The organism is Tsukamurella spumae, assembly GCF_012396015.1.
Classification (GTDB): domain Bacteria; phylum Actinomycetota; class Actinomycetes; order Mycobacteriales; family Mycobacteriaceae; genus Tsukamurella; species Tsukamurella spumae.
On record NZ_JAAXOQ010000003.1, the window covers coordinates 1 to 111,149 of the forward strand.

At 70.3% G+C, this 111,149-nt stretch carries 118 protein-coding genes, 3 tRNA genes, 1 pseudogene and 1 riboswitch (1 of these 123 running past the window's edge); of the genes and pseudogenes, 70 read left to right on the forward strand and 52 right to left on the reverse strand.

Annotated features, from left to right (window positions below):
* Positions 1-153: 153 nt before the first annotated feature.
* Both HF999_RS02825 and HF999_RS02830 read left to right on the forward strand, forming a co-directional pair.
* Entirely contained in the window at positions 154-411 is a 258-nt protein-coding gene (locus HF999_RS02825; protein WP_168544432.1) for a hypothetical protein, read from the forward strand.
* Positions 412-656: 245 nt separating this feature from the next.
* Entirely contained in the window at positions 657-1,121 is a 465-nt protein-coding gene (locus HF999_RS02830; protein WP_168544433.1) for a hypothetical protein, read from the forward strand.
* Here HF999_RS02830 and HF999_RS02835 read toward each other — a convergent pair.
* Both HF999_RS02835 and HF999_RS02840 read right to left on the reverse strand, forming a co-directional pair.
* The gene (locus HF999_RS02835; RefSeq protein ID WP_168544434.1) at positions 1,114-2,286 is read right to left on the reverse strand and encodes a cystathionine gamma-synthase; all 1,173 of its coding nucleotides are present in this window, start codon (positions 2,284-2,286) and stop codon (positions 1,114-1,116) included. The genes HF999_RS02830 and HF999_RS02835 overlap by 8 nt on opposite strands.
* A gap of 14 nt (positions 2,287-2,300) precedes the next feature.
* Complete coding sequence (locus HF999_RS02840; protein ID WP_168544435.1) at positions 2,301-3,683, reverse strand: cystathionine beta-synthase; 1,383 nt, start codon at positions 3,681-3,683, stop codon at positions 2,301-2,303.
* Positions 3,684-3,754: 71 nt separating this feature from the next.
* Between HF999_RS02840 and HF999_RS02845 the strand changes: the two genes are divergently transcribed.
* On the forward strand, positions 3,755-4,672 hold the full coding sequence (locus HF999_RS02845; protein ID WP_168544436.1) for an SGNH/GDSL hydrolase family protein: 918 nt from the start codon (positions 3,755-3,757) through the stop codon (positions 4,670-4,672).
* 61 nt (positions 4,673-4,733) lie between these two features.
* Here the strand turns inward: HF999_RS02845 and HF999_RS02850 are convergent, their stop codons facing one another.
* From HF999_RS02850 to HF999_RS02860, 3 genes are all read right to left on the reverse strand, one after another.
* Positions 4,734-5,660: a Bax inhibitor-1/YccA family protein gene (locus HF999_RS02850; protein WP_168544628.1), complete on the reverse strand. Its 927-nt coding sequence runs from the start codon at positions 5,658-5,660 to the stop codon at positions 4,734-4,736.
* A 124-nt stretch (positions 5,661-5,784) separates the two neighbouring features.
* Complete coding sequence (locus HF999_RS02855) at positions 5,785-6,324, reverse strand: Clp protease N-terminal domain-containing protein (RefSeq protein WP_168544437.1); 540 nt, start codon at positions 6,322-6,324, stop codon at positions 5,785-5,787.
* An 18-nt stretch (positions 6,325-6,342) separates the two neighbouring features.
* Positions 6,343-6,549, reverse strand: a complete 207-nt coding sequence (locus tag HF999_RS02860; RefSeq protein ID WP_168544438.1) for an RNA polymerase subunit sigma-70 — start codon at positions 6,547-6,549, stop codon at positions 6,343-6,345.
* An 84-nt stretch (positions 6,550-6,633) separates the two neighbouring features.
* Here HF999_RS02860 and HF999_RS02865 point away from each other — a divergent pair.
* From HF999_RS02865 to HF999_RS02875, 3 genes are all read left to right on the forward strand, one after another.
* Positions 6,634-6,707: transfer RNA gene (locus tag HF999_RS02865), tRNA-Leu, on the forward strand.
* Between the two features lie 178 nt (positions 6,708-6,885).
* On the forward strand, positions 6,886-7,836 hold the full coding sequence (locus tag HF999_RS02870) for a polysaccharide deacetylase family protein (protein ID WP_246207142.1): 951 nt from the start codon (positions 6,886-6,888) through the stop codon (positions 7,834-7,836).
* A complete protein-coding gene (locus tag HF999_RS02875) occupies positions 7,833-8,834 on the forward strand; it encodes an MDR family NADP-dependent oxidoreductase (RefSeq protein WP_168544439.1) in 1,002 nt (333 codons plus the stop codon). Before HF999_RS02870 ends, HF999_RS02875 begins: the two co-directional genes overlap by 4 nt.
* Here the strand turns inward: HF999_RS02875 and HF999_RS02880 are convergent.
* Together HF999_RS02880 and HF999_RS02885 are read right to left on the reverse strand one after the other, a co-directional pair.
* Positions 8,818-9,795, reverse strand: a complete 978-nt coding sequence (locus tag HF999_RS02880; RefSeq protein ID WP_168544440.1) for an AraC family transcriptional regulator — start codon at positions 9,793-9,795, stop codon at positions 8,818-8,820. The genes HF999_RS02875 and HF999_RS02880 overlap by 17 nt on opposite strands.
* Positions 9,796-9,923: 128 nt before the next feature.
* Positions 9,924-10,490, reverse strand: a complete 567-nt coding sequence (locus tag HF999_RS02885) for a dihydrofolate reductase family protein (RefSeq protein ID WP_168544441.1) — start codon at positions 10,488-10,490, stop codon at positions 9,924-9,926.
* A 141-nt stretch (positions 10,491-10,631) separates the two neighbouring features.
* Positions 10,632-10,693: riboswitch (guanidine-III (ykkC-III) riboswitch) on the forward strand.
* Between the two features lie 18 nt (positions 10,694-10,711).
* Between HF999_RS02885 and HF999_RS02890 the strand changes: the two genes are divergently transcribed.
* A complete protein-coding gene (locus tag HF999_RS02890; protein ID WP_168544442.1) occupies positions 10,712-11,026 on the forward strand; it encodes a DMT family transporter in 315 nt (104 codons plus the stop codon).
* A 33-nt stretch (positions 11,027-11,059) separates the two neighbouring features.
* Here the strand turns inward: HF999_RS02890 and HF999_RS02895 are convergent, their stop codons facing one another.
* The 5 genes from HF999_RS02895 to eno form a co-directional block, all read right to left on the reverse strand.
* Positions 11,060-11,341 (reverse strand): hypothetical protein, encoded by a 282-nt coding sequence (locus HF999_RS02895; protein ID WP_168544443.1) that lies wholly within the window; start codon positions 11,339-11,341, stop codon positions 11,060-11,062.
* Between the two features lie 90 nt (positions 11,342-11,431).
* Complete coding sequence (locus tag HF999_RS02900; protein WP_168544444.1) at positions 11,432-12,400, reverse strand: Ppx/GppA phosphatase family protein; 969 nt, start codon at positions 12,398-12,400, stop codon at positions 11,432-11,434.
* The gene (locus HF999_RS02905) at positions 12,397-12,924 is read right to left on the reverse strand and encodes a DUF501 domain-containing protein (RefSeq protein ID WP_168544445.1); all 528 of its coding nucleotides are present in this window, start codon (positions 12,922-12,924) and stop codon (positions 12,397-12,399) included. Before HF999_RS02905 ends, HF999_RS02900 begins: the two co-directional genes overlap by 4 nt.
* Positions 12,924-13,343, reverse strand: a complete 420-nt coding sequence (locus HF999_RS02910; protein WP_168544446.1) for an FtsB family cell division protein — start codon at positions 13,341-13,343, stop codon at positions 12,924-12,926. Before HF999_RS02910 ends, HF999_RS02905 begins: the two co-directional genes overlap by 1 nt.
* 31 nt (positions 13,344-13,374) lie before the next feature.
* Positions 13,375-14,658, reverse strand: coding sequence for a phosphopyruvate hydratase (gene eno, locus HF999_RS02915; RefSeq protein ID WP_168544447.1), 1,284 nt, complete (start codon positions 14,656-14,658; stop codon positions 13,375-13,377).
* Positions 14,659-14,809: 151 nt separating this feature from the next.
* On the opposite strand from eno, the gene HF999_RS02920 reads away from it, so the two are divergent.
* The 19 genes from HF999_RS02920 to HF999_RS03010 all read left to right on the forward strand — a co-directional run bounded on the left by HF999_RS02920 (position 14,810) and on the right by HF999_RS03010 (position 34,088).
* Positions 14,810-15,787 (forward strand): isopenicillin N synthase family dioxygenase, encoded by a 978-nt coding sequence (locus HF999_RS02920; RefSeq protein WP_168544448.1) that lies wholly within the window; start codon positions 14,810-14,812, stop codon positions 15,785-15,787.
* A gap of 28 nt (positions 15,788-15,815) precedes the next feature.
* Positions 15,816-16,211 carry a DNA-binding transcriptional response regulator gene (locus tag HF999_RS02925; protein ID WP_168544449.1) on the forward strand — a complete coding sequence of 132 codons (396 nt, stop codon included), beginning with the start codon at positions 15,816-15,818 and terminating at the stop codon, positions 16,209-16,211.
* A 138-nt stretch (positions 16,212-16,349) separates the two neighbouring features.
* Positions 16,350-16,712, forward strand: a complete 363-nt coding sequence (locus tag HF999_RS02930; RefSeq protein WP_168544450.1) for an NADH-quinone oxidoreductase subunit A — start codon at positions 16,350-16,352, stop codon at positions 16,710-16,712.
* Positions 16,682-17,257, forward strand: coding sequence for a NuoB/complex I 20 kDa subunit family protein (locus HF999_RS02935; RefSeq protein WP_210733415.1), 576 nt, complete (start codon positions 16,682-16,684; stop codon positions 17,255-17,257). The genes HF999_RS02930 and HF999_RS02935 overlap by 31 nt, the downstream gene beginning before the upstream one ends.
* Positions 17,254-17,976 carry an NADH-quinone oxidoreductase subunit C gene (locus HF999_RS02940; protein WP_168544452.1) on the forward strand — a complete coding sequence of 241 codons (723 nt, stop codon included), beginning with the start codon at positions 17,254-17,256 and terminating at the stop codon, positions 17,974-17,976. The genes HF999_RS02935 and HF999_RS02940 overlap by 4 nt, the downstream gene beginning before the upstream one ends.
* Positions 17,977-18,002: 26 nt before the next feature.
* A complete protein-coding gene (locus tag HF999_RS02945) occupies positions 18,003-19,262 on the forward strand; it encodes an NADH-quinone oxidoreductase subunit D (protein WP_168544630.1) in 1,260 nt (419 codons plus the stop codon).
* Entirely contained in the window at positions 19,259-19,993 is a 735-nt protein-coding gene (gene nuoE / locus HF999_RS02950; protein ID WP_168544453.1) for an NADH-quinone oxidoreductase subunit NuoE, read from the forward strand. Before HF999_RS02945 ends, nuoE begins: the two co-directional genes overlap by 4 nt.
* A complete protein-coding gene (gene nuoF, locus HF999_RS02955; protein WP_168544454.1) occupies positions 19,990-21,330 on the forward strand; it encodes an NADH-quinone oxidoreductase subunit NuoF in 1,341 nt (446 codons plus the stop codon). Before nuoE ends, nuoF begins: the two co-directional genes overlap by 4 nt.
* Entirely contained in the window at positions 21,327-23,672 is a 2,346-nt protein-coding gene (locus HF999_RS02960) for an NADH-quinone oxidoreductase subunit G (RefSeq protein WP_168544455.1), read from the forward strand. The genes nuoF and HF999_RS02960 overlap by 4 nt, the downstream gene beginning before the upstream one ends.
* Positions 23,669-24,991, forward strand: a complete 1,323-nt coding sequence (gene nuoH, locus HF999_RS02965) for an NADH-quinone oxidoreductase subunit NuoH (RefSeq protein ID WP_168544456.1) — start codon at positions 23,669-23,671, stop codon at positions 24,989-24,991. Before HF999_RS02960 ends, nuoH begins: the two co-directional genes overlap by 4 nt.
* On the forward strand, positions 24,984-25,487 hold the full coding sequence (nuoI, locus tag HF999_RS02970) for an NADH-quinone oxidoreductase subunit NuoI (RefSeq protein WP_168544457.1): 504 nt from the start codon (positions 24,984-24,986) through the stop codon (positions 25,485-25,487). The genes nuoH and nuoI overlap by 8 nt, the downstream gene beginning before the upstream one ends.
* The gene (locus tag HF999_RS02975; RefSeq protein WP_168544458.1) at positions 25,484-26,284 is read left to right on the forward strand and encodes an NADH-quinone oxidoreductase subunit J; all 801 of its coding nucleotides are present in this window, start codon (positions 25,484-25,486) and stop codon (positions 26,282-26,284) included. Before nuoI ends, HF999_RS02975 begins: the two co-directional genes overlap by 4 nt.
* Entirely contained in the window at positions 26,281-26,580 is a 300-nt protein-coding gene (gene nuoK, locus HF999_RS02980) for an NADH-quinone oxidoreductase subunit NuoK (protein ID WP_168544459.1), read from the forward strand. Before HF999_RS02975 ends, nuoK begins: the two co-directional genes overlap by 4 nt.
* A gap of 3 nt (positions 26,581-26,583) precedes the next feature.
* A complete protein-coding gene (nuoL, locus tag HF999_RS02985) occupies positions 26,584-28,461 on the forward strand; it encodes an NADH-quinone oxidoreductase subunit L (protein WP_168544460.1) in 1,878 nt (625 codons plus the stop codon).
* On the forward strand, positions 28,458-29,936 hold the full coding sequence (locus HF999_RS02990; RefSeq protein ID WP_168544461.1) for an NADH-quinone oxidoreductase subunit M: 1,479 nt from the start codon (positions 28,458-28,460) through the stop codon (positions 29,934-29,936). The genes nuoL and HF999_RS02990 overlap by 4 nt, the downstream gene beginning before the upstream one ends.
* Complete coding sequence (gene nuoN / locus HF999_RS02995; protein ID WP_168544462.1) at positions 29,933-31,378, forward strand: NADH-quinone oxidoreductase subunit NuoN; 1,446 nt, start codon at positions 29,933-29,935, stop codon at positions 31,376-31,378. The genes HF999_RS02990 and nuoN overlap by 4 nt, the downstream gene beginning before the upstream one ends.
* A gap of 15 nt (positions 31,379-31,393) precedes the next feature.
* Positions 31,394-31,723: a hypothetical protein gene (locus HF999_RS03000; protein ID WP_168544463.1), complete on the forward strand. Its 330-nt coding sequence runs from the start codon at positions 31,394-31,396 to the stop codon at positions 31,721-31,723.
* 26 nt (positions 31,724-31,749) lie between these two features.
* On the forward strand, positions 31,750-32,373 hold the full coding sequence (locus HF999_RS03005; RefSeq protein WP_168544631.1) for a TetR/AcrR family transcriptional regulator: 624 nt from the start codon (positions 31,750-31,752) through the stop codon (positions 32,371-32,373).
* Positions 32,374-32,411: 38 nt separating this feature from the next.
* Positions 32,412-34,088, forward strand: coding sequence for a DUF262 domain-containing protein (locus HF999_RS03010; RefSeq protein WP_168544464.1), 1,677 nt, complete (start codon positions 32,412-32,414; stop codon positions 34,086-34,088).
* Between the two features lie 33 nt (positions 34,089-34,121).
* Here HF999_RS03010 and HF999_RS03015 read toward each other — a convergent pair whose 3' ends face one another.
* Positions 34,122-35,552: a lipase family protein gene (locus HF999_RS03015; protein WP_246207146.1), complete on the reverse strand. Its 1,431-nt coding sequence runs from the start codon at positions 35,550-35,552 to the stop codon at positions 34,122-34,124.
* Between the two features lie 80 nt (positions 35,553-35,632).
* Between HF999_RS03015 and mfd the strand changes: the two genes are divergently transcribed.
* The 4 genes from mfd to HF999_RS03035 all read left to right on the forward strand — a co-directional run bounded on the left by mfd (position 35,633) and on the right by HF999_RS03035 (position 41,353).
* Positions 35,633-39,289 (forward strand): transcription-repair coupling factor, encoded by a 3,657-nt coding sequence (gene mfd, locus HF999_RS03020; RefSeq protein ID WP_168544465.1) that lies wholly within the window; start codon positions 35,633-35,635, stop codon positions 39,287-39,289.
* A complete protein-coding gene (locus HF999_RS03025) occupies positions 39,286-40,260 on the forward strand; it encodes a nucleoside triphosphate pyrophosphohydrolase (protein ID WP_168544466.1) in 975 nt (324 codons plus the stop codon). The genes mfd and HF999_RS03025 overlap by 4 nt, the downstream gene beginning before the upstream one ends.
* Positions 40,261-40,306: 46 nt before the next feature.
* On the forward strand, positions 40,307-41,035 hold the full coding sequence (locus HF999_RS03030) for a lytic transglycosylase domain-containing protein (protein WP_168544467.1): 729 nt from the start codon (positions 40,307-40,309) through the stop codon (positions 41,033-41,035).
* A gap of 99 nt (positions 41,036-41,134) precedes the next feature.
* Positions 41,135-41,353 carry a hypothetical protein gene (locus tag HF999_RS03035; RefSeq protein ID WP_168544468.1) on the forward strand — a complete coding sequence of 73 codons (219 nt, stop codon included), beginning with the start codon at positions 41,135-41,137 and terminating at the stop codon, positions 41,351-41,353.
* 58 nt (positions 41,354-41,411) lie between these two features.
* Here the strand turns inward: HF999_RS03035 and HF999_RS22160 are convergent, their stop codons facing one another.
* Positions 41,412-41,849: a hypothetical protein gene (locus HF999_RS22160; RefSeq protein WP_210733416.1), complete on the reverse strand. Its 438-nt coding sequence runs from the start codon at positions 41,847-41,849 to the stop codon at positions 41,412-41,414.
* 115 nt (positions 41,850-41,964) lie between these two features.
* Here HF999_RS22160 and HF999_RS03045 point away from each other — a divergent pair, with 115 nt between their 5' ends.
* Complete coding sequence (locus HF999_RS03045; RefSeq protein WP_168544469.1) at positions 41,965-42,411, forward strand: pyrimidine dimer DNA glycosylase/endonuclease V; 447 nt, start codon at positions 41,965-41,967, stop codon at positions 42,409-42,411.
* 8 nt (positions 42,412-42,419) lie between these two features.
* On the opposite strand, the gene HF999_RS03050 is transcribed toward HF999_RS03045, so the two are convergent.
* A tRNA-Gln gene (locus HF999_RS03050) sits at positions 42,420-42,491 on the reverse strand.
* A gap of 144 nt (positions 42,492-42,635) precedes the next feature.
* On the opposite strand from HF999_RS03050, the gene glmU reads away from it, so the two are divergent.
* From glmU to HF999_RS03075, 5 genes are read left to right on the forward strand one after another with little or no spacing between them, the layout of a single operon-like run.
* Positions 42,636-44,087, forward strand: coding sequence for a bifunctional UDP-N-acetylglucosamine diphosphorylase/glucosamine-1-phosphate N-acetyltransferase GlmU (gene glmU, locus HF999_RS03055; protein ID WP_168544470.1), 1,452 nt, complete (start codon positions 42,636-42,638; stop codon positions 44,085-44,087).
* On the forward strand, positions 44,084-45,061 hold the full coding sequence (locus tag HF999_RS03060; protein ID WP_168544471.1) for a ribose-phosphate diphosphokinase: 978 nt from the start codon (positions 44,084-44,086) through the stop codon (positions 45,059-45,061). The genes glmU and HF999_RS03060 overlap by 4 nt, the downstream gene beginning before the upstream one ends.
* Positions 45,062-45,085: 24 nt before the next feature.
* On the forward strand, positions 45,086-45,427 hold the full coding sequence (gene arsC, locus HF999_RS03065; RefSeq protein ID WP_168544472.1) for an arsenate reductase (glutaredoxin): 342 nt from the start codon (positions 45,086-45,088) through the stop codon (positions 45,425-45,427).
* 39 nt (positions 45,428-45,466) lie between these two features.
* A complete protein-coding gene (locus tag HF999_RS03070) occupies positions 45,467-46,489 on the forward strand; it encodes a Dyp-type peroxidase (RefSeq protein WP_168544634.1) in 1,023 nt (340 codons plus the stop codon).
* Complete coding sequence (locus tag HF999_RS03075; protein WP_168544473.1) at positions 46,486-47,283, forward strand: family 1 encapsulin nanocompartment shell protein; 798 nt, start codon at positions 46,486-46,488, stop codon at positions 47,281-47,283. Before HF999_RS03070 ends, HF999_RS03075 begins: the two co-directional genes overlap by 4 nt.
* Before the next feature lie 227 nt (positions 47,284-47,510).
* On the opposite strand, the gene HF999_RS03080 is transcribed toward HF999_RS03075, so the two are convergent.
* On the reverse strand, positions 47,511-48,344 hold the full coding sequence (locus tag HF999_RS03080; protein ID WP_312853996.1) for a dienelactone hydrolase family protein: 834 nt from the start codon (positions 48,342-48,344) through the stop codon (positions 47,511-47,513).
* Between the two features lie 145 nt (positions 48,345-48,489).
* Positions 48,490-48,933, reverse strand: coding sequence for a limonene-1,2-epoxide hydrolase family protein (locus HF999_RS03085; RefSeq protein WP_168544475.1), 444 nt, complete (start codon positions 48,931-48,933; stop codon positions 48,490-48,492).
* Positions 48,934-49,171: 238 nt separating this feature from the next.
* Here HF999_RS03085 and HF999_RS03090 point away from each other — a divergent pair, with 238 nt between their 5' ends.
* From HF999_RS03090 to HF999_RS03105, 4 genes are read left to right on the forward strand one after another with little or no spacing between them, the layout of a single operon-like run.
* Positions 49,172-49,771, forward strand: a complete 600-nt coding sequence (locus tag HF999_RS03090; RefSeq protein ID WP_168544476.1) for a 50S ribosomal protein L25/general stress protein Ctc — start codon at positions 49,172-49,174, stop codon at positions 49,769-49,771.
* Between the two features lie 4 nt (positions 49,772-49,775).
* Positions 49,776-50,354, forward strand: coding sequence for an aminoacyl-tRNA hydrolase (gene pth, locus HF999_RS03095; RefSeq protein ID WP_168544477.1), 579 nt, complete (start codon positions 49,776-49,778; stop codon positions 50,352-50,354).
* A complete protein-coding gene (locus HF999_RS03100) occupies positions 50,351-50,899 on the forward strand; it encodes a GNAT family N-acetyltransferase (RefSeq protein WP_168544478.1) in 549 nt (182 codons plus the stop codon). Before pth ends, HF999_RS03100 begins: the two co-directional genes overlap by 4 nt.
* A 37-nt stretch (positions 50,900-50,936) precedes the next feature.
* Positions 50,937-52,541 carry a peptide chain release factor 3 gene (locus HF999_RS03105; RefSeq protein WP_168544479.1) on the forward strand — a complete coding sequence of 535 codons (1,605 nt, stop codon included), beginning with the start codon at positions 50,937-50,939 and terminating at the stop codon, positions 52,539-52,541.
* Positions 52,542-52,548: 7 nt separating this feature from the next.
* On the opposite strand, the gene HF999_RS03110 is transcribed toward HF999_RS03105, so the two are convergent.
* Positions 52,549-53,181 (reverse strand): TetR/AcrR family transcriptional regulator, encoded by a 633-nt coding sequence (locus HF999_RS03110; RefSeq protein WP_168544480.1) that lies wholly within the window; start codon positions 53,179-53,181, stop codon positions 52,549-52,551.
* A gap of 50 nt (positions 53,182-53,231) precedes the next feature.
* Between HF999_RS03110 and HF999_RS03115 the strand changes: the two genes are divergently transcribed.
* The gene (locus tag HF999_RS03115) at positions 53,232-53,675 is read left to right on the forward strand and encodes a PaaI family thioesterase (RefSeq protein WP_168544481.1); all 444 of its coding nucleotides are present in this window, start codon (positions 53,232-53,234) and stop codon (positions 53,673-53,675) included.
* On the opposite strand, the gene HF999_RS03120 is transcribed toward HF999_RS03115, so the two are convergent.
* The 3 genes from HF999_RS03120 to HF999_RS03125 form a co-directional block, all read right to left on the reverse strand.
* Positions 53,676-54,320, reverse strand: coding sequence for a LysE family translocator (locus HF999_RS03120; protein WP_312854007.1), 645 nt, complete (start codon positions 54,318-54,320; stop codon positions 53,676-53,678).
* Positions 54,321-54,389: 69 nt separating this feature from the next.
* A complete protein-coding gene (locus HF999_RS22925; RefSeq protein WP_376766470.1) occupies positions 54,390-54,500 on the reverse strand; it encodes a hypothetical protein in 111 nt (36 codons plus the stop codon).
* Between the two features lie 158 nt (positions 54,501-54,658).
* Entirely contained in the window at positions 54,659-55,666 is a 1,008-nt protein-coding gene (locus tag HF999_RS03125) for an enoyl-CoA hydratase/isomerase family protein (RefSeq protein ID WP_168544482.1), read from the reverse strand.
* Between the two features lie 70 nt (positions 55,667-55,736).
* Here HF999_RS03125 and HF999_RS03130 point away from each other — a divergent pair, with 70 nt between their 5' ends.
* The gene (locus HF999_RS03130) at positions 55,737-57,548 is read left to right on the forward strand and encodes an ABC-F family ATP-binding cassette domain-containing protein (protein ID WP_168544483.1); all 1,812 of its coding nucleotides are present in this window, start codon (positions 55,737-55,739) and stop codon (positions 57,546-57,548) included.
* A gap of 25 nt (positions 57,549-57,573) precedes the next feature.
* Here the strand turns inward: HF999_RS03130 and HF999_RS03135 are convergent, their stop codons facing one another.
* The 5 genes from HF999_RS03135 to HF999_RS03155 all read right to left on the reverse strand — a co-directional run bounded on the left by HF999_RS03135 (position 57,574) and on the right by HF999_RS03155 (position 64,409).
* Positions 57,574-59,961, reverse strand: a complete 2,388-nt coding sequence (locus HF999_RS03135) for a heavy metal translocating P-type ATPase (RefSeq protein ID WP_168544636.1) — start codon at positions 59,959-59,961, stop codon at positions 57,574-57,576.
* 173 nt (positions 59,962-60,134) lie between these two features.
* Positions 60,135-61,049, reverse strand: coding sequence for a 4-(cytidine 5'-diphospho)-2-C-methyl-D-erythritol kinase (locus HF999_RS03140; RefSeq protein ID WP_168544484.1), 915 nt, complete (start codon positions 61,047-61,049; stop codon positions 60,135-60,137).
* Positions 61,050-61,059: 10 nt separating this feature from the next.
* Positions 61,060-61,965: a 16S rRNA (adenine(1518)-N(6)/adenine(1519)-N(6))-dimethyltransferase RsmA gene (gene rsmA / locus HF999_RS03145; RefSeq protein WP_168544485.1), complete on the reverse strand. Its 906-nt coding sequence runs from the start codon at positions 61,963-61,965 to the stop codon at positions 61,060-61,062.
* Positions 61,966-61,983: 18 nt separating this feature from the next.
* Positions 61,984-63,444 carry a resuscitation-promoting factor gene (locus tag HF999_RS22780; RefSeq protein WP_168544486.1) on the reverse strand — a complete coding sequence of 487 codons (1,461 nt, stop codon included), beginning with the start codon at positions 63,442-63,444 and terminating at the stop codon, positions 61,984-61,986.
* 116 nt (positions 63,445-63,560) lie between these two features.
* Positions 63,561-64,409, reverse strand: a complete 849-nt coding sequence (locus HF999_RS03155) for a TatD family hydrolase (RefSeq protein ID WP_168544487.1) — start codon at positions 64,407-64,409, stop codon at positions 63,561-63,563.
* 121 nt (positions 64,410-64,530) lie between these two features.
* Here HF999_RS03155 and HF999_RS03160 point away from each other — a divergent pair, with 121 nt between their 5' ends.
* Positions 64,531-65,706, forward strand: coding sequence for a DUF7373 family lipoprotein (locus HF999_RS03160; protein ID WP_168544488.1), 1,176 nt, complete (start codon positions 64,531-64,533; stop codon positions 65,704-65,706).
* A gap of 10 nt (positions 65,707-65,716) precedes the next feature.
* A complete protein-coding gene (locus HF999_RS03165) occupies positions 65,717-66,871 on the forward strand; it encodes a DUF7373 family lipoprotein (protein WP_168544489.1) in 1,155 nt (384 codons plus the stop codon).
* Between the two features lie 10 nt (positions 66,872-66,881).
* Here the strand turns inward: HF999_RS03165 and metG are convergent, their stop codons facing one another.
* A complete protein-coding gene (gene metG / locus HF999_RS03170) occupies positions 66,882-68,426 on the reverse strand; it encodes a methionine--tRNA ligase (protein WP_168544490.1) in 1,545 nt (514 codons plus the stop codon).
* A gap of 155 nt (positions 68,427-68,581) precedes the next feature.
* Between metG and HF999_RS03175 the strand changes: the two genes are divergently transcribed.
* Positions 68,582-69,403 carry an endonuclease domain-containing protein gene (locus HF999_RS03175; protein WP_168544491.1) on the forward strand — a complete coding sequence of 274 codons (822 nt, stop codon included), beginning with the start codon at positions 68,582-68,584 and terminating at the stop codon, positions 69,401-69,403.
* 55 nt (positions 69,404-69,458) lie between these two features.
* Here the strand turns inward: HF999_RS03175 and HF999_RS03180 are convergent, their stop codons facing one another.
* Positions 69,459-69,770 (reverse strand): hypothetical protein, encoded by a 312-nt coding sequence (locus tag HF999_RS03180; protein ID WP_168544492.1) that lies wholly within the window; start codon positions 69,768-69,770, stop codon positions 69,459-69,461.
* A gap of 165 nt (positions 69,771-69,935) precedes the next feature.
* Here HF999_RS03180 and HF999_RS03185 point away from each other — a divergent pair, with 165 nt between their 5' ends.
* Entirely contained in the window at positions 69,936-71,039 is a 1,104-nt protein-coding gene (locus HF999_RS03185) for an aminodeoxychorismate synthase component I (protein ID WP_312853997.1), read from the forward strand.
* A 30-nt stretch (positions 71,040-71,069) separates the two neighbouring features.
* Here HF999_RS03185 and rsmI read toward each other — a convergent pair whose 3' ends face one another.
* Complete coding sequence (gene rsmI / locus HF999_RS03190) at positions 71,070-71,930, reverse strand: 16S rRNA (cytidine(1402)-2'-O)-methyltransferase (protein WP_168544493.1); 861 nt, start codon at positions 71,928-71,930, stop codon at positions 71,070-71,072.
* A gap of 15 nt (positions 71,931-71,945) precedes the next feature.
* On the opposite strand from rsmI, the gene HF999_RS03195 reads away from it, so the two are divergent.
* Entirely contained in the window at positions 71,946-73,544 is a 1,599-nt protein-coding gene (locus HF999_RS03195; RefSeq protein WP_168544494.1) for a dolichyl-phosphate-mannose--protein mannosyltransferase, read from the forward strand.
* A 30-nt stretch (positions 73,545-73,574) separates the two neighbouring features.
* Here the strand turns inward: HF999_RS03195 and HF999_RS22930 are convergent, their stop codons facing one another.
* Together HF999_RS22930 and HF999_RS03205 are read right to left on the reverse strand one after the other, a co-directional pair.
* Positions 73,575-74,093 (reverse strand): lipoprotein LpqH, encoded by a 519-nt coding sequence (locus HF999_RS22930; RefSeq protein WP_168544495.1) that lies wholly within the window; start codon positions 74,091-74,093, stop codon positions 73,575-73,577.
* Complete coding sequence (locus HF999_RS03205) at positions 74,090-75,292, reverse strand: MFS transporter (RefSeq protein ID WP_168544496.1); 1,203 nt, start codon at positions 75,290-75,292, stop codon at positions 74,090-74,092. The genes HF999_RS22930 and HF999_RS03205 overlap by 4 nt, the downstream gene beginning before the upstream one ends.
* Before the next feature lie 92 nt (positions 75,293-75,384).
* Here HF999_RS03205 and HF999_RS03210 point away from each other — a divergent pair, with 92 nt between their 5' ends.
* Genes HF999_RS03210 through HF999_RS03235 form a run of 6 tightly spaced genes read left to right on the forward strand, consistent with a single transcriptional unit; the run spans position 75,385 to position 83,051 of the window.
* Positions 75,385-75,474 (forward strand): potassium-transporting ATPase subunit F, encoded by a 90-nt coding sequence (locus HF999_RS03210; protein WP_074850389.1) that lies wholly within the window; start codon positions 75,385-75,387, stop codon positions 75,472-75,474.
* Positions 75,474-77,132, forward strand: coding sequence for a potassium-transporting ATPase subunit KdpA (kdpA, locus tag HF999_RS03215; protein WP_168544497.1), 1,659 nt, complete (start codon positions 75,474-75,476; stop codon positions 77,130-77,132). The genes HF999_RS03210 and kdpA overlap by 1 nt, the downstream gene beginning before the upstream one ends.
* Positions 77,129-79,159, forward strand: coding sequence for a potassium-transporting ATPase subunit KdpB (kdpB, locus tag HF999_RS03220; protein ID WP_168544498.1), 2,031 nt, complete (start codon positions 77,129-77,131; stop codon positions 79,157-79,159). The genes kdpA and kdpB overlap by 4 nt, the downstream gene beginning before the upstream one ends.
* A gap of 11 nt (positions 79,160-79,170) precedes the next feature.
* Entirely contained in the window at positions 79,171-79,785 is a 615-nt protein-coding gene (kdpC, locus tag HF999_RS03225) for a potassium-transporting ATPase subunit KdpC (protein WP_168544499.1), read from the forward strand.
* 24 nt (positions 79,786-79,809) lie between these two features.
* Positions 79,810-82,380 (forward strand): ATP-binding protein, encoded by a 2,571-nt coding sequence (locus HF999_RS03230; protein ID WP_168544500.1) that lies wholly within the window; start codon positions 79,810-79,812, stop codon positions 82,378-82,380.
* A complete protein-coding gene (locus HF999_RS03235; protein ID WP_168544501.1) occupies positions 82,377-83,051 on the forward strand; it encodes a response regulator in 675 nt (224 codons plus the stop codon). Before HF999_RS03230 ends, HF999_RS03235 begins: the two co-directional genes overlap by 4 nt.
* On the opposite strand, the gene HF999_RS03240 is transcribed toward HF999_RS03235, so the two are convergent.
* From HF999_RS03240 to HF999_RS03255, 4 genes are all read right to left on the reverse strand, one after another.
* Complete coding sequence (locus HF999_RS03240) at positions 83,014-84,039, reverse strand: hypothetical protein (protein ID WP_168544502.1); 1,026 nt, start codon at positions 84,037-84,039, stop codon at positions 83,014-83,016. The genes HF999_RS03235 and HF999_RS03240 overlap by 38 nt on opposite strands.
* A gap of 272 nt (positions 84,040-84,311) precedes the next feature.
* Positions 84,312-85,607 carry an aspartate aminotransferase family protein gene (locus tag HF999_RS03245; RefSeq protein WP_376766469.1) on the reverse strand — a complete coding sequence of 432 codons (1,296 nt, stop codon included), beginning with the start codon at positions 85,605-85,607 and terminating at the stop codon, positions 84,312-84,314.
* Entirely contained in the window at positions 85,604-86,536 is a 933-nt protein-coding gene (locus tag HF999_RS03250; RefSeq protein ID WP_168544504.1) for a phosphotransferase enzyme family protein, read from the reverse strand. Before HF999_RS03250 ends, HF999_RS03245 begins: the two co-directional genes overlap by 4 nt.
* Entirely contained in the window at positions 86,533-86,964 is a 432-nt protein-coding gene (locus HF999_RS03255) for an Lrp/AsnC family transcriptional regulator (RefSeq protein ID WP_168544505.1), read from the reverse strand. The genes HF999_RS03250 and HF999_RS03255 overlap by 4 nt, the downstream gene beginning before the upstream one ends.
* 82 nt (positions 86,965-87,046) lie before the next feature.
* Between HF999_RS03255 and HF999_RS03260 the strand changes: the two genes are divergently transcribed.
* From HF999_RS03260 to HF999_RS03270, 3 genes are read left to right on the forward strand one after another with little or no spacing between them, the layout of a single operon-like run.
* On the forward strand, positions 87,047-87,706 hold the full coding sequence (locus tag HF999_RS03260) for an AzlC family ABC transporter permease (RefSeq protein ID WP_168544506.1): 660 nt from the start codon (positions 87,047-87,049) through the stop codon (positions 87,704-87,706).
* Complete coding sequence (locus tag HF999_RS03265) at positions 87,699-88,025, forward strand: branched-chain amino acid transport AzlD family protein (RefSeq protein WP_168544507.1); 327 nt, start codon at positions 87,699-87,701, stop codon at positions 88,023-88,025. The genes HF999_RS03260 and HF999_RS03265 overlap by 8 nt, the downstream gene beginning before the upstream one ends.
* 15 nt (positions 88,026-88,040) lie before the next feature.
* Positions 88,041-88,784, forward strand: a complete 744-nt coding sequence (locus tag HF999_RS03270) for an alpha/beta fold hydrolase (protein WP_168544508.1) — start codon at positions 88,041-88,043, stop codon at positions 88,782-88,784.
* A gap of 67 nt (positions 88,785-88,851) precedes the next feature.
* On the opposite strand, the gene HF999_RS03275 is transcribed toward HF999_RS03270, so the two are convergent.
* The 4 genes from HF999_RS03275 to HF999_RS03290 all read right to left on the reverse strand — a co-directional run bounded on the left by HF999_RS03275 (position 88,852) and on the right by HF999_RS03290 (position 91,731).
* Positions 88,852-89,760, reverse strand: coding sequence for a DUF2189 domain-containing protein (locus tag HF999_RS03275; protein WP_168544509.1), 909 nt, complete (start codon positions 89,758-89,760; stop codon positions 88,852-88,854).
* A 76-nt stretch (positions 89,761-89,836) separates the two neighbouring features.
* Entirely contained in the window at positions 89,837-90,598 is a 762-nt protein-coding gene (locus tag HF999_RS03280; RefSeq protein ID WP_168544510.1) for a lysophospholipid acyltransferase family protein, read from the reverse strand.
* A gap of 63 nt (positions 90,599-90,661) precedes the next feature.
* Positions 90,662-91,303, reverse strand: coding sequence for an NAD(P)-dependent oxidoreductase (locus HF999_RS03285; RefSeq protein WP_168544511.1), 642 nt, complete (start codon positions 91,301-91,303; stop codon positions 90,662-90,664).
* Positions 91,300-91,731, reverse strand: coding sequence for a DoxX family protein (locus HF999_RS03290; RefSeq protein WP_168544512.1), 432 nt, complete (start codon positions 91,729-91,731; stop codon positions 91,300-91,302). Before HF999_RS03290 ends, HF999_RS03285 begins: the two co-directional genes overlap by 4 nt.
* A 102-nt stretch (positions 91,732-91,833) precedes the next feature.
* Here HF999_RS03290 and HF999_RS03295 point away from each other — a divergent pair, with 102 nt between their 5' ends.
* Positions 91,834-92,169, forward strand: a complete 336-nt coding sequence (locus HF999_RS03295) for a winged helix-turn-helix transcriptional regulator (RefSeq protein ID WP_168544513.1) — start codon at positions 91,834-91,836, stop codon at positions 92,167-92,169.
* A gap of 28 nt (positions 92,170-92,197) precedes the next feature.
* Positions 92,198-92,974 (forward strand): dioxygenase family protein, encoded by a 777-nt coding sequence (locus HF999_RS03300; RefSeq protein ID WP_168544514.1) that lies wholly within the window; start codon positions 92,198-92,200, stop codon positions 92,972-92,974.
* A 53-nt stretch (positions 92,975-93,027) separates the two neighbouring features.
* On the opposite strand, the gene HF999_RS03305 is transcribed toward HF999_RS03300, so the two are convergent.
* Positions 93,028-93,207 carry a hypothetical protein gene (locus tag HF999_RS03305; RefSeq protein ID WP_168544515.1) on the reverse strand — a complete coding sequence of 60 codons (180 nt, stop codon included), beginning with the start codon at positions 93,205-93,207 and terminating at the stop codon, positions 93,028-93,030.
* A gap of 251 nt (positions 93,208-93,458) precedes the next feature.
* Here HF999_RS03305 and HF999_RS03310 point away from each other — a divergent pair, with 251 nt between their 5' ends.
* Positions 93,459-94,220 (forward strand): hypothetical protein, encoded by a 762-nt coding sequence (locus HF999_RS03310; RefSeq protein ID WP_168544516.1) that lies wholly within the window; start codon positions 93,459-93,461, stop codon positions 94,218-94,220.
* A complete protein-coding gene (locus HF999_RS03315) occupies positions 94,214-94,804 on the forward strand; it encodes a hypothetical protein (RefSeq protein WP_168544517.1) in 591 nt (196 codons plus the stop codon). Before HF999_RS03310 ends, HF999_RS03315 begins: the two co-directional genes overlap by 7 nt.
* Positions 94,805-94,904: 100 nt before the next feature.
* Here the strand turns inward: HF999_RS03315 and HF999_RS03320 are convergent, their stop codons facing one another.
* The 6 genes from HF999_RS03320 to HF999_RS03345 form a co-directional block, all read right to left on the reverse strand.
* Complete coding sequence (locus HF999_RS03320) at positions 94,905-95,243, reverse strand: DUF1801 domain-containing protein (protein WP_168544518.1); 339 nt, start codon at positions 95,241-95,243, stop codon at positions 94,905-94,907.
* Between the two features lie 156 nt (positions 95,244-95,399).
* Positions 95,400-95,472, reverse strand: a tRNA-Ala gene (locus HF999_RS03325).
* Positions 95,473-95,514: 42 nt separating this feature from the next.
* A complete protein-coding gene (sepX, locus tag HF999_RS03330) occupies positions 95,515-96,702 on the reverse strand; it encodes a divisome protein SepX/GlpR (RefSeq protein ID WP_168544519.1) in 1,188 nt (395 codons plus the stop codon).
* A 152-nt stretch (positions 96,703-96,854) separates the two neighbouring features.
* Positions 96,855-97,484, reverse strand: coding sequence for a GNAT family N-acetyltransferase (locus HF999_RS03335; RefSeq protein WP_312853998.1), 630 nt, complete (start codon positions 97,482-97,484; stop codon positions 96,855-96,857).
* A 5-nt stretch (positions 97,485-97,489) separates the two neighbouring features.
* Positions 97,490-98,731, reverse strand: a complete 1,242-nt coding sequence (glp, locus tag HF999_RS03340) for a molybdotransferase-like divisome protein Glp (protein WP_168544520.1) — start codon at positions 98,729-98,731, stop codon at positions 97,490-97,492.
* 12 nt (positions 98,732-98,743) lie between these two features.
* Positions 98,744-99,643, reverse strand: a complete 900-nt coding sequence (locus tag HF999_RS03345; protein ID WP_168544521.1) for a UTP--glucose-1-phosphate uridylyltransferase — start codon at positions 99,641-99,643, stop codon at positions 98,744-98,746.
* Positions 99,644-99,787: 144 nt separating this feature from the next.
* On the opposite strand from HF999_RS03345, the gene HF999_RS03350 reads away from it, so the two are divergent.
* Complete coding sequence (locus HF999_RS03350; protein WP_168544639.1) at positions 99,788-100,267, forward strand: 5-formyltetrahydrofolate cyclo-ligase; 480 nt, start codon at positions 99,788-99,790, stop codon at positions 100,265-100,267.
* 6 nt (positions 100,268-100,273) lie between these two features.
* On the opposite strand, the gene HF999_RS03355 is transcribed toward HF999_RS03350, so the two are convergent.
* A complete protein-coding gene (locus tag HF999_RS03355; RefSeq protein ID WP_168544522.1) occupies positions 100,274-100,834 on the reverse strand; it encodes a TetR/AcrR family transcriptional regulator in 561 nt (186 codons plus the stop codon).
* Positions 100,835-100,906: 72 nt separating this feature from the next.
* On the opposite strand from HF999_RS03355, the gene HF999_RS03360 reads away from it, so the two are divergent.
* From HF999_RS03360 to HF999_RS03380, 5 genes are all read left to right on the forward strand, one after another.
* The gene (locus HF999_RS03360; RefSeq protein ID WP_068574848.1) at positions 100,907-101,167 is read left to right on the forward strand and encodes an FmdB family zinc ribbon protein; all 261 of its coding nucleotides are present in this window, start codon (positions 100,907-100,909) and stop codon (positions 101,165-101,167) included.
* 18 nt (positions 101,168-101,185) lie between these two features.
* Positions 101,186-101,989, forward strand: a complete 804-nt coding sequence (locus HF999_RS03365; protein WP_068747065.1) for an acyl-CoA thioesterase — start codon at positions 101,186-101,188, stop codon at positions 101,987-101,989.
* A gap of 99 nt (positions 101,990-102,088) precedes the next feature.
* Positions 102,089-102,742 (forward strand): Flp pilus assembly protein CpaB, encoded by a 654-nt coding sequence (cpaB, locus tag HF999_RS03370; protein WP_068574844.1) that lies wholly within the window; start codon positions 102,089-102,091, stop codon positions 102,740-102,742.
* 185 nt (positions 102,743-102,927) lie between these two features.
* Complete coding sequence (locus tag HF999_RS03375) at positions 102,928-103,356, forward strand: hypothetical protein (protein ID WP_068574842.1); 429 nt, start codon at positions 102,928-102,930, stop codon at positions 103,354-103,356.
* Entirely contained in the window at positions 103,356-103,709 is a 354-nt protein-coding gene (locus tag HF999_RS03380) for a hypothetical protein (RefSeq protein WP_139058093.1), read from the forward strand. The genes HF999_RS03375 and HF999_RS03380 overlap by 1 nt, the downstream gene beginning before the upstream one ends.
* 53 nt (positions 103,710-103,762) lie before the next feature.
* Here the strand turns inward: HF999_RS03380 and HF999_RS03385 are convergent, their stop codons facing one another.
* Positions 103,763-104,761 (reverse strand): PrsW family intramembrane metalloprotease, encoded by a 999-nt coding sequence (locus HF999_RS03385; protein ID WP_068747066.1) that lies wholly within the window; start codon positions 104,759-104,761, stop codon positions 103,763-103,765.
* Positions 104,761-105,285, reverse strand: a complete 525-nt coding sequence (locus HF999_RS03390) for a hypothetical protein (protein WP_168544523.1) — start codon at positions 105,283-105,285, stop codon at positions 104,761-104,763. The genes HF999_RS03385 and HF999_RS03390 overlap by 1 nt, the downstream gene beginning before the upstream one ends.
* 68 nt (positions 105,286-105,353) lie before the next feature.
* On the opposite strand from HF999_RS03390, the gene mscL reads away from it, so the two are divergent.
* Positions 105,354-105,797 (forward strand): large-conductance mechanosensitive channel protein MscL, encoded by a 444-nt coding sequence (mscL, locus tag HF999_RS03395; RefSeq protein ID WP_068747068.1) that lies wholly within the window; start codon positions 105,354-105,356, stop codon positions 105,795-105,797.
* Positions 105,798-105,869: 72 nt separating this feature from the next.
* On the opposite strand, the gene HF999_RS03400 is transcribed toward mscL, so the two are convergent.
* The 3 genes and pseudogenes from HF999_RS03400 to HF999_RS03410 all read right to left on the reverse strand — a co-directional run bounded on the left by HF999_RS03400 (position 105,870) and on the right by HF999_RS03410 (position 107,666).
* A complete protein-coding gene (locus tag HF999_RS03400) occupies positions 105,870-106,220 on the reverse strand; it encodes a hypothetical protein (protein WP_168544524.1) in 351 nt (116 codons plus the stop codon).
* Complete coding sequence (locus HF999_RS03405) at positions 106,201-106,446, reverse strand: hypothetical protein (protein WP_168544525.1); 246 nt, start codon at positions 106,444-106,446, stop codon at positions 106,201-106,203. The genes HF999_RS03400 and HF999_RS03405 overlap by 20 nt, the downstream gene beginning before the upstream one ends.
* A 52-nt stretch (positions 106,447-106,498) precedes the next feature.
* Positions 106,499-107,666 (reverse strand): annotated as a pseudogene (locus tag HF999_RS03410) (IS3 family transposase).
* Positions 107,667-108,350: 684 nt separating this feature from the next.
* On the opposite strand from HF999_RS03410, the gene HF999_RS03415 reads away from it, so the two are divergent.
* From HF999_RS03415 to istB, 3 genes are all read left to right on the forward strand, one after another.
* Positions 108,351-109,598, forward strand: coding sequence for an HNH endonuclease signature motif containing protein (locus HF999_RS03415; protein ID WP_168544526.1), 1,248 nt, complete (start codon positions 108,351-108,353; stop codon positions 109,596-109,598).
* Between the two features lie 140 nt (positions 109,599-109,738).
* Positions 109,739-111,115, forward strand: a complete 1,377-nt coding sequence (locus tag HF999_RS03420) for a Mu transposase domain-containing protein (RefSeq protein ID WP_168544640.1) — start codon at positions 109,739-109,741, stop codon at positions 111,113-111,115.
* Positions 111,112-111,149 carry the start of an IS21-like element helper ATPase IstB gene (gene istB, locus HF999_RS03425; protein ID WP_168544527.1) on the forward strand. It continues 799 nt past the right edge of the window, so only the first 38 of its 837 coding nucleotides appear in the window; its start codon is at positions 111,112-111,114; its stop codon lies beyond the right edge, outside the window. Before HF999_RS03420 ends, istB begins: the two co-directional genes overlap by 4 nt.

Consider the following 111,149-nt stretch of genomic DNA (forward strand, 5'->3'; position numbering starts at 1 on the left):
GCGGCTGCGGGCGGCCGTCGACCGCGCGGCGCACCGCGTCGGGCGCGAAGGCCCCGTCGACCCCGTCGGGCCGGCCGAAGACCACCTGCTCGCCTTCCGAGACCGAGGGACGATGCGTGGGGCGCGGGCGTTCCGGGGACGGTGGGCTGGGGCTTGGCCGCCGCACTGGGCGGCGGCACGACCACGGTCATCGTGGCCGGCGCCGGCGGGGACGGAACCGGGGCCGCCTGCCCGGACGGCAGCGCACCTGGATTGACGCCCGAACCGGGGGCGGCCGAGGCGCCGGACGGCGCCGAGGGCAGCGGATCGAAGGTCAGGCTCGACCCTGCGCGGTTGGTATCGGTGCCGGTCACACCGCATCCGACCGCGACGGCGGCCGCGATCGCGAGGGCGCTCCCCGCGATCGCGTAATTGCGGACCTTTCGGCTCTGATTGGGCCTCAAGAACTCACTCCAGCCACTTGTATCACGTTCTACAACAACCACCACATTAGTCTCATGAACCCTGAAGGGGAAGTCGAAGGTTCAGATGGTGACCGAGTCGTTATGCCCGAGCGGGCCCGCCGGTCCCCGTCGACCGGGAACGGCCGCGGGCGGCCGCGGGCGGGGCAAGCGGCGCGCAAGAGGGCGGCAAGGTCCGAGCCGCACGATCAGGCGGTGGTGAACCCCTACCAGGCACCGTTGCGACAGCGGAATCCGGCCGCATTCGTCGGCGTCGTCGTGACGGCGGCGATCGCGCTCGTTCTCGTCGTCGCCGTTGCCGCGCTGGCCGCCGCCGTCGGGGTGCTCGTCCTCCTCGCCCACGCGCTCTCGGACCCGGTCGTGCACGATCGCCACGACGAGGTCTCCGTGCGTTTCCGGGCGGGCCTGTTCAGTAGGGACGCCGGTTCCGGCGAAGACGTCAGCACTGCGATGTGCCGACGGATCCTCGGGTCGTTCGACCCCGCGGACCGGCGCTATCCGCCGGTGCCCTGGCTCGACGGTGCGGTCGCCATCCGGGGCGACGACGCGACGGTCGTCGTGACGCACCCCGTCCGGACAGGTGCCGATCAGGGCGTCGCCACGACGACCGTGCGCTTCCGCTACGAGCGTGGACTCTGGCAGTACTGCGGGATCAGCTGAGCGCGTTCTCCAGGTCGGCGATCAGGTCGCCGATGTCCTCGATACCGACCGACAGGCGCACCAGGTCCTCGGGCACCTCGAGCTGCGACCCCGCGGTGGAGGCGTGGGTCATGGCCGCCGGGTGCTCGATCAGGGACTCGATGCCACCGAGCGACTCGGCGAGCGTGAAGATCTCGGTCCGCGCGCAGAACCGCTGCGCCGCTTCACGACCGCCGGCCAGGCGCACCGAGATCATGCCGCCGAAGCGCTTCATCTGCTTGGCCGCGACCGCGTGGTTCGGGTGGTTCTCCAGGCCCGGGTAGAGCACCGTCGACACCTCCGGACGGCCCGAGAGGAACTCGACGACCCGCTCGGCGTTGTCGCAGTGGCGATCCACGCGCACGCCGAGCGTCTTGATGCCGCGCAGCGCCAGGTACACGTCGAACGGGCCGGGCACCGCGCCCGCGCCGTTCTGCAGGAACGCGAAGTCGGTGTCGAGCTGTTCGTCGTTGGTGATCAGCGCGCCGCCGACGGTGTCGCTGTGGCCGCCCAGGTACTTCGTCACCGAGTGCAGCACCACATCGGCGCCGAGCGCGAGCGGCGTCTGCAGGTAGGGGCTCGCGAAGGTGTTGTCCACCACCAGCTTCGCGCCGGCATCGTGCGCGACCCCGGCGAGGGCCTCGATGTCGCCGATGTTGAGCAGCGGGTTGGTCGGCGTCTCGATCCACACCAACTTGGTGTTCGGGCGGATCGCCGCGCGCACCGCGTCGACGTCGTTGATCGGCGCGGGGGTGTGCTCGATCCCCCACTGCGAGAAGACCTTGTCGATGAGGCGGAAGGTGCCGCCGTACGCGTCGTCGGGGATGACGAGGTGATCGCCGGGGCGCAGCGCGGCGCGCAGCATGCAGTCGGTGGCCGCCATGCCGGAGGCGAAGCCGCGGCCGAAGGTCCCCTCCTCGATCGCGGCGAGGTTCGCCTCGTACGCGCGCCGGGTGGGGTTCCCGGTGCGGGCGTACTCGAAGCCGCCACGCATGCCGCCCACGCCGTCCTGGGCGAAGGTGGAGCTGGCGTAGATCGGTACGTTGACCGCGCCGGTCAGCGGATCGGGCTCGTAGCCGGCGTGGATCGCACGGGTCGAGAAGCCCTGCGCCGCATGCTTGTCGATCGCGCTCTTCTGCTCACTCATGTTCGAGGCCCTTTCTACTTGCCGTGGGAGAGGTAGTTCAGCACGTCGTGCCGAGTGATCACGCCGACGGGCTTACCGTCGTCGATCACCATGAGCGCGTCGGACTCGCGGAGCGCGGCGTTGGCCGCCGAGATCGGCTCGCCCGCACCGATGAGCGGGAAGGCCGGGCCCATGTGCTTGCTCACCGGGTCCGCCAGCTCGGCGCGGCCCTCGAAGACCGCGGAGAGGAGCTCCCGCTCGGTCACCGCACCCGCGACCTCGCCGGCCATGATCGGCGGCTCGGCGCCCACGACGGGCATCTGCGAGACGTTGTACTCGGCGAGGATCTCGATGGCGTCGCGGATGGTCTCCGACGGGTGCGTGTGCACCAGGTCGGGCAGCTCACCCTTCTTGCCGCGCAGGACGTCGCCGACGAGGGCCTCCTGCTCGTTCGGGTCGAGCGGCGCACGCAGGAAGCCGTAGCTCGACATCCACTTGTCGTTGAAGATCTTCGACAGGTAACCACGGCCACCGTCGGGCAGCAGGACGACGACGACCGCATCCGGATCCCGCTCCGCGACGCGCAGCGCCGCGACGACGGCCATGCCGCACGAGCCGCCGACGAGCAGGCCCTCCTCACGGGCGAGGCGTCGGGTCATCTCGAAGGAATCGGCGTCGGAGACGGCGATGATCTCGTCGGGGATGTCGGGGTCGTAGGCGGTGGGCCAGAAGTCCTCGCCCACGCCCTCGACGAGGTACGGGCGGCCCGTGCCGCCGGAGTAGACCGAGCCCTCGGGGTCGGCGCCGACGACCTTGACCTTGCCGCCGGACACCTCCTTGAGGTAGCGGCCGGTGCCGGTGATGGTGCCGCCGGTGCCGACGCCCGCCACGAAGTGGGTGATCTTGCCCTCGGTGTCGCGCCAGATCTCCGGGCCGGTGGTCTCGTAGTGCGACGCGGGACCGTTGGGGTTGGAGTACTGGTTCGGCTTCCACGCGCCGGGGATCTCGCGGACCAGCCGGTCGGAGACGTTGTAGTACGAATCCGGGTGCTCGGGCGCCACCGCGGTGGGGCACACCACGACCTCGGCGCCGTAGGCCTTGAGCACGTTGCGCTTGTCCTCGCTGACCTTGTCCGGGCAGACGAAGACGCACTTGTAGCCACGCTGCTGCGCGACGATCGCGAGGCCGACGCCGGTATTGCCGGAGGTCGGCTCGACGATCGTGCCGCCCGGCTTCAGTTCGCCCGAGGCCTCCGCGGCGTCGATCATCTTCACCGCGATCCGGTCCTTGCTGGACCCGCCGGGGTTGAGGTACTCGATCTTGGCCGCGACCAGGCCGGATCCGGGCTTCACCACGGAGTTGAGTCGCACCAGTGGGGTGTCGCCGATCAACTCGCTGACGTGTCCTGCGATACGCATGCCTCCATGGTCCCAGAACGGCCCGGCCCGCCTCACGGCCGGTGCCCGGGTCGGGCAGTAGATTGGCACTCATGGGGTACTCCCGAAGCCGCATGACACGCGACGCGCTGTACACCTCGGCCGCCGCCGTCAGCGGCGCCGGAGCCACCTGGGGCGCCTACGCCCTGCTCACCAAGCAGGCGCGGACCGCGCGCACCGTCATCCCGCACCGCACCGACAAGGCACCGTCGAAGGACGGGATCTACTCCCCCGGCACCGCGGTCGTCGAGCGGCCCGGGCCGCACCACGTCGCGGACGTGAGCCTCATGGTCTTCGGCGATTCCACGGCCGCAGGGCTGGGGGTCGACGATGCCGAGCACACGCCCGGCGTGCTCCTCGCGCGCGGCGTGGTGGCCGAGACGGGGCGCACGGTGCGGCTCGCGGTCAAGGCGATCGTCGGCGCGACGTCGAAGGGTCTCGCGGCACAGATCGAGGCCGCGTTCATCGCCAAGCAGATCCCGGACGTGGCGGTGATCATCGTGGGCGCGAACGACGTGACGGCGCTCAACTCGATCGAGCCGTCGGCGCGGCGCCTCGGCGCGGCGGTCGCCCAGCTGCGCGGCGCGGGCGCCGAGGTCGTCGTGGGCACGTGCCCGGACATCGGGGTGGTGCAGGCGATCCCGCAGCCCCTGCGGTCGCTGATCCGGCGGTACGGTCTGCAGCTGGCAGCGCGGCAGCGGGCGTACGTGCTAGCCGCGGGCGGCCACCCCGTCCCGTTCGCCGACACCCTGACCCCCGAGTTCCTCGAGGCCCCCGAGCGGATGTTCTCGCCGGACAACTTCCATCCGTCCGCGGCCGGCTACGAGCTCGCGGCACGCCTGCTGCTCCCCGAGGTCCTCGCGGCGCTCGGGGAATGGCACGGTCCGTTGCCGTCGCCGCCCGAGGTCTCCCCGGCCGCCGACGCGAACGGCCTGACGGCGCGCTTGACCCGGGTCCTGCACCGCGCCTGACGATCCCGCAGACGCCGAACGCCCCGCAGCCGGGCTGCGGGGCGTTCGGACTTATCACTTGCTAGTCGCTGCTGTAGAAGTAGCTCAGCAGGCGCAGGATCTCGACGTACAGCCAGACCAGGGTGACGGTCAGGCCGAGGGCCACGCCCCACGCCGCCTTCGACGGTGCGCCGGCGCGGATCAGCTGGTCCGCCTGGTCGAAGTCCAGCAGGAAGCTGAACGCCGCGACCCCGATGCACACCAGCGAGAAGATCACCGCGATCGTGGGGTTCTCCTGGAAGTTCCGCAACGGGCCGGGACCGCTGCTGAACAGGCCGATCACCGCGCTGCCCAGCGCCATCACGACCACACCGATCAACGCTGCGAACAGCATCCGGGTGAATCGCGGTGTGACCCGAATGGCACCGGTCTTGTAGACCACGAGCATGCCGACGAAGACACCGATCGTCGCGAGGACGGCCTGCGCGATGAGCGCACCACCGCTGATCTCTTGGACGGTGAACGAGAAGACGAAGGAGATCGCGCCGACGAACAGGCCCTCGAGGGCCGCGTAGGACAGGACGATGGCGGGGTTGTCCTGCTTACGACCGAAGCTGGCGATCATCACCAGGACGAGGCCACCGAGGGCGCCGACGATCGACAGCGGGGCCGCCAGGTTCGGGTTCGCGCTCGCGAGGAGGTACGAGATGACGGCCGTGACGATGAGCACGCCGAGCGTGGACGCGGTCTTGGTGACCACGTCGTCGATGGTCATGGACCGCGTTCCCGCACCCTGCTGGTACGGGGCCTGCGGCGGCTGCTGGTACTGCTGGAACTGCATGCCCTGAGCGGCGCCGGCGGCGCCCATGCCCATGTTCATGCCCTGCTGGTATCCCTGCTGCGGGTAGCCCTGCTGCGGGTAGCCCTGCTGCGGGTAGCCCGCGGGCGCACCCGCCTGGCGGGTGTCGTTCGTCAGCCCGCGGAAGATCGGGTTGCTGCTCTCGCGCACCGTGGGGTCCTTTCCCTGGTCGTGCACCTACATACCGTTCAACGAACGGGCCGATGGTTGCGTTCCCGCATTCGACCGTTCTTTACGAACAGCTTAACCAAGTTCCGGCGCTCCCGCAGGATCCTCATGCCGCGGGGCGATCCAGCAGGTCGTACAGGCGTCGACGCAGTTCGTCGCGCGGCACGACGGACTCCACCGCGGCCAGCGACTCCGCATCGTCGCTGCCCAGCACGCCGAGCACGACGTGAGCACCCCCGATGCTGCGATCCTTCCTGTTCACGGCCTCACGGAGCGCGAGCTGCAGCGTCTTCTTGGCGCCGGGCCCGAAGGGGATGTTGCCCGCGCGGAATCGCTTGCGCACGGGGCGCAGCAGGTCGAAGCCGAAGCGCTCGGACACCGCGTCCGCGACGGCCGCCAGGTCGATACCGACCCCCTTGAGGGCGACGGCGTCCTCATCGGTCAGCACGCGCCCCACATCGGCGGCGCGCACGGCGTCCACGGTGAGCCCGACCTCGACGAGCTCGCTCTGCAGATCCCCCTCGACGGTGCCGAGCACCCCGAGCAGCAGGTGCGTGGGGGTGATCCGATCGGCGCCGGCATCGCGCGCCTCCTCCTGGGCGAGCACTACAGCGACACGCGCACTCCTGGTGAACCGTTCGAACATGATGTTCCTGCTTCCCGGCTATTTGCCGTACTTCTTGTGCACCGCTTGGCGACTGACCGCGAGATGTTCCGCGATGTCCTGCCAGGACCATCCGAGGTTCCGAGCATTGGACACCTGGACCGCCTCGAGTTGATCGGCCAGCTTCCGCAGTGCGACGACGGCCCGGAGCCCCTTCGCGGGGTCCTCCGATGCCGCCGATCCGACGAGGGTGGGTGGTGAGCTCACGACCGTCAATCTACGTTGACACCATCCGGCTGTCAACGCATGTTGACAAGTTCGACGGTGCGCCGCGCGCTACTCTTTCCCGGCGCCCCCATAGCCCAATTGGCAGAGGCAGCGGACTTAAAATCCGCGCAGTGTCGGTTCGAGTCCGACTGGGGGCACGGAGTTCCGCCCAACACAGAGGTTCGGCCGCGAGTCCCGACGCGCCGCGACTTCCGTCGCCTCCACAGCCCCCTCGGCATTGAGTTCACGCAGTTCGGCTGGCCACCGCCCGCCCCTGTTACACGCGAGGTATAGATCGTTGCGTCTGACGACAAGTGACTCGCATCACATCACGAGATGCTGATAGGCATGAAGATCTCAGTGACTGTGGATGAACTGCTCCTGTGGGACGGGACGCCGATGCCTGCGGGGTACACGCCCTTCACGGTGTTGGAGGCTTTCCTCCAACATTTCGTCGATCACGGCGTCGACGCGTTCGGCTTTCCCCATACCGCACCCGTCGAGGACGATCCGCGGATGCGCGAGGTGCTGGAGCGCTGGGTCGATGCCGGACATCACCTCGGCAACCACACCCACACGCATGCGTGCCTGAACTGGGTATCGGGAAGACAATACGTCGACGACATCAAGCGCGCCGAGGATTACATCGGCGAATTCGTGGAGCAGGCTCCGCTCAAGACCTTTCGGTACGCCATGGACATGACGGGTGAGACGGAGCAGAAGCGAGGCGAGGTAGAGGATCATCTCCGGCGCCAGGGATACGTCAACGCACCCATCACCGCCTGGTTCGGCGACTTCGCGTGGATCGCGCCGTACGAGCGCGCACTATCGAACGGGGATCGGGAGACCGCAGCGATGCTGCGGCGGACGTACATCGACGCTGCCGTACATCATCTGCTCGCATCCCGGGATGCCGCCGAACGGACCCTCGGTTCCGAGCCGCCGCTGATCTGGCTGATTCACGCCACGCCGATCGCGCAGGACACCCTCGGCGATGTATTCGCCCGCTTCGTGGAGCACGGTGCGGAGTTCATCGGGCTCGCGGAGGCGATGGAACATCCGGTGAACCGCCTGATGTCTCCGGTCTCCCCCCTGTTCCGCAACCACCTCCAGCGCCTGACGGAGGCGGTGGGAGACCGGATCACACCGTACTCGGCCGAGGTCATGGGTCGGGTACTGACCGCGGTGCTGCCCGATGGGGAGGACCCCTTCGCCGTGTATGACGATATGACCCACCGCATGGCTACACGCGCGGGCGGCGACCGGACGCTGTGGTCATGGGAGTGACGGGCCGCCGGATCGTTCTGACCCGGAGGCCTTCGGCCCGTGAGGACTTCGACTGCTTCGAGGAGGTCGAGGGCCCGGTCCCGGATCCCGGCGAAGGGGAGGTGTTGATTCAGTGTTCCTCCGCCAGCGTCGATCCGTCGATGATTCCCCGATTGAGTGTGGACACGTACGCGCCGAGGTTCACAATCGGCGAGCCTGTTCAGTCGCGCCTGGTGGGGCGCATAGTCCAATCACGATGCGAGGACCGCGCGGCCGGCGACTGGGTGCTGTGCACCGGTAGTTGGCAGGAGTTCGTGGTTGCCGACGGCACGGCGACCACCCCGATCGATCCATCTCCGGGTGTACCCCCGGAGATGTGGTTGGGGGCACTCGGCGCACCCGGGCTGACCGCGTACACCGGGCTCGAATTGATGGGACTCACAGCCGGAGAGACGATCTGGGTCTCGGCCGCCGCGGGGGCAGTGGGTTCGGTCGCAGCTCAGCTCGCCAAGGCGCGAGGCGCCGCGTGTGTGATCGGCTCTGCCAGCGGTCCGGACAAGTGTCGCTACCTGCGGGAGCAGATCGGCGTCGACGTGGCGATCGACTACCGGAACGGTGACCTCGCCGATGAACTCAGGGCGCTGGCTCCCGCCGGGCTCGATGTCTACTTCGACAACGTCGGCGGGGATCACCTCGAGGCGGCGCTCGGTGCGATGCGCATCGGGGGGCGTATCGCGGCGTGCGGAATGATCTCCGGCTACGGCGCCAAGGGCCCCGCCAGTCCGCGCAACATCTCCGAGGTCATCATCAGGCGACTGCGCCTCCAAGGATTCCTCGTGACCGATCACGACGACCTGCGGGCATCCTTTGAGAACGAGGCGCGTGCGCTGCTGGCGGACGGGCGGTTAGCCGCTCCGATGACCGCGTTCTCCGGCCCGGCCGCAGCGTCGCGCGCGATGGCGGCGCTACTCGGCGGCGCAGAGAAGCTCGGCAAGGTCATGATCACCTTCGAGGAGTGACGACGGGCGAAACTGCATCAGCGGCCGCGTCCGGACCCTGCGCGCGGAAGTCCGACGGAGACAGGCCGAGGTCACTCCGGAATGCGCGGCAGAACGACGAGTGGCTCGAGAAGCCGCACATGAACGCGATGTCGCTGATCGACAATCGACGGCCGTCCTGCGAAGCCAGCAGCGTCTGAGCGAGACCGAGACGTTCGGTTCGAATCAACTCGGTGGCGGTGGTACCACTCAGTCGCAGAACCTGCTGGATACGTCGAACAGACCATCCCAGGGCACGGGCGATCGAGGTGAGGTCGAGGTCCGCGCTGCCCGCGTGCTGCCTGACGTACCCGCGGATCGCGGCATCGATCTCGCCCGTCGCGTCCCTCGCGCCCGCCTCCCCGCGGCTCGCGAGGAGCAGCAGATCGAGAACGTGGCGTGCGGCCGCATCGAACATCGCGTCCGTCAGCCCGCTCGCTTCGCTCAACAAGCCACGAGCGGCCTCGAAGCCGACTGCCCCGAGGCCGCTCCGTCGGTCGATGTGCATCAGCGGAACCGATCGAGGGACTCGGGCGGCAATCTCCGACTCCGGGATCAGGAGCGCAAGTGCGGTGCAAGGATCCGTATGCACGACGCTTATCGCAGTGTCCAGACGAACGAGCGCCATTTCGCCCGGTGAGAGACGGATGTCCCGAACACCCGATTCGATCACGGGTTCGCCGGCGAGCGGGACGACCAACTCGTACATCGAGACAGGGTCGGACTTCACCTCGGACGCACCCCGGGTGAGCCGCTCGGCCTCCCCTGACCACCGCAGGAGCCGGTACCGCTGTCCGAGGTGCCACTGGATCGTGCCGGTGTACCGCGCCGCATGCCGTGGTACATCGATCTTGAACTGTCCGTGAAGCCGCGACACCTGCTCCTGCCAGCCCTCGTCCGCGCGGACCGTCGTCGTGCTGACGAACCTCCCCGAACTGACCATGGAAGCGATGCTAGGTCCGAGATCCACGGCCTGGGGCCGGATCAGCCGCGATGACCACACCTGAGGCGGGGCGGTTCTATGCGCGGGCGGACCGGGCAGACGGAGCCGCGGTTGCGCAGCTGTGGCCCTCAGCGCGGCACGCGGTAGTGAACGAACTCCACGCCGCAGTCGAAGGTGCGGGAACCGATCCGCTCCAGTGCGGTCATCCGCCCCTGCTGCGGGAAGTAGGGAACGCCGCCGCCGACCAGCACCGGATACACCCGGACCCGGTACTCGTCGATCAGCCCCAGACGCGCCGCCTCGGCGGCAAGGCCCGCCCCGCCGACACCGATGTTCCCCGCGCCGGGCTCGGCGCGCAGTCGCGCGATCTCCACCGCCAGATCACCTTCGGCCAGACGGGTATTGGCGCCGCGCACCGCGGACAGCGTCCGCGAGAACACGACCTTGGGAAGCGCCTTCCAGAGCACGGCGAAGTCCCGCTCGTCGGCGTCGAGCGGCTGGGTCTGTGCGGCGTCGTCCCAGTACAGCATCGTCTCGTAGAGCCTGCGACCCATCAGATGCACACCCAGGCCACGCACCTCATCGGTGGCGAACCGGAAGACCTCCTCGTCGGGCTGGGACCAGTCGAACGTGCCGTCCGGCCCCACGATGTACCCGTCCGCCGACGTGCTCAGGGAATACGTCACGCTGCGCATCAGCGACTCACCACCTCGTCAGGAACATCTTCCGTCGCCTGTATTCTCCACCGTTCCGGTCCGGAAAGTGGCCCTGCGCGCGAAGATCCCTGCACGGACTACGAAGAGTGGTCGCGCGATCCTCGGGCTCGGGTACTCTGAAGGGCGTCGAAGGACATCCGGACGAGGCGCACCGTACCCGGCCAGCGAAAAGACGGTGCGAACCCGAGGAGGTTCGCATCATGGCATGGATCGTTCTGGTCGTATCCGGTGTTCTCGAGGCCGTCTGGGCCACCGCTCTCGGCAAGTCCGAGGGATTCTCCCGGCTCGCGCCGTCCATCGTGTTCGGGGTCGCTCTGGTCGCCAGCATGGGCGGACTCGCGTTCGCGATGCGGGATCTGCCGGTCGGCACCTCGTACGCCGTGTGGGTCGGCATCGGTGCCACCCTCACCGTGGTCTACGCGATGGCCACCGGCGCCGAGTCCGCGTCCCTGGTCAAGGTCGTCTGCATCATGGCCATCGTGGGCGGCGTGATCGGACTCAAGCTCGCCCACTGACGCCGCTCGGCCCGCACCGGCGCCCGCGGGGGCTCAGGCCGCGCGGGTGGCCAGGCGGTTGCCGGGATCCAGCACGCGCTCGACGGTGCCGTGGCGCGCCTCGGCGCGGCGCAGCGCGGTCTCCCACTGCTCCTGGTCGCCGAGGTCGGCGACCAGGGCGTAGACATCGCCCGACAGCACGGAGACCACGTCCCGGAAGTTCGACCCCACGGCCGTGACTCGGGTTCCGGAACCGCACAGGTCGCTCACCAAGCGGGCCGTCGCATCGGTGCCGTCCAGCACCACGACCACGCCCTCCGCAGCAACGTTCTTCATCTCCGACTCCCTTTCGCCGTACGCGATTGACGTTAGGCGACGAGACCTCCCCGTGCGCTGCCGCGAGGCTGTGAGTTCGTCAACAGTGCGTTAATTCGCGGGGTCGGCATCGGCCAGCCCCATGGCGATGCCGTCCAGGATGTCGTGCTCCGATACGACCAGTTCGGTGACGCCCACCGCAGCGAGCCGCTCGGCGAGGCGCAGTGCGACCAGCGCACCGCCGCCGATCACGTCGGCGCGGCCGGGATGCATGGGGCCCAGCGCGAGTCGCTCGGCGGCGGTCATCCGCACGAGCCGACGGCAGAGCACGCTGAGGTCGCCGAGTGGAACTCGCGCGCCGTGGATCCGGACCGGGTCGTACTCGTCGAGGCCGAGCGCGAGCGCGGCCAGTGTGGTGAAGGTGCCGGCGACGCCGATCCAGGTCCGTACGCCGTCGAGCGGGACGACGGCGGTCGCACCGTCGAGCGCGGCGTCGATGTGCCAGGTCGCCTCGGCGACCTCGGCGGGGGGCGGCGGATCGGTGTGCAGCGCACGCTCGGTGATCCGCACGCAGCCGATGTCTGCGGAAAAGGCATGCGCCACAGTGCCACCGGAACCCACGACGAGCTCCGTCGATCCGCCGCCGAGGTCCACTACGAGCACCGGATCCGCGGACGCGAGCCCCGCGGTCGCCCCGCGGTACGACAGTTCGGCCTCCTCGGTGCCGGCAATCACCTCGGCCCGCGCGCCGGGCGTGATCCGCCCCAGTGCGGCGGCGGTGAGTTCGAGGAAGGCCTCCCGGTTCGACACGTCGCGGGCGGCGGACGTCGCGACCATGCGTACCCGGGTGGCACCCAGGCCGATCGCGGTGGTCACGTACTCGTCCAGCGCGACGCGGACTCGCTCGAGTGCTTCGGCGGCGAACTCGCCCGTCGCGTCCACGCCCTGGCCGAGGCGGACGATCCGCATCTCCCGGTGCAGCTCCACGAGCCCGGCCGACTCCGCGCGCGCGACGTACAGGCGAATACTGTTGGTGCCGCAGTCGATCGCGGCGACGACACCCGGGAAGGGACCGTTCACCGACCGCCCCAGGGGAACTGCGGCTCCGGCCAATCGGCGGGAATGGCGCTGCCGCGCAGACCGGCCGCCGCGGCGAGGGCCACGGCCTCGTCGCCCAGGCGGATGACGCCGGGCCCCTCGGCGAGCGCGTACGCGATGAGGACGTGCAGGCACTTCACCCGGTCCGGCATGCCGCCGCCGGTGAAGTCGGTTCCCAGGTCCTCCAACGCGTTCCGCGATTGGAGGTAGTGCTGGTGCGCTGCGCGGTAGTTCTCGGCGATCGACTCGTCGGCGGCGAGCAGTGCTTCCATCTCGCGCATGACGCCCGCGCTCTCCTGCCGGCTCGCCTCAGCCGTGAGCCGCGGATCCGTCAGGTAGTACAGAGTCGGGAAGGGCGTACCGTCGGGCAGCCGCGGCGCGGTCTTGACGACGGCGGGCTCACCGTCGGGCGTGCGATAGGCGACGGCGAGGACGCCGCGCGGGGCGCGGCCCAACTGCTCGGCGACCCGGTCCAGATCCGCCTGGGCGACAACGGCTCCACTCATCAGTGCGGCACCGCGATCGTGCGCCAGACATTGGTGTACCAGGGGTTCTGCTTGGCCCGATCGGCCTCGACCTGTTCGGCCGAGGGCGCCGGCGCTCCGGGTACCTGCACGCGGTACGGCGTCTCTCCCGGCATCACGTACTGCAGCCGGATCCTGGCCTGCGCCTTGATGTACTCCGGATCGTCCTGCAACCGCTTCTGCTCCTCGAGCCGGGCTATGTCCGAGATCAGCTGGGCGTGCTCGGCGGCCACCTTGTCCTCACGCGCCTGCTCGGACAGGTAGGTCCGCACGGGCACCGCGAGGGTGAGCGCCAGGACGCACAGCACCAGGAACAGCACGATGGTGCGCCCCGCACTCCGTCCGTCCGAACGGCCTTCGCCGCCGGACGGGGTTCGCACGAGGCGGGACCTGCTGCTCACGGTGCTGTGCTCCTTCTGCTCTGTCGGTCGGTCAGCTGTTGAACTCGAAGCGCGGGAAGGCGGTGTCGCCGGCGTACCGCGCCGCGTCCCCCAACTCCTCCTCGATACGCAGCAACTGGTTGTACTTCGCCACCCGCTCACTGCGCGCCGGAGCACCGGTCTTGATCTGACCCGACCCGACCGCGACCGCAAGATCAGCGATCGTCGTATCCTCCGTCTCACCCGAACGATGACTCATCATCGACTTGTAACCATTGTTATGCGCCAACGCCACCGCATCCAAGGTCTCCGTCAACGTACCGATCTGATTGACCTTCACCAGCAACGCATTCGCAGCACCACGAGCAATACCGTCCTCAAGACGCTCCGGATTGGTCACGAACAGATCATCACCGACCAACTGCACCTTCTCGCCGATCGCATCAGTGAGATCAACCCACCCCTCCCAATCATCCTCCGACAACGGATCCTCGATCGAGACCAGCGGGAACTCACCGACCAGACCACGGTAGAACTCACCCATCTCCGCAGCCGTCAGCGTCCTACCCTCGAACCTGTACCCCTCCGGACCGTAGAACTCGGTAGCCGCGACATCCAACGCCAACGCCACATCCGACCCCAACGTCAGGCCGGTGGTGGCGATCGCCTCCGAGATCAACTCCAGCGCCTCCCGCGTACCGGCGACGGACGGCGCGAAACCACCCTCATCACCCAAGCCGGTGTTCAGGCCCTTCTTCTTGAGCACCGACTTCAAGGCGTGATACACCTCCGCACCCCACCGCAGCGACTCCTTGAAGGTCTCCGCCCCGATCGGCGCGACCATGAACTCCTGCACATCCACACCACTATCGGCATGCGCACCACCGTTGAGAATGTTCATCATCGGCACCGGCAGAATGTGCGCGTTCGGCCCACCCAGGTAACGGAACAACGGCAACGCCGCCGACTCCGCCGCAGCCTTCGCCGCCGCCAGCGACACACCCAGCAGCGCGTTCGCACCCAGACGGCTCTTATCCGGGGTGCCATCCAGATCCAGCAGCGTCTGATCGATGATCCGCTGCTCATCCGCCGGGATACCGATCACCTCCGGCGCGATCACCTCCAGCACACCCTCAACGGCCTTCGTCACCCCCTTACCCAGGTAACGATCACCACCATCACGCAACTCCACAGCCTCATGCTCACCGGTCGACGCACCCGACGGCACCGCCGCCCGAGCGAAACTACCGTCGGCCAACACCACCTCCACCTCCACCGTGGGATTGCCACGGGAATCGAGGATCTCGCGGGCGCCTACCTGGATGATTTCGGACACGGTCTCTCCTTGTGCACTGGCCGAGCTCGGGGGCAACTCATCGGCCAGCCTAGTGCCCGACGGTCGCGACGCGAAGCCCGGCGCGCGCGATAGTGCGATCACACCGATCGAATCCGTTCATACCGCGCGCGCCCGGCGCTACCCTGCGGGCATGAACACCGTGCCCGTCCTGGACCTGTCTCTGCTCGATACGGAACCCGAACGGTTCGACGGTGCCGTCCGTGCGGCTGCGCACGAGGTCGGCTTCTTCTACCTCACAGGCCACGGCGTCCCGCAGGAGCGGATCGACGAGGTGCTCGCGCTGGCGCGCGCGTTCTTCGATCTCCCGCAGGCCGACAAGGACGCGATCGCGATGACGAACTCGCCGCACTTCCGCGGCTACACGCGGCTCGGCGGCGAGCTCACGCGCGGGGCGGTGGACTGGCGCGAGCAGATCGACATCGGACACGAGGCCGCGGCACCGTCGGCCTCCGGCCCGGACTACCTGAACCTGATCGGCCCGAACCAGTGGCCCGCCGCGCTGCCCGCCCTGCGCCCGGCGATGGAGCGCTGGGACGCCGACCTCGCCCGCGTCTCGCGCACGCTGCTGCGGTCGTGGGCGCGCTCACTGGGCGCCGACCCGTACGTCTTCGACGCGGCCTTCGCCGTCCAGCCGGCCACACTCATCAAGATCGTGCGGTATCCGGCGGGGACGGACTCCGATCAGGGCGTCGGCGCGCACAAGGATTCGGGCGTCCTGACGCTGCTGCTCGTCGACCCCGATTCGGAAGGGCTACAGGTCCTACCGCCCGGCGCCGGCGAATGGGTCGACGTGCCGCCGCTGCCGGGCGCGATCATCGTCAACATCGGCGAGATGCTGGAGGTCGGTACGGACGGGTACCTGAACGCCACCGAGCACCGGGTGGTGAACCGCCGCACGGGCGCGGACCGGATCTCGGTGCCGTACTTCTTCAATCCCGCCGTGACGGCGCGGATGCCGCACCTTCCGCTTCCGGCGGACCTGCGGACGGGGGTCACCGTCGACCCCGACAACCCGATCTTCGACACCTACGGCGAGAACGCCTGGAAGAGCCGCCTGCGGGCGCATCCGGACGTCGCCGCGCGGTACTACCCGCAAACCGCTTCGTAACCCGACCGACGTCCCTATCATGGGGACCATGACCGGCGCAGCCCCGCTCGTCCTCGTCTACAGCTCCAACGCGCGGCATCGCGCGGAGATCACCGCCGCCCTGGGGACCCGGCCCGCACCGGACAGACCCCCGATCACCGTGCTCGAGGCGGCCACCGCGCAGGCCGTCATCGCCCGGCTCGACGAGGGCGGCGTCGCCCTGGCCGTGCTCGACGGTGAATCGTCCCCGGCGGGCGGGATGGGCCTGGCGCGACAGGTTCGCGACGAGATCGATCCGTGCCCGCCGCTGCTCGTGATCACCGCCCGCCGCGCGGACGGCTGGTTGGCACGCTGGTCCCAGGCGGACGACTGGGTGAGCCATCCCCTCGACCCGTTCGAGCTCGCGGAGGCGGCGGGCCGCCTGCTCGCGACGGCAACGCTCTGACTCGACACGCTCGCCCCAAAACCCCACCCCGATCACACGGTGGACCTATAGTTGTGATGTAGCTCACAACTTCACTCAGGGGAGCCTAACCGGTTCTGCTGACGGGGATTTCGCTGACACCGCGGAAGGAGCATCGCCGTGAACCTGTACGTGCCCATCCTCGTACTGGGGGCGATCGCGGCCGCCTTCGCCGTGTTCTCCGTGGGCGTCGCCCGCTTCGTCGGACCCCGCCGGATCAATCGCGCCAAGCTCGAGGCCTACGAGTGCGGCATCGACCCGTCCCCCGAACCCGCGTCGGGCGGTGGCCGGTTCCCGGTGAAGTTCTACCTGACGGCGATGTTGTTCATCATCTTCGACATCGAGATCGTCTTCCTCTATCCGTGGGCCGTGCATTTCGATGTGCTGGGCGTGTACGGCCTGCTCGCCATGGGCCTGTTCCTGGTGAACGTCACGGTGGCCTACGCGTACGAATGGCGGCGGGGAGGCCTGGAGTGGGGATAGAAGACAAGGTGCCGGGCGGTTTCCTGTTGTCGACGCTCGAGGTGGTCGCAGGATACGCACGCAAGGGATCGCTGTGGCCGGCCACGTTCGGCCTGGCCTGCTGCGCGATCGAGATGATGGCCACCACCGGTCCGCGGTTCGACATCGCCCGCTTCGGCATGGAGGCCTTCCGCGCCTCGCCGCGGCAGGCGGACCTGATGATCGTCGCGGGCCGCGTCAGCCAGAAGATGGCGCCGGTGCTGCGGCAGGTGTACGACCAGATGGCGGAGCCGAAATGGGTGCTGGCCATGGGGGTCTGCGCCAGTTCGGGCGGGATGTTCAACAACTACGCGGTGGTGCAGGGCGTCGATCACGTGGTGCCGGTGGACATCTACCTCCCCGGCTGCCCGCCGCGGCCCGAGATGCTGCTGGGCGCCCTGCTCGCCCTCCATGAGAAGGTCGCCGAGACCCCGATGGGCGTGAACCGCGAGGCGGCCCGCAGGGCCGCGGAGGAAGCCGCGATGGCCGCACGCCCCACGATCGAGCTCAAGGGCCTGCTGCGATGACCGACTCCCCCGAGAGCCGGGAGCCCGGCGGCGTCGTGGAGCCCGTGGCGGCCGAGCAGGACGTGGTGCGCACGCGCTCCGGCATGTTCAGCGGCGGTACGGGCGACACCTCGGGGTACGGCCGGATCACGCGACCCGTCGCCATGCCCGGGCCCGGCGAGGAGCCACTGCCCGAGGGCTACGACGGGGTGCTCGCGGGGCTGCGTACCGCACTGACGGAGACCGACGGTGCGCCGGACCTCGCGGAGGCGGTCAGCGCGGTGATCGTGTACCGGGGCGAGGTCACGCTGCGCGTGCCGCGCGAGAGCGTCGTGACGGTGGCACGGCTCCTGCGCGACCGGCCGGATCTGCGGTTCGAGATGTGCCTCGGCACCTCGGGCGTGCACTTCCCGGAGGACACGGGCGCCGAGCTGCGCGCCGTGACGCACCTGCAGTCGATCACGCACGGTCGCCGGCTGCGACTCGAAACCTCCTGTCCCGATTCCGATCCACACGTTCCGTCGCTCTTCGCGGTGTACCCCACCACGGACTGGCACGAGCGCGAGACCTTCGACTTCTTCGGCATCGTCTTCGACGGGCACCCGTCGCTGACCAGGATCGAAATGCCGGACGACTGGGAGGGCCACCCGCAGCGCAAGGACTACCCGTTGGGCGGCATCGGCGTTCAGTTCCACGGCGCCGAGGTCGCGGCGCCCGACACCCGGAGGTCGTACTCGTGACCACCGACCAGAGCGAGTTCACCGCGATGGGTTCCGACTGGGACGACATCGCCGCCGAGGCGATCGGCCAGGAACGGATCGTCGTCAACATGGGCCCCCAGCACCCTTCCACGCACGGCGTCCTGCGGCTCATCCTCGAACTCGACGGCGAGACGGTGACCGAGGCGCGCTGCGGGATCGGGTTCCTGCACACCGGTATCGAGAAGAACCTCGAGTTCCGCACCTGGACCCAGGGCACCACCTTCGTCACCCGCATGGACTACCTGGCGCCGCTGTTCAACGAGACCGCGTACTGCCTCGCCGTCGAGAAGCTGCTCGGAGTCACCGAGCAGATCCCCGAGCGCGCCAGCGTGATCCGCGTGATGCTGATGGAGCTCAACCGGATCACCAGCCACCTCGTGGCGTTGGCCACGGGCGGCATGGAGCTGGGCGCGGTCTCCCCCATGCTCAAGGGATTCGAGATCCGCGAGCAGATCCTCGATGTCTTCGAGACCGTGACCGGGCTGCGGATGAACCACGCCTACGTCCGGCCCGGCGGCGTCGCGGCCGACCTCCCGGACGAGGCCGTTCCGCAGATCCGGAACCTGCTGAAGTCGCTGCCGAAGCAGCTCGCCGCGATGTCGTCGATGCTCACCGAGAACCCGATCTGGATCGCGCGCACCAAGAACATCGGCTATCTCGACCTGACGGGGTGCATGGCGCTCGGCGTCACCGGACCGGTGCTGCGCTCCACCGGCCTGCCGCACGATCTCCGTCGCACCGAGCCCTACTGCGGCTACGAGGACTACGAGTTCGACGTGATCACCGATACCGGCTGCGATTGCTACGGCCGCTACCTGATCCGGGTCCTGGAGATGACCGAGTCGCTGCGCATCGTCGAGCAGTGCCTCGACAGGCTCGCTCCCGGCCCGGTCATGATCGACGACGCCGGGCTCGGCTGGCCGGCGGACCTCGCGGTCGGGCCGGATGGACTGGGCAACTCGCGGGCCCACATCGCGGAGATCATGGGTGAGTCCATGGAATCGCTGATCCACCACTTCAAGCTTGTCACCGAGGGCTTCGCCGTTCCGCCGGGGCAGGTCGCGGTGTCGGTGGAGGCGCCGCGCGGCGAGCTGCTGGTGCACGCGGTGAGCGACGGCGGCACCCGCCCGTACCGGGTGCACTTCCGCGATCCGTCGTTCACGAACCTGCAGGCAGTGGCGGCGATGTGCGAGGGCGGCATGGTCTCGGACGTGATCGCGGCCGTGGCCAGCATCGATCCCGTGATGGGAGGTGTCGACCGATGAGCGACCCCGTCTTCCTCGAATTCGGTGCGCGGCCGCAGGAGTCGGTGCAGCTGTACCGGCCCGGCGCGCCCACCGAGTACCCGGCCGACGTGCTCGAGCGGCTGACCGCCGACGCGTCCGAGTTGGTCGCGCGCTACCCCGAGTCCCGCTCGGCCCTGCTGCCGCTGCTGCACCTCGTGCAGTCCGAGGACGGGTACGTCACCCCGGCGGGCATCGAGTTCTGCGCCCGCACACTGGGACTGACCGCTGCGGAGGTGGTCTCGGTGGCCACCTTCTACTCGATGTACCGCCGCGGACCCACGGGCGAGTACCTCGTGGGCGTGTGCACCACCACGCTGTGCGCGGTGCTCGGGGGCGATGCGATCCTCGCCGCGCTCTGCGACCATCTGGGCATCCCACCCGGTGGTACCACCGACGACGGCGCCGTCACCGTCGAGCGGATCGAGTGCAACGCGGCCTGCGACTATGCGCCCGTGGTGATGGTCAATTGGGAGTTCTTCGACGACCAGACGACTGCGAGCGCCCGCGAGCTGGTCGATGCGCTGCGGGCGGGCCGGGCACCGTCGCCCACCCGCGGCGCTCCCCTGGGCACCTTCCGCGAGACCGCCCGGCTGCTGGCGGGTTTCGACGACACCCGACCGGGCGCGGTCTCGGCGTCCGGTGCCGGCGGCGCCCCGACGATGGCCGGCCTGCGGGCAGCGCGCGAGGCCGAGGGAGGTGCGCCGTCATGACCGCGCAGCTGACCCCCGTCCTCTCCGCGCACTGGGGCGACCCGGAACCGTGGACCCTCGACGCCTACCGCGCGGCGGGCGGATACTCCGGTCTGGAACGCGCGCTGGCCATGACGCCCGACGAGGTCATCGAGGTGGTGAAGGAGTCCGGCCTGCGAGGCCGCGGCGGCGCGGGTTTCCCGACGGGCCTGAAGTGGAGCTTCATCCCGCAGCTGCGCGAGGGCGAACCCCCGAAGCCCGGCGCCGACAAGCCGCACTACCTCGTCGTGAACGCCGACGAGTCGGAGCCCGGAACCTGCAAGGACATGCCGCTCATGTTCGCGACGCCGCACACCCTGGTGGAGGGCGTGATCATCGCGTCCTACGCCATCCGCGCGCGGCGGGCGTTCATCTACGTGCGCGGTGAGGTGCTCGCCGTTCAGCGACGCCTGCGCGCCGCGGTCGCCGAGGCGTACGCCGCCGGCTATCTGGGAACCCCCATCGGGCCCAGCGGGTTCAGCCTCGATCTGGTGGTGCACGGCGGCGCCGGCGCATACATCTGCGGCGAGGAGACGGCGCTGCTCGACTCGCTGGAGGGCCGACGCGGCCAGCCGCGCCTGCGTCCGCCCTTCCCCGCCGTCGCCGGCCTGTACGCCTCGCCGACCTGCGTCAACAACGTCGAGTCCATCGCGAGTGTTCCGGCGATCCTGGCGAACGGGGCGGCGTGGTTCCGCACGATGGGCAGCGAGAAGTCGCCCGGCTTCACGCTGTACTCGGTGTCGGGCCACGTGGTCCGGCCCGGCCAGTACGAGGCGGCGCTGGGCGTGACTCTGCGGGAGATGCTCGAGCTGGCGGGCGGAGTGCGTCCCGGACACGAGTTGAAGTTCTGGACGCCCGGAGGTTCGTCGACCCCGCTGCTGACGGCCGAGCACCTCGACGTGCCCCTCGACTACGAGGGCGTCGCCGGCGTCGGCTCGATGCTCGGCACGAAGGCGCTGCAGGTCTTCGACGACACCGTGTGCGTGGTGCGGGCCGTACTGCGCTGGCTCGAGTTCTACGCACACGAGTCGTGCGGCAAGTGCACGCCGTGTCGCGAGGGAACCTACTGGCTCGTTCGCCTGCTGCGCCGGCTCGAGGAGGGCGAGGGCCGCACGGAGGACCTGGACACGCTCGCCGATGTGGCGGACGGCGTGCTCGGCAAGGCCTTCTGCGCGCTCGGCGACGGCGCCGCGAGCCCGATCATGTCCTCGCTCACCCACTTCCGCGACGAGTACGAGCGGCACGTCGCGGAGGGCGGGTGCCCCTTCGACCCCGCGGCATCGATGCGTGAGGCGCCCGTTCCGGGAGGTGCGCTATGACGGAGACGGTCCGGGCGAGCATCGACGGCGTCGAGATCGAGGTCCCCGCGGGGACGCTCGTGATCCGCGCCGCAGAACAGCTGGGCATCGCGATCCCCCGGTTCTGCGACCATCCCCTGCTCGCCCCCGCGGGGGCGTGCCGCCAGTGCCTGGTCGACGTGGAGGGCCAGCGCAAGCCGCTCGCGTCCTGCACGACGACGGTGACCGACGGCATGGTGGTGCGCACCCAGGCCACGTCGACGGTGGCGGCGGGCGCCCAGCGCAGCGTGATGGAACTGCTGCTGGTCAATCACCCGCTCGATTGCCCGGTGTGCGACAAGGGCGGCGAATGCCCGCTGCAGAACCAGGCCATGTCCGCCGGTCGGGCCGTCTCCCGCTTCCCGGCCGCCGATAAGCGCACCTACCCCAAGCCGATCCCCCTGTCCGCGGAGATCGTGCTCGACCGGGAGCGGTGCGTGCTGTGCGCGCGCTGTACCCGGTTCTCCGAGGAGGTCGCGGGCGACGAGTTCATCGAGCTCATGGATCGCGGTGCCCTGCAACAGGTCGGCGTCGCCGGCGATCAGCCGCTCGACTCGTACTTCTCCGGCAACACGGTGCAGATCTGCCCCGTGGGTGCGCTCACCAACACCACGTACCGGTTCCGCGCCCGGCCCTTCGACCTGACCTCCACGCCGTCGGCCTGCGAGCACTGCGCCAGCGGATGCGGCCTGCGCACCGACCACCGCCGAGGTGAGGTGCTGCGCCGGCTGGCCGGAGACGACCCCGAGGTCAACGAGGAGTGGAACTGCGACAAGGGTCGCTGGGCCTTCGCCTACGCGACCCGGCCGGACCGACTGACCACGCCGCTCGTCCGCGGTGCCGACGGTGCGCTGGCCCCCGCCTCGTGGCCCGAGGCGATCGCGGCGGCGGCGAAGGGGCTGGCCGGCCGCGCCGCGGGCGTCCTGGCCGGCGGCCGCGGCACCGTCGAGGACCTGTACGCGTACTCCGCCTTCGCGCGGATCGCGCTGCACACGAACGACATCGACTTCCGGATCCGGCCGCACAGCGCGGAGGAGGCGGCCTTCCTCGCCTCGGGCACCGCGGGTGGCGTGACCTACGCCGACCTCGAACGTGCGCCGGTGGTACTGCTCGCGGGCTTCGAGCCCGAGGAGGAGTCGCCGATCGTGCACCTGCGGCTGCGCAAGTCGGTGCGGGCCGGGGGTACCCGGGTGTTGTCGGTCGCTCCCTTCACCTCCCGCGGGCTGGCCCGGCTGAACGGCGAACTGATCACCTGCGCGCCCGGCGGGGAGCCCGCCGCCCTCACCGATCCGTCCCTGGCGGAGCGGCTCCGCGGCGACGGCACGGTCATCCTCGTGGGCGAGCGGCTCGTCGAGTCGCCCGGCGCGCTCGCCGCGGCCGCCGCCCTCGCGGAGACCACCGGCGCCCACCTGGCATGGATCCCCCGCCGCGCCGGCGAGCCCGGGGCCGTGGCAGCGGGAGCCCTCGCGGGGATGCTTCCCGGCGGTCGCCTCGCGACCAACCAGGCGCACCGGACCGAGCTCGAGACCTTCTGGGGCGGTCCACTTCCCGAGGGGCCGGGACGCGACACGGCCGGGATCCTCGCGGCCGCCGCCGCCGGCGACGTCCCCGCACTGGTGTGCGGCGCCGTCGACCTCGCCGACCTCCCCGACCCCGACGCGGCGCGCCGCGCCCTCGACGCCGCCTTCGTCGTGAGTCTCGAACAGCGCGAATCGGAGGTCACCGCCCGCGCCGACGTGGTGCTCCCGGTGGCGACGGTGACCCAGCGCTCCGGCACCTTCCAGAACTGGGAGGGACGGCTGCGCCCCTTCGGTGCCGCGCTTCCCGCACCGAGCGCGCTCCCCGACGCCCGCGTGCTCGCGGTCCTCGCGCGGTCCCTGCGCGCCGACCTCGGCTTCACGGATGTCGACGGTGCCGCCGCCGCCCTCCGCGCGCTGGGCACCGTCCGGCCGCCCCGACGTCCCGTGCCCGCCAAGGCCGCCACCGTCGACACCCCCCGACCGGGTGAGGCACTGCTGGCTTCGTGGCGGCAGCTGCTCGACCTGGGGCGCGGGCAGGACGGCGAGCCGGACCTCGCGGCCACGGCGCGGCGCCCGGTGGCGCGGCTGTCGGCGGACACCGCCCGCGAGATCCAGGTGGCCGACGGTTCCCTCGTCGTCGTCTCCACCGCACACGGCACGATCACGCTTCCGCTGGCGATCACGGAGATGCCCGACCGGGTGGTGTGGATACCGCGGAACTCGCCGAACAGCACGGTGTTCGAGACGCTCCGAGTCCCGCCGGGATCCGTCGTGTCGATCAATCAGTGGGGGTACCCGCGATGACCGGCATCCTCGCACTCGGGCCGCACGACCCCGTCGACCTGTCCGCCTTCGGTCGTGACCCGTGGTGGATGGTCCTGGCGAAAGCCGTGGCGGTGTTCGCCTTCCTCGTCCTGACGGTGCTCGCCGCGATCCTCATCGAGCGCAAGGTGATGGCGCGGATGCAGCATCGGTACGGACCGAACCGGGTGGGCCCCTTCGGCGTCCTGCAGTCCCTGGCCGACGGCATCAAGCTGGCGCTCAAGGAGGGCATCACCCCCGCCGGGGTGGACAAGCCGGTGTACCTGCTGGCGCCGATCATCGCGACCATCCCCGCGTTCATGGCGTTCGCGGTGATTCCGTTCGGCCCCGAGGTCTCGGTCTTCGGTACGCGGACGCCGTTGCAGCTCACCGACCTTCCGGTGGCGGTGCTCTACATCCTCGCGATCACCAGTATCGGCGTGTACGGCATCGTGCTGGCGGGCTGGTCGTCCGGCTCGACCTACCCGCTGCTCGGCGGCCTGCGCTCCACGGCCCAGGTGATCAGCTACGAGGTGGCGATGGGCCTGAGCTTCGCCGCGGTGTTCCTGTACGCCGGCACCATGGCCACCTCCGGGATCGTCGCCGCACAGAACGGCACCTGGTACGTCTTCCTGCTGCTGCCCTCGTTCGCCGTGTACGTGGTCTCGATGGTCGGCGAGACCAACCGCGCGCCGTTCGACCTCCCCGAGGCGGAGGGCGAGCTCGTCGGCGGCTTCCACACCGAGTACAGCTCGCTGAAGTTCGCCATGTTCATGCTCGCCGAGTACGTGAACATGACCACGGTGTCGGCGCTGGCGACCACCCTGTTCCTCGGCGGCTGGCATGCGCCGTGGCCGCTGAACATGTGGGCGGGCGCGAACTCCGGCTGGTGGCCGGTGCTCTGGTTCGTGGGCAAGGTGTGGTGCTTCATGTTCGGCTTCATCTGGCTGCGCACCACGCTCCCGCGCCTGCGCTACGACCAGTTCATGCGGTTCGGCTGGCAGTTGCTCATCCCCACCGCGCTCGTGTGGGTGCTCGTCGCCGGCGCGATCCAGGCGTGGGCGCTGGCGGGCCACGACGCGTCGGTGCTCGCCCCCGTGGTCTCGCTGGCCTTCACCCTCGTCGTGATCGCCGTGCTGATGGTGCGGCACCGTCGTCAGAAGGAACCGGAGCCCGGCATCGATCGGGCCTTGATCTCCCTGCCCTTCGACCCGATGGCCGGCGGCTTCCCCGTGCCGCCGATGCCCGGCCAGTACCTGCCCGAACCCGCCCGACGAGCCCTGCCGAGCGAGGCCGACGCGAAGGAGGCGTCCCATGGCTGATCCCCTCGGACTCGCCGGGTTCGGCGTGACCCTGCGCACGATGTTCAGCAAGCCGGTCACCGAGAGCTACCCGGAGCAGAAGGCGCCCGTGGCCGGCCGGTACCACGGACGACACCAGCTCAACCGGTACGCCGACGGACTGGAGAAGTGCATCGGCTGCGAGCTGTGTGCCTGGAGCTGCCCCGCCGACGCGATCTACGTCGAGGGCGCCGACAACACCGAGGAGGAGCGCTACTCCCCCGGTGAACGGTACGGCCGTACCTATCAGATCAACTATCTGCGGTGCATCGGCTGCGGCCTGTGCGTCGAGGCGTGCCCCACCCGCGCGCTGACCATGACCGACGACTACGAGATGGCCGATCGCGACCGCGGCGCGCTGATCTACGACAAGGACGACCTGCTCGCCCCGCTGCACGAGGGCGAGCAGCCGCCGCCGCACGCGATGCGCGAGGGCCTCACCGCCGCCGACTACTACCGGGGCGAGGTGGACGAGTGACCGGAGAGGAATGCGCCTTCTGGATCGTGGCCGTGCCCGCCGTACTGTTCGCGCTGGGCGTCGTCCTCGCGTCCAAGGCCGTCTACTCGGCTCTGTGCCTGGCCGCCACCATGATCCTGCTCGCGGTGGCGTACATCGCGCAGGGCGCCCTGTTCCTCGGCGTCGTGCAGATCGTGGTCTACACCGGCGCGGTGATGATGCTGTTCCTGTTCGTGGTGATGCTCGTGGGCGTGGACTCCTCCGACTCACTCGTGGAGACCCTGCGCGGGCATCGTGTGGCGGCCGCCGTCGCCGGGCTCGGCTTCGGCATCCTGCTCGTCAGCCTCGTCGCCCGCGCGGTACTGCCCGCCCCGGACCCCGGCCGCGCGGGGTCGCCGTACCCGCCGAACTCCGTCGAGGCCCTCGCCGACACCGTCTTCGTGCGCTTCCTGTGGGCCTTCGAGCTCACCGCCGCACTGCTCATCACCGCGACGCTCGGCGCGATGATCCTGGCCCACCGCGAGAAGCTCTCCACGGCGCTCTCCCAGCGCGAGCAGTCGATCCGCCGATTCCGCGAGGGCCGCCGCGCCACCCCGCTGCCGAATCCCGGGGTGTACGCGCTCGGCAACGCCGTCGACCTCCCGGCCCTGCTGCCCGACGGTACGCCCGCCCCCGACTCCGTCAACCACACCCTCGTCGCGCGGTCCCCCGAGCAGCGGCGGGCCCTGCCGGGGCGCACGAACACGCTGGACGACGAGACACCGTCGACCCTGCGGGACGACGTCCGGGCCCCGGACGAGAGCGAGGTGTCGCCGTGAATCCGCACCTGTACCTGTATCTCGCGGCACTGCTGTTCGCGATCGGCTCGGCCGGGGTGCTGCTGCGCCGCAACGCCATCGTCGTGTTCATGTGCGTCGAGCTGATACTCAACGCCGCCAACCTCGCGCTCGTCACGGCCGGCCGGATCCACGCCGTGCCGCAGGGACAGGTGCTGGCCTTCTTCACCATGGTCGTGGCCGCCGCGGAGGTGGTCGTGGGGCTGGCGATCATCATCGCGATCTTCCGGGTCCGACGGTCCGTGTCCGTCGACGAGCCGCACCTGCTGAGGCGGTGAGACGTGACCGGACTGCTCGCGGCTCTGCCGCTGATCCCTCTCGCCGGAGCGGTGGTACTCCTGCTCGGCGGCCGGCGCGCGAATGCGTGGGGGCACCTGTTCGGCACCGCGATCGCGGCCGCCTCCTTCGTGGTCGCGGTGGTCGCCTTCGCTCTGCTGCTCACCCGCGGGACCGCCGACCGGTCGGTGAGCACCGTTGTCTACCACTGGTTCTCCGGCGGCGACCTCTCGGTCGACCTGGCCCTGCGACTGGATCAACTGTCCGTCTGCTTCGCACTGCTGATCACGGGCGTGGGCACGCTGATCCACATCTACTCGATCGGCTACATGGCGCACGACCCCGGCCGGCGCCGGTTCTTCGGCTACCTCAACCTGTTCCTCGGCGCGATGCTGATCCTGGTCCTCGCGGACGGCCTGGTCGTGCTGTACCTCGGTTGGGAGGGCGTCGGCCTGGCCTCGTACCTGCTCATCGGGTTCTGGCAGCACAAGCCCGCGGCGGCGACCGCGGCTCGCAAGGCCTTCCTCGTCAACCGCGTCGGCGACATGGGGCTGGCGCTGGCGGTCGCCGTCACGCTCACGACCTTCGGCACCACCACCTTCGGCGAGTTCCTGCCCCGCGCGGCCGCGGCGGACGGAAGCACGATCACCTGGCTGGGACTGCTCCTGCTCCTCGCGGCGTGCGCGAAGTCGGCGCAGGTGCCGTTGCAGAGCTGGCTGGGCGACGCGATGGAGGGCCCCACCCCTGTGTCCGCCCTCATTCACGCGGCCACGATGGTCACCGCCGGCGTGTACCTCGTCGTGCGCTGCGGACCGGTCTTCGAGGCGGCTCCGGTGGCGCAGGGCTTCGTGCTCGCGGTCGGCGCGATCACGCTGCTCTTCGGCGCGATCATCGGCTGCGCGAAGGACGACATCAAGAAGGCCCTGGCCGCGTCCACGATGAGCCAGATCGGCTACATGGTGCTGGCCGCGGGACTCGGCCCCGCCGGATACGCCCTCGCCATCGCGCACCTGCTGGCGCACGGATGCTTCAAGGCGGGACTCTTCCTCGGCGCCGGGTCGGTCATGCACGGCATGAACGACGAGACCGACATGCGCCGGTACGGCGGCCTCGGCCGACTGATGCCGATCACCGCGGTCACCTTCGGCCTCGGCTACCTCGCGATCATCGGCGTACCGCCGCTGTCGGGTTTCTACACCAAGGACGGGATCATCGAGGCGGCGCTCGGCCGCGGCGGGTTCTGGGGAATCGTGCTGGGCGGCATCGCGATCCTCGGCGCGGGGATCACCGGCTTCTACATGACGAGGGTGATGGTGCTGACCTTCTTCGGAACGCCCCGCTGGCACGAGGGCACCCACCCGCACGAATCACCGGGCGTGATGACCGCGCCGATGGTCGTGCTGGCGATCGGGAGCATCGGCGCCGGCGCCTTCCTCGTGATCGGCAGCCGGATCACCGACTTCCTCGCCCCCGCGGTCGGTTCCGCACCCGAGGCGCACCACACGATCCCCGCCTGGGCGGTCACCGCGCTCGTCCTCGGCGCCGTGGCGATCGGCGTGGCCGTCGCGATCCGCGCGACGCGCACCGTTCCGGTTCACGCACCGTCGGACGTCGGCCCCGTGACGCGCGCCGCCCGACGCGACCTGTACGGCGACGCCGTCAACGAGGCCCTGTTCATGCGGCCCGGTCGGGCCGCGACGGCCGCACTGGTCACCGTGGAGCACAGGGGCATCGACGGCGCGGTGGACGCGATCCCCGCCGGCGTGCACCTCGGCTCGCTGCTGTTGCGCCGCTCGCAGACGGGGTTCGCCCGCAGCTACGCGCTGACCATGCTGGCCGGAACGGCGGTGCTCATCGGCGCCGCGGCGGTGTGGCTCTCATGAGCGCGCCGTGGCTCACGCTGCTGTGGGCGGTGCCTGCGGTGGGCGCGATCGCCGCCGCCGCGGTGCCGCGCGCCGCACGGTGGATCGGGCTCGCGGCGTCGCTCCTCGCACTGGCGATCGGGGTCGGACTGGCCTGCGCCTTCGATCCGGCCGGCGGCTTCCAGTTAGTCGAATCGCACTCCTGGATACCGTCCTTCGGCGCCGGCTACCGACTCGGGCTCGACGGCACCGGGCTCGTGCTCGTCCTGCTGACAGCGGCCCTGCTGCCCGTCCTGCTGCTCGCGGCCTGGCGCGAGAGCGCTCCGCAGAGCCGACGGGCCGGCACCTACGTCGCCCTCACACTCGCCGTCGAGGCGATGGTGCTGGTCAGCTTCGTCACCACCGACGTGCTGCTGTTCTACCTGCTCTTCGAGGCCATGCTGATCCCGCTGTACTTCCTGCTCGCCGGCTTCGGTGGCACGGACAGCGATTCGACGATCCGCGCGCATGCGGCGGTGAAATTCCTGCTGTACAACCTCGCCGGCGGGCTGATCATGCTGGCCGCCGTGGTCGGGCTGTACGCCGCGTCCGGCACCTTCGACCTGCGCTCGCTGCTCGACGGTGCGCGCCCCGGCCCCGGCATCGGCCAGGACCTGATGTTCCTGGGCTTCCTCTTCGCGTTCGCCGTGAAGGCTCCCCTGTGGCCGCTGCACACGTGGCTGCCCGGCGCTGCGGTGCAGACGAATCCGCCGACGGCCGTGCTGATGATGGCGATCGTCGACAAGGTGGGCACCTTCGCGATGCTGCGGTACTGCATCTCGCTGTTCCCCGACGCGGCCGCGCGATTCGCGCCGTGGGTGGCCGCGCTCGCGGTGGTCGGGATCGTCTACGGCGCGATCCTCGCGATCGGGCAGAGTGACGTGATGTCGCTCATCGCGTACACGTCGATCAGCCACTTCGGCTTCATCGTCCTGGGCGTCTTCGCGCGCACCGGCGACTCGCAGGCGGGCTCCGTGCTGTACATGGTCAACCACGGCGTCGCCACCGCCGCACTGTTCCTCACCGCCGGGATCCTCGTCGCGCGGCGCGGCAGCCGCCAGATCTCCGACTTCGGCGGCGTGTGGTCGCGAGCGCCGAAGCTGGGTGCGGTGTTCCTCATCGCCGGCCTGGCGACGCTCTCACTCCCCGGCCTCGGACCGTTCGTCTCCGAGTTGCTCGTGGTGGTCGGCACCTACCCGCGGTGGGCGATCGCCGCGATCGTGTCCGTGACCGCGCTCGTGCTGTCCGCGATGTACGTCCTGTGGACCTACCAGCGCATGTTCACGGGCCCGGCGCCCGAGGCCGTGACGCGGACCGTCGACGACGCGCGGCCGCGCGAGCTGCTCGTGCTGGTCCCGCTCGTGATCGCCCTGTTCGCCCTGGGCCTGTTCCCCGCCCCGGCGCTGGACGCGATCAACCCGTCCGTCTCGCCCACCGTCGCGGAGGTCGCGCGATGAACCCGTCCGTGGAGTACGCCGAGATCGCGCCCGCGCTGATCGTGTTCGGTGCGGCGATCCTCGGCGTGCTCGTGGAGGCCTTCGCCCCCGCCGGACTCCGCGTGAAGGTCCATGCGGTGCTCGGTGGTGGCGCGGTGCTCGCCGCCCTGGTCGCGGTCGCGCTGCTCGCCGACGCCGGAGCGCGCCCGCGGGCGATCCTCGCCGGCTCGGTCGCCGACGACGGGCTCTCCCTCGCCCTCCAGGGTCTCCTGTTGATCTCGACACTGCCCGCGCTCGCACTGATGATCGGCCGTTACGAGTCGCTGACGCACACCGAGGCGGTGCCGCTGACGCTGTTCGCGCTCGGCGGCATGCTGGCCTTCGTCTCCGCGCAGGACCTGCTCACGCTCTTCGTCGCGCTCGAGGTCCTCTCGTTGCCGTTGTATCTGCTGTGCGCGCTCGCCAAACGCCGCGGGCTGCTCCCGCTCGAAGCCGCGCTCAAGTACTTCCTGCTGGGTGCGTTCAGCTCGGCGATCCTGCTGTTCGGCGTCGCACTGCGGTTCGCGGCGACGGGGTCGACCTCGCTGACGGCCGTGCCACAGGACGCCGTGCTCGGCACCATCGGCGCAGCGCTGATCGGCGTGGGCCTGTTGTTCAAGGTGGGCGCGGTCCCGTTCCACTCCTGGGTGCCCGATGTCTACCAGGGCGCCCCCACACCGGTGACGGCGTTCATGGGAGCGGCGACCAAGATCGCCGGGTTCGGTGTGATCCTGCGGCTGACCCTGGTCGCCTTCCGGGACGTGCCCTGGCGTCCGGTGATCGCGGCGGTCGCGGTGGTCACCGTGATCGTGGGCTCGGTCATCGCCGTCACCCAGTCGGACGTCAAGCGCCTGCTCGCCTATTCGGCCGTCGCGCACACGGGCTTCCTGCTCATCGGCGTGTTCGCGGGGACCGTCCGTGGCACCGGGGCGGTGTGCTTCTACCTGGCCGTGTACGGCCTGAGCACCGTCGGCGCGTTCGCGGTGGCGGGCGCGGTCCGCGAGAGCAGGCCGGACGGCGGCACCGTCGAGGTGGGCGATCTGGACCGGTGGGCCGGGCTGGGGCGCACGCGCCCGTGGCTCGCGGGCGCGATGGCGCTGTTCCTGCTGTCCTTCGCGGGCATCCCGCTGACCGGCGGGTTCGCGGGCAAGTTCGCCGTGTTCACCGCCGCGGCGCAGCGCGGGGGCGGATGGCTCGTGGTGGTGGGCGTGCTCGCGAGCGCGCTGGCCGCCGTGTTCTACATCCGCGTGCTGATGACCATGTACTTCACGCCCCCGCACGAGATCGCGCCGGACGTGCCCCGCGTGGACCCGATGACCGGTTTCGCGATCGCGCTCGGCGCCGCGGCGGTGGTCGCGCTGGGCGTGTTCCCCCAGCCGCTGCTGGACCTGTTCGCGGACATCACGGTGTTCTCGGGACGGTAAGTAGAATCGTCAGTCATGAGTGACAAGCCGCTTCCATTCAGCAACGGACTCAACCTGAAGGCGATGGGTGCAGTCCTGCTGCTGGTGCTGGCGGTGCTGATCTGGCGCATGACCGACGCGCAGAACACGACCCAACGAGTGCTGTACGGGGTCGCAATCGTCTTCGAGCTGCTCTTCTTCGTGGGTCTGCTGTTCGCCAGCCGCTACATCAAGCGCCAGCACGACCGGGCGGAGGCGGCGTACCGGGCGCAGGTCGCGGCGCAGGCGGCGGGCTCGGAGTCCGACGGTGCGGCACCGTCGGCCCCGGAGGCGGGTGCCGGGGCGCCCGACGCGGACACGCCGTGACCTCGACCGCCAAGCCTCGCAAGCGAATGACCGCGGCCCAGCGCCGCAATCAGCTCGTCGACACCGCGCGTTCGGTGTTCGCCGACCGCGGATACGCGGCCGCGACGATCGAGGAGGTCGCGGCGAAGGCGGGGGTCTCGAAGCCGGTGGTCTACGAGCACTTCGGCGGCAAGGAGGGCCTCTACGCCGTGGTCGTGGACCGCGAGATGGAGATGGTGCTCGAGGTGTTCTCCCGTGCGCTGCTCGAGGACCGCTCCAAGACGCGGATCGAGCAGATCACCCTGGCGCTGCTCACCTATGTCGAGGAGCGCTCCGATGGATTCCGCATCCTCACCCGCAACAGTTCCGTGGAGGACACCGGCGGCTACTCGACGCTGCTCAACGACCTGGTCGGCCAGGTGGAGATCCACCTCGAGAGCGAGTTCGAGAGCAAGAACCTCGACCCCGAGCTCGCGCCGCTGTACGCGCAGGCGTTGGTCGGGATGGTCGCGATGACGGCCCAGTGGTGGCTGGAGGTGCGTAATCCGCCCAAGGAGGCGGTGGCGGCCCACATCGTGAACCTGTCCTGGTACGGGCTCATCGGCCTCAAGGAGAACCCCGTCGCCATCGAGCCCAGCCAGCGGGGCGAGGCCGACGAAACGGTCACGTAGTCTCCCTGTGGACATTCAGCATCGACGGGAGGCGACTCGTGAAAGACCTGACCGCAGGCGAATACCCGCTCCGGAAGATCTTCTCCAGCGACTACGAATTCACGATCCCTGACTATCAGCGGCCTTACGCGTGGGGGAAGGAACAGACCCTCCAGCTGTTGGACGACTTGGAGGGAGCCCTCGGTCGGGACACTGATGAGCCCTACTTCCTGGGCTCGATCGTCCTCGTCAAGACAGGGTCCGATTCGCGCGCGGAAGTGATTGACGGACAGCAGCGACTGACCACCGTCAGCATTCTGTTCGCCGTGCTCCGCGATCTGACTGCCAATCCACAGCTAGCGGGCGAGCTCGCTAAGGTTGTTGTCGAGCCGGGCGAGATTCTGGCTGGTACTGCGCCGAAGCCCCGACTGACCCTGAGGAGGCGGGACGCGAAGTTCTTCGCTACCCGCGTCCAGGCCGAGGGCTCAACCAAGGACCTCGTCGCGCTCGATACCGCTCACGTCGAGACGGATGCCCAGCGCGCGATCCGCGACAATACGGTCGCCCTGCGGGAGCGCTTACTGGACTGGTCCGAGGAGGACCGGCAGAAACTTGCGACGATGCTCGGATCCCGTACGTTCCTCGTCGTCGTCACTACCCCGGACCTCAACAGCGCCCACCGCATCTTCAGCGTGATGAATGCGCGAGGTCTCGACCTGACTCCCGCCGACATCTTCAAGTCCAAGGTGATCGGCGATGTCAATGACAGCGACGCTGCGGACTACGCCGATAAGTGGGAGCAAGAGGAGGTCGACCTCGGCCGAAGCGCGTTCGCTGACTTGTTCGGCCATATCCGCATGATCTTCATGAAGGAGCGGGCAAGCAAGGTACTACTCCAGGAGTTCGACGAAGAGGTACTCAGCAAGTACCTTCCTGGGCGAGGGCACAGTTTCGTCGACGACGTCCTCATCCCTTACTCCGACGCGTACGAGCACCTGCTCACTCAGAACTATCCTGATGATCCCGCGTGGGCATCGGTGAACAACTGGCTTCGACGGCTCATGCAGGTCGACAACGATAATTGGCAGGCCCCAGCGCTATGGGCATTGAAGGAACACCAGAACGATCCCGCCTTCCTCAGCGAGTTCTTGCGCAAACTCGAGCGACTCGCCGCCAGCATGCTCTTGCGTCGCATCTACACCACGCCGCGCGGCAATCGCTACGGCGATCTGCTCAAGCAACTCGAGCAAGGCGCTGGACTGAACGCGACGGCGTTCGACCTCTCCGCTCAGGAGATCTCGGATACCAGAGACCGTTTGGGCGGCCACATCTACCTCGTTGCGCCGGTCCGAAAGTACGTCCTTCTGCGTTTGGACGACCTGCTGGCCAACCAACCGGGAGTCACATACGAGCACAAGATGATCACTGTGGAGCATGTTCTGCCGCAGACACCGCGCAACGACAGCAAGTGGGTACGAGATTTCACCGATGCCGAACGTGAGCAGTGGACTCATCGGCTCGGCAACCTCGTCCTTCTCAATCGAGTCAAGAACAGTCAGGCCCAGAATTACGACTTCGAGAAGAAGAAGTCGAAGTACTTCACCGCGTCGACGGGGAGCGCCGTATTCGCCCTCACTACGCAGGTTCTGACTGCGAAGGAATGGACGCCGGAAGTGATCGCAACACGGCAGTCACAACTCATCGGAATCCTCGAATCGGAGTGGGGACTGCACTGACGAGGCACCTGAGGCGCCCTCCGCCCGACTGACCTACCGGGGTCCCGTCCCGATCGGCGCGCCGACCAGCGAGGCGAGGATCGTGCCGATCGCCTGCCCGAAGGTGCCGACCGCCGCGGGCTCGAGGCCGCTGCTGAAGACGGTGCGGACATCGCAGCCCGACGGTGCCGGCCCGGTCGAGTTCATCCGGTCCTTGAGCCAGGTGAAGGCGCCGCCCGCACCGGTCACCACGACGGTGCCGTGGGTGGTCATGAGCTGCTTGACCGGGTTCGGCGGGAACTCCTCGCGGCGGTAGGTCACCGACGCACCACCCTGGCAGTACGAATTCACCAGCTTGTCGGTGCCGGCGATCGGCGCGACCTCCTCGGTGACGCCGTTGTAGATGTAGGCCGGCACCGTCGGGATCCGACCGCTGACGCCGCGCTCGCGAATCGTCTTGGCGATCACCGGGATCCGAAGCACCTCATCCACCGGCTTGGTGAGCATCCGGTTGTAGTCGAACCACAGGTTCGCGACCACGTTCTGCGGCATGCAGTGGCTGCGGGTCGCGTTGACCCGCGCCCGCCCCTCCGGCGTGAGCACCTTGTCCAGCGCCGCCCGGAACTCCTCTGAGTCCTTACCGAGCGCGGAGAGGGCGAGCGGGATCAGGCCCGCGAGCAGCGAGGTGTTCACCGACCGCAGCGAGGCCTCGAGGTCGCGTTCCGGCGCTCCGAAGGCCGCCCCGCGGATGTTGAGCTCCGGCGCGTAGGTGGGCTGCTCCTCGATGGTCCAGCTGCTGGCGATCGCGCCGCCCGAGTAGCCCCACAGCGTGACGGGCGTCTTGGCGTTCAGGCCGAGGCGGGTGAAGTTCTCGACGGCGCGGATGCCGTCGAGGACCGCCCACCCGGGCTGGCGGGGCGTGAGGAACCGGTTGTCGCCGCCGCCGTGATCGGGCATCGACACCGCCCAGCCCTCCTGCAGGCCGAGAGTCGCGAACAGCAGCTCGGCGGCGGGCATGCCGAAGGTGAGCGGCCCCTCCTTCGCCGCGAGGTCCACCGGGCCGCCCTTGGTCGCGGCGTACGACGACTGGCAGATCCGCAGGGTCGAGTCGGCGGCCGCCTGGTAGGACAGCAGCTTGGTCGGCTTCTTCCCCCGCGGCACCATCACCGTGGTCACCGTCATGTCCGGCGCGCCGTCCATGCCCGTGGTCCGGTAGGCGAGCTGCCAGGCATCCACGTTGACCGGCATGACCTGCAGCGACCGGACCGAGGTGGTGCGGGTCCGCACGATCTCGCCCGGCTTCATCGACGCCAGATCGGCCGGCCGGTCGTAGAAGGAGTCCGCCGGCGGGGCGGGCTCGACGATGCCTGGGACCGCCTGGGCGGCGGGGCTCGCGACGAAGCCGGTCGCGACCACGACGATCGCGCTGATCAGCGCCGCGATACCGCGCCGAGCCATCCGGAACGCTGATGTTTCATTCTCCATGCTCAGGAAACCTAAAGGTGATCCACATCACCTGTCAAGGCCCGGATCGAGACGCCGGACCCCGCCCATAGACTGGTCGGGTGTCCAACGCCGCCCCCACGCACGTCCCAGCCCTCTCCGGACTGACCAGGGCGGTCGCCGCCGATCCCGACATCGCCGCCTTCGCCGCCGCCGCGGGCCGGCCGAACCTCACCGTCACCGCGGTCGACGGTGCGCGTCCCTTCCTCGTCTCCGCCCTCGCCGACCGCGCCCCCGTCCTGGTCGTGACCGCGACCGGGCGCGAGGCGGACGACCTGACCTCCGAGCTGCGGGAGATGCTGAGCGAGGGTGCCGTGGCCCAGTTCCCCAGCTGGGAGACGCTCCCGCACGAGCGGCTCTCCCCCGGCGCCGACACCGTCGGGAGGCGGCTGCAGGTGCTGCGCCGCCTGGCCCATCCCGACGACGCGCAGTACGGCGAACCGTTGCGCGCCGTCGTGGCGACCGTCCGCTCGCTGGTGCAGCCGATGGCACCGGGGCTCGGTGACGCACCGTCGATCACGTTGCGGGAGGGCGTCGAGCACGACTTCGACGACCTCATCGAGACACTTGTCGAGCTGGCGTACACGCGGGTCGACATGGTGGGCAAGCGCGGCGAGTTCGCCGTGCGCGGCGGCATCCTGGATGTCTTTCCCACCACCACCGATCTGCCCGTGCGCGTGGAGTTCTGGGGCGACGAGATCACCGACCTGCGCGCCTTCTCCGTGGCGGATCAGCGTTCGCAGCCCGAGGTCGAGATCGGCACCGTGCACGTCTACCCGTGCCGCGAGCTCCTGCTCACCGCGGAGGTCCGCGAGCGTGCCGCGGCGCTGAAGGCCGAGCACGAGTCGGACGCCGCCCTGGTGGAGATGTTGGAGAAGCTGTCCCAGGGCATCCCCGTCGAGGGCATGGAAGCACTGATCCCCGCGCTGATCCCGGGCGAGCTGCAGCTGCTCACCGACGTGCTGCCCGCGGACGCGCACGCGCTGCTGCTCGACCCGGAGAAGATCCGCACGCGCGCAGCGGATCTCGGCCGCACCGGGCAGGAGTTCCTGGAGGCCTCGTGGACCGCGGCCGCCCTCGGCTCGGCCGCGCCGCTGGACCCCAGCGGAATGAACCTGGGCGCCAGCGCCTATCGCGACCTCGACGAGGTGCGGGAGTCGGCCGCCGCACGCGGCGTGCCCTGGTGGACGGTCTCACCGCTGGCCGCCGGCCCCGAGGCCGACGACGACCACCTGATCGTGCGCGCCGAACACGCCCCCGCGCCACGGGGATCCGAGGCGGAGGCGGAGAAGCTGTTCGCGACGCTCCGCGCTCACGCGGCGTCCGGCGGCAGCGGCGTGATCGTGGTGGCGGGCCAGGGAACCCGCGCCCGCATCCTCGAGCGCCTGCGCGACGCGGAGGTGCCGGCCACCGAGCTCGACCCCGGCGCCGCGCCCAAGGCCGGCACCGTCGGCGTACTGCGCGGCAGCCTGCAGACTGGCCTGACCGTCCCGTCGGAGAAGCTCGTCCTGCTCGCCGAGCCCGACCTCACCGGCAACCGGGTGGCGGGCGTCGGCGACGGACGGCGACTGCCGGCCAAGCGCCGCAACCAGGTCGACCCGCTGGCCCTGACGGCGGGCGACCTCGTGGTGCACGACGAGCACGGCATCGGCAAGTTCGTCGAGATGATCGAGCGCACCGTCGCGGGCGCCCGGCGCGAGTACCTCGTCATCGAGTACGCGCCCGGCAAGCGCGGCCAGCCGGGCGACAAGCTCTTCGTGCCGATGGAGTCGCTCGACCAGCTCTCGCGGTACGTCGGCGGCGAGATGCCCGCCCTGTCGAAGATGGGCGGCAGCGACTGGCAGAACACCAAGCGCAAGGCGCGCAAGGCCGTCCGCGAGATCGCCGGCGAGCTGGTGCAGCTGTACGCCGCCCGCAACGCCGCGCCCGGCCATGCCTTCGCCCCGGACACCCCGTGGCAGCGCGAGATGGAGGACGCCTTCCCCTTCACCGAGACCGTCGACCAGATGACCGTGATCGGCGATGTCAAGGGCGATATGGAGAAGGCCGTGCCGATGGACCGCGTGGTCATCGGCGACGTCGGCTACGGCAAGACCGAGATCGCCGTCCGCGCCGCCTTCAAGGCCGTCCAGGACGGCAAGCAGGTCGCGGTGCTGGTGCCGACCACCCTGCTCGCGCAACAGCACCTGAAGACCTTCGAGGAGCGGATGCAGGGCTTCCCGGTCACCGTGAAGGGCCTGTCCCGGTTCACCGACAAGCTGGAGACGCGCGCGGTCCTCGAGGGCCTGGCCGACGGCAGCGTCGACGTGGTGGTCGGCACGCACCGGCTGCTGCAGACCGGCGTGCGGTGGAAGGACCTGGGGCTCGTGGTGGTCGACGAGGAGCAGCGCTTCGGCGTCGAGCACAAGGAGCACATCAAGGCGCTGCGCACCAACGTCGACGTGCTCACCATGAGCGCCACCCCGATCCCCCGCACGCTGGAGATGAGCATGGCCGGCATCCGCGAGATGTCGACGATCCTCACCCCGCCGGAGGAACGCCATCCGGTGCTGACCTACGTGGGCGCGTACGACGACAAGCAGGTGGCCGCGGCGATCCGGCGTGAGCTGCTGCGCGACGGCCAGGTGTTCTACGTGCACAACCGGGTCAGCTCGATCGACCGGGCCGCCAAGCACATCCGCGACATGGTCCCCGAGGCGCGCGTCGTGGTCGCGCACGGCCAGATGGGCGAGGAGGCCCTCGAGAGCACCGTGCAGGGCTTCTGGAACCGCGAGTTCGACGTGCTCGTGTGCACCACGATCGTCGAGACGGGCCTGGACATCTCGAACGCGAACACGCTCATCGTGGAGCGCGCCGAGAATCTCGGCCTCTCCCAGCTGCACCAGCTCCGCGGGCGCGTGGGCCGCTCGCGCGAGCGCGGCTACGCCTACTTCCTCTACCCCTCGGAGAAGCCGCTCACCGAGACCGCGTACGACCGCCTGGCGACCATCGCCCAGAACAACGATCTCGGCGCGGGCATGGCGGTGGCGATGAAGGATCTCGAGATCCGCGGCGCCGGAAACGTTCTGGGCGCGGAGCAGTCCGGCCACGTCGCCGGGGTCGGCTTCGACCTGTACGTGCGGCTCGTCGGCGAGGCGGTGGAGGCCTACCGCGCCGCCGCGGACGGCAAGCCCATCGTCATCGAGGAGGAGCAGAAGGAGGTGCGCATCGACCTGCCGGTGGACGCGCACATCCCGCCCGACTACGTCACCAGCGACCGGCTGCGGTTGGAGGCCTACCGCAAACTGGCTGCGGCGCACGACGATGCGGCCGTCGCCGAGGTTCTCACCGAGCTCACCGACCGCTACGGCCCGCCGCCCGTCGAGGTGGACCGGCTCGCCGCGATCGCCCGCCTGCGATCGCTGGCGCGCGCCGCCGGCGTCACCGAGATCATCGTGACCGGCACCAACCTGCGCGTCTCGCCGATGGAACTGCTCGACTCGCAGCAGATGCGGCTCAAGCGGCTCTACCCCGGCGGGACCTATCGCGCCGCGACGCGCACCGTCACCTTCCCGTTGCCGCGCGTCGGCGGCGGCGGAGTGGGCAGCGACCGGGTGCGCGACATCGAGGTCCTCCAGGCCGTCGCCGACTTCCTCGCCGCGATGGCGGGCAAGGGAGCCGGCTACTGGCGGCTCGACCAGCCGCCGCGTGTCGAGGCGACGTCCGGGGAACCGGCGTGACCGGCGGGCGCGGCACCGTCGTCCTGGTGAATCCGGCGCTGCCCACCCTGCTGCCCGCGGCGGCCCTGGGGCACCTCGCGGGGCCCGTGCACTACACGGAGGAACTGCCGGTGGGGCTGGTGTGGCACCTGCCCGCCGGGCACCCGGTGCTGGGCGCGGACGTGCCGGCGGGGGCGACGGTGCTCACCTCCGACGCCGCGCACCCCGCCGCGATCGCGCTCCGCGAGGCGGGTGCCGACGTGATCGCGGCGCCCTCGCCCGCGGGGCTCGCCGTCCTGGACACCGTCGAGCTGATCGACCGGCTGCGGCGCGAGGGGCCCTGGGAATCCGAGCAGACCCACGCCTCCCTGCTGCGCTACCTCGTGGAGGAGACCTACGAGGTCGCCGACGCCGTCGCCGCGCTCGACGATCCCGGGACCGGCGAGCGGGCCGGGGCGCGGGCGGCCGCGGAGCTCCGGAGCGAGCTCGGCGACCTGCTGTTGCAGGTCGTCTTCCACGCCCGGATCGCCGAGGAGGGTGCGCATCCCTTCGGCATCGACGACGTGGCCCGCACCCTGGCCGCCAAGGTGCGCAGGCGAACGCCGCACCTCGCCGACGGTATCGCCGTCGACGTCGCGACGCAGGCCGAGAACTGGGAGCGCCAGAAGCGGCTGGAGCGCGGCGAGCGCGCCTCCGTACTGGACTCGATCTCGCTGAGCCAGCCCGCGTTGGCGCTGGTCGCGAAGGTCTTCGAGCGGCTGCGCACCGTCGGCTTCCCCGCCGAGCTGGTCCCCGACGACGTGCGCACGGTCACCGTCGACCCCGAGCAGCCGGACGCCGCCTTCGAACTGGACTACCGTCGGCGCGTGCTCGCGTTCATGGACCGGGTGCGCGCAGCCGAGACGGCGATGGCCGCGGGCGAGGTAGAATCATGGGTCACCGCCTGGGACGACGATCACGTCGGGAACCCCGAGGCGCGAACCGGACGTTGACCTCTCGTCCGGTTTTCCCGCAGTCGAAGAGAGTTCACGGCCTTCCATGATCAGTTCCCGCCTGCGCGCCGCGCTCGTCGTCGGCGTCGCGTCGACGGTGCTCGCCGCCTGCGGCGTGATCTCGCCGCGCCCCGAGATCCCGCAGGGCATCCCGCCCGGGGCCGGCGCGCCGGTGCCGCTGATCAACGTGAACGGCCCCGGCCGCACGGCCGACCTGTTGCGCGACTGGGCCACCCCGATCAGCGTGGCCACCGGGATCCCCGTGATCTCCCTCGAGGCCTACGGCAACGCCGCCGAGGCGCTGCGGCAGCGGACGCCGGAATGCGGCATCACCTGGACCACGCTCGCGGGCATCGCGTTCATCGAGAGCAAGCACGGCACCTACCACGGCGCCACCGTCGCCCCGAACGGTCAGGTCTCCCCACCCATTCGCGGGGTGCCGCTCGACGGCACGAACGGCAACCAGGAGATCCTGGCCACCGGAACCGATCCGCACCGCCCGAACGCGAAGTACGACGCGGCGATGGGCCCCTTCCAGTTCATCCCCGAGACCTGGGCGCGCTTCGGCGTGGACGCGAACGGGGACGGCAGGGCCGACCCGGACAACATCGACGACGCCGCGATGACCGCCGCGCGGTACCTGTGCGTGTCCGGCAAGGACCTCACCACTGCGACGGGGTGGGAGAAGGCCGTCATGGTCTACAACCAGTCCCGCAAGTACGTGCTCGACGTCCGCGATGCCGCGGCGGCGTACTCGGTGAACGTCCAGCCCTGACCCCGGGGGCACCCGCGTACAGGAGACCTCCAGGTGACCGGCAGGTCCTCCCCACGCCGTTGGCATGGAAACCACAGGTCGGACCTGCACGGTGAATCCATGACCATCAGCCGAAAGACCCTCGCCGCCGCCGGATTCCTCGCGGCCACCGCCGCCTTCTCGTTCGCACCGGCCATCGCGGCCGCGGACACCCCGTCGATGTACGACTCCTGCGATTCGACGCAGGAGGGCCAGCGCATCACCACCGCGAACGGAGACGTTCTCGAGTGCGTCGAGGTGGACACGGGCACCGGATACGACTGGGAGATCCCCAACTGACGACCTGACGGTGACGCGGCTCCCCTTCCACGTCACCGTCCTGCCGGGGCGCGGGCTGCTAGACCTCGAGTCCGGCGGCCCGCGCCTGCTGCTTGATCCGGCCCATCTCGGACATGTTGCCGATCAGGGCGATCCAGTTGTAGACCAGCAACGAGATCAGGCCCCACCAGCCCGCGAGCAGATTGTGCGTCTGCGCGGCCCGGTACGCCGCGCGCACGTCGGCGTACGAACCGGTGACGTACGAGTCCTGCCACTGGGCCAGGATGACCATTCCGGTGTGCTTACGGAACTTGGCCTGGAACACCGGCCCCTGCACGGGGTTCGGGTACGGCTGCTGCGCGTACTGCTGACTCGGGTACGGCTGCTGCGGGTAGCCGTTCTGTGGATACCCGTTCTGCGGGTACGGCTGCTGCGGGTACCCGTTCTGCGGGTACGGCTGCTGCGGGTACCCGTTCTGCGGGTACGGCTGCTGCGGGTACGACTGGTCAGGATGCATGACTCCATTGAGCCACGACGTCCTTACGCAGTGCTTGCCCCGGAGTTGGGTCCGTGGACATTTCAGGACGATTCGCCCGCCGAGCGGCGGACCCCGGGGGCGATACGCTGGAACCATGCGGATCTGGTCGGTACACCCGCGATACCTCGACCGGCAGGCGCTCGTCGCGTGTTGGCGCGAGACGCTGCTCGCGCAGGCCGTGCTGGCGGGTCGCACGAAGGGCTACACGCGGCACCCCCAGCTGGAGCGCTTCCGGGCGACGCCGGAGCCGCTCGACACGGTGGGCGCGTACCTGTCCGCGATCGCGGACGAGGCCGACGCCCGGGGGTACACGTTCGACCGCACCCGCATCGATGCACCCGACGCCGAGGTGGCACCGATCGACGTCACCACCGGGCAGCTCGATCTGGAGTGGGCGCACCTGATGGCCAAGCTCACGGTGCGCAACCCCGAGGTGGCGGAGCGATGGCGCACCGTCGAACGACCGGATCCGCATCGAAGCTTCCGGGCCGTGCCGGGCGAGGTCGAGAGCTGGGAACGCGCCGCCCCACCGGGCGCGTAGACGACGTGCTCTCCCGCCAGGACTCGAACCTGAAATGTCTGAACCAAAATCAGAAGTGTTGCCGATTACACCACGGGAGATCGGGGCCGGGCGCACGCACGGAACCGTCGCAAAGCATTGTGCCACGGACCGCGCCCTCGGACCGCTCCCCCGGAGAGCTCTCGTAGGATCGCACCCGACGCTCGACGCGAACGCGGACACGGGACGAGACCACAGGAGCAGCGATGGCGAACGGTACGGCGGTGGTGATCCTCGCCGCAGGCGCGGGAACGCGGATGCGGTCGAAGACCCCGAAGGTGCTGCACACTATCGCCGGACGCACCCTGCTGGGGCATGCCCTGCACGCGGCCGCCGGGACGAGGCCGGACCACCTCGTCGTGGTGGTGGGCCACGATCGCGACCGCGTGGCGGAGGCCGCGCTCGGCACCGCGGACGAGCTGGACCACGCGATCCTCGTCGCGGTCCAGGCGGAACAGCGCGGCACCGGCGACGCCGTGCAGGCCGGCCTCGGCGCGCTTCCGGACGACTTCGCGGGCACCGTCATCGTGACGGCCGCGGACGTCCCCCTGCTCGACACCACGACGCTGCGCGATCTCCTGCAGACCCACACCGGCGGCGCCGGCGCCGCAGTCACCGTGCTGACCACCGCGGTCGCCGACCCCACCGGCTACGGCCGGGTCCTGCGCACGCAGGACGGCCAGGTCACGCAGATCGTCGAGCAGAAGGATGCGACGCCCGAGCAGCTCGCGATCACGGAGATCAACTCCGGCGTGTACGCGTTCGACCACGTCCACCTCGTGTCCGCGCTCGCACAGCTCCGCCCGGACAACTCGCAGGGCGAGCTGTACCTCACGGACGTGATCGGCATCGCGCGCGCCGCAGGACAGCTCGTCCGCGGCGATCACATCGACGACGAGATGCTCGTGGCCGGCTGCAACGACCGGATCCAGCTCGCCCGGCTCGGCCGCGAGATGAACCGGCGGATCGTCGAGGGGCATCAGCTGGCGGGCGTCACCGTCATCGATCCGGAGAACACCTACATCGACGCCGCCGTCGAGATCGCCCAGGACGTCACCATCGAACCCGGCACGCACCTGCGCGGGGCCACCGTCGTGGCCGAGGACGCCGTGATCGGCCCCGACACCACCCTGATCGACACCGAGGTCGGCGCCGGCGCGACGGTGCTCCGCAGCGAGGTGCACCTGTCGGTGATCCGGGAGAACGCGACGGTCGGCCCGTTCAGCTATCTGCGACCGAACACGGACCTGGGGCCGAAGGGCAAGATCGGCGCGTTCGCCGAGACCAAGAACTCGCAGATCGGTGCCGGCAGCAAGATCCCGCACCTGAGCTACATCGGCGATGCCACCGTCGGCGAGGGCAGCAACATCGGCTGCGCCACGGTGACGGTGAATTACGACGGGGTGAACAAACACCGAACAGTGATCGGCAACCACGTGCGTGTGGGCTCCGACACGATGCTCATCGCCCCGGTGGAGGTCGGCGACGGCGCGTACACGGGAGCGGGTACCGTGATCAAGCGCGACGTGCCACCGGGAGCCCTTGCGGTGTCCGCCGCGGATCAGCGCAACATCGAGGATTGGGTACTGCACAAGCGCCCGGGCACGAGCTCGGCGGAGGCGGCCCAGCAGGCTATCGCGAGGATTGACGAGCAGTGAGCAACTGGATCGATAACCAGAAGAACCTGATGCTGTTCGCGGGTCGTGCCCACCCCGAGCTGGCGCAGCAGGTCGCCGATGAGCTCGGTATCGAGGTCACGCCGCAGACGGCACGCGATTTCGCCAACGGCGAGATCTTCGTGCGTTTCGAGGAGTCCGTGCGCGGCAGCGACGCGTTCGTCCTGCAGAGCGCCCCGTACCCGGTCAATCAGTGGATCATGGAGACGCTGATCATGATCGACGCGCTCAAGCGCGGTTCGGCCAAGCGGATCACCGCGGTGCTCCCCTTCTACCCGTACGCCCGCCAGGACAAGAAGCACCGCGGCCGCGAGCCGATCTCGGCCCGTCTCGTCGCGGACCTGTTCAAGACCGCGGGCGCCGACCGGATCATCACGGTCGACCTGCACACCGACCAGATCCAGGGCTTCTTCGACGGTCCCGTCGACCACATGCACGCGCAGACGATGCTGGCCGACTACGTGCGCGAGCACTACGGCACCGAGAACATGGTGGTCGTCTCCCCCGACGCCGGTCGCGTCAAGGTGGGCGAGAAGTGGGCGGACGCCCTCGACGGTGCGCCGCTGGCGTTCGTGCACAAGACGCGTGACCCGAACGTCGCGAACCAGGTCAAGAGCAACCGCGTCGTCGGCGACGTCGCCGGCCGCACCTGCGTCCTCATCGACGACATGATCGACACCGGCGGCACCATCGCGGGCGCCGTGGGCGTGCTCAAGGAGGCCGGCGCGAAGGACGTGATCATCGCGACCACGCACGGTGTCTTCTCCGAGCCCGCCACCGAGCGGCTCGCGAACTGCGGCGCGCGCGAGGTGATCGCCACCAACACGCTGCCGATCCCGCAGGAGAAGCACTTCGCGAACCTGACGGTGCTGCCGATCGCGCCGCTCCTGGCCCGCACCATCCGCGAGGTCTTCGAGAACGGCTCGGTGACGAGCCTCTTCAACGGCAACGCCTAGACACCACGGACGGGATTGGCCGGCATGGACGCGACGATCTACCACAACCCCAAGTGCAGCAAGTCCCGCCAGGCACTGACCCGCCTGCAGGAGGCGGGGGCGACGGTGACGGTGGTCAAGTATCTCGAGCAGGTCCCGTCCAAGGCGGAGCTGAAGAAGCTGATCGACGACGCCGGGCTCACCGTCCGGCAGGCCGTCCGCACACGCGAGGCGGAGTACAAGGAGCTCGGTCTCGCCGACGCGACGGACGATGCGCTGCTCGACGCGATGGTCGCGCATCCGCGCCTGATCGAGCGGCCCTTCGTGGTGACGGCCAAGGGCACGCGCATGGCGCGCCCCACCGAGGCCGTCGACGAGATCCTTTGACGCGGGGAGACGCCGGGGAGGCGTTAGGGTGAATCCGTGATTCCGAATCAAGTTGTGACCTCACCGCTGACCGAGGCCGCGATGTTCGTCGTGCTCACCGTTCCTACCGAGCAGGAGGAACGGGTCCACGACGCCCTGGACAACCTCTCCGGCCTCACCCGCTCGGTCGGATTCCGGTACCCGGACAAGCAGCTCTCGCTCACCACCTCGTTCGGCTCGGACGTCTGGGATCGGCTGTTCTCCGGCCCCAAGCCGACGGGGTTGCACCCGTTCATCCCGCTCGACGGTCCGCGGCACCACGCACCGTCGACGCCGGGCGACGTGCTGCTCCATGTCAAGGCGAGCACCCTGGACATGTGCTTCGAGCTGACCTGGCGCATCCTCGACTCACTCGGCGACGCGGTCACCGTGGTCGACGAGGTGCACGGCTTCCGCTTCTTCGACGCCCGCGACCTGCTGGGCTTCGTCGACGGGACGGAGAATCCCGACGGTGACGACGCCGTGAACGCCACCGCGATCGGTTCCGAGGATCCCGACTTCGCGGGCGGCAGCTACGTGCACATCCAGAAGTACCTGCACGACATGACGGCGTGGCGGGCACTGTCGGTCGAGGACCAGGAGAAGGTCATCGGGCGGAGCAAGCTCGAGGACATCGAGATGGACGACGATGTGAAGCCGGCCAACGCGCACATCGCGTTGAACGTGATCGAGGACGAGGACGGCAACCAGCTGCAGATCGTCCGGCAGAACATGCCCTTCGGCGAGCTCGGTAGCGCCGAGTTCGGCACCTACTTCATCGGCTACTCCCGTGACCCGGAGGTCACGGAACGCATGCTGCGCAACATGTTCCTGGGCGATCCGCCCGGCAACACCGACCGCATCCTCGACTTCTCCACCGCGCAGACCGGATGCCTCTTCTTCACCCCCACCGGCGAGTGGCTCGACGCCCCGCCGGACCTCCCCTCCGGCGCCGCAGCCCCGTCGGCGGAGACCGAGACCGCGACGCCCGCCGCAACCAGCGGCGCGCTCACTATCGGCAGCCTGAAAGGAACAGACCGATGAACAATCTCTACCGCGAACTGGCGCCCGTCACAGCGGTCGCGTGGGAGCAGATCGAGGAAGAGGCGACCCGGACCTTCAAGCGCAATGTCGCCGGTCGCCGGGTCGTCGACGTGACCGGGCCGGACGGGCACGGCGCTGCCGCCGTGAGCACCGGCCATCTCCTCGGCATCGACGGGCCCGGGGACGGGGTGCAGGCGCACCTGCGCGAGAGCCGCCCCATGGTGCGGCTCCGAGTGCCGTTCACCCTCGCGCGCATCGACATCGACGACGTCGAGCGCGGCTCACAGGACTCGGACTGGGATCCGGTGAAGAAGGCCGCGAAGCAGCTCGCGTACGCCGAGGACCGCGCGATCTTCGAGGGCTACGCCGCAGCGTCCGTCGACGGCATCCGCGAGGGCTCGTCGAACACGCCGATCGCCCTCCCCGAGGACGTCCGTGACATGCCGGACGTGATCGCCAAGGCGCTCGAGGAACTGCGGCTCGCGGGCGTGGACGGCCCGTACTCGGTGCTGCTGTCCGCGGACGTCTACACCAAGGTCAGCGAGACCACGGACCAGGGATTCCCGGTGCGCGAGCACCTCAACCGGCAGGTGGACGGCGACATCGTGTGGGCACCCGCGATCGACGGCGCCTTCGTGCTCACCACCCGTGGCGGCGACTACGAGCTGCGCCTCGGGACCGATGTCGAGATCGGATACCTGAGCCACGACGCCGAGTCGGTGCAGCTGTACCTGCAGGAGACCTTCACCTTCCTCGCGTACACCGCCGAGGCGTCCGTCCCGCTCACCAGCTGACGACGCCGCCTGCGGCCGTCGCCTTCCGCAAGCCGACGGGAGGGTGTGTGGCCGCGCCGGTGATGCGCGCGACGCATTACCTCTGACCTGCAATGGTCTGGACCGGTAATGCGTCGTGCGCATCACCTGCGGAACACCACGGGTAACGTGCTCGCCGAGAACGGGGGAACGGCGTTGGATCTGCAGGGCGGCGGCCGTCGATCTGAGCTGTTCTCGGCTGTGCGCCCTCACTCCAGGGTGTCGCGGAAGAGCTGGATCACATCGTCGAGCGCCTTCCGGGTGGGCTGGCCGGGCTCGTCGATGAGGTGCTCCGTCAACACGGAGTGCGGCGGGATAAGGGCGTCGGGGTTGGCGTCGGCGTCGTCGAGCTCGACGGCGATGAAGCCGTCGCCCAGCTGCTCGCGGAGGAAGTCGAAACGCTCGCCGGGCACCATGCGATCGCCCTTGAACCGCAGGCCCATGACCTTGAGCCCCTGCTTGGCGCACCGCACCTTGACCGTGTCCAGGTCCTGCGGCGAGATGTCGATGGTGCGGCCGGTGCCGGGGATGGGCCGGAAGGGCAGCGAGGGCTGGCTGAGCACAGGCGCGAGCATCACGTCATCGACGGCCATGCCGAGCGCGAAGCCGCCGGTGAAGCACATGCCCACGGCGCCGACGCCCTTGCCGCCGCAGCGCTCGTGCTCCTGCCGGGCCAGCGCCCGCAGCCACGTCACCACGGGCGAGGACTTGCCGGTCGCGAGGACGGTGAACTCGCGGCTCACGCACAGCGAGCCGGCGAGCTTGGCCATGCTCTTCGCCGTACCCGCGTAGCCGATCGCCTTGGGGTTCGCGGCATCCAGGCCGGGCGTGCCGAACAGATGCGGCAGCACCGCGGTGAAGCCAGCGTCCACGACCTTCCGCGCGAAGTCCAGCACCTTCGGGGTGATGCCCGGGATCTCGGCGATCACGATCACCGCGGGTCCCGAGCCCTTCCGGTACACGTCGTGCGTCACACCGTCCGACGTGAAGGGCTCCTTGATGAAGTCGACGAGATGAGCGGCGCCTTCGGCTTTGAGATCCACAGGCACCATCGTGCCCCATCGGTCCGGATTCCGGGCGGCGGTGCTCAGGCCAGACGGTGCGCCACGGCCTCGAGCGCCGGCCACGGATCGTGGCCCAGTGCCTGCACCGCCACGTGGTCGGCATCGTCACCGGTCGATGCTTCCCTCACACCGCGGCGCGCGGAAGGGTCGGCCGGGCCGGGGCGTAGACGGCGCCGGCGAGGGCGACGGCGATCGCCTTGGCCACGTCGCGCACGTCCGCCTCGTCGCGCCAGGCGGCGATGCGGCCACCGTCGACCTCGAACGTGCCGCGCACCCGGAACTGGAAGCGCAACGGCCCGTAGACGAGGGCGGTCACGCGCTCGGTGAGTGCGGCACCGTCGGACTGCTCGGAGGCGAGCAGGACGGCCTGCATGGCGACCCGCGTGCGCGCGTGCCAGCGGAAGTGCCGCGCGATCGCCGCGCGGCCCCGCAACGGCCGGCCGCCGGTACGCCGGTAGACCACGTTCTTCGCCAGGAGTTGCTCGGCGATCTCGTAGTCGCCGCTGCCCAGGGCATCGACGAAGCGCTCGGCGACGTCCTGCGGCGACCACAGCGGGAAGTTGTTCACGGGGTCGATGGTGCCGATGAGGCGTGGACGCTGCGCGAACTGGACATGACGGAACGGCGAAGCTTCGATTTCACTCCTGAGCGGGACGTTCGGTAGACTCTCCTGCGACCTTCTCGGCGAGGGCGGCCCCGGCCGCCGTGATCGACGCGAACGGCACTTCTCCCCCGCGGATCCCGCGAGTGATGCAGTGCGGGCCGCCTCGACATCGTCGGGGCCGATACACCGCAGCAGGAGCATCATGTCTGACACCAACAAGCTCGTCGCCACCGTCCGTACCGAGTTCGGCAAGGGCGCCGCGCGCCGCGCCCGCCGCGACGGCCTCGTGCCCGTCGTGCTGTACGGCCACGGCACCGACCCGCAGCACTTCACCGTGGTCGCCCGTGAGTTCTCGGCCATCCTCCGTAAGGACGGCACCAACGCCGTGCTGAACCTGGACATCGACGGCAAGGAGCAGCTGGCGCTGACCAAGCAGGTCGTCGTGCACCCGCTGCGCAACTACATCGAGCACACCGACCTCCTCGTGATCAAGAAGGGCGAGAAGGTCACCGTGTCCGTCAGCGTCGTCGTCGAGGGCGAGCCCGCCGGCGGCACCCAGGTCGCGCAGGAGCTCAACGAGGTCGAGATCGAGGCCGACGCGCTGAGCATCCCCGAGCACATCGTGGTCAACGTGCACAAGCTCGAGGCCGGCACGCAGATCACCGCCGGCCAGCTCGAGGTGCCCGCGGGCGTCTCCGTGCTCACCGACGCCGATGCCCTGGTCGTCAACGTCACCGAGATCGCGGCGGCCCAGACCGATGAGGACGAGGCCGAGGCTGCCGACGAGGCCGCAGCAGAGTAGTTCGATGACCGACCGGCCACTCATCGTCGTGGGGCTGGGTAACCCCGGCGAGAAATACGCCGCGACCCGGCACAACATCGGCTTCGACGTGGTCGACGAGCTCGCATCGCGCGCCCGCACCTCCTTCTCCCGGCACAAGAAGTCGGGGGCGGAGGTCGCGGGCGCGCGGCTCGTCGGCCGCCAGGTGTACCTGGCGAAGCCGCAGTCCTTCATGAACCTCTCCGGCGAGCCCGTCGGCGCGCTGGCCCGGTTCTACTCCGTGGAACCCACCGACGTGATCGCCGTGCACGACGAGTTGGACATCGACTTCGGTCTGGTCCGGCTCAAGCGCGGCGGCGGCGAGGGCGGGCACAACGGGTTGCGCTCGCTGACCCAGCACCTGGGCACCAAGGACTACCTGCGCGTGCGCGCGGGGATCGGCCGGCCGCCGGGTCGCCAGGACCCCGCCGACTACGTGCTCAAGCCCTTCGCCAAGACGGAGAAGCCCGAGGTGCCGCTCCTGGTCACCAACGCCGCCGACGCGGTCGAGCTGTTGATCCGCGACGGGCTCGAGGCCGCACAGAACACCGTGCACGCCTGGTGATCACCTTCCGCCGCGTGACCCGCGAGGACTTCCCGGTCCTCGCGGCGTGGCTCGCCGAGCCGCACAACCGGCGCTGGTGGAACCACGAGACCTCGCCCGAGGCGATCGAGCGCGACTTCGGGCCGTCCGTCGACGGTGCCGAGCCCTCGCTCGACTTCCTCGCGCTCGACGATGCCGGGGAGGCCTTCGGGCTGATCCAGCGGCAACGCTGGATCGACTACCCGGACGAGGCCGAGACCGCCGCGGTCGGGACCCTCGTCGACCTCGGCCCCCGCGACTGGGGCATCGACTACCTGATCGGCTCCCCCGACGCGACCGGACGCGGCCTCGGCACGGCGACGATCGCGGCGATGTGCTCGGTGATCTTCACCGAACTGGGCGGCGAACGGGTCGTCGTGGCCGTCGCCGCGGGCAACCGCCGGTCCTGGCGCGCCCTCGAGCGCGCAGGCTTCACCCTCGTGGGCCACGTGGACATCCCACCCGACAACCCCGTCGACCCGCCCGACCACGTGGTCTACGCCCTCCCGCGCCCCGCGGAGCAGTGACAGGGCCGACCTGCGGGAACGGGTAGACTGGCTCCCCGTGAGTTCCATTGCCGACGAGGTCTCCCGCCGCCGTACCTTCGCCATCATCAGTCACCCCGACGCGGGTAAGTCGACGATGACGGAGGCCCTGGCGCTGCACGCCCGGGTGATCAACGAGGCCGGCGCCATCCACGGCAAGGCCGGCCGCAAGTCGACGGTCTCCGACTGGATGGAGATGGAGAAGGCGCGCGGCATCTCCGTGAGCTCGACGGCGCTGCAGTTCAACTACACCTCCTCCGACGCCTCTCCCGATGACGAACCGTCGGTGATCAACCTGGTGGACACCCCCGGCCACGCGGACTTCTCCGAGGACACCTACCGCGTGCTCACGGCCGTCGACGCCGCGGTCATGCTCATCGACGCCGCGAAGGGCCTGGAACCGCAGACGCTCAAGCTGTTCCAGGTGTGCCGGCATCGTGGCATCCCCGTCATCACCGTGATCAACAAGTGGGACCGTCCGGGCCGCACACCGCTGGAGCTGCTCGACGAGATCTCCGAGCGCATCGGCCTCACGCCCACTCCCCTGTTCTGGCCCGTGGGGATCGCCGGCGACTTCCGCGGCCTCCGCGATGTCCGCAAAGACGAGTACGTGCACTTCACCCGCACGGCCGGCGGCGCGAAGATCGCACCGGAGGAACACCTTTCGACCGACGCCGCCCTCGACCGCGAGGGCGAGGTGTGGGCGGAGGCGGTCGAGGAGACCGAGCTCATGACCGAGATGGGCCAGAGCCACGACCAGGAGATGTTCCTGGCCGGCCAGACCTCACCGGTGATCTTCACCTCGGCGATCCTCAATTTCGGTGTGCGGCAACTGCTCGAGTCGCTGGTCGAGCTCGCGCCGCCGCCCGCAGCGCGCGAGAGCATCGCCGGTGAGGAGCGCGAGGTCACCGATCCCTTCAGCGCCGTGGTCTTCAAGGTGCAGGCGGGCATGGACTCGGCGCACCGGGATCGCCTGGCGTTCATGCGGATCGTCTCCGGAGAGTTCGAGCGGGGCATGGTGGTGCAGCACGCGCAGACCGGCAAGCCCTTCGCCACCAAGTACGCGATGACGGTGGTCGGCCGCGACCGCGAGACGGTCGAGACCGCGTACCCCGGCGATGTGGTGGGCCTGGTCAACGCCAACGCCCTCGCGCCCGGCGACACGCTTTACGACGGTGCCAAGGTCCAGTTCCCGCCGATCCCCTCGTTCGCACCGGAGCACTTCGCCGTGGTCCGCGCCGATTCCGCGGGCAAGTACAAGCAGTTCCGCAAGGGCATCGAGCAGCTCGGCACCGAGGGCGTGGTCCAGTTGCTGCGCAACGACGTCCGCGGCGACGCCTCCCCGGTGATGGCCGCGGTCGGCCCCATGCAGTTCGAGGTCGTGGTCGCCCGGATGAAGACCGAGTTCAACGTCGATGTCCAGGTCGAGCACCTGGGCTACTCCGTTGCGCGCCGGACGGATTCGCCGAGCGCCGACGAGTTGAACCGGCAGCGCGGCGTCGAGGTCTTCGAGCGCAACGACGGTGCGCTGCTCGCCCTCTTCTCGGACAAGTGGCGGCTGCAGTACATCGAGAAGGAGCACCCGACGCTCACGCTCCAGCCGCTGGTCGCCGCCGCCGACTGAGCCGCGATCACGTCCCAGCGCCCCGGCCGGAAACGGCTTGCCCCAGATTCGCCGCGCACCGCCGCCGTACCTCATCGATGAGCCGGTCCGCTTCCGGTGCGTCGATCAGCCCACGGGCGGCGAGCGCGAGCAGCCCGTTGATGCCCGCCCAGCACTGGATCACCTCGCTGCGGGCGATGTCGGCGGGCTCGCCGACGGCGGCGATGACCAGGTCCAGCGCCTGCGCGAGGTACCCCCGCACCTCCGCCCGCGCGGCCCGCACCGTCGCCGAGTCCTCGCCGTGCACGTCGGTGAGGCCGAGCAGCCGGAACGCGATCGGCTCCCGTCGGTGGAAGTCGAGGTACTCGTCGAAGGCCCGCCGCGCGGCCTCCCCACCCGCACTGCCCACGACCGCCGCCGCCATGGCCGCGACGTGTTCGCTCCCGACGCGGCACGCCAGCACGGCGTAGAGGTCCGCCTTACCGCCGGGGAAGTTCGAGTAGATGCTGGTCAGCGCGACATCGGCGGCGGCGGCCAGTTCGTCGACCGAGGTACCGCGGTATCCGCCGGGGCGCGAGAACAGATCGCCGGCCGCATCGAGCAGCGCGGTGCGGGTCCGGCGGCGACGCTTGTCGGAGGGTTCCGTCAGCAGCGATTCCATGGCACTATCCTAGTCAAACTTCGTTTTCATAGTTGAACTAGGAGAACACGATGACCGTCTCACCCGACCAACTGGACGCCGACGCCGCCGACGGCTCCGAGATCATGAAGCAGTTCGTGCCTGCCTCGCCGTTCGTGGCGCTCCTCGGCGTCCAGTTGGAGGACATCGCCGACGGTGCCGCCACCCTTCTCGTGCCCTACCGGCCGGATCTGACGACGGTCGGCACGATGATGCACGGCGGCCTGATCGCCGCGGCCGTGGACATCGGCGTGATGGTCGCGGCGTGGGCCGGCCGCCCCGTACCGGACAAACTACGCGGGGTCACCGCCTCACTGTCGATCAACTTCATCGCGCCGCTGGTCGAGGACGGCCTGCGGGTGCGAGCACACCGCCTGTCCACCGGCCGGAAGACGAGCCACGTCCGGTGCGACATGTTCGCGGCGACATCGGACGCGCTGGTGGCCAGCGCCACCGGCACCTACCAGGTCGGATGATCAGACGCGGGCGCGCTGCGGGACCTCGCGGGCGAGCAGCAGGGCGACGGCGCCGAGCAAGGTGCCGGTGATCCGGCGCTGCCAGGCCGCCCACGACGGGCGCCGCGCGATGAGCGTCGCCACTGCGCCCGCGGCGACCACGATCGCCGCGTTCACCAGCAGCGACACCGTGATCTGCACGCCGCCGAGAACGAAGCCCTGCGCCGCGACACGGCCACGCGCCGGGTCGATGAACTGCGGGATCAGCGCGAGGTACATGATCGCCGCCTTGGGGTTGAGCAGGTTCGTCAGCAGGCCCATGCGGAACAGCTTCCACCCCGAATCCCGCGGCAGATCCGCCGTCTCGAACAGCCCGCGCCCGCCGGGGCGCAGGGCCTGCCACGCGAGGTGGGCCAGGTAGAGCGCCCCCGCGGCCTTGAAGCCCATGAACAGCCAGGGCATCGCCACGAACACGACGGCAAGCCCGACATTGGCCAGCGTGAGGTAGACGAGGAACCCCACCCCCGTGCCGGCGAGCGAGATCAGCCCCGCCGTGCGGCCCTGGCCGATACTGCGGGAGACGAGATAGATCATGTTCGGCCCGGGCGTGAGCACCATCGCCAGCGCCGTCACCACCATTCCCGCCACCGCGGTCCACGAAACGATCACGGCCACGATCCTCTCGCCGTACCGGCATCGGAGTACATAGCCAGTCGGGTATGACTGGCCCTGCGGTCAGGCGGCAGCAGCGACCACCCCAGACGGACGGTGCAACCGCACTCGACGACGATCCGCGAGGGCGAGCGCGATGATCACCGCGGGGACCAGGACGTCGACGAGGAGAATCCCGCCGGTGTTGCCCGGCTGATGGTCGCCGTGCGCGAACCACTGGTGTCGCGCAGCTCGAAAAGGCGCTCACGGCACAGGAATTCCCGTACGAGCGATATCTCCGCGACAGCATCGTGCTGCGCGACTTCCTCGCGGCCGCGGCCGACCGCGGCTGATCAGCTGCCGAGGATCGTCTCGATCGCGGACTCGTCGACGTCGCTGACCGACGCGGGCGAGAACTTCGGATCGCGGGTCTTGTCGACGAGGACGGCACGGATGCCCTCGACGAAGTCGGGCCGCCGGATCATCCGCGCACCGACCACCGCCTCCTCCGCGAGGCACTGCGCCAGGGTCCGATTGCGCGACTGTTGGATCAGATCGAAGGTGACGAAGACCGAGGTGGGGCATGCCGTGGACAGCTGCTCACGGGCGGTATCGGCCCACGCGCCGGAAGCCGTGGCGAGACCGGCGAGGATCTCCGTGACCGAGTCACGGCCGAAGACATCGGCGATGTCGTCGAGCGGCAGCGTCGAGGCGGGGGCGGTGTCGCCGAACCGGGCGAGGACACCGTCGAGCTCCTCCCCGGCCAGGAGGGCGGCCTTGACGTCCGGCATGGCCGACGAGGGCACGAAGTGCGTCGCCAGACCGACGGCGAGCGCGTCGCCGGCGCCGATCCGCGCTGCGGTCATGCCCATGAGCTCGCCGACCCCCTTCGGCAGGCGCCCGAGGAGGTAGGTGGCCCCCACGTCGGGCAGGAAGCCGATGGCCACCTCGGGCATCGCGATGAGCGCCTTCTCCGACACCACGCGGTGCGAGCCGTGGATCGAGACGCCCACGCCGCCACCCATGTTCACGCCGTCGATCAACGCGACCACGGGCTTGGGGAACTCCGCGAGGCGCAGGTTCATGTCGTACTCGTCGCGGAAGAAGGGCGTGAAGTCCTCCCCCGCCACGACCTGATCGCGGATGGCGCGGATGTCGCCGCCCGCACAGAAGGCCTTGGGCGAGGCGGAGGTGATGAGGACGCGCGTGACGGCATCGTCGGACTCCCACGCCTGCAGGGCCGCGTCGATCGCGTCCACCATGTCGCTCGTGAGCGCGTTGAGCGCCTTCGGACGGCTCAGCTCGATGTGGCCGGTGCCCCCGGCCACGGTGGTGACGATGTCCGTCTCAGTCTCGCTCACGCCCGCTCCTCGTTTAGTCGCATATCCAACTAAATCAGTATGCCAGGCCCCCGCGTAATCTGGACCGGCGATGGCGAATCTTCTCGGCGCGGATGCGCTGCACCTTCAGTACCCGACCAAAACGGTCTTCGATTCCGTCTCCCTGGGCGTCAACGAGGGCGACCGGATCGGCATCGTCGGCCGCAACGGCGACGGCAAATCGAGCCTGCTCGGCATGCTGGCCGGCACGCGCGAGCCCGACTCCGGTCGCGTTACCCGCCGGGGCGGCGTCCGCGTGGGCGTGCTGACCCAGACGGACCTCTTCGACGACGGCGACACCGTCGGGCACACGGTGGTGGGCGACACCCCCGAACACGTGTGGGCGGGCGATCCGAAGGTGCGCGACATCCTCGCCGGCCTGCTCACCGACCTGCCGTGGGACGCACGCCTCGGCGAACTGTCCGGCGGGCAGCGGCGCCGGGTCCAGCTCGCGCAGCTCCTCGCGGGCGAGCACGACGTGCTGATCCTGGACGAGCCCACCAACCACCTGGACGTCGAGGCCATCGAGTGGCTCGCCGGACACCTGAAGACCCGCTGGCCCGCCAACCAGGGCGGCCTGCTCATGGTGACCCACGACCGGTGGATCCTCGACGAGGTGTGCACCGCGACCTGGGAGGTGCACGACCGCATCGTCGAGCCCTTCGAGGGCGGCTACGCCGCGTACATCCTGCAGCGCGTCGAGCGGGACCGGCAGGCCGCATCGATCGAGCAGAAGCGGCAGAACCTCGCGCGCAAGGAGCTGGCGTGGCTGCGTCGCGGCGCCCCGGCCCGGACCTCCAAGCCGAAGTTCCGGATCGACGCGGCGAACGCCCTCATCTCCGACGTCCCCGAGATCCGCGACAAGACGGAACTGCAGTCGCTCGCGGTCTCGCGGCTCGGCAAGGACGTCGTCGACATCCTCGACGTCTCGGTCTCCTACGGCGAGAAGCAGGTGCTCAGCGACGTCGAGTGGCGCATCGCCCCCGGCGAGCGCACCGGCATCCTCGGCGTCAACGGCGCCGGCAAGTCCACGCTGCTCGGGCTGATCGACGGTGCCACCGAGCCCACGACCGGCAGGGTCAAGCGCGGCAAGACCGTCAAGGTCCAGACGCTCACGCAGCGCCTCGACGAGCTCGAGGACCACTGGGACGATCCCGTCCGCGTGGTGCTGGCGAACCTCGCGACCAGCTTCACCGTGGGCAGCGGCCCCAAGGCGCAGGATCTGACGCCGTCGCAGCTGCTGGAGCGGCTCGGCTTCGCCTCGGCGCAGCTCTCGACGCCGGTCAAGGACCTCTCCGGCGGGCAGAAGCGGCGCCTGCAGCTGCTGCTCATCCTGCTCGACTCGCCGAACGTGCTGATCCTCGACGAGCCGACCAACGACCTGGACACCGACATGCTGGCCGCGATGGAGGACCTCCTGGACTCGTGGCCCGGCACGCTCATCGTGGTCTCCCACGACCGCTACTTCCTCGAGCGCGTCACCGACCAGCAGTACGCCATCCTCGAGCGCCGCCTGCGGCACCTGCCCGGCGGCGTCGACGAGTACCTCGCCCTGCGGCGGGCCGAGCGCGGCGCCGGCTCGGCGCCGGCGTCCGGCTCCTCGGGTTCGACGGTGACCGCCCCCTCCGCCGAGTCGGGGCTGAGCGGCGCGGAGCTGCGGGCGGCGCAGAAGGAGGTCTCCGCCGTCGAGCGGCGGATGGCCAAGCTCAGCGAACAGGTCGCGAAGGCGAAGAACGCCCTGGCCGATCACGACCAGGGCGACTACGCCGGCCTCGCGGACGAGATGAAGAAGATCTCCGCGCTGGAGGACGAGCTGGCCGAGCAGGAGCTGCGCTGGCTGGAGCTCTCGGAGTCGCTGGAGTAGGCGCTACAGCGCCCCACCACCGGGATCAGGCAACGTTGGCCGCGTACCTCGCCGGGTCCGCGTCGAACTTCGGGGCGCACGACGGGCAGCAGAAGTAGTACCGCTCACCGTCGTAGTCGCGGAACAGTCCGCGCGCCTCGGCGGTGGACTTCACCACCGGATTGCCCACCATGACGGGGCAGGTGGTGGATTCCGCCACCTGCGGAGCCCGCCCCGCCGCGCTGCGGAATCCACGCAGGCGCAAGCTGTTCCCCACGACGAAGACGCTGGAGAAGGCCATCGCCGCGCCGGCGAGCATCGGGTTGAGCATGCCGAGTGCCGCGACCGGGATCGCCGCGACGTTGTAGGCGAAGGCCCAGAACAGGTTCGTCTTGATCGTGCGGAGTGTGCTGCGCGACAGGCGGATCGCGTCCACTGCGGCGCGCAGGTCCCCCCGGACCAGCGTGATGTCGGCGGCTTCGATGGCGACGTCGCTGCCCGTGCCCATCGCCAGACCCAGGTCGGCGGCGGCGAGGGCGGGAGCGTCGTTGACCCCGTCGCCGACCATCGCGACGACGCGGCCCTCGGCCTGCAGGCGGGTCACCACGGCGACCTTCTCCTGCGGCATGACCTCGGCGATCACCTCGTCGATGCCGACCTCCGCCGCGATCTTGCGGGCGGCGGGCGCGTTGTCGCCGGTGAGCAGCACGGGCGTCAGCCCGAGTGCCCGCAGCTCCCGGATCGCCTCGGCGCTGGTGGGTTTCACGGTGTCGGAGACCACGAGGATCCCGCGCGCCGCACCGTCCCAGCCGACGGCGACGACGGTCGCGCCCTGCGCCTCGGCGTCCGCCTTGGCCGCGACGAGATCGTCGGACAGGCGCAGCGCCCAGTCGGCGAGCAGCGACTCGCGGCCCACGATCACGCCGTGACCGTCGACGACGCCCTGCACGCCCCGCCCCTCGACGTTCGCGAAACCGTCGACGGGCGAGAGCGTTCCGACCTTCTCCGCCGCGCCCTTGGCGATGGCCTGCGCGATCGGGTGCTCGGAGGCGTCCTCCAGCGCACCGGCGTAGCGCAGCACGTCGAGCGGGTCGACGCCCTGCTCGGTGATCACGTCGACCAGGGTCATCCGGCCGGTGGTCACGGTGCCGGTCTTGTCGAGCACGACGGTGTCCACGCGGCGGGTCGATTCGAGGACCTCGGGGCCCTTGATCAGGATGCCCAGCTGGGCGCCCCGGCCGGTGCCGACGAGCAGCGCCGTCGGCGTCGCCAGGCCCAGCGCGCACGGGCAGGCGATGACGAGGACCGCGACCGCGGCGGTGAAGGCCGCCGAGACGGGGAAGCCCGCACCGAGCCAGCCGACCAGGGTGATCGCGGCGATCGCGATGACGATCGGCACGAACACGCCGGAGATCCGGTCGGCGAGGCGCTGGACCTCGGCCTTGCCGGTCTGGGCCTCCTCGACGAGCCGGGCCATCTGCGCGAGCTGCGTGTCCGCGCCGACGCGGGTGGCCCGCACCACGAGTCGTCCGCCGGCGTTGACCGTCGCGCCGGTCACCGCGTCGCCGGGTCCGACCTCGACGGGCACCGATTCGCCGGTGAGCATCGAGGCGTCGACCGCGGACGTCCCGGAGACGACCACGCCGTCGGTGGCGATCTTCTCGCCGGGCCGCACGATGAACTCGTCGTCCGCGCGCAGCTCGTCGACGCCGATCTTGACCTCGGCCCCGTCGCGCAGGACGGAGACCTCCTTGGCGCCGAGCTCGAGCAGCGCGCGCAGCGCCGCCCCGGCCCGCCGCTTGGAGCGCTTCTCGAAGTAGCGCCCGGCGAGGATGAACATGGTGACGCCGGCGGCCACCTCGAGGTAGATGTTCGCGGCACCGTCGGACGGCGCGAGCGTGAGGGAGAACGGGTGCTTCATCCCCGGCTCGCCTGCGGTGCCGAGGAAGAGAGCGTACAGCGACCACAGGAACGCCGACAGCGTGCCCATGGAGATGAGCGTGTCCATCGTGGCCGTGCCGTGCTTGAGGTTGACCCACGCCGCCCGGTGGAAGGGCCATGCGCCCCACAGGATCACGGGCGAGGCCAGCGCCAGGGAGGCCCACTGCCAGTACGTGAACTGCAGCGCGGGGGTCATCGCCATGGCGATGACCGGCACGCTGAGCACCACGGCGCCGATGAGTCGGGTACGGAGCGAGGCCAGTTCGACGTCCGCGGGGGTGCTCTCCTCGCCACCCGGGCCCGACGGTGCCGCCGCCCCGGACAGCGTCGCGCTGTAGCCGGCGCCGACGACCTCGTCGATGATGCGCTGCGGGTCGACGCCCGCGGGCGCGACGACCTTCGCCTTCTCGGTGGCGTAGTTGACCGTGGCGCTGACGCCGTCGATCTTGCCCAGGCGCCGCTCGATCCGGTTGGCGCAGGAGGCGCAGGTCATGCCGCCGATGTCCAGCTCGATGTGCGCGCCGCCGGTGGCACTGCCGGGTGTGCTCACGGTTCCTCCTCGGTCAGTGGTACCCCCTCCGGGTATCTGAGTCGAATCTATACCCCATGGGGGTATAGATCAAGGCCCGGACGGCCCGGATTCCGAGAAGGGTGAGCAGAGCGCGCCTAGGGCACCACGGTGGCGCCGGGCACCGGACCGGAGGCCACGCGCACCGTCCGGCAGACCCCCGCGCCCGCGAGCTCGGTGCCCACGTCGACGGCGTCGTCCGCACTGGCGCAGAGGAAGGCGCAGGTGGGGCCACTGCCGGAGACGATGCCCGCCAGCGCGCCGGCCTCCATGCCCGCCCGCAGCGTGCGCCGCAGGCCCGGCTGCAGCGACAGCGCGGCTGCCTGCAGATCATTGGCGAGCAGCGGCGCCAGCCGGTGCGGATCACCGGATGCGACGGCGGCGAGCAGCTCGTCGGGGCTGCCGGCGCGCGGCGGGTCGCCCACCTCCCGCAGCCGATCGAGCTCCCGGTACACCGCGGGCGTGCTGAGCCCCTCGCGGGCCAGCGCCAGGGTCCAGTGGAACTCGCCGCGGGCCAGCGCGGGGATCAGCCGCTCGCCGCGCCCCGTGCCGAGCGCGGTGTGTCCGTGCAGCGAGAACGGGACATCGGAGCCCAGCGCGGCCGCGACCTCGTCGAGCTCGTCCCGGGTGACCTCGAGACCCCACAGCGTCGCGGCGCCGAGCAGGGCCGCCGCGGCGTCCGCGGAACCGCCGGCCATCCCGCCGGCGACGGGGATGCCCTTGACGATGTCGATGCGCATCGCGGGGTCGTGGCCGTACCGCTCGGCGAGCGCGACCACGGCGCGCGCGGCCAGATTCGTCGGATCGGTCGGTACGTCGCGGACACCCTCACCGGTGACGTGCAGGGAGAGCTCGTCCGCCGGGGTCAGGGTCACATCGTCGTGCAGCGACAGCGCCTGGAACACCGTCACGAGCTCGTGAAAACCGTCGGGCCGCACGTCGCCCACACCGAGGTGGAGGTTCACCTTGGCGGGCGCGCGCACGGTCAGGGGTTTCGGCACCACGGAAAGCACGCGCTCCAGACTACGGTGCGGAGGACCGCGAGCCGGCCGCGGACTTCGCGGCGGCGAGCGCGGCGAACTGCTCCACCCCCAGCTTCTCGCCGCGTTCCCGCGGATCGATGCCCGCCGCGACCAGGATCTCCTCCGCCGCCGCGGGCGATCCGGCCCACCCAGCGAGGGCGGCGCGCAGCGTCTTGCGGCGCTGCGCGAAGGCGGCGTCCACGGCCGCCCAGAGCTGCGCGCGGTCCACGTCGGCGCGACCGTCCGGCCCGTGCAGATCGATCCGGACCAGCCCCGACTCGACATTGGGCTCGGGCCAGAACACCGCCCGCCCGACGGTGCCGGCCTTGCGCACCTGCCCGTAGTAGGCCGCCTTGACCGACGGTACGCCGTACACCCGCGAGCCCGGCGCGGCGGCGAGCCGGTCCGCGACCTCGAGCTGCACCATCACCAGCACGGTGCGCAGCGTCGGGACCTCGGCGAGCAGGTGCAGCAGCACCGGGACCGAGACGTTGTACGGGAGGTTCGCGACGAGCACCGTCGGCGACCCCGCGACCGACACCTGAGCACCCGAGACCTTGAGCGCGTCCTCGCCGATCACGGTGAGGTTGTCCGCGAGCTCCGGCGCGCGGTCGGCCACCGTCTTCGGGAGTTGTTCCGCGAGAACCGAATCGATCTCGATCGCGGTCACGGCGGCGGCGGCGTCGAGCAGCGCGAGAGTCAGCGACCCCAGCCCGGGGCCGACCTCGAGGGCGATGTCGTCGGGCCGGACGTTCGCCGCGGCGACGATCTTGCGGACCGTGTTCGGGTCGTGCACGAAGTTCTGCCCCAGCGTCTTCGTGGGGCGAACGGACAACTGCCCGGCCAGCGCGCGGATCTCCGCGGGGCCGAGCAGTCGTGCCTTGTTCTTGAAGTCGGCGCCGGTCACCGGTGTGACTCTACCGAGTCACTCCGAGTTGCCGGACAGCCCGAGGCGCGCCGAGCACGCGGGCCATGCGCCCCACCCCTGAGCGGCGAGGGTCTTGCGGGCGATGTCGATCTGCTCCTCGCGGGTGGCGAGGTCGGCGCGGGGCGCGTACTTGCCGCCGCCGTGGCGCAGCCAGGTGCCGTAGTCGAACTGGACGCCGCCGTAGAAGCCGTTGCCGGTGTTGATCGACCAGTTGCCGGTGGACTCGCACTGCACCAGGCGGTCCCAGACGGACCCCGGCGCCACGTAGGGCGCGCCCGGGGCCGTGCCGACGGCGGTGACGCCGGCGACGCCGGGATCGATCACGCTGGAGGTGATCTTCTCCCGCGAGACGACCTTGCCGTCCACGACCTTCTCGCGGTACTGGACGGTCTGCGTGCCGGGCTTGCCCGGGTTGGTGATCTGGGTCTTGCCGTTGGTCAGCTTCGGATCGTCGACCTTCTTCGGCGGCGCGATGTACGGCTCGGTGACCGTGACCGTCGAGGTGCGGTTGCGGCTGACCTTGATGGTCATGTCCGGCGTGACCCGCGAGTTCGCGCTCGGGGTGACGGTGTCCTGCTGGATCAGCGGGACGCCCATCTTGGCGAGGTACTCGGCGACGGTGCGCCCGGCCGCGTCCGCGCGGACCGTCTTCCCGGCGTCGACGACGGTGGCCGCCACGGGGGTGGTCACCGAGACCGCCGCGCCCGCGAGCGGGACCTGCGCGTCGAGCGGCACGGAGACGAAGTTCTTCGCATCGCCGAGGCCGGCATCGGCGAGGGCGGCGCCCATCGTGAGGTCGGTGGTCTTGACCGTACGGACGGTGCCGTTGACGTTGACCGCGATGTCGCGGGCGTGCTGCACGGTGATCGGCCGGCCCGAGGCCACCGACTCGTTCAGGCCCGGGGTCACCTTGTCGGCGGCGCCGGCTTCGATGCCCGCGGAGGCCAGGATGGACTTCACCGAGCGGCTCATCGTCGAGACCTCGCGGGTCTGTCCGTCGACGGTGACGGTGACGTCCTGGTAGAGCGCCGCGGCAGTGCCGCCGGCGGCCATCAGCGCCACGAGCATCGCGCCGGTGACGGCGCGGACCGGGGTGTTCTCCAGGCGGGTGCTGATCCCACCGAGCACGCCGCTCTTGGTCTCGCCCACAGCGGCCTCGGGAGCCTCGACCTCGTCGTCCTCGTCGTAGACCTCGAGGGACGCGACGGGCTCGACCTCGTCGGCCAGGTGGGTGAGGTTCTCGGCCTCCTCGACCGCCTCATCGCCGTAGACCTCGGCCTCGAGCTCGATGATCTCGCGGTCGACGGTCGTCTCGCGCAGGTCGCTGAACCGGGCGAAGACCCGGTTGACGTCGAACTCCGCGGTGCGCTCCCCCGCCGGAGGGAAGGCGCCTCGACGCGGCTGCGCGGTCGGCTGGTCCACCGTGGTGGAGTTGTCGTCTGTGTGAAGCTCAGGCACTGGTGACTTCCCTACGGGTACTACGGATGGACTAGCGATGTGGCCAACGGCGACGTTTCGGCCGCCGTTACATCACAGTACGGTAACGGAGAAGTGGATGGCGTGCCAGCTTCTGTTCATTTCGACGCCGCGAATGTGGCGCCGAACACACGCTCCGCGGTCGCCGTGGTGGCCGCCGCGATCTCCTCGGGGCTGACTCCGCGCAGGTCAGCGAGGAATCGGGCGGTGTAGGGGATGCAGTACGACTCATTGGGGGCACCCCGGTACGGATGTGGTGTGAGATACGGCGCATCCGTCTCGACGAGTAGTTGATCCTCGGGTACCAGGCGCGCGGCCTCCTGCAGGGCCGCCGCGTTGGTGAAGGTGACCGTGCCGGAGAAGCTGAGCACGTAGCCGCGGTCCACGCATTCGCGGGCCATCTCCGCGTCGCCGGAGAAGCAGTGGAAGATCACCGTCTCCGGGGCGCCGAAGCGCTCCAGGTCCTTCAGGATGTCGGCGTCGGCCTCGCGGTTGTGGATCATCAGCGGCTTGCCCAGGCGTTTGGCCAGGTCGATGTGCCACTCGAACGCCGCGTGCTGCTGCGCCGGCGTGGCCACGTCCTCCCGCTTGCCCAGCCAGTACCAGTCCAGGCCGGTCTCCCCGATGGCCACGCACCGCGGATCCGCGGCGAGCCGCTCGAGCTCCTCCGGCGCACCGTCGACCTCGAGCTGATGCGCGTCCGTGGGATGCAGGGCCACCGCGGCGAAGACCCGCTCGTCCCACCGGGACGCGTCGATGACGTACCGGGCCTGCTCCAGGTCGCACGCGACGGTGACGACGCGGTCGACGCCGACGGACGCCGACCGGTCGACCAGCTCCCGCACGGCCTCGGGCGTGCGGGCACGGCAGCCGTCGAGGTGCGTGTGCGCGTCGACGAGGCCCGGGAGCGGCGCGGGCAGCGGAGGCGGCGGCTTCTTCTTCCCCATACCGCCCATTGTTCCGGTAGTCCGCGCACCGCGGTTCTTCGGACCATGTTTAATCCTGTGTTAAGCGGCGGCGAAGCGATGCCTGTTCTGATCGCACCAGCCCCTTCGAAGAGGAGAACAGATGAGCTCGAAGCTCGTGGCCGGCCTCGTCGTCGGCTGCGCCGCCCTGGTCGCGGCCTGCAGCACGACCACCGCCGGGGAGGCCGTCGTCGCCGGACCGTCTCCGTCGAGCGCCGCACCCTCCGCGGCGGACCCGACGGTGACCGTCCCCGCGGGACTGGACACGGGCACGTTCCCGACCACCGCGCGCACCGTGCCGGCGACGAGCGTGTCGAGGTGGGTGGCCGAGGGCAATCGCATGGGCGACGACGCCCTCATCCAGACCGACGCGGTCGATCCCCGCCTCGTCGTCGGCGGCGCAGCGCTGCGCTCCTTCCCCGTGCTGCCGATCAGTGCGATCGAGGACGGCGTCCGCTCCCGCGTGCCGGACGCCACCGCCGATGTCTTCGTGGCCAACAACCTCCGCGTCGGGATGAGCACCACCCGCGGCGACAGGCTCGAGAACCCCACCGTCGCGCTGCGCATGGGGATCTACCGCTTCGACACCCCGCAGATCGCGCTCAAGGTCGTCGAATCCATCCGGACGGCCACCGCCGCCGCGCGCCCCGTCGCGATCACGGGCACCCCGAACGTGCTCTCCTCGGAGTTCAAGCCCGGCACCGTGGACAGCTACGTCGCGGAGGGGCCGTTCGTGCTGAACATCAGCGGCACCGGGCCCACCACCGCCGACGGCGCGCAGTTCGTCACGAAGGCCTACCCGCTAGAACTCGCGAAGCTGCGCGCCTTCTCCCCGACCCCGATCGAGGCGATGCCGAACATCGCCGTCGACCGCGACGGGATCGTCAGCCGCACGCTGCCGGTGGACGCGTCGGTCCCGCTGCCCGAGATCCAGACCGGCGGGTTCGCCTACAACAGCCTCCTGCACCGCCTCCCCGACCTGACCAAGACCGCGACCTACCAGAACGCGGGCATCGACCTGATCGGCATGGCCGGCAGCGTCGTGTACCGCACACGGGACGCCGCCGCCGCGACCGCGATGGTCGAGGCCGCCGCGTCGAAGAACCCGCCGGTCGACGGCATCCCGCAGCTGCCGGCGGTCAAGTGCATGACCAGTGGGACGCTCACCTTCTGCTGGTCCGCGGTGGGCCGGTACGCGGCGTCGGTCAACGACAAGAACCCCACCGTCGCGCGCCAGAAGGCCGCCGCGCAGTACACGATCCTCGCCACGACCCGCTAGGAGCACTCAGATGAAGCGCGCCGCCCTCCCCCTGCTCACCTGCCTCCTGGCCCTCACCGCCTGCAGCACGACGGTGACCGGCATCGCCAGCGACAGCGCCGGGAACTCGCCCGGCCCCGTCATCCCGACGGGGCTGGACGTCGGGCAGAACCCGACGACGCTGCGCGAGGTGCCGACACCGTCGAACGATCAGGCGTGGGTCGCGGAGGGCAACCGCATGGGCGACGCGCTGATCCAGGTGAACGAGGTCGATCCCCGGCTGACGATCGGGGGCATCGCGAAGCGTTCCTATCCCGTCCTGCGCGGCACGCAGCTGATCGATCGCGTGCCGGACGCGACCAAGGACGCGTTCTGGGACAACGACATGCGGGTCGGGATGACCACCACGCGCGGCAACGACTTCGACAACCCGACCGTCGCGGTCCGGATCGGCCTGTACCGCTTCGACGACCCCGACACCGCCGCGAAGACGCTCGCCAAGATCAAGGCGGGCACGGCGCGGAACAAGCAGATCGCGATCTCCTCGACCGACGGGGTCAGCGCGACCGAGTTCAAGCCCGGGACCGTGGACTCGTACCGCACCGAGGGGCCGTTCGTGATCAACGTCAGCGGTACCGCGCCCACGACCGACGAGGCGGCGCGATTCGTCACCAAGGCCTACGAGCTCGAGATGCCGAAGGTCAAGGCGTTCACCCCCACGCCCGTGTCGTCCATCCTGTCGCTGCCCGCCGACAAGGACGGCATCGTGGCACGGACGATCTACGAGAACGCCGACAGCGTCGCGAGCATGCTCAACAACGGCTACTTCGACCTGACCGGTCTCCTGCACCGCGTGCCCGACCTCGCGTCGGCGGACGCCTACCGGCAGGCCGGCGTCGATCTCGTCGGGCAGGGCAAGACCTTCGTGTACCGCACGCGCGATGCCGCCGCGGCCTCCGCGCTGCCCGACGCGCTCGCGCGGGTGACGAAGCCGAATCCCACGAAGGTCCCCGCAGCGGGGCCGACGGGCCTGCCCACCGTCAAGTGCAGCGAGTACACCGATGATCACACCGGCGCCTGCACGGGCACCGTCGGGCGGTACATGTTCACCCTGTCGGCCGACAGCCTGCGCGCCGCCCAGCAACTGGCCGCCGCGCAGTACACGATCCTGGCGAAGAACCCCTAGCGCGGGACCGCTACTCCGGTTCGACGTAGCGCGGGAAGACGCCCTGCGGTGAGGGCAGTGCGGTGCCGGGCCGCAGCCGGGTGGCCACCGCATCGAGGGACCGCTGGTCCTGGGGCTGCCCGAGCTGCGTGAGCAGCTTCTCCGACGACTCCGGCATGACCGGCTGCAGCAGCAGCGCGACCTGTCGCACGACCTCGGCGGTCACGTACAGCACCGTCGCCATGCGGTCCGGGTCGCTCGCCTTGAGCTTCCACGGCTCCTGCGCGGAGAAGTACCGGTTGGTCTCGGCGAGGACCTCCCAGATCGCCTCCAGGTACAGATGCAGCGCCTGGTTGTCGACGTGGCCGCGGACCGCCGCCAGCAGGCCGTCGGCCTTGGCGAGCAGGGCGTCGTCGGCCTCGGTGAACGGGCCGGGCGACGGGACCGCGCCCCCGCAGTTCTTGTTGATCATCGACAGCGAGCGCTGCGCGAGGTTGCCCAGCTCGTTGGCGAGGTCCGCGTTGATCCGGCCGACGATCGCCTCGTGGCTGTAGCTGCCGTCCTGGCCGAAGCTGACCTCGCGGAGCAGGAAGAAGCGCAGCGCGTCGAGGCCGTACTCGGCGATGAGGGCGTGCGGGTCGACGACATTGCCGACCGACTTGCTCATCTTCTCGCCCTTGTTGAACAGGAAGCCGTGGGCGAAGACCCGCTCGGGCAGCTCGATCCCGGCGCTCATGAGGAACGCGGGCCAGTAGACGGCGTGGAACCGGATGATGTCCTTACCGATGATCTGCAGCTTCGGCGGCCAGTACGTGGTGAACTGCTCCGAGTCCGTGTCCGGGTAGCCGGCGCCGGTGAGGTAGTTGGTGAGCGCGTCCACCCACACGTACATGACGTGGTCCGGGTCGCCCGGCACGGGCACGCCCCAGTCGAAGGTGTCACGGCTGATCGACAGGTCCTTGAGGCCGCCCTTGATGAAGCTGACGATCTCGTTGCGGCGCGTCGCGGGCTCGAGGTATCCGCCCTCGCGGTCCAGCAGCGCGAGCAGCTTGTCCTCGTACGCGGAGAGCTTGAAGAAGTAGGACGCCTCCTCGGTCCACTCCACCTCGGTGCCGGTGCCCGTGGACACGCGAGTGCCGTCCTCGGTGACCGTCGTCTCGTCCTCGGCGTAGTACGCCTCGTCGCGCACCGAGTACCAGCCCGAGTACTTGCCCAGGTAGATGTCGCCATTGGCCGCCATCCGCTCCCAGATGGCCTTCGACGCCACGTAGTGATCGGGGTCGGTGGTGCGGATGAACCGGTCGAAGGTGGACCCGACGGCGCGCTGCAGCGCCTCGAAGGCGGCGGCATTGCGGTCGGCGAGGGCCTTGGTCTCGATGCCCTCCTTGGCCGCGGTCTGCTGCATCTTGAGGCCGTGCTCGTCGGTGCCGGTCAGGAAGAACACGTCGAAGCCGTCGAGCCGCTTGAACCGCGCGATCACGTCCGTGGCGATGTACTCGTACGCGTGCCCGATGTGCGGAACGCCGTTCGGGTACGCGATCGCGGTGGTGAGGTAGAAAGCCTTGTCTGCAGCCATGGTGGGGTCAGCTTATCGGTGCGTTCCCGCGGTCCGGCAAGCACGTTTCGTCGCGCTGGTCAACGCCCCGACGATGCCCTGTGGAAAGTCCCGATCCCTCCACAGGCGGCGCTCTCGGGCGGGGTTCGTGGCCGGGGCGGCGCGATCATGAGCCGATGGGGGAACACGGGGTGTTCGCGCGTACCGAGCTGCTCGCGGAAGGATCCGACCATGCGATCCGGCGCGCGGTGCACGCCGAGCGCCTAAAACGGCTCCGGCCCGGCTGGTACGCGGAGCCGGGTGCCGACGAGGAGGTCGCCGCCGCGGTGGCGGCGGGCGGAGCACTGACCTGCATGTCCGTGCTCAGCAGGCAGAAGGTGTGGGTTCCGGAGTCGGCGCGGGGCGTGCACGTGCGGCTCACTCAGAGGTATCGGCCCGGTCCGCACACCGGCTACCGCGCCTGCGGTGGTGCGCTGAACGGACCGATCGGCGCCATCGACGATCCGACGACCGCGCTCCTCGCGGTGGTCGACTGCGTGCACGGCGACGAACTCACCGCCGTGCTCGACTCGCTCCTGCACCGCAGGGTCTTCCAGCCCGGTGAACTCGCCGGGATGCTCCGCGGGCAGCCGCGTCGTGTCGCGCGTGCACTCGCCGGAGTCGACGGCGCAGCGGAGTCGGGAACCGAGACCCAGGTGCGGCTGCACCTGCGCCGATCGCAGCTCCCGTACCGCACGCAGGTGTTCATCCCCGGCGTCGGCCACGTCGACGTTCTGGTCGGCCGGAGCCTGGTCATCGAGTGCGACAGCGAGGAGCATCACGCCGGTGAGGCGATCGAGACCGATCGCGAACGCGATCTCGCGCTGCACACGCTCGGCTTCGAGGTGCTCCGCGTCTCCTATCAGCAGGTCTTCCACCAGTTCTCCAAGGTCGCCGCGGCGATCGATCGCAAGATCGCCAACCGGGACCATCGGCGGGCCACGGACTATCAGGCGTGATCGACTACCCGAGTGCCCGCTGAAATGTCCGCTGGAGCGGCGCCGGCCCGGCGTGTCATGGCATCGGCGCCGCAGCGGACGACATCTCCGCAGGCACCCCGAGTACACGCGCACCCGGGACGGCGTCGAGGGCGATGACCGCGCCGGACTCGTCCAGCCGGAACCGGGCGATGTCGCGGCCGTAGCGCACGTAGACCACGTCGTAGTCGACGCCGATGACCTCCGTCTCGGCGGTCGGCGCGTCCGCGGCGGTGCCGGCGAACTCCCCCTCGGCGTAGAACCGGACCTGGCTCAGATCACCGTGCGCGATATGTACCCAGGTCAGCCGACCGCCCAGGTCGGTGCCGCCGTCGATCACCGGGTTCATCGCTGCTCCTCGTCGTTGGGTGGCGGGCGGACCGGGAGGGAGAGGATCCGCCTGCCAGGAAGTACTCTTCCGCTTCGCGCCCCGTGGCACATCGGGCGAAATCCCTATTTCTCCCGGACATCCGTCCCCCATTCGGCCGATACGGGCGCATGACAGGATGGCGCGGTGCATCCGGTCGACATGCTGCGGGCGCTGCGGGATCGCGGCCACCGCCCCGCGGCGCTGCTGGGCACGTGGGGCGGCTTCCGCGCCGTCATCGCCCCGGAGCCCGCGCTCGGCCCCGGCAGGGCCCCCGACGGCGCGCCGTGGCTCGGCATCATCGGCTATCCCGATGTCACCGGCGAGTCGCGGCTCGTACCCGAGGTCATCGGCGGCGACCCCGGTCCGCTACTGCTGTTGGACACTCAGGATCGCTGGACCTGCACCGATCCCGGCTTCCCGGTGCCGGAGGCGGCGCCCGCACCCCGGCCGTGGACGGCCCGATGGACCGCGCCGGACCGGGACCAACACCGGGCGGCGGTGCTCGCCTGTCAGGAGGCGATCCGCGCCGGCGACGTGTACCAGGTGAACGTGTGCACCCGCTTCGACGGCGCGCTGACCGGCGACCCGCTCGAGATGTTCGCCGACATCGCCGCCGCGACCCGGCCCGCGAAGGCCGCCTACCTCGAGGGCGACTGGGGCGCGATCGCGTCCTTCTCCCCCGAGACCTTCCTCACCGACCGGGACGGTCTCCTCACCGAGCGGCCGATCAAGGGGACGCTGCCGGCGGGCCGGCGTCCCGAGGACCTGCGGGCCAGCGTCAAGGACGTCGCGGAGAACGTCATGATCGTGGACCTGGTGCGCAACGACCTCAGTCGGGTCGCGGCGATCGGCACCGTCCGGACGCCGGAGCTGCTGCGGGTGGAGCCCGCACCCGGCGTCTGGCACCTCGTCTCGACGGTGACGGCGCAGCAGCGGCCCGGGACCACCCGGCGCGAGCTCCTGGACGCGACCTTCCCGCCCGCCTCCGTGACCGGCACGCCGAAGCTCGCCGCGCGCGGGCGGATCACCGCGTGGGAGAAGCACACCCGCGGCACCTACTGCGGCGCGATCGGCATCGATCATCCGCTGACGGGTCTTGACCTCAATGTCGCGATCCGCACCGTCGAGGCGCGGAACGGCGCCCTCCGGCTCGGGGTGGGCGGCGGCATCACGATCGACTCCGACCCCGATGCCGAGTGGCGCGAGTGCCTGGACAAGGCGTCGTCGATCGTGGGTTTCCGGCCCTGACGGGATCTCCCCCGCGTGTCCGCGTCCTGGTCAGTCGTCGGATTCCGACCGGCGCTGCGCGAGTGCCGTCTCGTACAACTCGCGCTTGGACGCCCCCGTCTCCGCGGCGACGGCGGCGCACGCGTCCTTGAGGCGCTCGCCCGCGTCGACCCGGCGCAGGACCGCGGCCACGTGGTCTCCGGGATCGGCGGAGACGGGGTCGGCGCCCGCGAGCACGACGGTGATCTCGCCGCGCACCCCGTCGGCCGCCCAGGCCGCGAGCTCGCCGAGGGTGCCGCGCCGCACCTCCTCATAGGTCTTCGTGAGCTCGCGACACACCGCGGCGCGTCGACCGGATCCGAGGACCTCGGCGGCGTCGGCGAGGGTCTCGGCGAGGCGGTGCGGCGACTCGAAGAACACCGCCGCCCGGCGCTCGGTCGTCAGCTCGTGCAGCCACGCCCGGCGGGCACCGGACTTGCGGGGGGCGAAACCGTCGAACAGGAACCGTTCGACGGGCAGCCCGGACAGGGCCAGCGCGGTGGTGACCGCCGACGGCCCGGGCAGGCAGGTGACCCGGTGCCCGGCCTCGACGACCGCCGCGACCAGGCGGTATCCGGGGTCGGACACCGAGGGCATACCGGCATCGGTGACGAGCAGCACCGTCTCACCGGCGTCGAGCGCGGCGAGCAACTGCGGGATCCTGCCGGCCTCGTTGTGGTCGTAGAAACTGAGGATCCGGCCGCGCGGTTCGACGTCCAGGGAGGCGGCCAGCGACCGCGCCCGGCGGGTGTCCTCGGCGGCGATCACATCGGCCGCTGCGAGTGCGGAGACGAGCCGGGCCGTGGCGTCGCCCGGGTTGCCCATCGGCACCCCGGCGACGATCAGCACACCGCGCGCGTCCTCAGCTCCCACGACTGACACCCTACGATGGGTCGCGTGACAGCCGTGGCCACCCCTGCAGCCGACGCCCACCGCGACGTCGTCAGTCCCGGCCCGACACTGCCGCCCGCGGTGTTCGGCGCGACCGACCGCGGTTTCGGCTGGACCGTGACGCTGCTGCTGACCGCCGTCGCGGCGGCCACCCGATTCTTCTACCTGGGCACACCGAGCAACAACGGGTTCATCGGCAGCACGCCGGTGCAGACCCCCGTGTTCGACGAGAAGCACTACGCGCCGCAGGGCTGGCAGGTGCTCACGGGCGGGCACTGGATCGAGGACAATCCGGGCTTCGGGTTGATCGTGCACCCGCCGGTGGGCAAGTGGATGATCGCCATCGGCGAGTGGTTGTTCGGCTACACGCCGCTGGGCTGGCGGTTCATGTCGGCCGTGTGCGGGACGCTGCTGGTGTTCCTGGTGATCCGGGCGGCCCGCCGGCTGTCCCGGTCCACGCTGATCGGCGGCCTGGCCGGCCTGTTCCTCATCTGCGACGGACTGACGACGGTGTCCTCGCGGGTGGCCCTGCTCGACATCTTCCTCGTGTTCTTCGGGTTCGCCGCGTTCTCGATGATCCTCGTCGACCGCGACCAGATGCGCGCCCGCCTGCACCGCGCGGCCGTCGAGGGGCGGATCACCGATTCGCTGTACGGCCCGCGCCTGGGGTTCCGGTGGTGGCGGTTCTCGGCCGCGATCATGGTCGGCCTGGCATGCGGGGTGAAGTGGTCGGGCATCTACTTCCTCGTCGGGATCCTCGCGCTCTCGCTCGCCTTCGACATCGCCGATCGGCGGCAGTACGGCGTGCTGCGGCCCTGGCGCGGGGTGATCCTGCGCGATCTGATCCCGTCCGGCATGTCCCTCGGGGTGCTGCCCGTCCTGATCTACCTCGGCACCTTCTGGGCCTGGTTCACCTCGGAGACCGCCGTCTTCCGGTACACGGTGGGCAATCAGATCGGCGACGGTGGGACCTTCGGCTGGGTGCCCGCGGCGCTGCGCTCGCTGTTCTACTACGAGGACAGCGTCCTGAAGTTCCACGACAGCCTCACCAACTCCGCGGGCAATCACCATCCGTGGGAGTCGAAGCCGTGGACCTGGCCGATGGGCCTGCGCCCGATGCTCTATCACTACACCGCCGATCAGTCGGGCGGGATGTGCGGCGACGGCCCCTGCGTCCGGGCCGTGATGGCCGTGGGGACGCCGGCACTCGCGTGGCTCGCCGTCCCGGTGGTGCTGTGGGCGCTGTGGAAGACGATCGTCAAGCGCGACTGGGCGTACGCCGCGCCCGTGACCATGTACCTCGCGACCTACCTGCCCTGGTTCCTCAACCTCGACCGGCAGATGTACTACTTCTACGCGCTGACTCTGATGCCCTTCCTGTGCATCATGATCGCCCTGATCTGCCGCGAGGTGCTGGGCCTGGACGGCCGCGCGCGGTTCTTCGGGTTCGAGCGGCTGCAGCTGGGCCGCTGGTTGGTGGTCCTCTACGCGACGATCGTCGTGCTGAACTTCGCCTGGCTCTGGCCCATCCTCACCGCCGCGCCCATCCCCATGTGGTGGTGGCGCCTGGAGCTGTGGTTGCCCAGCTGGCAGTAGCCGCCCGCTACCCGGTCCGACGGTGCCGAGTCAGAGCCCCGGACACGTAGCGTCAAGCACGAAGGGTATCGACGATGGTTGGCCGGCGACGGGGACATCAGCGATCGCGGTGCCCGACACCGCGTACGTGCTGCCCGATCGGTCGATCCGCACCCCGTCGTACGCCGAGTAGCCGCGCTGCTCGTAGCGGATGTGGACCTCCGTCGGGCGGGGCGCGTACCCGAGCCGGAACTGTGCGAAGGAATCGGCGTCGAGCTCGGACTGGACGCTGCGCCGCTGCCCCTCGGCGGAGCAGCGCACCGGCCCGGTCAACTCCACGGTCCGGCCGTCCATGACCATCGTCATCGTGCCGACGACGGTGCGCCGGACCGTACCGTCCGGCATCGTCATCGCCGTGCTCAACGGCGCATCACTGAGTGGATCCTTCGCCAGGCCCTTGATTACGGCGATCAGGACGCCCGCGCCCACCGCCGAGCCGACGACGGCGACCACGACCGCGAGGACGATCAGCACGATCCGGCGCGCCGGCAACCCGTCGCGACGGCTCACGAGACGACCGCGGTGCGGGTCTCGCGGGCCAGGAGCCACGCACCCGCGGCGGCCACGCACAGCGCCGCGGTGATGGCGAAGGCCCAGGTGAAGCCGAGGTACTGGGCGATCGCCCCGGCCAGCAGCGGGCCGGAGATCGTGCCCGCGTCCTGCGCCATCTGATAGGCCGACAGCGCGCCGCCACTGCGCCCCTTCCCCTGCAGGACATCGGCGACGGTGGCCTGCATGGTCGGTGCGACGAGGCCCGTGCCGATGCCCGCGACCACCGTCACCAGGAACGCGACGAGCACCGAATCGGTGAAGCCGAGGGCCAGCGTGCCCGCCGCGATGACGAGCATGCCCGTGATGATGAAGGGCTTGCGCCCGTAGCGGTCGGAGGCGCGGCCCGCCGGGAACATGGCCAGCACGTCGCCCGCCGCGTACGCGGCGAGGGCGTAGCCGGCGATGGCCGCCGGCTGGTCGAGCACCGCGGCGAAGAACAGTGGCAGCAGCGACACCCGCATCGAGTACACCCAGCCGAACACCACCGACGTGAACAGCGCAGCCCGGTAGGCGGAATCCGCGAGGGCCTCGCGCACCGTCGTACCGGGTTGCGAGGAGGCCTCCGCGGGGCCGGCCAGGGTGCTGCCGCGCAGCGCGACCCCGACGACGAGCGTGGCCACCACCAGGGCGATCGCGTACACGACGAAGGGCACGCGCAGGCCGAACCCGACGAGCGCGCCGCCCAGGAGCGGGCCGCAGATACCGCCGAGCACGAAGCTCGACGAGTAGACGCCGCTGACCCGGCCACGGATCTCGGCGGGCGCGATGCGGATCATCAGCCCCATCGCCGAGACGGTGAACATCACCGACCCGACGCCGCCGAGGCCGCGGAAGAGCATCAGCTGCCAGTAGCTCTGCGCGAAGGCCACCGCGAGCGTCGACGCCGCCACGATCAGCAGGCCCGCCATGTAAATCCAGCGTTCGCCGAAGGCCTTCACCAGGGGCCCGGTCGCGGGCGCGAAGGCGAGCCGCATGATCGCGAACGCGCTGACCACGGCGGATGCGGCACCGATGCCCACGTCGAAGGTGCGGGCGAAGGCGGGCAGGGCGGGCGCGACGACGCCGTAGCCGAGGGCGATCACGAAGCTGGCGGCCACGAGGACCCAGACCTCCGGCGGTACCCGTTGCGGCGCGGGCGCGGAAGCTGCTGAGTTCACCGAAACATCATCCGCTAAGAACGCGTCAAGACCCGCATCGGGGGCGTTAACGCGGCCTTGATCCGGCCCCGAACGGTGGTCGAGTGGACCCCATGGACATCTCCAACGCGCTGGCCCTGGCCGCGACGATCCTCACCCTGGCGTACCTGCTGTACGCGCTGCTGCGGCCGGAGCGCTTCTGATGGGCGATACCGCATCGGGCCTGCTGACGATCGGGACCCTGGTCGCGGCCCTGGCGATCTGCTATCGACCGCTGGGCGACCATCTCGCGCACGTGGTGACCGCGCCGCGGCACTGGCGGGTCGAGAAGGCGGTCTACCGCCTCGTCGGCGCCGACCCGGAGGCCGAGCAGGGCTACCGCGTCTACGCGGTCGCGGCGCTGGCCTTCAGCGCGGTGAGCATCGTCGCGTTGACCGCGCTGCTCCTCGCGCAGGGGCTGCTGCCCGGCTTCCACCCGAAGCAATGGCGCTTCGACGAGGCGCTCAACACCGCGATCTCCTTCGTCACCAACACCAACTGGCAGTGGTACTCCGGCGAAACGGCGATGAACGTCGTCACGCAGGCCATCGGCCTCGCGGTGCAGAACTTCGTCTCCGCGGCCGTCGGCATCGCCGTCGCGGTGGCGCTGATCCGCGGCTTCGTCCGGTCCCGCACCGACCGGCTCGGCAACTTCTGGGTGGACCTCACCCGCATCACGCTGCGCGTGCTCCTGCCGATCTCCGTGGTCGGCGCGGTGATCCTCATGGCGCAGGGCGTGATCCAGACGCTGTGGCAGCGACACGAGATCGTCGGGCTCGACGGGCACAAGCAGGTGCTCACCGGCGGCCTCGTCGCGAGCCAGGAGGTCATCAAGCTGCTCGGCACCAACGGCGGCGGCTACTTCAACGCCAACTCGGCGCACGCCTTCGAGAACCCGACGGCCGCGACCAACCTGTTCCAGATCTTCCTCATCCTGCTGATCCCGGTCGCGCTGCCGCGCATGCTGGGCAACCTGGTCGGCAATCACAAGCAGGGCTACGCGATCCTCGGCTCGATGACGATCATCTTCGCCGTCTCCACCGCGATCGCGATCGGCTCCCAGCTGGGCGGTCAAGGCACGGCGTCGCGCGCCGCGGGCGCCGCCCTCGAGGGCCAGGAGCTGCGCTTCGGCCAGTGGGGCACAGCACTGTTCGCGACCGCTACGACCAGTACGTCGACGGGGGCCGTCAACGCCGCGCACGACAGCCTCACCCCTGGCGCCGGCGGCACCGCGCTGGTGAACATGCTGCTCGGCGAAATCAGCCCCGGCGGGGTCGGCTCCGGCCTGTACGGCATGCTCGTCATCGCCGTCCTGACGGTGTTCCTGTGCGGCCTCATGGTCGGCCGCACGCCCGAGTACCTGGGCAAGAAGATCGGCCGTAGGGAGATCACCCTCGCGGCCCTGTACATCCTGGTGATGCCGGCGCTGGTGCTGGTCGGGACCGCGGCCACCGTCGTGCAGGAGCAGGGCGTCGCGGCGATGACCAACTCCGGGGCGCACGGACTGTCGGAGGCGCTCTACGCCTACGCGTCCGCGGCCAACAACAACGGCAGCGCCTTCGCCGGCCTCGCCGTCGACACCCCGTGGTTCAACTACACGCTGGGCGCGGCGATGCTGCTGGGCCGATTCGCGCCCATGGTCGCGATCCTCGCCCTGGCCGGCGCGCTCGCGCAGCAGCACCCCGTGCCCGCCACCGCGGGCACCATCCCCACCCACCGCCCGCTGTTCGTGGGCCTCACCGTGGGCGTCGTGGTCCTGGTGGCCGGACTGACCTTCGTCCCCGCCCTCGCGCTCGCACCGATCTCGGAGGTCACCCAGTGAATCGGGAAGAAATCCGCTCGGCCCTGCCCCGCGCCGTCGCCAAGCTCGACCCGCGCACCCAGATCCGTCAGCCCGTGGTGTTCGTGGTGTGGATCGCGTCGGTGTACACGACCGCGCTCGCCGTCACGAAGCCCTCGGTGTTCGCCTGGTCCGTCGCCGTCTTCCTCTGGGCGACGGTGCTGTTCGCGAACCTCGCGGAAGCCGTCGCCGAGGGCCGCGGTCGCGCGCAGGCGGAGTCGCTGCGCAAGGCGAAGACGGAGACGGTCGCGAGGCTGCGCACGGCGGCCGGCGAGAAGGCGGTCCCCGGTTCGGAACTGCGGATCGGCGACCTCGTGATCGTCGATGCCGGCGAGGTCATCCCGGGCGACGGCGACGTCGTCGAGGGCATGGCCACCGTCGACGAGTCGGCCATCACCGGCGAATCCGCGCCCGTGGTCAGGGAATCCGGCGGCGACCGCTGCGCCGTCACCGGCGGTACCCGGGTGCTCTCCGACCGCATCGTGGTCGAGATCAAGACGGAGCCCGGCAAGAGCTTCATCGACCGGATGATCGGCCTCGTCGAGGGCGCGAACCGACAGAAGACGCCCAACGAGATCGCTCTGAACATCCTGCTCACAGTGCTGACGATCATCTTCCTGCTGGCCGTCGCGACGCTGCAGCCGATGGCGATCTACTCCGGCGGCGCGGTCGATGTGGTGGTGCTCGTGGCACTGCTCGTGTGCCTGATCCCCACGACGATCGGCGCGCTGCTCTCCGCGATCGGCATCGCGGGCATGGATCGGCTGGTGCAGCGCAACGTGATCGCCAAGTCGGGTCGCGCGGTGGAGGCCGCGGGCGACGTGTCGACGCTGCTGCTCGACAAGACCGGCACCATCACCTACGGCAACCGCCGGGCCACCTCGTTCCACCCCGTCGCGGGACTGGACGAGCACGCCCTGGCGGGCCGCGCGCTGCTCGCCTCGCTCGCCGACGAGACGCCCGAGGGACGCTCCATCGTCGACCTGGCGACCACGCTCGGCCACGAGGTCCCGACGGTCCGCCTCGGCTCCTTCGTGCCCTTCACGGCGCAGACCCGCATGTCCGGCGTGGACCTGCCCGACGGCACCCGCATCCGCAAGGGCGCGTCCGCTGCCGTGCTGGCGTGGGTGGCGGCGGAGCACCGGGTCACCGGGGAGAGCGTCTCCGAGGCGATCGGCACCGTCGACGTGCGGCTGGCCGTGGACGAGATCTCCGGCTCGGGCGGCACCCCCCTGGTCGTGGCCTACGCCGAGCCCGGCGGCGCCCCGACGCTGCAGGGCGTCGTGCACCTCAAGGACGTGGTGAAAACCGGTATGCGGGAACGCTTCACGCAGCTGCGCGCGATGGGCATCCGGACCGTCATGATCACCGGCGACAACCCCCTGACGGCGAAGGCCATCGCGGAGGAGGCCGGCGTCGACGACTACCTCGCCGAGGCCACCCCCGAGGACAAGCTCGCGCTGATCAAGCAGCAGCAGGAGGGCGGCCGCCTCGTCGCGATGACCGGGGACGGCACCAACGACGCGCCCGCGCTCGCGCAGGCCGACGTGGGCGTCGCGATGAACACGGGCACCTCCGCCGCGAAGGAGGCCGGGAACATGATCGACCTGGACTCCGACCCGACGAAGCTCATCGACATCGTGGAGATCGGCAAGCAGCTGCTCATCACCCGCGGCGCGCTGACCACCTTCTCCATCGCCAACGACATCGCGAAGTACTTCGCGATCATCCCCGCGATGTTCGTGCCGCTGGCCCCCGGCCTCGACGTGCTCAACGTGATGCGGCTGCACAGCCCGCAGTCGGCGATCCTCTCCGCGGTGATCTTCAACGCGCTCATCATCGTCGCGCTGATTCCGCTGGCGATGCGGGGCGTGAAGTACACGGCGAAATCGGCGGACAAGCTGCTGGCCCGCAACCTCGCGATCTACGGCCTCGGCGGCATCGTCGCGCCGTTCATCGGGATCAAGCTCATCGACCTCGTCGTGCAGCTCATCCCCGGATTGTCCTGAAAGGCACCGACATGTTCTCCGGATCCCTCTCCGCCGCCCCCCGCCAGCTCCTGGCCGGCCTGCGCATGCTGATCGTCATGACCGTCGTGCTCGGCGCCCTGTTCCCGCTCGTGGTGTGGGGCGTGGGGCAGGTCGCCTTCAGCGCGAAGGCGAACGGCTCGCAGATCGAGCAGAACGGCACCGTCGTCGGGTCGTCCCTGCTGGCCACCAAGTTCGACGGTCCGCAGTGGTTCCATCCGCGCCCGTCCGCGGGCGAGTACGACACGCTCGCCTCCGGCGGCACCAACCTCGGGCCGAACAGCGACAAACTCGTGGCGCTCATCGCCGAGCGGCGCGCGAAGGTCGCCGCGGAGGACTCCGTGCCGGGCGGGGCGGTGGCACCGTCGGACGTGCCGACCGACGCGGTGACGGCGAGCTTCTCCGGCCTCGATCCGGACATCTCCCCCGCGTACGCGCGGCAGCAGACGGCCCGCGTCGCCCGGGCGCGCGGGGTGCCGCCCGAGCGGGTGACGGCGCTGGTCGCGCAGCACACCGAGGGGCGTCAGCTCGGCTACCTGGGCGTCGAGCGGGTTAACGTGGTGACTCTGAACGCCGCACTCGCCGATCTCGCCGCCACCGCGAAGTAGCCCGGGCCCGACACAGGAGGACACATGCCGAAGGGGCAGCTGCGCGTCTACCTGGGCGCCGCGCCGGGCGTGGGCAAGACCTACGCCATGCTCACCGAGGGCGTGCGCCGCGCCTCGCGCGGGACGTCGGTGGTCGTCGGCTACGTCGAGACCCACGGCCGGCCCCAGACGGAGGCCCAGGTCCAGGGGCTGCAGGTGATCCCCCGCCGGAAGGTCGAGTACCGCGGAGCGGTGTTGGAGGAGATGGACGTCGACGCGGTGATCGCCGCGCACCCGACGGTGGTCCTCGTCGACGAGCTCGCCCACACCAACGCCCCCGGCTCGAAGAACGAGAAGCGCTGGCAGGACATCGCCGAGCTGCTCGACGCCGGCATCACCGTGATCACCACGGTCAACATCCAGCACCTGGAGTCGCTGGGCGATGTCGTGGAGTCGATCACGGGCGTGCGGCAGCGCGAGACGATCCCCGACACCGTCGTGCGCCGCGCCGAGCAGGTGCAGTTGGTGGACATGACCCCGGAGGCGCTGCGGCGCCGCATGGCGCACGGCAACATCTACCACCCGTCCAAGGTCGACGCCGCGCTGTCGCACTTCTTCCGCATCGGGAACCTCACGGCGCTAAGGGAACTCGCTCTGCTGTGGCTCGCGGACCGGGTGGATGAACGCCTCGAGCAGTACCGTTCCGAGCAGGGCATCTCGGCGGCCTGGCCCACGCGCGACCGCACCGTGGTCGCGCTGACCGGCGGACCGGAGGGCGGGACGCTGCTGCGCCGCGCCGCACGGATCGCGGCGAAGGGCGCGGGCGGCGAGCTGCGGGCCGTGTACGTCGCGCGCAGCGACGGCCTGTCCGGTGCCTCGCCCGCGGCGTTGACGAAGCTGCGGCAGCTCACCGAATCCCTCGGCGGCACGTTCCAGATCGTCACCGGCGACGATGTGGCCGCCGCGATCCTGCAGTACGCGACGTCGGTGAACGCGTCGCGAATCGTGCTCGGCAAGTCGCGGCACCGGGCACTCACGTCGATGGTCCGCTGGCCCGTGTCGGACGCCGTGATCGAGGGCTCCGGCGACATCGACGTGCAGGTGGTCACCCACGAGCGGGCCGCGGGCGCGCGTCGTCGCCGGTTGCTCCCCCGGGTCGACGGGCCCGAGCCGGTGCTGCTCGGCGCGCGCCGCACGATCGCGGGCTGGGTGCTCGCGATCGCCGGGCCGGTGGTGCTCACCGCGCTGCTCGCGCAGACCCGGCACTGGCACTCGCTGCCGACCGAGCTGATGCTGTTCCTCATGCTGACGGTGGCGGTGGCCCTCGTCGGCGGGCTGCGGCCCGCGGTGCCGGCTGCGATCATCGGATCGTTGCTGCTCAACTACTACTTCGCGCCACCGTTGTACACGTTCACGGTGTCGTCGGGCGAGAACGTCTTCGCCGTGGCGATGTTCGTACTGACGGCGATCGCGGTGGCGTCGGTGGTGTCGATCGCGGCCCGGCAGACGGCCCGCGCGGCCCGGGCCCGGGCCGAGGCGGACGTGCTCAGCGGGCTCGCGGACACGCTGCTCGCGGCCGGCACGGAGGGCCGCGCCGAGCTCCCCGCCCTCCTGGACGAGGCCATCGCGACCTTCGGCCTGCGCGGCGCGTCGCTGCTGCGCCGCGATGACGCCGAATCGCCGTGGCAGCTGGTCGCGGGCCGTCGGGAGTCCCCGCCGACTCCCGACGCCGGCACCGACGCGGCGCTGGTCGGCGGCACCGTCGCGCTCGTGGTGGCCGGCGCGCCGCTCAGCGCGTCCGAGCACGGCCTGCTCGTCGCCTTCGCGGCGCACGCGGCCGCCCGGCTGGACCGCGAGGCGCTCACCGCGGAGGCCTTGCAGGCGCGCTCCCTCGCCGAGGGCAATCGGGCCCGGACGGCACTGCTCAGCGCCGTCTCGCACGACCTGCGGACGCCCCTCGCCGGCATCAAGGCCGCCGTGAGCTCGCTGCGCCTGGGCGACGTGGAGTGGTCCGACGAGGACGAGGCGGAGCTGCTGGCGACCATCGAGGAGAGCGCGGACCGACTGGACTCCCTGGTGGGGAATCTGCTGGACATGTCTCGACTGCAATCGGATTCGCTGACGCTACTGACCCGCGAGGTGGGGATCGAGGAGGTACTGCCCGCGATCTGGACGGCGCTCCCCGACGCGGACCTCGCCTTCGAGTTCGCGGGCGACGACGCGACCCCGCCGCCCACCGCACTCGCCGACCCGGGCCTCCTGGAGCGCGTGCTGGCGAACCTCGTCGAGAACGCCGTGCGGCACTCCGGGGATACGACGGTGACCGTGGGCGTCTCGGGCGTGCACACCCCGGACGGCGACCGCCTGCAGGTGCACGTGCGCGATCACGGTCCGGGAGTGCCGCAGGAGCAGCGGGAGGCGATGTTCGCGCCCTTCCAGCGGATGGGCGACGCGCCCGCGGGCAACGGGGTGGGGCTGGGCCTGGCGGTGGCGCGGGGACTCACCGAGGCGATGGGCGGCACGCTCACCGCGGAGGACACCCCGGGCGGCGGCCTGACGATGATCGTGGACCTGCCGGCCGCGCAGCCGGTGTCGAGTGATGAGGTGATCTCGTGACATTCGTTCTGGTGGTCGACGACGAGCCCGCGATCCTGCGGACGCTGCGGATCAACCTCAAGGCCCGCGGGTACGAGGTGGAGACGGCCGCCGACGGGCGCTCCGCGCTGCAGATCGCGCGCGAGCGCACCCCCGACGTGGTGATCCTCGACCTGGGTCTGCCGGACCTGGACGGGACGGCCGTCCTGGAGAAGCTGCGCGAGTTCTGCACCTCGCCGGTGATCGTGCTCTCCGCCCGGCACGGCAGCGATGACAAAGTCGAATCGCTGGACATCGGCGCGGACGACTACGTGACCAAGCCCTTCGCGATGGACGAGTTCCTGGCCCGGGTGCGCGCGCAGGTGCGGCGGACGGGTCTCGTCGACGCGCCCGCGCCCGCGAAGACCGAGGCCTTCGAGGTGAACTTCGAGGCGCGGACGGTGACCCGCGACGGTTCAGTCGTGCGCCTGACCCCCACCGAGTGGAAGATCGTGGACGTGCTGGTCCGCAACGCCGACCGGCTGGTCTCGCAGCAGACCCTGCTGCACGAGGTGTGGGGGCCGTCGTACTCGCGCGAGACCAATTACCTGCGGGTGTACATGGCGCAGCTGCGGCGCAAGCTGGAGCCCGACCCCGCGCACCCGCGGTACTTCGTCACCGAGCCGGGGATGGGTTACCGGTTCCTCCCGTAGCGCCCGGACGGCCCCGGTTCGGGAGCGCCGCGTACCTCCCGCCGGGCACGACGGTGCTCCTGCCGCGCGACTCTCGGATTCTGTCCGGAACGGACATGACGGTGCCCAGGACCTCGAACGCGCGAGCGCGGGCCGCAGCCAGGGCGGCCTCGGCGGACGAGGCGGCGGTCCGGCCGTCGCCGTGTGCAGCGCGGCGATGGGCTGTGCCGAGCTCGCCGACCAGCGGCTCGAGTTCTCGCGCGACTGCGCTGAAGGCGGCCGCCGCGGCAGTTCCCCCGGTCGCGTCGAGGCCGAAGACGCGGGCGATGGTTCGGCCCAGCGAGTCCGCCCACGTCGCCTCCGCGAGTGCGAGCCACGCCGCGATCTCCCGCCGGTCCTCCCGCAGGGCGAGGATCCAGGAGGACTTCGCCGCCCACCCGGTCGCGACGAGGTGGCCGGTGAGCACGGTGTGCAGGTCGTGGAGGAGGTCGCGGAGGGCGATCGGTTCCGGCGAGACATAGGCGAGATCGCCGAGCGGATCGTCGATGCCGGCGTCGGTGAAGAACGCTGCATCCGGCCACGTGTCGTCGGAGCGCCCGTCCTCGCAGGCGCATCCGGCGGGACGATCGCGCGGATCGCGCTCCGGCACGCCGTCCTCGCAACGGCAGTCGTCGGTGATGGCGGACGCCGCCTCGGCCGCGGGGCCGATCGGCCACACGGGCCCCTCGGTGCGACGCGGACGCGGGGCGAGGACGGCGCGCACGGCGTCGGCGGGCTCCGGCAACCACCACGGCGTGCCGAACAGCAGCCGCGCGGTGCCGCCGTACTTGCGCCGCAAGGTCCGCTCGGACACGCGCTCCCCGCTCGGAAGGCGCAGGCGGCGCGCGACCTCCGTCAGGGTCGCGCGATCCAGTCCCTCCACCGCGACCAGCTCCAGCGCAACGCGGACCGCCGCCTCGTGCAGCACCCGATCGCGGATCGGCATCGACCGCTCCTGGAAGTTGTGCATGGCTCCCCCCGAAGTCCGCGTGTTCCCGCCGTCGACGCTACGACGAAGAGCCGCCGACCGGACGAGGACCGGGAAATCCGCGGCCGGCGACGCGGGTCCGGTTCGGGTACGGGGCGGTGCGAGCGCTCGCGCAGGTGCTGTGCATTGCACCGACTTCTGGCTCTCGGATTCTGTCCGTTGCGGACACTCCGTCCGAAACGGACAGAATCCGAGAGCCCGATGAACGAGAACGACACATCCACCTTGACACGATTCCCAGCGGCCGGAAAGGGCTATCCGGTCAGCGCACCGTCGAGGATCTCCAGGCCCTCGTCGATCTCGGCGTCGGAGGCGGTCAGCGGCGGCGCGATCCGGAAGATCGACCCCATGCCCGGCAGCTGCACCACGTTCATGTGCAGGCCCCGTTCGTAGCACCGCTCCGTCACCAGCCGGCCCAATTCGTTCGCGGGCTCCTTGGTCTCCCGGTCGACGACGAGCTCGATGCCCTGCATCAGCCCGCGGCCGCGGACATCGCCGATCGTCTCGTGGCGCGCGGCCAGCTCGTCCAGCCCCGCGCGCAGCCGGGCGCCGCGGGAGGCGACCTGCCCGGCGACGCCGTCGGGGCCGCCGTCGCCCAGCACGTCCAGCACCGTCGTGGCCACGGCCGCCACCATCGGATCGCTGACGTGGGTGGTGAAGAACAGGAATCCGCGCTCGTGGCAGACCCGCTCGATCTCCGCGGAGGTGACGACCGCCGCGATCGGCAAGCCGGCGCCCAGGGTCTTGGACAGCGTGAGGATGTCCGGCACGATGCCGTCGCGCTCGAAGGCGTACGCGGCGCCGGTGCGCCACAGCCCCGTCTGCGCCTCGTCGACGATGAGGAGCATCCCGCGCTCCCGGCACTTGCGCTGCAGGGCGGCGAGGTACCCGACGGGAACGTCGATGATCCCGCCGGAGCTGAGGATCGGCTCCACCAGGCACGCCGCGAGCGCGCCCGTGGACTGCGCATCGATGAGCTCGAACCCGAGGTCCAGCTCGGACTGCCAGTCGTACTTGCCGGCGGCGTCCACGAAGCGGGAGCGGTACGCGTTCGGCGTGGGCAGCGCGAAATTGCCCGGCGCCGTGGGCCCGTACCCCTTGTGCCCCGACGAGTAGGTGGCCGCCGCGGCGCCGGCCGTCATGCCGTGCCACGACTTGGAGAAGCTGACGATCTCGTGCTTCCCGGTGTAGAGCTTGGCCATCCGCAGCGCGGCCTCGTTCGACTCCGCACCGGTGGTCAGCTGCAGGACGTGGCTCAGCGGCTCCGGCAGCGTGGCCGCGAGCCGCTCCGCCAGCGTCAGCACCTGCGGCGAGAGCATCCCCGAGAACAGGTGGTCGAGCGTCGCGATCTCGCGCTGCACGGTCTCCACGATGGCCGGATGACTGTGTCCCAGAATGGCACTCATCTGACCGGAGGTGAAGTCCAGCCAGCGCCTGTCGCCGCTGTAGACGTACGTGCCCGCGGCGCGGTCGACGGGCAGGGGCGCGAAGGTGCCGCCGTAGCGCACGACGTGCGCCGGGGACGATTCCGAGAAGCTCACCCCGCTCACAGTAGTCGCCCCGCCAGGTATCGGGCGGCCACATCGACGGTGCCGTCCGCGAACGCCGGGTCCGCCTCCAGGGCGTGCCCGTGGGTGCCCAGCCAGCCCAACAGTTGCAGCCGGCGCAGCAGCACGAAGTCCGGCAGGAGCGCCGCGTGCGCGTCCGGCAGTGCCCGACGGTGCCGGTACGCCGCGGTCCACGACGCCGCCCACTCCGGCAGCCGCGGATCCGTCTCCACGAACGACGCCGCGGCCGCGAATTCGAAGAGGAGCCAGCCGAACCCGGAGTCGTCGAAGTCGATCACCGTGAACCCGTCGCCGCCGGGCCGTGCGATGAGGTTGGCCGCCCGCAGGTCGCCGTGGATCAGGCCGAACCGGTCGTTAGTGCGGCCGAAACCCTCGATCCGGTCCGCGGCGCGCGCGGCCGCCGGTTCGATCGCCCGACGGTGCGCCTCGCCCACCCCGAGACCCTCGCGCCAGGAGCCCCAGCGGGGCCGCGGCCCGATCGTCTCCTCCAGCCCCCAGGTGAAGCGCGTGAAATCCGCTGGCCGCCGCCAGGTCTCAGCGTGTTCGTGGAAGACCGCGGCGATCTCGCCGAGCGCCGCGAAGTGCGCGAGGTCGAGCGCCGCGTCGGGCACCGGGCCGCCCGGCAGCTCCGCGAACAGGACCGCGCGGCGTCCCGTCGGGCGGTCCACCAGCACCCCGCTGAGCGGCTCGACCACCGGGACCGCGGTGTCGCGGCGCAGCGCCGCGATCCACGCCAGCTCGGACTCGATCGCCGCGTCACCGACGTAACCCGGACGGTGCACCCGCAGCACCGCCGGCCGCGGCCCGCCGCGCACCCGGAACGTGGCGTTCTCGCTGACCAGCAGCGGCACTGCGGTCGCGCCGGGGAGGGCACCGTCGGCGATGCGCTGCGCGATCGCCAGGTCGCTCACTTGACCACCTTCATCGTCATCCGGGAGTCGACGCGCACGATGGCCGGATCGCCCATCAGGTGCGTGGTGACCCACCGCTCGTACGCGTCGAGATCGGCGACGCGGACGCGGATCACGTAGTCGGGGAGGCCGAACATGCGGCGCACCTCGATCACCTCGTCGAACGAGGCGATCCGCTCCTCGAAGGCCTCGACGGAGGCGCGGTCGTTCGCGGAGAGGTCCGCGTGGATGAGCACCTCGAAGCCGCGGCCGAGGGCGGCCGGGTCGAGGACGGCGGTGTACCCGGTGATCACGCCGTCGGCCTCGAGCCGTCGCACGCGGCGCAGGCAGGGCGCGGGCGTGAGGCCGACGCGCTGGGCGAGTTCCTGGTTGGTGAGCCGGCCGTCCCGCACCAACTCGTCGATGATTGCTCGATCGAGTGCATCCACATCCGAGATATTGCCATACCTGCCACCAGTCAGCCCATGTACGCAAGCACATTGCGCACGAAGCGAAATAGAATTGTCCACCATGGGAGTTCCGTCGAAAGTCGCCGTCGTGCAGCTGGGCCTGTTCGTCCTCGGGCTCGGCCTGGGCGTTGTGGTCACCGGGAGCGGGCTGCCGTGGTGGATCGCGCCGGTGCTGTCGATGGCGGTGTACGCGGGCTCGGTCGAGTTCCTGCTCGCCGGCCTGCTCGCGGCGTCGACGCCGCTCGCCGCGATCGCGGCCACCACCTTCCTGGTCAACTCGCGACACCTGTTCTACGGCCTGACCTTTCCGCTCGCGCGGATCCGCAGCCGGCTCGGCCGCGCGTACGGCGTCTACGCCCTCACGGACGAGGCCTACGCGCTGGTGAGCACGGCACCGTCGGCCACGATGACCGGGCCGATGATCCTGCGCACCCAGGTGGGCCTGCACGTCGCGTGGGTGAGCGGCTCGCTGGTGGGCGGGCTCGCGGGCGGCGCCTTCCTGCGCGACGTGCCGGGGGTCGACTTCGTCCTCACCGCCCTGTTCATCGTGCTGGCGCTGGACGCGCACCCCGACCGCACCACCGCCGCCCTCGCGCTGGGCGCCTGCGCCGTCGCGCTGGTCGCGGCGCCCGGCGCGATGCTGCTCGTGGCGATGGGCGGATTCGCGGGCCTGCTGGTGGTGCGGCACGTCGTGGCCCGGCGGGAGGCCGCGCATGCCTAGCACCGGATACCTGCTGACGGGCATCGCCATCGCCGCGGTGGTGACCGTCGCGCTGCGGCTCGCGCCCTTCGGGCTGGCGACGGTGCTGCGCGACTCGCCGCTGCTCGCCGACTTCGGGAAGTGGATGCCCGCGGGGGCGGTGGTGGTGCTGGCCGTGTACTGCATGGCGCAGGTGGACTATTCGGCACCGGCGCACGGCCTGCCGCAGATCGCGGGCGTCGCGGCGACGGTGCTCACCCACCTGTGGCGGCGCAATGCGGTGCTCAGCATCGTGGCGGGCACCGCGGTGTGCGTGGCACTGAGCTACGCGCTGACGTGATGGCAGCATGAGGTGATGCGACACGCCATCATCGACGCCGGGGACGTGCGCCTGCGGGTCCAGCACCACCGGGCGCCGGCACCGTCGGGCCCGCCGGTGCTGCTGATCCACGGCATGGCCGCCGACCACCGGACCTGGCGACGCACCGTGCGGGCCCTGCTCGCGGCGGGCCGCGACACCGTGACCTACGACCAGCGCGGCCACGGCCGGAGCGACCACTCCGCCGAGTACCTGCTCGACGAGCTCGCGGCCGACGCCGCCAGGGTCGCCGAGCACGCCGGGCTGGGCCGGTTCGACGTGGTGGGCCACTCCCTCGGGGGCCAGGCCGCACTGCGGCTCGCGTGGCGCCTGCCCGACGGTGTCCGCCGCCTCGTCCTCGAGGAGATGCCGCCGGTCGCGCTCGAAGCGGAGCAGGTGGCGGAGTCGATGGATCTTCCGCTGACGGCGCGACGGGTGTGGTTGGGGCTCAAGCAGATCGCGCTGACGCCCGGCGCGCTCACCCGGTTCGACAAGTCCATGATGGATTCCGTCTCACCGCAGTTCCAGCCGGATCCGGTGTGGTGGGAGCGGCTGTCCGCGACCTCGCAGGCGGCCCTGGTGATCTCGGGCGGCCCCGGCGACTTCCTGCGACCCGAGTACCTGCGGCTGGTCGCCGACGCCCTGCCGCACGGCACGTACACCGAGTTGCGCGGCGGGCACACCGTGCACCGGGAGGCCCCCGGCGCGTTCGAGCGCGCGGTCCTGGACTTCCTCCGCTAGCGGGACGACGACGCCCGCCCCACCGTGCGGCGGAGCGGGCGTCGCGATACAGCGAGATCCCGTGTGACTACGGGGTGAGCGGAGCCACCTGGCCGCCGGAGAGGCGACGGTAGGCGTAGATGTTCACGAGGGCACCCAGCGGGCCCGTGACGAGCATGCCCACGTAGCAGACGATCGCGCCGGCCCCGGCGACGAGCCCGGCGAGCAGCGTGGTGAGGATCGACGGCCCGGCGTTGTTCTTGACCGTCTCGAAGCTCGCCTTGAGCGCATCGACGCCGGAGACGTTCTTGTCGACCGCGAAGTACACCGAGTAGGCGAACAGGAACGCCGCGACGATGCCCGGGACGATGCACAGCACGTAGCCGACGCCCACCGCGAGGGAGACGAGGATCGCCGTCACCGCGGCGCCACCGAGGTTGCGCGGCTGGAAGAACGAACCGATCGCGACCTCCCGCCCGTCGGCGATGTCCAGCAGGCCGGACGAGTACGAGGCCTGGATGACCAGGCCCAGGAACACGAAGACGACAAGGCCGATGACGGCCACGACCCAGGTCATCGCCGTGGCGGTGGCGGTCGTCTGGGTCGACACCCCGTAGGAGGTGCTACCCGTGACGGTGGTGACGTTCTCGAAGGTGCCCGACAGCAGGAAGCCGAAGAGGCCGCCGAGGACACCCATGACGAGTGCGTAGACGAGCATCGGGACGATCAGCGCGACGGCGTTCTTGCTGAACTTGTTCCACGCCCAGGAGAACGCGTCACCGACGTTGAAGGGCGGCTGGCCGCCGGGCTGCGGCGCACCGAAACCGCCGGGCGGAGGCGGGAATCCGCCCTGCGGCGGGGGCGGGAAGCCGCCGGCGGGCGGCGGGTACCCGCCCTGGCCGTAACCGGGCTGGGGCTGCTGCGGGTATCCACCCTGGTTCGGGTCCTGCGGGTAGCCACCCTGGTCGTCACCAGGGTTGTTCGGCGGCTGCGTCATGGGTCTCCTCCGGGTCGCTAACGGGCGATCCCGGCAAACCTACCAATCGGCGATGACGCGCACCACCGGCTCACCCTCAGCCGCCGCTCGCCTCCCGCTTGGCCTTCCGCAACGCGAACTCCTGCTGCTCGAGACGCAGCGCCTCGTCGGGGGCGGGCGCTCCGCCGCCGAGACGGGCCGGCACCCAGTCTTCACCTGCCGGAGCGGGGAATCCGCGCTGCGCGCGCTCGAGCGCATCGCCCATGGCGGACCGCAGGCGGGTGGTGAGAACGTCGGGGGTGGCACCGTCGGGCAGAAGGGGCGCGCCGACCTCCACGACGACCGGGAAGCGGTGCCGGCCGGCGCGGCGCTGCGTGCCCTTCGACCAGATGCGCTGGGTGCCCCACACGATGACGGGGACGATGGGCACGTCGGCCTCGATGGACATGCGCGCGGCGCCGGACTTGAACTCCTTGAGTTCGAAGCTGCGGCTGATGGTGGCCTCGGGATAGACGATCACGGCCTCGCCGGATTCGAGCGCGGTGACGGCCTCGTGGTAGCTCTCGGCGCCGTGCTCCCGGTCGACGCCGATCGCGCCGCAGTGCTTGATCAGGAAGGCCATGATCTTGATCTTCTTGAGCTCGGCCTTGAGCATGTACCGCGGCCATCGGCCGGCGCGCTTGACGGCGATGCCGGCCTCCAGGAAATCGACGTAGGAGGTGTGGTTGACCGCGAGCAGCACGCCGCCGGACGCCGGGATGTTCTCGAGCCCGCGGTACTGCACGCGCAGTCCCTGCGTCCCGATGATTCCCTTCGCCAGGAGGAAGACCACCTCATAGACGGGTTCGCGCCGCGCCATCACACCCCTCGTTTCGCTGCTCTGAGCCCGAGGATACGACGGCGCGGCGCGAGCCGCGGGGATTCAGTACGCCACGGAGAACCGGGTGCGACGGTGCGCGGGCGCGACGATCTCTTCGACGAGGGCCTTCGCGTAGTCGGCGCCCGAGATCTCGGAGTTGCCGTCGGCATCGGTGAGCAGCAGGTCGCCGCTCGTGCGGTAGGTGCCGCGCCGCTCCCCCGGGTTGAACGAGCCGTAGCTCGCGGCGGGACTCAGGTAGAACCAGTCGACGTCCTCGACGGTGCGCAGGTAGTCCAGCGCACGGTCGTGCTCCTGCGCGATGGGCTTCACCGCGTCGGGGAACGACGGGGTGTCCACCAGCTTCGGGCCGCCCTCGGCGACCAGCAGGCTGCCCGCGCCGCCGACCACGCCCAGGCGGGCGCCCGACTCGCGCGCTCCCACGACCAGCGCCTCCAGGGAGGTCGGCAGGTCCACGCCCTCGCCCGACGGTGCCGCGGTCGGCAGGGCCGAGACGATGACGTCCGCGCCCTCGACGGTGCGCGCGACGAACGCCGCGTCCGTCACGTCGCCGGCGGCGGCGATCGCCCCGGCGGGGACCTTGGCGGTGTCGCGGGCGACGCCGACGACATCGATGCCCCGGCCGATCAGCTCGGCGGTGATGTTCGCGCCCGAGTAGCCGGACGCGCCGAAGACGACGGCCCTCATGCGTTCACCTTCGATCGATTCTTGAACAGGTGGGTGTCGGCGGCGAGCGAGCCGTGCGAGGCGATGCCCACGGCGATCAGGCCGGCGATGAGGGCGAGCGGCAGCTCGTAGCCGCCGCCGGTCGCGAAGAAGCCGTTGTCCCAGTGCACGAAGATGATCGCGCCGAGCATGTCGATGATCCCGAGCACCGCGACGATCGGCACGGCGAGGCCGATGATGAGCGCGGCGCCGCCGACCAGCTCGACGATGCCGGCGAACCATGCGGACAGGGTGGGGAGCGGGACGTCCATCTTGTCGAAGTTCGCGGCGACGTTGTCGATGCCGTAGGTGACGAACTTCTGCCAGCCGTGCGCGAAGAAGATGACGCCGAGGATCACCCGGGCGATCGTGGAGGCGAGGCCCTGGCCCCGCTCGAGCTGTGCGGTCATGTGGACCACTCCGTTCTGATTGTTGAAGCTTCAATCTTGCGCTACCATGGAAGCACAAACGATTCGTAAGCGCAATAGTTCCGTACGTGTTAGGTTCTGCCGATGTCCGAGTTCGACGTCTTCGCGAAGGACTGCCCCTCGCATGCCGTGTTCGCGCACGTCACAGGGCGGTGGGGCGCCCTCGTCCTGGGCCGCCTGAGCACTGAGCCCCAACGCTTCGGCGAGATCCGCCGGCGCGTGGAGGGGATCAGCGACCGCATGCTCACCCAAACGCTGCGGTCCCTCGTCGACGACGGGCTGGTCAGCCGGTACTCCGCCGGCACCAATCCGCCGCACACCGAGTACCGGCTCACCCCCGCCGGGATCGACGTCGCGGGGGCGGTGCTGCGGCTCGCCTCGGCCGTCGAGACGGCCATGACCTCCACGCAACGGTCCTGACGCGCTTCCCCGACCCCGGAGGAATGCCATGACCACCACACCCGCTCTGTTCCTCAGCCACGGCGCGCCGCCGCTCGTCGACGACGCGCGGTGGGTCGCGCAGTTGCAACGGCTCGCCGCCGACCTGCCGCGGCCCGAGCAGATCCTCGTCGTCTCCGCGCACTGGGAGGCGGCCCCGCTCACCGTGGGCGCCACCGATTCCCGGGTCCCGCTCACCTACGACTTCGGCGGCTTCGCCGAGCGGTACTACCGCACCGTCTACCCCTCCCCCGGCGCGCCGGAGCTGGCGGACCGGATCGCCGCCATGACACCCGACGGCCGGCCCGTGCACCGCGACGCGCACCGTCGCCTGGACCACGGCGCGTACGTGCCGCTCACCGTGATGTACCCGGAGGCGGACATCCCCGTCCTGCAGGTCTCGCTCCCCACGCTCGAGCCGGAGGCGTTGTTCGGGCTGGGCCGACGGTTCGCGGAGCTGCGCGAGGAGGGCGTGCTGATCATCGGCTCCGGGTTCACCACCCACGGCCTGCCCTTCCTCACCGACCCGAGCGCCGACGCCGTCGCGCCCGGCTGGTCGGTCGAGTTCGACGCGTGGGCGCACGAGCGGTTCGCCGCCGGTGACGTCGACGGGCTCATGCGCTTCCGCGAGGAGGCGCCGGGAATGCCCTACGCGCACCCGCGAATCGAGCACTTCGCGCCGCTGTTCGTCACGCTCGGCGCGGCGACGGATCCCGAGGCCGCCCCCGAGGAACCGATCGACGGGTTCTGGATGGGGCTGGCCAAGCGCAGCATCGTCGCGGCCTGAGGTCCGGGCCGGCCCGGCGGGCGGGCTCGGCACCGGCCGGGCCCGCGGGCGGGTCAGTCGCCCGGCGCGTCGATGTGGGCCAGCAGGGCCGGATCGGCGGATTCGAGCCGGTCGACGATCTCGCCACCGTCGCACCGCATCAGCGCGACGACGGCACCGTCGGCCGACCGGCGCAGCACCGTCCAGGTGCCGCCGGAGTCCTCCCAGCGCCGCAATTGCTCGAGCGGGGTCATGGTCTCGATGATAGGAGGCCCGCGCGCGGCGGAACGTGCGTCATCCGAACGGATGAGGTCCGCCGGTTTCAACCTTGCAGACATCCGATTCCGGCGTAGTGTGCTGTTCTCACAGTGGACTTCACGGTGGAGTCGTATCGCCGTGTCAGGGAGGGAACACGAGCATGCAGCCGCATGGACCAGCACAGAACTACCCCGGAGCGCCGGGCGGGCCGCCGGCCGGGGGGCAACCGCCGGGAATGCCCGGCGGGATGCCCTTCGGACCGCCGGCCGGATTCGGCCCGCGCCCCGCGTTCCCGATCGCCCGCATCGGCGCGGCGGTGACACTGGCGGCCGGCCTGATCGTGCTGTTCTGCTCGCTGCTCAACCTCTACACGGTCACCGTCACCCCCAGCGCGGCCGACACGTCGAACTACAACGACATCCCCAGCGGCACCGTCGATGTGGGGATCGGCTTCTACAACGTCGCCCCGCTCCCCGCACCCGTGACCGCGCTGGCGATCCCGCTCCTGATGCTCGTCGCGGCGCTCACCGCGCTGCCCGGCGTCCTCGGCCGGGGCGCCCAGGGGTCGCTCGTGTCCGCGGTCGCGGCGATCGCGGCGACGCTGCTCTCGCTCGTGCTGATGATCGCGGACCCGCTGCCCAGCGTGGAGCTGTCCGGCAAGCTCGCCACGGACTTCACGAAGGAGACGAAGTTCTCCTCGATCGACGACCTGGTCGCGCGCGTCGTCGACGTCGGCCCCGGCGCGGGCCTGATCATCGCGCTGATCGTCGGGCTGCTCGCTTCCGCGGGCGCGGTCGTGTCGTACCTCCAGATCGGGGCCCGCAGGCCCGACGGTGCGCCCGGCCCCGTCCCGCCGGTCCCGCCGGCGCCCGGGGCCCCGTACGGCCAGCCCGGCATGGGGTTCACGGGGCAGCTGCCGCGCATCGTCGACGGTCCCGTGCAGCCCGGTGCGCCCGGCCCCGGTCAGCCCGGCCCCGGTCAGCCCGGTAACCAGCCGGGGGCGTGGTGAATCCCGCGCGGATCCTGGCGGCGGTCACCGGCGTCCTGGGTATCGCCGGGCTCGGGCTGACGATGCTGCCGCTGCTGACCATCAAGGCGACCGACGTGCAGCTGCAGTTCGTCAACCCCGGGATCGGGCCGTGGAGCTATTACGGCGGCTACGGCGGCACCGATATGACCCGGTACTGCACCAAGTACCCGGACGAGTGCGTCGTGCGCGGAGCCGCCACTGCCCACATCGGTTTCCTCGACATCGGGCCGATGAGCGTCGCGATGGTCGCGATCATCCCCATCGTGCTGGGGCTCGTCGGCGCGTTGGGCGCGCTGCAGGCGGTGCGCGGCATGCACCCGGGCGGCGCGGCCGGCACGGCCCTGCTCGCCCTCGGCGCGCTCGTCGTCGCCGTGTTCACGTGGATCTCGCCCGGTGTCGCCGTGCACGGCAGCGGTGAGTTCGCCACCGCCAAGTCGTCCGGCTACGACACCGGGATGTCCGTCTCGCCCGGCGCGGGCCTCATCTGCGCCGCGATCGCACTGGTCGCGATCCTGGCCGTCGGCGGTTACCAGGCGATCACGGAGTTGCTCGCGCGCCGCTGACCGGTTCGGCGGAAAACCTGTGCACCGTTGATCAACTCTGAGTTGATCAACGGTGCACAGGTTTCGGCGCGTGCATCGGTTCGATGCCCTCGAGCTCGTTTCAGGCGACGGCCTTCGCGACCAGGGCGGCGATTCGCGCCTCGGTCGCATCGTCGAGGGCCGTGACAGTCCAGACCAGCGGGTGCATGGTGGCACCCTCCTCGAAGGCCGGACTCACCGTCTCACCGAAACCGAAGGCCACGTAGTCCTTTCCCGGCTTGATGTAGCAGATGTCCTCGCCGCCGCCCACGTAGAAGGGCAGGCCCCAGCGGACGACCGGCTCGAGGCCCGGCGCGTTCTCGCGGATGATGGCGTGCAGCCGCTCCCCGATCTCGGCGTACGGCGCGGGCATCGCCCGGAGCTTCGCGAGGACGGCCGCGTCCCCCTTCTTCGAGAACATGATCCCTGAGCTCCCTCGGTTCGCTCGACCCCCGCGGTCGATCCGCCCACGCTACCGCGAGCGCCGGTCTCGGGTACGGGACACGCGCCGGACCCGAAACGAGTTCGGGCGGGGTTCTGATTTCTCAGAACCCCGCCCGAACTGCGGTTTCCTCGGTGGAGCTAAGGGGAATCGAACCCCTGACCTCCTCGATGCGAACGAGGCGCGCTACCAACTGCGCTATAGCCCCTTGCGGAACTCGACCACTCTAGCAAGCCCGCTCGGCAAACTGTTAACCGACCTTGCGCTCGTACGGTTCCCGCACGTCAGCGCGCCGATCGAGGAAGTCGAACTCCTCGGCGCGATAGCGCGGGAGGTGGTCGAAGGCGGGGTCCTCGTCGTCGATCTCCATGACGACGCAGCCGCCGCGGCGCAGGTGCGCGGGGACACCGTCGAGCACCTCGGCCTCGCGCTCGCGCTCCCTGCGGGCCCGCTCCAGCCGCGCGGTGCGGCGACGACGGATCTCGGCCTCGATGCGCACCGTCCGGCGGAGGTAGGTGAGGTAGACGGCCAGCGCGAGCACGACGGCGCCGAGGCTGTACCACGCGAAGGGCACGTTCATCAGCCCCGCGCCGAGCGCGACGACGGCGAGCACACCCAGCGCGAGCGTGACGCGCTGCCGGAAGCGGAAGCGGGCCTCGGTGAGGCGGGCGTCGTTCTCCGGGTCGTAACCGCCACGGCGCCGCTGCGGGCCGTCGCCGCGCGCGTCGATCTCCGCCGGCTCGGCCTTCGGCCGGGTCGCCGGGACGATCTCCTCGGTGAGCTGGTCATCGGCCGCGTCCGCGTCCGCGAGCTCCGCGTCGGCCGGCTCCTCGACGGGCGACTCGTCGGCCGGCTCGTCGACGAGCTCGCTCATCGGCTCGGCCGGTTCGAGATCCTCGGCGACGGGGTCGGCCTCAGCCGCCTGCGCCACGGGTGCCGTCACCCGCCGGACGATCGGATCGGACTCCGGTGCGGCGGCGGTGTCGACGCTCGCGGCCGCATCCGGAGCAGGCACCTCCACAGCAGGCGCGTCCAGGTCGACGATCGACGCCTTCGCGCGCATCGCCGCCCGCTCGACGGTGGGGATCGGAGTGGTGTCGCCGTCCATCGGGCTCGACCCGTGCAGGTCGTCGACATCGGAATCGACGTAGGCATGCGCCTCGGCGTCCTCGTCGGCGGGGAGATCGCCGACGAGCCGCTCGGCGTCCTCGTCCTCCGGGAACTCGGCCTCATCGACCCGATCATCGGCGACGGTGGCCGCCGGCCGGATGCGGCGGCGGACGGCGCGGGTGGCCGAGCCGCCGCGGTGCAGCAGGCGCGTCTTGAGCGTCGCGTCGGACACCTGGTTCACCCTGGGGTGCCGCGCGGCGAGCATCGGAACGAGCACCACCAGCCACGCGACGATCAGCCCCACCCAGAGCAGTGTCTGCGGGATCATGTCGGCTCCCTCCGGCAATCAGCGAGCACGGATCACATCCGTGTAAGTCGCCTCGAAGGCTATTTCACCAGGGGGGATCAGCGCGCCCGACGCGCCGTAGCGAAACCCCAAAAATCTCAAACAGTCACTTCAGTCACACGCGCGTCGTCGCCTCAGAAGCGCGCACGGCCCGACCGCACGACCCGCGCGACCATGGAATCCGCGATCTCCTCCGCGGTGATCGCCACCAGCAGATGGTCCCGCCAGGCACCGTCGACGTGCAGGTAGCGACGCAGCAGCCCCTCCTCGCGGAACCCCGCATTGCGCAGCACCGCGCGCGACCCGCCGTTCTCCGGGCGCACCGTCGCATCCACCCGATGCAGGCCGAGCGTCCCGAAGCAGTGGTCGACCGCGAGCGCGACGGCCACCGTCGCGACCCCGTGGCCGGTCACGGACCGGTCGACCCAGTACCCCACCCACGCGCTCTGCAGCTGTCCGCGGGTGATGTTGCCGATGGTGATCTGGCCGGCGTAGGCACCGTCGACCTCGATGACCATCGGAACGATGGTCCCGGACCGGGCCTGCGAGCGGAGCGAGGCGCACAGAGGGGTCCACTGCGAGGCGGCGTGCCGGCGCTGCCAATTCGTCTCGCCCGACGGTTCCCACGGCTCGAGTTCGGCGCGGTTGAGCAGGCGCAGGCGCGACCACTGCCGCCCGTCGCGGGCGCGGATCGGCCGCAGCCGCACGACGCCGGCGGCCGTGGTGAGCGGCCCGAGTTCGACCTGCCAGTTCGCGCCGAACACCGGCGTCAGCCGCGCTGGGCGAGGAACGCGACCACCACGTCGTCACCCGCGCGGACCTCGGTGACCTCCGGGTCCACCACGATCAGGCAGTTCGCCTCGGCCAGGCTCACCAGCAGGTGCGAGCCGTTGTCCGGGATCGGCGCGACCATGAACTCGCCGGTGTCCTCGTCGCGCATGAGCTGGCCGCGCACGTACTCACGCCGCCCCTCAGGCGACTCGAACGACGCCGCACTCTTCGCGGTCACCAGGCGGCGCATCGGCTGCCGCTTGCCCAGCGCGATCCGGATGAGCGGGCGCACCATCACCTCGAAGGCCACCAGCGCGCTCATCGGGTTCGACGGCAGCAGGAAGGTGGGCACCTCGTCGGGACCGAGGGCGCCGAAGCCCTGGACCGAGGCGGGGTGCATCGCGATCCGCTCGACGACGAGGTCGCCGAGCTCTGCCAGCGCCGACGAGATGTCCTCGGACGCGGAACCGCCGAGCGCGGAGGTCATCACCACGACCTCGGACCGCTGCAGCTGTGCCTCGACGGCCTCGCGGACGCCGTCGGTGCCTACGATGCCCACGCGGTGCACCTCGGCGCCGCAGTCCCGGGCGGACGCGGCCAGGGCGTAGGAGGCCACGTCGTAGACCTGGCCCGCGCCGGTGTCGCGATCGATGTCGACGAGCTCCCGGCCCACCGAGATCACCGCGACGCGCGGGCGGGGATGCACCGAGACCTTGTCCTGCCCGACCGCGGCGAGCAGGCCCACCTGGGCCGGTCCGACGACGGTGCCGCGCCGCACGGCCACGTCGCCGGGCTGCACGTCGTCGCCCGTGCGGCGGACGTACTGCCCGGACCGGACGGAGTGTCCGACACGGACTTTCGACAGCCCACCGTCGGTCCACTTATCGGGGAGGACGGCGTCGGCGAGCGTGGGCAGCGGCGCGCCGGTCTCGACCTTCACGGCCTGCCCGGGCTGCAGCCGGATGGGCTGCCGGTTGCCCGCGCGCACCTCGCCGACCACGGGCAGCGTGACGATGATCTGCTCGCCGGTCTCCTCGTCGGCGGCGCCGGCGTCGGCGACATCGACGGAGCGGACCGCGTAGCCGTCGATCGCGGCCTGGTCGAACGCGGGGAGGGCGTTCTCGACGACCACTTCCTCCGCGCACATGAGGCCCTGCGCCTCGGAGATCCCCACGCGCACCGGCCGCGGCGCCACCGCCGCGGCCGTGACCCGAGCCAGATGGTCCTCCACGGAGCGCATGTCCTCGGCCTCCTACTTGTTCAGGCGATCCTGCAGCCAGGAGCGCAGGTCGGGACCGTAATCGTCACGATCCAATGCCAAGTCAACCGCAGCCTTGAGGTAGCCCCCGGGATTTCCGAGGTCGTGTCGGGTTCCGTGATGGACCACGACGTGCACGGGATGCCCCTCTTCGATGAGCAGCGCGATGGCGTCGGTCAGCTGGATCTCGCCGCCGGCGCCCGTGTCGATGCGCCGCAGCGCGTCGAAGATCGCGCGGTCGAGCAGGTAGCGCCCCGCGGCGGCGAAGTTCGACGGTGCGTCCTCGGCCTTGGGCTTCTCGACCATGCCGTTGACCTTGAGCACGTCGGGATTGACCGCGTCCGGCACGGTCTCGACGTCGAACACGCCGTAGCTGCTGATCTGGTTCTCGGGCACCGCGATGGCGCAGAGCACCGAGCCGCCGCGCTTCTCCCGGACCTTCGCCATCGTGGTGAGCACGCCGATGGGGAGCACCAGGTCGTCGGGGAGGAGGACGCAGATCGCGTCCTCATCGTCGTCGAGCACCGGCTCGACGCAGGCCACGGCGTGCCCGAGGCCCAGCGGCTTGTCCTGGATCACGGCCTCGGCGTGGATCAGGTTGGGCGCGCGGCGCACCTTGTCGAGCATCGCGGTCTTGCCGCGCTTCTCCAGCGTGCCCTCGAGCACCAGGTCCTCGACGAAGTGCGCGACCACGCCGTCCTTACCCGGGCTGGTCACGATGCAGAGCCGCTCCGCACCCGCCGCGGCCGCCTCCTCGGCGACGAGCTCGATGCCGGGAGTGTCGACGACCGGGAGCAGCTCCTTGGGAACCGTCTTCGTCGCGGGGAGGAATCGGGTGCCGAGACCGGCGGCGGGAACGACCGCGGTTCTCGGGATGGAGGGCAAAGTGCTCATCCCTCCACCATAGGGGAGGTCACGCTCGGGTAACGAAGCGGCGCGGGCGGGTGGGAGGATGGCGCGGTGACCGATACCGGACCGGACCCCGTCTCCGCGGCGAAGGCGCAGTGGCGTGCGCGGTTGCGGCGCGGGCGGGCCTCGATGTCCGACGGTGCGCGCGCCGCCGCGGCCGCGGCGCTGGTCCGGGTGGTGTCGGGACTGGACCTGGGCGTCGTCGCCGCGTACGTGCCGGTGGGTTCGGAGCCGGGTTCGATCGAGCTGGTGGACGCCCTGGGCCCGCGGGTGCTGCTGCCGGTGACGCCGCCGGTTCCGGGGCCGCTGGACTGGGCGTGGAGCGGCTCGCTCGCGCCGGGACCCTTCGGGCTGCTGGAGCCGACGGGGCCACGACTGGGCGGCGATGCCCTGGCCTCGGTGGACACGGTGCTGCTGCCCGCTCTGGGTGTCTCGCGCGCCGGCGTGCGGCTGGGGCGGGGTGCGGGGTACTACGACAGGTCCTCGCTCTCCGGCCCGCGGTTGATCGCCGTGGTCTACGACCACGAGCTGGTGGACTTCCTGCCCTCCGAGCCCACGGATGTGCCGGTGGACGGGGCGCTCACGCCGTCCGGGCTGGTCGAGTTCTGAGACGGTCTAGATCAGCAGGCGGGAGATGTACTTCTGGCCGTACGCGCGCAGCGCATCGGGGTCACTGACCTGCAGCCCGGTGGGCGAGTTGGAGAGCAGGGAGCCGGTGATCCGGAGCATGAGATCGACCACGGAGCACAGCTCGGCGTAGTCCTGCTCGGCGCCGGAGTTGCGCAGCCGGATGACGATGCCCTGGATCAGCAGGTCCCACACGCCGCGCGGGATGCGCAGGAAGTACTCGGGCTCGGCGGCCAGCACCTTGGACACGGCCATGTTCGACTCGGCCTGCCCGATGCTCAGCGCGAACACCTCGACCAGCGTCTGCTGCGGCGTGTACCCGACGATCGTCTTGTCCAACTTGCGGCGCAGCGTGCGGATCTCGATGGCCACGACGCGGGCGATCAGCTGGTCGCGGTTGGGGAAGATCCGGTACAGCGTGCTGCGGGAGACGTGCGCCTGCTTGGCGACCTGGTCCATGCTGACGCCGGGAATCCCGTTCGCGGCGATCACCTCGCGGGCGGCGTCCACGATCCGTCGCGCGGGCGACGGCGTACGCGGGGCACTCATGGCCGTATCGTATCCGCTCACACCCCTGGCACTCGAATCGCCGGAGTGCTAATTGAGCGGTAGAATCGATCGGTGCCTACCTATTCGTACCAATGCAAGGAGTGCGGCGAGGCCTTCGACGCCGTGCAGTCCTTCTCCGACGATCCGCTCACGGTGTGCCCCAACTGCGGCGGCCCGCTGCGGAAGCTGTTCAACTCCGTCGGCGTCGTGTTCAAGGGCAGCGGCTTCTACCGCACCGATTCCCGCAGCTCAAAGGCCGATACCACCGCGAAGTCGGAGACCAAGAGCAGTTCCGACACCGCCGCCAAGGTCGACAAGGCCACCAGCTCCTAGCCTTGCTACGTTGCTGGCATGACCCACGTCTTCGATGAAGCGACCGCCGTCGAGCCGATCGCCGGCGGCTTCCGCGCCCACACGCACCCGGCCTACAACAACATGGTCGGGCCGTTCGGCGGGATCACCGCCGGCACCGTCGTGGCGGCGCTGCAGGCGCATCCCGAGGCGCAGGGCCATCCGCTGAGCCTCACACTGAACTTCGCCGCCCCGATCAAGGACGGCGCTTGGGACCTCGCGGTCACCGTCCTGCGCACGAACCGCACCAATCAGCACTTCGTCTTCGTCCTGAGCCAGGGCGACGGCCCCGTCGCCTCCGGTACCGCGGTGTTCGGCACGCGCCGCGACACCTGGGGCGCCACGGAGACGCCGTTCCCGCAGGTCCAGGCACCGGAGGACTACCCGGAGCAGTCGATGCCGGACTTCGTGGAGTGGGCCAAGAACTACGAGACCCGCTTCGTCGAGGGCAGCCTGGTCATGGACGGCCCGCAGGACGACTCGACCACCACGATGTGGCTGCGCGACAAGCCCGCTCGCCCGCTGGACTACCCGGCGCTGGCGTCGATCGCGGACTCCTTCTACCCGCGGATCTTCCGCCGTCGCGGCACCTACGCCCCCGCTGGCACCATCTCGCTCACCACCTACTTCCACGCGAGCCCCGCGGAACTCGAGCAGCAGGGCGCCGAGCACCTCCTCGCGACCGCCCGGGCGGCGCGCTTCGGCCATGGCCATTTCGACCAGTACGGCCAGGTCTGGGGGCGGAACGGCACCCTGCTGGCGACCACGCACCAGATCGTCTACTACAAGGATCCGCAGGCCTGATCGGGGCCGTTCCTCCACAGGAACGGGGTTATCCACAAGGGCGGCTTCCGGGCCCCTTTCCGACGGTCCGCCGTCGGCGCACCGTCGTAGATTCCGGGCATGGAGTCCTTGCAGCCGACCGGTGTCGAACGGATGCGGGCCGCGCTGCGGCCCGGGTGGGCGCGCACGCTGACGGCTCGGCGGGCGGCGGCCGCGGCGCTGGCGGTGGTGGCGCTGATCGTCGCGGTCACGAGCCGGCCGAGCGGGCCGCAGGCGCAGGTGCTCGTCGCGGCGCGCGAGCTGGGGCCGGGAGGGAAGCTCGTCGGCGAGGATCTCGTGGTGCGCACCGTTCCGGCGGACCTCGCGCCCCAGGACGCGCTGACGCGTCCGGACGAGGCGGTCGGACGGTCGGTGACGGGGCCCGTCGGCGCGGGCGAGATCCTCACGGGCCGAAGGGTGCTCAGCGACCGCACCGCGGGCTTCATCCGCCCCGGCTCGCGGCTGGTGCCGATCGCGCTGCAGGACGCCGCCACGATGGACCTGCTCCGCCCCGGCGACGTGGTGGACGTGGTGGCGCAGCGCAAGCCCCGCGCCGGCGAGCGGGACGACGCTGCGCCCTCCGTCCTGGCCCGCTCGGCCACGGTCGCCGTCGCCGCAGCGGCGCAGGCCTCACGGCAGCAGGCCCGCACCGTGATGCTCGCGATGTCCGAGACGGAGGCGCACGCCGTCGCCGCCGCGGCGCTCAGTTCACCACTGTCCGTGGTGTTCCGGTGAGGCCGGGCGACGACCGGCGCCGAGGCTCGCCCGGCGGCCCCGACGGCAACGTCCCGACAACCGCACCTCCACGACTCGGCGGCCGCGGGTACTCCGACGTCGACCTGGAACGCCGACTCGAATGGCAGATGGACGTCGCTATGCTCCGTCGAATCAAGGTCCCACAGGTACCTCTTGCCGAGGTCATGTTCCACGTCCACGCACTCCAGGAGCTTCGCCGGCGACTCCTCATCTCCGGCCGAGTGGACGAACGCGTCGGCAAGCCCTTGGACCGGAGGGAACGCACTGTCGTGGACACGCTGGTCGCCGAGGGCCGGAACGTCACGGTTCTCGCTCGGGCGCGGACCGGCGACTCGACGCCCGATATCGCAGTCGATGGCCGGGCCGCGGAGATCAAGTCGTCCACCCGAGGGAATGCTCGAGCGTTCGCATTCCGGGTGGGCGAGGTGTGGGACCGGCAAGGTACCGGCCTCGTGTTCGTGAACGCGGACGAGTCGGCGATCGATCACGCCGACCTCGTCGGAGCGATGCAGGCGCTGGTCGCGCATGGCGACGCCGCGTATATTCGGGTCATCGGACGTCGTGCCGACATCGAGCTCGGGAGGTGGCCGTGATGCGCAACGATCTCATTCTCACGGCTCAGGTCGACGATCCGACGGGCCGGTTCTCACAGTTCGTCGCAGACCTCGCCGCGTCGCTCGGAGCGAAGGACAGCGCCGTGCGAACGAGGCCGAACGGCCGTCGGGCCGTCATCCGTACCGCTACGGGGGTCGTCACCCCGGGCGTGTCCGAAGGAGGGTTCGGCGTCGGCATCGAGAGCGTCACCGACGACGATCATGCGCACAATTCGTACGCCGATCGAGTGCACATCGCCGTGGCGTCCGCGCTCCCCGACGTGCGAGTCGACCTGCTCGACGAGACCGACCAGGTGATCCGGAGCGTCACCCAACACACGCCGGCGGCCTAGGAATCGCTGAGTCTCTTCGTCGATCCCGGGCAACGGGTTCCGGATGGCGGCGCTCAGCCGACCCGGTAGGTGAGCTCGCGGATCAGCCACTTCTGGCGCTTGCGCGCCACCTCGGCGACGGCGGGGCCGTAATAGAAGCGCAGGTAGTCCTCGCCGTTGCGGCGCAGCGCGCGGGTGGGCAGCGTGGCCAGTTCGGCGGGCGGCGCGAGCTTCGCGGCCTCCGGCATGCGGATGGCGCGCTGCAGCCACCGGCGCTGCTCGTAGATCATCCAGGTCCACGCGCCGCCGAGGAGCGAGAGCGTCACCGCGCACTTGAGCACGATGAGCAGAAGCACCACCATGGGGTTCTCGCCGCTCGGCGCGTTCCACCAGAAGTGCATGAAGTAGGCGAGCACGATCGGGATCGCCGCGAGCGCCGGCCGGATCCGCAGCAACGCCAGGCCGAGCGCGAAGAACCCCGTGTACACCCAGTGCGATTGGAAGCCGAAGAGCGCGCGCATGAGCGTCACCGTGAGCGCGCCCACGGTGTCGGACTGGGCATCACGGACCGCGAAGGTCACTGCGTACGAGAGGTTCTCGACCACTTGGAAGCCCAGACCCGCGAACGCGCCGACCGCGAAGATCTGAAGCGGCCTGCGCAGGCGGTCGCGGAACATCACCAGCAGCAGCGCGACGCCGGCGCCCTTGATGGTCTCCTCGTCCAGCGGTCCGATGAGGGCCGCACCCCAGGTCGTGGAGCCGGGATCGTCGAGCACGTCGTTGACGGCGTCGGAGGCGAACCCGTTGATCTGCAGGGCGAGCCCGCAGGCGCCGATCGCGCCCCACGCGAAGGCGAGGGCCCACACCGTGCGCAGCTGGGCGTGCGAGCGGTCCAGCGCCCAGATGATCACGGCGATCAGCGCGGCGGCCAGCAGGATGATCGGCAGCGCGACCGCGACCGCGCCGCCCGCCTCCGCGATGCGGGGCACCATGTCGCGCACGAGCACGAACGCGCCGAACGCCGAACCCGCCAGGAACACCCAGAAGCTGATGGTCGTGAGCTGCGCGCGCATCAGTCCTCCCGCAGGGTCTGGACGAGCGCGGTCAGGTCGGGAGCGGCACCGTCGGGCCCGCGCAGCGTGAGCACCGTGACCAACAGGTCCGAGTGGCCCACGACGGCGCACTCCCCCGACCGGCCGCCACCCGACGCGGCGCAGCTGCGACCCGCGAACTGCGGGCCGCGGATGTCGCCGGTGAAGTGCGCGTCGACGCCGCCCGCCTCGAACTCGCGCAGGCGGCGCGGTGCGGCAGTGTCGAAGTCGGTCATGCCGGTCGTGAGGCGCACGGACAGCGAGCTGCCGCTGGGGTGCACGAAACGCATAACATCGGCCCGGCCGGACGGCACCTTGTCCCAGCCCGACGGTGCGCGGAAGTCCACTCCCGCAGAGGCGTTCCCGACGCGATAGGTGTGGTCGGCGACGGGCGTGCGCGGTGTGGGCACGGCGCGGTCCACGCCGTACCACCCGGCGGCGAGCCCGCCGACGACGAGAATCACACCCGCCGAAACGCCCGCGTCGACTGCGCGGATTCGGTTCATACGGTTAGCATAATTGCGACACTGCACCACGCGTCGCATCCGTAACAACTTTCCGAAGGACGACAAACATGCTCAAGGGCTTCAAGGATTTCCTCCTCAAGGGCAACGTGCTCGACCTCGCGGTCGCCGTGGTCATCGGTGCGGCGTTCACTGCGATCGTCACCGCGTTCACCGATCACGTCGTCAAGCCGCTCATCGCCTCCATCGGCGGCGGCAAGGACGTGCAGGGGCTGGCGTGGGAGATCAAGACCGGTGTCGCCGCCACCACCGTCGACCTGGGCGCGGTGCTCACGCAGATCATCAACTTCGTGCTGGTCGCGGCCGTCGTCTACTTCATTCTGATCATGCCGTACGAGAAGATGAAGGCGCGGCTGGCGCCGGAGAAGGCGGCGGAGGACGAGGTGGACGTCCTCGTCGAGATCCGCGACCTGCTGGCCGCGCAGGCCGCGCCGTCGCAGGGCGGCGCGCACTCGGCCCTGCCGCCCACAGGACAGTTCCCCACCCAGCGCTGACGCACGCACCACGAGAGCCGGCCTCCCCACCCGGGGAGGCCGGCTCTCGTTTCCGGGTTCGACGGTGCGCCGCTACCGCACGCCGCGGCGCGAGAGCCCGGTGTTGTCCATCTCGAGGATCGCGACGAGCTTGTCGCGGGTCGCCGCGGACAAGGGGCGCTCTCCGGGTTCGGTAACCGCGGACGTGGCCGGGATGCGGAGCGAGGTCTTGGCAGAGGACTTGAGTGCCGGCTTCTTGACGAGCACGTACCGGCCGCCCGGCGACCGCGTAGCGACCACGTCCTTCCCGTTCGACAGATGAAGCCGATAACGGTGCCCGGCGAGCGGCGTCGACCGGATGACCTTCGCGTTCACCACGCGGTACCGCCCCTTGCCCGCCGGCGCGACGACCCGGATGTCCTTCTCAGCTCTCGTGTGGTCCACGCCTTAGCGCCTCCTCGATCAGTACGTTGATGATAGCGCTCTCATCAGGGCTGGTCGCGGTCCCTTTCAGGAACGCGAGCCATTCCGCCGCGATCTCAGAATCCGTTCCCTTCTTGTTCACGCGGTTCTTCATCACCCACTCGAAGGTCGCCCACCATCGATCCTTGCTGGCGGACCGCGCCTGACTCCGCAACGCCCCCATGAATGCCACGAGAGCCGCGATCACGGCGCCGACCGCTCCGAAGGGACTGCTGCACCGAGAGGTGACAGTTACGGTGTTATGCCGCCGGGGCGGCTGTGTTGATGATGGTCTCGTATTCGATCGGGGTCAATCGGCCGAGGCGGGCTTGCCGACGGCGTCGGTGGTAGGTCCGTTCGATCCACGTGACGATCGCGATCCGCAGCTGCTCGCGGGTGGCCCAGAGCGGTGCCGGTCGAGGACGTTGCGCTGGAGCAGCGCGAAGAACGATTCCATCGCGGCGTTATCGCCGGCAGCGCCCACGCGGCCCATCGACCCGACAAGGCCGTGCTGGTTCAACGCTGCCACGAACTTGCGCGACCGAAACTGAGAACCCCTGTCCGAGTGAACAATACACCCGGCGACGGGACCAGGTCGACGGGCAACAGCATTGTTCAGAGCGTTCACCGCCAGGCGGGATTGCATGCGTGAATCGATGCTGTAGCCGACGATCCGCCCCGAGCACACGTCCTTGATCGCGCAGAGGTAAAGCTTGCCCTCATCGGTCCAGTGCTCGGTGATATCAGTGAGCCACAACTCGTTCGGATTGTCGGCGGTGAAGTCGCGTTCGACCAGGTCGTCGTGCACCGGCGGGCCCGGCTTCGTGCCGCTGCGGCCGCGTTTCTTTCCGAAGGTCGACCACCAGCCGTTGGCGCAGCAGATCCGCCACGCCGTCCGGCTGCTCATCGTCTGACCAGCGGCTTCGGCTTCGTCGGCGAGGAACCGGTAGCCGAACTCCGGATCCTCGCGATGCGCATCGAACAGCGCGTTCGCCCGCTCCGCCGCGATCCGATCAGCGGTGGTGACCGCCTCCTTCAGCCAACGGTAGTAGGGCGCCCTGGCGAGCTTGAGAACCCGGCACGTCACCGTGACGGCGATCCCGTCAGCGGCGAGCTCCTTCACGAGCGGGTACATCATTTTCCCGGCAGGTTCGCCTGCGACAGATACGCGGCAGCGCGACGAAGAACTTCGTTCTCCTGCTCCAACAGGCGATTCCGCTTCCGCAGCTCGCGAAGCTCAGCGGATTCCGAAGCGGTGACACCGGGTCGGTTCCCCTCCTCGACATCGGCGGCACGCAGCCAGTTCTGCAGGCATGTCTCGCTGACACCGAAATCGGCGGCAATCTGCTTGATCGTCACACCGCCTTCGCGGCGACGAGCCGCACCGACGACATCGTCGCGGAACTCGCGGGGATAGGGCTTAGGCATGTTGACATCCTTCCAGTGGCACCCTGACAGCACCACAGATCAGATGTCACCTACTGGTGCAGCAGTCCCGAATCCCGGCGATGTGACCAGGGTCCAGGCACTGTGCAGCACTTCGGAGGTCCCCTGGGGCCAGCGATCACGACACAGACGCAGTCCTGGACCAGCCGCAGCCGCCACAATCGCCGCAGCGACAACGCTCCACAACAACCGCTGCGCCCGTTTGCGCGAGCGCACCTTTCGCGTCGCCGCAGCGAGCTGATCTTGAATCGAGAACGATCGCAGACGGTCACGATGACCTCTCAGAACCCACCACACGAGAGCGAGCAGTCGCGCGCCTCGCGCCAGCAGCCCGTTCGGCGCCGGGAACCGCAGCACACGCAGTGCGACACCCACCCGAGACCACATCCCAGACGCCTCCTCTCGCCGCGCCCCCAGCTCGCGGGCACCACGACTGGTGTGTGGTTCTCCGAGAGACTCTCATCAGTTGGACGCACCAGCACGGGGTTCGGTTCCCACCACGCAGGCACCCGACGGCAGGGCATCGCACACAGCGATTCAGGTGACACGAAGGCGACGCCGATAGCGCCGCTGCACTCTCACGTTACTAGGTTTTTTGTTCGATTATGTCGATATGACACGAATATCGGAGTAGACTTGTGGTAGCAGCCCGAGGAGGTGATAGACATGACTACCAGCACAGCAGCGGAGTATCTGGCCGCGCTCGCCTCGTTCGAAAATGCAGCTGAGCAGCTCGCTGCGGCGAGCCCCGTGATGCTCTCCTCGGAAGAGATCCTGGATGCGCTCCCCCGGCTCGAGAAGGCGGCGCGGAAGGTGCCGCACGGCCAACATCTCCTCGCGCAGGTGTGCGTCGAGCAGGGCATCCCCGGGCAGTTGGGCTACACGGGGATCAAGGAGATGCTGGTCGATCAGCTGCGGCTCGCGGGCACGGAGGCACGAGACCGGATGAAGGGCGCCAGGTCTCGCGCGCCGCGTAATACCCGGGGCGAGGCGCCGGGGCCCCGGCTGCCCGAGCTCTCCGCAGCGCAGCGGGAGGGCCTCGTCTCCGAGCGGCACGCCGCCGCGATCGAGCAGTGGATCGACAAGGTCGCCAAGGCGCCCGAGGCCACTCCGGAGAAGCTCGATCTCCTCGAGGACGTGCTCGTGACCGCGGCGCTCAGTGTCCGGCCGGAGGAGCTCGCCAAGATCGGGCAGCGCGCCTACGAGCTCATCGATCCCGACGGTGCCGAGCCCAGCCCAGAGAACATCGCGCGCAAGCGCGAGGTGAACCTGGGCAAGCAGGCTGACGATCTGATGTCCGACCTCGACGGTGCGCTCTCCCCCGAGTGCCGCGCGCTGATGGACGTGGTCTTCGAGAAGCTCGCCCGGCCGGGCGTGAACAACCCCGCTGATGCGGAGAACCCCGTCGACCCGGCGGACCAGGACGCGATCGCGGAGGCGGCCCAGCGCGACACCCGCACGCAGGGGCAGCGCAATCACGACGCGCTGCTCGCGGCACTCCGGGGCTTCGTTTCCTCCGGTGCGCTGGGGCAGCACCGTGGTGTGCCGTGCGTCCCGGTCATCACGCTGGGGATCGATCAGCTCGAGTCCGAGGCCGGGTTCGCCACCACCGCGACGGGCGGACGCATGCCCGTCGAGGACGCGCTGCGCATGATGGGCACCAACCCGAAGTACGTGCTGGTGCTGGACCTCGCGAACCGGCCGCTGTTCCTCGGCCGGGAGAAGCGGCTGGCCACCCCGGATCAGCGGATCGCGCTGTACGGCAGTGAGAAGGGTTGCACCGCACCCGGTTGCGACGCCCCGGCCACGCGGTGCCAGGTGCACCACATCACGGAGTGGGCCGACGGCGGCGCCACGGACATCACCATGCTGACCCTCGCGTGCGACAAGCACCACGGGAAGGTCACGCCCTGACTGCGCTCGTTGATTCTCCCCAGTTCTGCTAACTGAATCTCCCCACTTGTGTGCACCCGCCAAGTAATGGGCGGGGCCTCCCCGTGATGCTGGTGGTCTCTGACCACGCACCAGCCCTTCGAGGGAGGCCCCGCTCGTTCATGCTCACACAAGGAGAGACCGTGGAAGCACATGCTCTGCGCAAGCAGGGGTGGACGATCTCAGCGATCGCCCGTCATCTGGGACGGGACCGTAAGACCGTCCGCAACTATCTCAACGGGGTCACCGAGCCGGGTGTCCGCCACCGGGACGAGGACCCGTTCGAGCCGTTCGCCGAGTACGTCACCAGCCGCTTGCTCGAGGACCCGCATCTGTGGGCGCAGACCCTGTTCGACGAACTCGTCGAGATGCGGTTCAAGCAGTCGTATTCGTCGCTGACCCGGCAGATCCGGGACCGTGGCCTGCGCCCGGTGTGCCCGCAGTGCACGACCGCGGTGAACCGTCCGAACGCGGTGATCGAGCACCCGCCAGGCGAAGAGACGCAATGGGATTGGTTGGATCTACCCGATCCGCCAGCGGCGTGGGGGTGGGGCAAGACCGCGCACCTGTTGGTTGGAACGTTGTCGTGTTCAGGGCGGTGGCGAGGTTACCTCGCCCCGAATACGACACGCCCGCAGGTGATCGTCGGCCTGGACCGGATCACCCGCCGGCTCGGTGGGGTGACCCGCAACTGGCGGTTCGACCGGATGGCCACGGTCTGCCACCCCTCCAGCGGGGAGCTGAAGGCCGAATTCGCTGCGGTCGCCAAGTATTACGGTGTCTCGGTCAAGATCTGTCCACCACGTTCGGGGCACCGCAAAGGCGTTGTGGAGGGCGAGAACCGGAGCATCGCGCAACGCTGGTGGCGGACCCTGCCCGACGAGCTGACCGTGGAGCAGGCCCAAGCGTCCCTGGATGAGCACTGCCGAGTCCGCGTCGATACCCGGATGCGCGCCACCAAAGACGGCCGCAGCTCGGTGCTGACCGTCGCCGCCAGCGAACCCCTACGCCGGCCTCCTGCGGCGCCGTATCCCGCGGTCCTGTCGGAGCCGAGGAAGGTCTCACGGCAGGCCCTGGTGGCGTGGCGGGGCAACCAGTACTCGGTGCCGCCGGAGCTCGCGATGGGAGAGGTCACCGTCACCGAACGGCTCGGCGACAGTCATATCGACATCGCCACCGTTTCGGGGATCGTCATCGCCCGGCACCGCCTCGCCGCCCCGGGCACCGGGGCGCAGGTCCGTGACACGGTGCATGTGACCGCGCTCAACGCAGCGGCGATGGCAGCAGCAGCCAATTCCGGCGATGGGCGGCCGCACCGCAACAAGGAGCGGATCCCACCCGGTGAACGCTCCCGGGCAGCGGCGCAATGCCTGCGCGAGAACAACTCCCACACCCCCAGTCGACCAACCGCTCAACCGATAGCCGCATCCGATGATGCCGTCGTGATCGATCTCGCCGCCTATGAGGCGGCCGCACAGAACAGGAACACCCTCGGATGACCACCACCAGCAACCGCACCAGCAGCGCCGGCAG

Bases quoted from the DNA above. Each gene is read 5' to 3' on its own strand.
- HF999_RS03175 (WP_168544491.1), top strand. From the start codon at position 68,582: ATGGGGGAACACGGGGTGTTCGCGCGTACCGAGCTGCTCGCGGAAGGA.
- HF999_RS02855 (WP_168544437.1), bottom strand. From the start codon at position 6,324: ATGTTCGAACGGTTCACCAGGAGTGCGCGTGTCGCTGTAGTGCTCGCC.
- HF999_RS03300 (WP_168544514.1), top strand. From the start codon at position 92,198: ATGACCACCACACCCGCTCTGTTCCTCAGCCACGGCGCGCCGCCGCTC.
- HF999_RS03295 (WP_168544513.1), top strand. From the start codon at position 91,834: ATGTCCGAGTTCGACGTCTTCGCGAAGGACTGCCCCTCGCATGCCGTG.
- HF999_RS03265 (WP_168544507.1), top strand. From the start codon at position 87,699: ATGCCTAGCACCGGATACCTGCTGACGGGCATCGCCATCGCCGCGGTG.
- HF999_RS03310 (WP_168544516.1), top strand. From the start codon at position 93,459: ATGCCCTTCGGACCGCCGGCCGGATTCGGCCCGCGCCCCGCGTTCCCG.
- HF999_RS02940 (WP_168544452.1), top strand. From the start codon at position 17,254: ATGACCGACTCCCCCGAGAGCCGGGAGCCCGGCGGCGTCGTGGAGCCC.
- HF999_RS03000 (WP_168544463.1), top strand. From the start codon at position 31,394: ATGAGTGACAAGCCGCTTCCATTCAGCAACGGACTCAACCTGAAGGCG.
- HF999_RS22160 (WP_210733416.1), bottom strand. From the start codon at position 41,849: ATGCATCCTGACCAGTCGTACCCGCAGCAGCCGTACCCGCAGAACGGG.
- HF999_RS02885 (WP_168544441.1), bottom strand. From the start codon at position 10,490: ATGCGCAGCGTGACGTATTCCCTGAGCACGTCGGCGGACGGGTACATC.
- HF999_RS03290 (WP_168544512.1), bottom strand. From the start codon at position 91,731: ATGACCGCACAGCTCGAGCGGGGCCAGGGCCTCGCCTCCACGATCGCC.
- HF999_RS02835 (WP_168544434.1), bottom strand. From the start codon at position 2,286: ATGAGTGAGCAGAAGAGCGCGATCGACAAGCATGCGGCGCAGGGCTTC.
- HF999_RS03015 (WP_246207146.1), bottom strand. From the start codon at position 35,552: ATGGAGAATGAAACATCAGCGTTCCGGATGGCTCGGCGCGGTATCGCG.
- HF999_RS03230 (WP_168544500.1), top strand. From the start codon at position 79,810: ATGCCGAAGGGGCAGCTGCGCGTCTACCTGGGCGCCGCGCCGGGCGTG.
- HF999_RS03210 (WP_074850389.1), top strand. From the start codon at position 75,385: ATGGACATCTCCAACGCGCTGGCCCTGGCCGCGACGATCCTCACCCTG.
- HF999_RS03420 (WP_168544640.1), top strand. From the start codon at position 109,739: ATGCTCACACAAGGAGAGACCGTGGAAGCACATGCTCTGCGCAAGCAG.
- HF999_RS02935 (WP_210733415.1), top strand. From the start codon at position 16,682: ATGGCGGCGGGGAGGCCTGGAGTGGGGATAGAAGACAAGGTGCCGGGC.
- nuoI (WP_168544457.1), top strand. From the start codon at position 24,984: ATGGCTGATCCCCTCGGACTCGCCGGGTTCGGCGTGACCCTGCGCACG.
- HF999_RS03240 (WP_168544502.1), bottom strand. From the start codon at position 84,039: ATGCACAACTTCCAGGAGCGGTCGATGCCGATCCGCGATCGGGTGCTG.
- HF999_RS03195 (WP_168544494.1), top strand. From the start codon at position 71,946: ATGGGTCGCGTGACAGCCGTGGCCACCCCTGCAGCCGACGCCCACCGC.
- HF999_RS02870 (WP_246207142.1), top strand. From the start codon at position 6,886: ATGCTGATAGGCATGAAGATCTCAGTGACTGTGGATGAACTGCTCCTG.
- HF999_RS03385 (WP_068747066.1), bottom strand. From the start codon at position 104,761: ATGCGCGCGCAGCTCACGACCATCAGCTTCTGGGTGTTCCTGGCGGGT.
- HF999_RS03180 (WP_168544492.1), bottom strand. From the start codon at position 69,770: ATGAACCCGGTGATCGACGGCGGCACCGACCTGGGCGGTCGGCTGACC.
- pth (WP_168544477.1), top strand. From the start codon at position 49,776: ATGACCGACCGGCCACTCATCGTCGTGGGGCTGGGTAACCCCGGCGAG.
- nuoE (WP_168544453.1), top strand. From the start codon at position 19,259: ATGAGCGACCCCGTCTTCCTCGAATTCGGTGCGCGGCCGCAGGAGTCG.
- HF999_RS02895 (WP_168544443.1), bottom strand. From the start codon at position 11,341: ATGAAGAACGTTGCTGCGGAGGGCGTGGTCGTGGTGCTGGACGGCACC.
- HF999_RS03110 (WP_168544480.1), bottom strand. From the start codon at position 53,181: ATGGAATCGCTGCTGACGGAACCCTCCGACAAGCGTCGCCGCCGGACC.
- HF999_RS03115 (WP_168544481.1), top strand. From the start codon at position 53,232: ATGACCGTCTCACCCGACCAACTGGACGCCGACGCCGCCGACGGCTCC.
- HF999_RS02880 (WP_168544440.1), bottom strand. From the start codon at position 9,795: ATGGTCAGTTCGGGGAGGTTCGTCAGCACGACGACGGTCCGCGCGGAC.
- nuoF (WP_168544454.1), top strand. From the start codon at position 19,990: ATGACCGCGCAGCTGACCCCCGTCCTCTCCGCGCACTGGGGCGACCCG.
- HF999_RS03390 (WP_168544523.1), bottom strand. From the start codon at position 105,285: ATGAACCGAATCCGCGCAGTCGACGCGGGCGTTTCGGCGGGTGTGATT.
- sepX (WP_168544519.1), bottom strand. From the start codon at position 96,702: ATGATCCCGCAGACACTGCTCTGGGTGGGGCTGATCGTCGCGTGGCTG.
- HF999_RS02920 (WP_168544448.1), top strand. From the start codon at position 14,810: ATGAACACCGTGCCCGTCCTGGACCTGTCTCTGCTCGATACGGAACCC.
- HF999_RS03280 (WP_168544510.1), bottom strand. From the start codon at position 90,598: ATGGCGCGGCGCGAACCCGTCTATGAGGTGGTCTTCCTCCTGGCGAAG.
- nuoN (WP_168544462.1), top strand. From the start codon at position 29,933: ATGAACCCGTCCGTGGAGTACGCCGAGATCGCGCCCGCGCTGATCGTG.
- HF999_RS03260 (WP_168544506.1), top strand. From the start codon at position 87,047: ATGGGAGTTCCGTCGAAAGTCGCCGTCGTGCAGCTGGGCCTGTTCGTC.
- HF999_RS03075 (WP_168544473.1), top strand. From the start codon at position 46,486: ATGAACAATCTCTACCGCGAACTGGCGCCCGTCACAGCGGTCGCGTGG.
- HF999_RS03135 (WP_168544636.1), bottom strand. From the start codon at position 59,961: ATGACCTGCGCCTCCTGCGCCAACCGGATCGAGCGGCGCCTGGGCAAG.
- HF999_RS02990 (WP_168544461.1), top strand. From the start codon at position 28,458: ATGAGCGCGCCGTGGCTCACGCTGCTGTGGGCGGTGCCTGCGGTGGGC.
- arsC (WP_168544472.1), top strand. From the start codon at position 45,086: ATGGACGCGACGATCTACCACAACCCCAAGTGCAGCAAGTCCCGCCAG.
- glp (WP_168544520.1), bottom strand. From the start codon at position 98,731: ATGCGCTCCGTGGAGGACCATCTGGCTCGGGTCACGGCCGCGGCGGTG.
- HF999_RS03305 (WP_168544515.1), bottom strand. From the start codon at position 93,207: ATGACCCCGCTCGAGCAATTGCGGCGCTGGGAGGACTCCGGCGGCACC.
- HF999_RS03320 (WP_168544518.1), bottom strand. From the start codon at position 95,243: ATGTTCTCGAAGAAGGGGGACGCGGCCGTCCTCGCGAAGCTCCGGGCG.
- HF999_RS02845 (WP_168544436.1), top strand. From the start codon at position 3,755: ATGGGGTACTCCCGAAGCCGCATGACACGCGACGCGCTGTACACCTCG.
- mscL (WP_068747068.1), top strand. From the start codon at position 105,354: ATGCTCAAGGGCTTCAAGGATTTCCTCCTCAAGGGCAACGTGCTCGAC.
- kdpA (WP_168544497.1), top strand. From the start codon at position 75,474: ATGGGCGATACCGCATCGGGCCTGCTGACGATCGGGACCCTGGTCGCG.
- HF999_RS02945 (WP_168544630.1), top strand. From the start codon at position 18,003: ATGGGTTCCGACTGGGACGACATCGCCGCCGAGGCGATCGGCCAGGAA.
- kdpC (WP_168544499.1), top strand. From the start codon at position 79,171: ATGTTCTCCGGATCCCTCTCCGCCGCCCCCCGCCAGCTCCTGGCCGGC.
- glmU (WP_168544470.1), top strand. From the start codon at position 42,636: ATGGCGAACGGTACGGCGGTGGTGATCCTCGCCGCAGGCGCGGGAACG.
- HF999_RS03045 (WP_168544469.1), top strand. From the start codon at position 41,965: ATGCGGATCTGGTCGGTACACCCGCGATACCTCGACCGGCAGGCGCTC.
- HF999_RS02890 (WP_168544442.1), top strand. From the start codon at position 10,712: ATGGCATGGATCGTTCTGGTCGTATCCGGTGTTCTCGAGGCCGTCTGG.
- HF999_RS03155 (WP_168544487.1), bottom strand. From the start codon at position 64,409: ATGGGGAAGAAGAAGCCGCCGCCTCCGCTGCCCGCGCCGCTCCCGGGC.
- HF999_RS03375 (WP_068574842.1), top strand. From the start codon at position 102,928: ATGTTCCACGTCCACGCACTCCAGGAGCTTCGCCGGCGACTCCTCATC.
- HF999_RS03355 (WP_168544522.1), bottom strand. From the start codon at position 100,834: ATGAGTGCCCCGCGTACGCCGTCGCCCGCGCGACGGATCGTGGACGCC.
- HF999_RS03365 (WP_068747065.1), top strand. From the start codon at position 101,186: ATGACCCACGTCTTCGATGAAGCGACCGCCGTCGAGCCGATCGCCGGC.
- HF999_RS03090 (WP_168544476.1), top strand. From the start codon at position 49,172: ATGTCTGACACCAACAAGCTCGTCGCCACCGTCCGTACCGAGTTCGGC.
- HF999_RS02840 (WP_168544435.1), bottom strand. From the start codon at position 3,683: ATGCGTATCGCAGGACACGTCAGCGAGTTGATCGGCGACACCCCACTG.
- HF999_RS03165 (WP_168544489.1), top strand. From the start codon at position 65,717: ATGAAGCGCGCCGCCCTCCCCCTGCTCACCTGCCTCCTGGCCCTCACC.
- HF999_RS03005 (WP_168544631.1), top strand. From the start codon at position 31,750: ATGACCGCGGCCCAGCGCCGCAATCAGCTCGTCGACACCGCGCGTTCG.
- HF999_RS02905 (WP_168544445.1), bottom strand. From the start codon at position 12,924: ATGAGTGGAGCCGTTGTCGCCCAGGCGGATCTGGACCGGGTCGCCGAG.
- HF999_RS03345 (WP_168544521.1), bottom strand. From the start codon at position 99,643: ATGAGCACTTTGCCCTCCATCCCGAGAACCGCGGTCGTTCCCGCCGCC.
- HF999_RS03415 (WP_168544526.1), top strand. From the start codon at position 108,351: ATGACTACCAGCACAGCAGCGGAGTATCTGGCCGCGCTCGCCTCGTTC.
- metG (WP_168544490.1), bottom strand. From the start codon at position 68,426: ATGGCTGCAGACAAGGCTTTCTACCTCACCACCGCGATCGCGTACCCG.
- HF999_RS03130 (WP_168544483.1), top strand. From the start codon at position 55,737: ATGGCGAATCTTCTCGGCGCGGATGCGCTGCACCTTCAGTACCCGACC.
- HF999_RS03270 (WP_168544508.1), top strand. From the start codon at position 88,041: ATGCGACACGCCATCATCGACGCCGGGGACGTGCGCCTGCGGGTCCAG.
- cpaB (WP_068574844.1), top strand. From the start codon at position 102,089: ATGGAGTCCTTGCAGCCGACCGGTGTCGAACGGATGCGGGCCGCGCTG.
- HF999_RS03275 (WP_168544509.1), bottom strand. From the start codon at position 89,760: ATGACGCAGCCGCCGAACAACCCTGGTGACGACCAGGGTGGCTACCCG.
- HF999_RS03030 (WP_168544467.1), top strand. From the start codon at position 40,307: ATGATCAGTTCCCGCCTGCGCGCCGCGCTCGTCGTCGGCGTCGCGTCG.
- HF999_RS03160 (WP_168544488.1), top strand. From the start codon at position 64,531: ATGAGCTCGAAGCTCGTGGCCGGCCTCGTCGTCGGCTGCGCCGCCCTG.
- HF999_RS02925 (WP_168544449.1), top strand. From the start codon at position 15,816: ATGACCGGCGCAGCCCCGCTCGTCCTCGTCTACAGCTCCAACGCGCGG.
- HF999_RS03035 (WP_168544468.1), top strand. From the start codon at position 41,135: ATGACCATCAGCCGAAAGACCCTCGCCGCCGCCGGATTCCTCGCGGCC.
- HF999_RS03350 (WP_168544639.1), top strand. From the start codon at position 99,788: ATGTCCGACGGTGCGCGCGCCGCCGCGGCCGCGGCGCTGGTCCGGGTG.
- HF999_RS03285 (WP_168544511.1), bottom strand. From the start codon at position 91,303: ATGAGGGCCGTCGTCTTCGGCGCGTCCGGCTACTCGGGCGCGAACATC.
- HF999_RS02960 (WP_168544455.1), top strand. From the start codon at position 21,327: ATGACGGAGACGGTCCGGGCGAGCATCGACGGCGTCGAGATCGAGGTC.
- HF999_RS03380 (WP_139058093.1), top strand. From the start codon at position 103,356: ATGCGCAACGATCTCATTCTCACGGCTCAGGTCGACGATCCGACGGGC.
- nuoH (WP_168544456.1), top strand. From the start codon at position 23,669: ATGACCGGCATCCTCGCACTCGGGCCGCACGACCCCGTCGACCTGTCC.